The organism is Paenibacillus sp. FSL K6-1096 (assembly GCF_037977055.1).
In the GTDB taxonomy this organism is placed as follows: Bacteria; Bacillota; Bacilli; order Paenibacillales; family Paenibacillaceae; genus Paenibacillus_AQ.
On record NZ_CP150274.1, the window covers coordinates 2,076,171 to 2,191,513 of the forward strand.

The following is a 115,343-nucleotide window of genomic DNA, read 5'->3' on the forward strand; positions in this document are numbered from 1 at the left end:
CCGCAGGGATGCGCCGGACAAATACAGGAGCAGATTGACTATGTCCGCGCCCAAAAGAAGCTGACCGGCCCGGCCAATGTGCTGGTGATCGGCGCCTCCACAGGGTATGGACTCGCTTCGCGGATTGCCGCAGCCTTCGGTGCAGGCGCGAATACCATCGGCGTATTCTTTGACAAGCCCGCGGAAGGGACACGCACCGCTTCGGCAGGCTGGTATAATTCTGCTGCCTTTGAACAGGCCGCAGCCAAGCAGGGCCTGAAATCCTTCAGTATTGTCGGCGATGCCTTCTCCAATGAAATCAAGACCAAGACGATTGAGCTGATCAAAGCCGAATTGGGCACCATAGACCTGCTTGTCTACAGCGTCGCCTCCCCGCGCCGCACCCATCCCGTCACCGGAGAGGCCTTCTCGTCGGTCATTAAGCCGGTGGGTGAAGCCTACACGAACAAAACGATGAACTTCCACACCGGAGAAGTCTCTACGGTAACTATTGAACCGGCTACAGAGGATGAGGTTCGTCAGACCATCGCCGTTATGGGCGGGGAAGACTGGGGAATGTGGATCGACCAGCTTCAGGCAGCCGGGGTGCTTGCTGACGGAGCAACTACAGTGGCCTATTCCTATATCGGACCCAAGATCACCCACCCGATCTACCGGGACGGAACCATCGGCCAGGCCAAGAATGATCTGGAGCGCACTGCGGTTGCCTTGAATGACAAGCTTGCCGCCACCGGCGGCCGCGCCTTCGTATCGGTGAACAAGGCGCTGGTCACCCAGTCCAGTGCAGCAATTCCGGTTGTACCGCTGTATATCTCCACCCTGTACCGTGTAATGAAAGAGAAGGAGCTGCATGAGAACTGCATCCAGCAGATGTACCGTCTATTCAGCGACCATTTGTATAACGGCGGAGAAGCCAATACCGACGGCAGCCACCTGATCCACATCGATGACTGGGAAATGCGTGAGGATGTGCAGATTGAAGTCATGAGACGCTGGAACGAACTGGAGACGGATAACGTCCCTGAACTGACGGATCTTGCCGGCTATCAGGACGACTTCTTCCAGCTGTTCGGCTTCCGCACTCCAGGTGTAGACTATGAAGCCGAGACCGATCCTGCTGTAGACATTCCTAATATGGTGTAACGACTTGGCCATTGCTTTAGCGCAAGCACAAGGAAGCCGCTCCCTCGCCGGAGCGGCTTCCTTTATGTTGCTTTTGCAGACTCTTCCGGCCTATTCGTCCCGGAGCCGCTTCTGGTACAGTACCACAGACACAATAGTTAACACGGCCGTCCAGGCCGCAATGATCAGAAGAGGCTGCCACACCTCTGCCGCCGAATTACCAGCAGGGCCGAGATTCAGCAAATGCGTCATTTGGCTGCTTGGCATGTAGTCCAACACCCGGAACACCGGATAATCCTTCGCCAGTACCGCCCCCCAAGGTGCACCCATGAAGATGAAGGCTACCGGGATGATGGATAAGGACGCATCGAGCAAGGTTTTGGAATAGAGACCGCAAATGGTTCCGGCCGCTGTGTAGAGAACAATGGATAGAACGATCACAGCGACGAACGCCCCTACATTCGCCGGCTCATAGCCAAATAATAAGGTAGTAATGGCGAGAACCACCGCAGACATGACGAAGACCAGACTGCTTTTACCCATTAGCACATCCATGGTTGTAGCCGGAGTCATCATAAGGGACCGCAGCGTGTTACGCTCCTTCTCTTCCGCAATCAGACAAGCTTGGGCGAAGCAGGTCAGCAGAACAAACGAGCTGTTGAACAGAAATCCGGCGGTTCCCGGCACATCAGCCCCCATCCGCTTGAACAGCAAAGCGAACAGAATCGGAAACAGCAGCATAATCGACAAGGCATAATTGCGTGAGAACTCCTTGTAATCCTTCACAAAGATCGCGCTGGCCCGCTTATAGGAGATATTCATAGCAGCTCACTTCCCGTCATTTTGATAAAAATATCGCCCAGGCTGGGTTCCTTCGTCTCTATCCGTTCAATGAGTCCCTGCTTCATCCAGTCTGCAACCCGCATACCCGTCTCTCCGTCCAATGGCAGCTCATGCTCTTCCCCGCTGGTCAGCTCCACAGAGATCACATTCTCCCGATGCTGCCGCTTCAGCACCTTCGGCGAGCCGATCGCCTGAATACGCCCCTTATACAGAATCGCTACCCGGTTACAGAGCAGCTCCGCCTCCGCCATATCATGCGTGGTGATGAAGATGGTGGTGCCCTTCTCATTCAGATAGCGTAGCCCTTTGTAGATATGTGCTGTATTTACCGGGTCAAGTGCCGAGGTCGGCTCGTCCAGGAACAGCAGCTCCGGCTCATGGATAACGGCACAGGCCAGCAGCACCCGCTGACGCATCCCTTTGGACAATGTGCTCACTTTCTTTTTGCGCTCACCGCTTAGATTGACGAATTGCAGCACCTGATCAACCGCAGAGCGGGGAAGATCGTACAGCTTCCGGTACAGCTCCAGATTCTCTTCTATAGATAACCGTTCGTACAGGCCGCTGTTATCCGTCAGAATGCCGAAGCGCAGCTTCTGGGCCGACTGCCGCATCGCCTCCGCCGGCTGATTGAATACTCTGGCCGCCCCGCCGGTCGGCTTTAATTGCGCGGTCAGAATCTTGATCAGGGTGGTTTTGCCCGAGCCGCTCGGACCGAGGAACCCGAAGATCTCCCCTTTGGGAATACTGAAAGACACCTCTGTCAGCGCATCCTTCGCTCCGAACGTCTTACGTACCTGCTCTACCTGAATAACCTCCATCACACCACTTCCTTACGTTGTTGATGGCTTAAGATTATCCAGAATACAGGCATTCAGCCACCAAAAGACGGTGAAATGTAGCCATTTCCGCCTGAAGTGTACCTTTTACAGGTTCAGCAGCGCCTTGAGCTCCTGCAATTTCGAGCGCGATAACGGAACAACGGCATCCTGCCCCGTGTTCAGCCGCAGGCTGTAGCTGTTCTTCGTCCAGGTAATGATCTCCCGTACCTTTTGCAGATTGACGATGTAGGAGCGGTGGCACCGGAAGAACCCGAAATTCAGCAGCCGCGCTTCAAGCTGGGTCAGCGTCAGGGCACAGTCATAATGCTCCCCGCTGACATGGACCAGGATGGAGCCCTCCACACTCTCAATATAATCAATCTCCGGCGGATCGAATAAGATCACTTTGTCCTGCCGTTTGGTCGAGACCTTTTGCAAGGTGATATTCGCCTCATCCGGCTTCTGCACCTCCTGCCGGTCCTCCTCCGTATCCCGGATATCCAGTTGGTGAAGCCCGGAGCCGTTCAGCCTGTAAATGGCATCGCAGGAGATCAAGGCATCCTCCAGGTTGGCGGTCAGAAGGAGAATCCGTTTCTGCGCAGACAGGTCATCCAGAACCCGCTTGAACTGACGGCGCTCCTGCTCCTCCAGGTAGAAATAAGGCTCTTCCAGGACAAGTACAGGCTGATGCGCAAAAAAAGCCCGCAGCAGGGTGACATACACCTTTTTGGAAGAGCTGAGATGCATGATTCTAACCTTGCGTTCCTCTTTCAGCGCAAAATAATCGATTAATACAGTAGCGCGCTCCTCCCGCCCCGACATTCTGATCAGGAAGGCGATTAGCTCTTCAACGGTCAGACGCATATATTCATTCTGCCCGGCCCACGACAAATAATTGCCGGGGACACGGGATAACTGATCCATCAACAGCTGCTTGCGCCTCAGATCCGTAATAATGCCGGTCATTGGACTGGCGGACAAATCAAATTCAACCTGCGGCAGCACTAGTTCGCCGTCTTCATATACCGCTTGAAATTGCATGACTTCCTCCCGCTTCTGGCTCTCTGAGATATATAATGTAATTATAGAGTCAAGTCCGGTATTTGTCAGGTATGGCCAATTTCACGCACAGGAAGGCGGATTTCTGCTATGGGACTGCATCTGGTGGGATTCATCATCCCTATACTCGTATTACTGCCGAATCTTATCTTTATATTGTTCCCGCCCCGAGATACCCCCAAGTCACTCCCTTCCTCTCCGCTGATCTTCACCCTGCTGGAACGGGCCGGCCAGGCGGCCTGCTTCACGCTGCCGATCGTCTTCGGCCGCTTGATTGCCTCCCAGCCCCCGGGACTGGCCGCGATATGTATGGCACTCTGCCTGCTGATCTATTATGGCTGCTGGGGCCGCTATTATTGGAGTGGAAGAACATTCGCTGTATTATTCCAGCCTTGGCTGGGTATCCCGGTGCCGATGTCCGTCTTTCCCGCCCTCTATTTCCTGCTGCTTGGCGCCTGGGTCCAGTCCTGGCTGTTCGTTGTACCGGCCTGCTTGTTCACGGTTGGCCATCTGGTGAATAGCTGGAGTGTGTATAGGCAGGTGCGGTGAGCACGCTGCCGGCCTGGAAACTCACCCTTTTCGCAGTACCACACAGATTGTATCAGCTTCCCCGGTATACGGACTGCCGCAGCTATCATCGTAAATGCTGTCCATCTGTAAGCCCCAAGGCAATACTTCACCGGCAAGGGTCTCCTGTGTAAACACCGTGTTCCAGATCAAGTACTGATACAGCTCCTGCTCAGCGGCTATGACTGTCTGCCGGGCTTCAATGCCTGGTGAACCTTGCCTAACAGGGTGTACCGCTCGCTGAGAGTAAGTGCGCCATAATCACAATAGATCAAAGTAATCATATCGAAGGCTTCGGTATAATCCAGCTCCAGATAATTCTTATACAGGTATTGGCTCTGCCTATCATGCTCCTGTGCATAGGCGATAGAGCGCCTGGAGAAGTCCAGGCCGGTTACGTCATACCCCAGCTCGGCAAGACGCTTCGTATAGAGTCCCGGGCCACAGCCAAGGTCAAGGATGCTGCTCCCGGGCGGAATCAGACCGCTGAGCCACAGTACGGAACGGTCAATATCCCCGTGCCTGCGGCTTGCTGCTTCCCAGTCTGGATGCAGATGGGCTTCCAGCATCTTTTCCGAGATGTGGTCGTCATCCCAGAACGGCTCGCTGCTGCGCTGCCAGAGCGCGGGTTTGTGAAGAAGGGGCAATAGTTGGGTGAGCACAAGGGTTCCTCCCCTTTCAAATTTCAGTAAAGTATTGATACATAAAATGGTAATAGATATTCCTTATCACATTCAAGGTAAAGAACCAGTAAAAACAATAGCTACTGAGAGGAGAGACAAAACCGCAATACAGCTACAGATGATCACAACAAACCAACAGAGTTACTGATTTATAATAATCTCAAGAACAATTCAGCGATATTGTGGAGGTTATTATAATGGACTGGAAACCGGTGATTGAACTGACGCTCAGGACCACCCGCCTGAACATTAAGCGTTTTGGGGAGGCTTTTCCGCTTGTAAGCTTTGGTGACGGCAAATATCATCTAACAGACCAGACGGATTGGACGGAAGGCTTCTGGCCGGGAATATTGTGGCTGAGCTACGAATACAGTAAGGACCCGGACATTCATGCCGCTGCGGTCAAGGCGTCAGATTCCTTCCAGAAACGTATGGAGGCACAGCAGGCATTGGAGCATCATGACATTGGTTTCCTCTATTCGCTGTCTGCCATGTCCCGCTGGATTGCCGAACAGGATGAAGCCTCCCGCCAGCTGGCACTGCAGGCAGCGGATGTCCTGATGAGGCGCTGGCGTCCGGCTGCACAGATCTTTCAGGCCTGGGGACCGGAAGGAGATCCGGATAACGGCGGACGGATCATTATTGACTGCCTGATGAACCTGCCGCTGCTCTACTTTGCCGCCGAGCAGACCGGGGACAGACGCTATGCCGAATGTGCAACCATCCATGCGGAGAAGAGCCGCCGGTTCCTGGTCAGAGGCGATGATTCTTCCTATCATACGTTTTATTTTAACCAGGAGAACGGAAATGCCGTCCGCGGGGGAACCGCACAAGGCTATCAGGACGGATCGACCTGGACACGGGGCCAGGCCTGGGGCGTTTACGGCTTTGCCTTAGCTTACCGTTATACTCGGGAGGAACGTTTTCTTGAAACCTCAAGAAGACTGGCCCTTCATTTCCTGGAGCATCTCCCGTCTGACTATGTGGCCTACTGGGATTTTGACGCTCCGCAGGAGGCGGGGTCTCCGCGCGACAGCTCGGCTTCAGCCATCTTTGTGTGCGGTGTCCTGGAATTGCTGGAGCATCTGCCGGAGAGTCATCCGGATCGCGTCTTGCTGGGTGAAGCGGTACAGAGGTCTATGGATTCCCTGGTCCAGAATTACTTTACCGCAGGCAATCTCTCAGAGGAAGGCTTCCTCCGCCACGGTTCTTATTCGGTCAGAGGAAATTCCGCGCCTGATGATTTCGTAATTTGGGGCGATTATTTCTTCCTGGAAGCGCTGCTCCGTCTGGAGCGGGGAGTACCGGGGTACTGGTACGGGCGTTAAGCTTCACATTAGAACGGCAGGCAGGCTCCTGGAGGGGCCTGCCTGCTTGTATGATATACTGGAAGCAAGAATGGATTCATAGAGGAGTCTTTCATGAACAGGAACGATTCTCCGCCTCAGGAGCTGGGCCCCGGTTTGTTTATGAATTATAAGAGCGAAGATGCGGAAGCTCACTGGTTTCACGCGCACAGGGGAATTGAAATGCTGTATATCTACAGCGGTCACGGCGAAATTATGGCCGAGAACGAGACCTACCCGATCCGTGATCATACGCTGGTCTGGTTTCAGCCCTATCAGCTGCACCGTGTGCAGGTTCCGCAGGAACAAGGCCGTTCCTATCTGCGGACCAACCTTACCTTCGACCCCGGTTTTATGGAGCATTATCTGTCCGCTTTTCCGCATATGGACAAGTTCTTCCGCAGCATGTGGAAGGGCAGCCTGCTGAGGCCGGTGATGTATGATATGCAGAACACCCGCATCCCTGAGCTGCTGGAGGAATTACATCAATATATGAGCAGCTCTGCCGGGGACACAGAAGAGCAGGCCGGGTTTCTGCTGCTTCAGCTGATCCGGCTGCTTCAGCAGCACATGTCCGGTGTACTGGCCGAAGCCCCCCAGCTCCAGTCACGCGGGGGATCACATGTCGGGCGGATTACCGAATGGCTGGACGCGCATTACAGGGAGCCCTTCAGTCTGGAAGCACTCGCCGCCAGCATGCATCTGTCCCCTTACCACATCTCCCATGTCTTCAAGCAGTATGCCGGCATTACCCTCACCGGCTATATTGTGCAGCGGCGGGTCCGTGAAGCCTGCATCCTGCTTGCCAATACGGGCAAGTCCGTCGGAGAAATCGCCATGGAGGTCGGCGGCCTCTCCCCCTCCTACTTCAGCCAGATGTTCAAGAAGCTTAAAGGGATCTCCCCGGAGAAGTACAGAGAGAGTATACGTTGAGGTTAGGACACAATTACACAAAAGCGCCCTTCCTCCAGGAAGGGCGCTAGTTCGTCTAAGCATCAACATTGAACTAATATTAGGCTCATACTGCATTCGCATCCGAATTCTACTCTTACATACAAGTTGTTGATTGTATTTCCTGCAATAGAATACGCATAGCTGACCGTAAAATGAGATTCTATTGTAATTCATACAGTAGAAAGTTGTGTTTTGGGTGAAAAAGGGCCTTTTTTCAATATTCAATTGTACCGAATACAATAGAATCTATTTAGAAGCCTTTTTTACCGCATTCCATTGTATAAAATGCAGTTACTATCGTTCAGCGCCTTCAGCACCCACTCTACCAGCCTGCTCTACGGCAGCACCGAGAACGTAATGTCATCAAACAGCATATAGCTGAAGCCGCTGGTGTAGAAGCCCACCTTGCCGGACGGCCGGTGGCCGGGATCGCTGCCGGACAGCCTGGGTGCGCCGTCCACGGATACGGTGATATCGCCGTCCTTGGCCGTGACTCTTACCGCGTACTCCGTATCCGGCTGCAGGTCATGCCCCGGCAGAATATTCTCAGTAAGCTTCTGCCAGGCCGTGTCATACAAGATCCAGGCTGAGGTTCCATCCGCCCGGGTCCGGTAGCCGATCCGGGTGGAGCCGGAGCTGTCCTGGCGGTCGAAGATGTACAGGATGCCGTTATCCGGCATCACAGGTGGCGTCTTCAGCTTGAAGTCCAGCTGATAAGACGTGAAGCTGCGGTCAAGCAGGCCGGTGGCGCCGTTCAGCAGCTTATATCTGCGGTTGCCGTCCGGGTCAGCGGCAATGCTGCGGTTAGGGTCAATCGGCCAGCCGTTGCCGCCGTGCTCGAAATCCGTCTCATGCATGATATTGGAGACCGTTACGGCAATATCGGCTTTGATCTGCGGATTCACCACTGACACAGCGGTGATTACCGTATCCCCTTCGTACACAGCGCTGACCACTCCGGTCTGGTCGACAGTTGCCACCGCCGGGTTGGCGGACTGCCAGGTCACCCCAGTATCCGGCGTATCTGACGGATCAAAAGATACTTGCAGCTGCCGCTGCTCCCCGGCGGCCAAACGTACATTATTCTCTGCGGGGATAATCCCGGCCAGCACAGTGGTCAGCTCCCTGAACTGAATGTCATCGAAGTGCATCTGGCTGACATTGCTGACATAGAAGCCGACCTTCCCTTCCGCGTTATGGCCCGGGTCATTGCCCTTCAGGCGGAACGCTCCGTCCAGATAGACGCTGATATCTCCGCCTTTCACCAGCATGCGGACCGTATATTCCGTCTCCGGCTGCAGGTCATGTCCCGGCAGCTTCACTTCCTTCAGCACGGTCCAGGCAGAATTGTACAGCAGCCAGGCGGAGCTTCCGTCCGCGCGGGTCTTATAGCCGACCCGGGTAGAGCCGCTTCCGGCCTGACGGTCGAAGATATACAGCGTCGCGTTATCGCCCATCACCGCCGGGGTCTTCAGCTTGAAGCTCAGCTCATAGTCCGAGAAGGATTTGGGGCTAAGCGACGAGGCCCCGTTCAGAATCTTGTACCAGCGGTTTGTGCCAAGCTTCTCGATGCTGCGGTTGGCATCCTGCTGCCAGCCGTTCGCGCCGGACTCGAAATCCGTGAAGTCCATCACACCATCGCCGGCCTCCACATGAACCGTGACCGTGCCGGTCAACAGCGGATTCTCCGCCGAGGCTACCGTGATCACCGTGGTCCCGACCGCCCGGCCGGTTACGGCTCCTGCCCCGTCCACCGACGCGATAGCCGGATCAGCCGAAGTGTAGGTCAAGGCGGGATTATCCGCATTCCACGGAAGCACCGCCGTGCGCAGCTTCACCGTTTTCCAGCGGTCCACGGTAATTTCATTGTCATAGACGGCAACTCCCTGTACAGGATAGCTGTCCGGACCGGCTGTCGTGCCAGCCTTACCGATGACGCCGATCTCAGCAAACGGAATGTCCGGGAACCCGGGAATAGCACTGAATACCTCCGCATCCGGCCGCAGCGACAGATCGCCTCCCGCCAGATCGGTGAAGCCGGGGTCGGCCGCCGTCACCCAGTTCCCGTCATACTGCACCAGCCCGAATTTGTCATAAGCTCCGTACACATTGGTTGTTACACTGCGCGGAACCGACGGGTTGTAGACGACATTGCCCTGGAACGTGTTGGTGTCAGGATAATACCGGTTCTCCGTGAAGAAATCCGCCAGCTCGGGATACTTGGCCAGATAAGGGGTTCCCGCGAAATTATTGTTCGCCGCGAACAGCGCCTGCCACTTCGGCATGTAATTCAGCGGCACCTGATCATCCGGCTCATCGCCAAGGTACAGGTCTGCGTAATCATAAGGCACCTTGCTGTCCACGAAAATATTATTGCGGGTCAGAATATGCGCACCGCCGTTATTTTTAATAGCCGAATTGCCCATCTTGTAGAAAATATTCTCGTCGATCGTCAGCCCCATCGTGAAGTTGTCGGGATACACGCCTTCTACCCCTGCTTTGCTCTCGCCGATGTTATGGAAATAATTGCGCCGGATCACCGTGCCCCGCTCATGGGGCTGTTCTCCTGCATTCATATAGATCGCACCGAGGTCCGAGAAGGTCGTGCAGACATCATAGATGTCGTTATATTCCACGGTATGATCATTGCCGAAGATCAGCACGCCGGGATGGGGCGCGTCATGCAGCTCATTGTGCGACATGCGGTTGCCGACACCGGACAGCAGAACCCCCGGATTATAGGCCTTGTGATAGTAGGCAAAATCATGAATATGCGAATTCTCCACCCTGTTGTTTCCCGGCGCAAGCGTGGTTTTGTTGCCGCCCGCCAGCGTAACGGCAGTGCCGCCGATATGATGGATATGGCTGCTGATAATAGCATGGTCCGTACCCGGAGCCCCTTCAAAGTTGTTGTAGTAGAACCGGCTCTGGGTATTGACCAGCACCCCGCTGTTGGTGAAATTGCGGATCTCGCTGTTCAGAATACGCAGCTGCTTGCCGCCCATGAACACCGCCGCCGAGTCGCGGCCGTTCTCCAGCACCAGCTCCGAGAAGTCGATGTAAGAAGCGTTCAGCGCGTTGATCATCGGCGTCTTCAGCATCGTGACTTCAATGTCCGGGTCCGCGGAGGCAGCAAATCCGGCATTCGGCAGAAAATACAGCTTCCCGGCCTGGCGGTCAATATAGTATTCGCCGGGCATGTCAATCTCCTCCAGCAAATTTTGCGCAAAGTGGAAGTCCGGATACCAGTTCTTGAAGATACCGCTCATTTCGCCGTAGCGAAGGGTGATACTCTTAGCGGCCGTGTCGATGGAAGCAATCTTGTTGTACGACCATTCCCAGCTGTAGCCGAAGATCCCGTCCAGCCAGATGTCATCGGCCTGCGTCCAGTATTGCGGACGGTCATACGTATAGGTGAAGGTGCCGCCGCGTGTATGCACCTCTCCGTTCGGGTCCTTCCGGGTCGGGCCGGGATCAAGAATCTCATCCATCTGGACCGTGCCTTCATTCGGCCAGCGGGCCAACGTCATGCCCTCTCCGGCTACATACAGCTCCATCGGCGGGACCTTACTCAGGTCATTAGCCAGATAATAGCCGTGGCGGCTGAGCTCGCCGTAATCGGTAATCCCGAGACCGGCCAGATCCGCCTCCAGCACCTTGGTTCTCGCTTCAGTGCTGATGATCCGGCTGAGCACAGAGCTGTCCGTCACCGGAACGAATGCTGACTTCTCCAGCTTCTCCGAGCCTGACAACGTGACGGACTCCCCAGGATAGGCCGTGTACGTAATCGGCTTATCCGCCTCACCGGAGTCCTGCTCCCGCAGCTCGAAGCTGCTGGTCCGTTCATACCGGCCTTCGCGCAAATAGACAGTGACTCCACCATCAGGCAGCCCTTCGTCCGCTTTCAGTGCGCGGATCGCGTCACGGGCTTTTTCCAGTGTAAGAAACGGGGCATTCAGCGTCCCATCGTTGGAATCGCTTCCATTAACAGATACATAAAAGGTAATTCCGGGGGATACCTCCTCCGCAGATACAGTAGCTCTAAAAGGCGGAACGGGAATCGTCAAGACCAGCAGACCAGCCAGCAGCGCGGCAAGCAACCTCTTTTTCACCATAGCTCCTCTTCCTTTCAAATCAAGATAGGGACGGCCCGGCCAAATATAAAGCTATGGCAAAGCCGTCCCTGAGCAGCAGGTTCTCCTGTTTCCTCCGGTGCTATCGTTATCTATTCTGTCCGCTTACTTCTTCAAGCCTTTTTCCTTAAGAAATGCTTCGAATTGCTTAGTCACCTCTGCGACATACTTCTCTTCGCCCGCTTCCTTCAGCTTGCCGTACAGTACAGGCCAGGTTTCGTCAAAATCCAGGGTGCCGGTCACAAGCCCGCGCTTATATTCACCCCACACGGCGTTCAGGTTGGCGATCTCGGTATTGACCGGCTCGGAATTGAATTTGAAGGCGCCGACCGGATTGACCTCGGACTCGGAGTTGATCTTTTTGGTCTCTTCCCAGACGTTCTCAGGCTGGCCTTCCTTCAGGTATGAGTTGAATACGCTGCCAAAAACCCAGTCCATATTCGGCAGATAACGGGAATCCGGCAGAGCCTTGATGTAATCGCCCGTTGTTTTCTCATAGTGAACGCCCTCAATACCGTTGCAGATCAGATTGTACAGCTCCTTGTCGGTATTGATCAGATTCAGCAGCATCATGGCCCGTTCCGGATTAGGAGCCGTGCGGCTGATCGACTGGTTGGTGGTCGCCGAATAGCCGTTCGAGAACCAGTCGCTGAGCGGAACCGTGATGACCTCATTGCCGCCGTTCTTCGCCATAACCTCCGCTTCCACCCCCGGCTTCAGCGTGACGTTGAAATCTACGGCGATCCGGCCTTTGGCCAGGTAATCGTTCATTTTCTCGGTAGCCGCATCCTTGTAAATATAGCCTTCCTTATACCACTTGCTGGCCAGACGGAAATTGTCGAGCTCTTCTTCAGGATAGCGGTGCAGCGTATAGGCCGGATCATCAGTTTTGATATAGAAGTGGTCGTCGAGGCCCGGTACTACCCAGTACTGGTCATCGTGCGACTGCGGATTGATAAAGGAGTTCCCGAAGGTGCCGAAGGGAATGATATCCGGCTCATTTTGCTTAATCTGGGCCAGGAACGGCTCGATGTCGGCAATCTTTTTGATGGAAGCGGTATCAAGTTTGTACTTGTCGGCAAAACGCTTCTGGATGATGAATCCGTACCGTGAGCCGTTAATCTGCTGGTTCGGAATGCCGTAAATTTTCCCGTCTACGGACAGTCCGTCCCACATGACCTGCGGTACATCGGCCTTCAGCTCCGGCGCATATTCATCCAGCAGCGCATCCATCGGCTGAATGGCGCCCTTACGCACCAACTCCTCCGGCTTCAGCATGTATCCGGTCCAGAGAATATCGAATTTCTCGCCTGCCGCCAGCACCGTGTTCATCTTCTGCACATAATCCCCGATGGCCACCGGCATCAGCTTGACTGTTGCGTTGATCTTCTCCTTGACGATCTTGTTGACTTCATCCTGCACCTTCTGCTGATCGGCCTGCAGCTGTGAGATCGGATAATACCACGTCAGCTCTACGGGCTTCAGATCTCCGGCATTTCCCGAATCCGGTGCCGCGCTTTGGGCGGCCGGTGTCCCCGTGCTCTCACCCCCGCTAGCATTTTGCCCGTTACCATTGCCGTTGCCACCGCAGCCGGACAGCACCGATGCTGTGAGCAATACAGATGCCAGAACTCCAGACAGCCTTTTTCTCATGTGTGTGACCTCCTGTACTTTGTACATGATTGTATGTTAACCCTTTAGGGAGCCAACCGTAAGCCCTTTGACGAAAAACCGCTGAAAAAACGGGAAGATTACAAGCATCGGACCGCCGGCCAGCACAGCAATCGCCATCCGCGCCGAACTGTTAGGGAAGCTGGACAAATCGATCCCGAGCTGGCCGGTAAATTCCGCATTTGTGGTGAGAAACTCGATACTGTTGAGTGTCCGCACGAGCAGCAGCTGCAGCGGCACCTTGTTCGGATCATCGATATAGAGCATCGCGTTGAACCATTCGTTCCAGTATGTGAAGGAGATCAGAAGACCCAGCGTAGCCAGCGCCGGCGTGGACAACGGGAGGATAATCCGGAAGAAGATGCGGAACTCCCGCGCCCCGTCGATTTTGGCGGATTCAATAATTTCGAGCGGGATCTTCGACATGAACCCCTTCATGACCATGATATTGAACGGTGACAGCAGAATCGGCAGAATGAGCGCCCACAGACTGTCCTTCAGATGCAGGTACTGCGTGATGAGAATGTAGGAGGGAACGAGTCCCCCGCTGAACAGCATCGTAAAAAACACATAAAAGGTGGTCGCGCGGTTATAGCGGTAATCCTGCCGGGAAATGACGTACGCAGTCATCGCGGTCAGCAGCAGTCCAACCCCCGCACCGATGATGGTCACCGTGAAGGTCACCCCGTAAGCGCGGAACAGAACATCCGGAGCATCCAGCAGATAGCGGTAGGCATCCAGGCTGAACGATTCAGGGATAAACTGGTAACCGTTCGCGGTCAGCGACTTTTCATCCGTCAGCGATACAGCAACGACCAGCAGAAACGGCAGGATGACCACCAGCGACAGCACGATGAACAGCAGGTTAATGAACAATTTGGAGAATTCGAATTTTCGGGCCACTGTCTGGCACCTCCTTACCATAGAGAGTTATCGGGATCGACCTTGCGCACAATTCCGTTAGCCGTCAGCACCAGCACCAGACCAACAATTGACTGGTAAAAGCCTGTAGCCGCAGACATGCTTACATTGCCGACTTCACGCAGTGCACGGTACACATAAGTATCAATGATATCTGTAGAGCCGTAGAGAAAGCCCGAGTTGTTCGGGATAAAATAATGCAGACCAAAGTCGCCGCGGAACATGTTGCCGATCGAGAGAATCAGCATGATGATGATGATCGGAGCCATGAGCGGAATGGTGATTTTGAAGGCCATCTGCACCTTGGTTGCCCCGTCGATCCGCGCGGCCTCGTAATAGTCACTGTTGATCCCGATAATCCCGGCAAAATAAATCAGCGTGTTGAAGCCTACGACCTTCCATAATTGCACCAGAATGAGGATGATTGGCCACGGTCCGGCATTCTGGTACCAGCTCACCGGCTCCAGGCCGAATGATTCCAGCGTGCGGTTGATGAAGCCGTCCGAATGGTTCAGGAAAGCGTACGCCACATATCCTACCAGCACCCAGGAGAGAAAGTGTGGCAGGAACAGCGCGGTCTGGTAGAACTTGCTCCACTTGGCCTTGATTTCGTTCAGCAGAATCGCCAGCAGCAGCGCCGCCGAGGTCCCCACCAGAATGTAAGCGGTGTTATATAGAACCGTATTGCGGGTAATCCGCCACGCCGTGTCGGTAGTGAACAGGTAGCGGAAGTTATCCAGCCCTACCCATTCGCTGCCGAAGATGCCCAGATCATAGCGGTAGTTTTTGAAGGCGATAATCAGGCCGATCATAGGAATATAGGCAAAAATCAGTTTGTACAATATCCCAGGCAGCGAGAGCAGGAACAGCTCCCGGTTGTTCTTGAAATGATGCAGCTCTTGGGCGATCCAGGTCCTTCTGCGTTTTCCCGGCGGCGCACCCGCCTGTGCCTCTTGCCGCGTGAGTGAAGCGTTCTTCATCATAACCAAAGCCCCTTCCTTTCCTTCGTTAACGGCTGCCTGTGTTCAGGCTTTGCATGGCCTAAGAATAGCGCGGAATCAGGCTGTAGAGGTACTGTACAATCGCAGGATTGCTGTACAACGGGGCTGTATAGTTCCCGGATTCCTGTTCAGGCGGGGAGGTGCATCAAAAAGGCCCGTCAAATGAATTGAATTCATTAGCGGGCCTGGCATAAATATGAGGGATTCGCCTTATTTGCTGCGGTCAATGGCTGATTTCAGCCGGTACTCCTTCGGCGTTGTTCCATAGCGGCGTTTGAACAGGCGGTAAAAATAGCTTTCGTTCCCGAAACCCACCCTTTCCATAATTTCCGTTACTGTCAGGTCCTTCTGCTCCAGGTACTCCCTGGCATAGGCCAGGCGCGCCGCGTTGATCTGGTCGACTACGGTCACCCCCTCTTGTGCCTTGAACACCTGTCCCAGATAGACAGAGCTCATCTTCAGCATGTCGGCGATCCGCTGCACATTGAGATCGGGATCGGCGTAATGCTTGTCGATGATTTCTTTGACCGTTTCCGCCAGCAGCCTGTTTTTGTCCTCGCGCCCGTTCCGGCGCTGCTCCGCCACCTCACGCACCACCTCCAGCAGCACGGCCTCAATCTCATCCAGAGTTTCCTTCTCCAGAATCCGCCTGTTGACGGCCTGCAGGTTGACGGACACAGGATTAATATTGTGATTATTCATCTCGCCCAGCGTATTGCTCAGGGTCACCGCCAGATGCAGCACAGCCGAGAACATATTCTCGTAGCTGAAGGTGCCGAGCAGCGTCCTCCACCTGGTGATCGCCTGCTCCGTCTCGGCCAGATCCCCGCCCTTCAGCCCTTCCATCAGCTGCCGCTCCAGCTCCAGCGGAATCCGCAGCGAGTCATTCCGTTCATTCTCCCGGAGCTGCTCCGGTTCAAGCACCGCTCCCTTGCCGAAGATCATCCGGTAATTGGAACGGCGCACCGCCAGGTTGTAATGCTGCGTAATGCTGCGGTAATCCCCGAACACTTCGCTCAGCGTAACCGTAAAGGTAATGTGATAATAAGCAAAAATCGTCTGCTGAAGCTCCCTGAAGCGCTCGTCCAGCTTCGCAAGTGCCCCTTCTCCGGCAGCTCCGCCGCCGACAAGAAAGACCAGATGCCCGCTTTTCATATCCGCAGCCTCGCAGGAGCCCGCAGGCCGCAGCAGCTCCTGGCCGATATTGGCAATGGCAAAGTACAGCAGGGCTTCCATCTGCATGCCCTGTCCTGCGGCAAGCCCCTGCAGATCATCGATCTGCACCAGGGCAAGCCGGAGCGGCGACGGATAAGCGATGTCAATTCCGTACTGCTGCCTGAGCTGCACCAGCGTCTGTTCGTCCACGCTGTGGCTTGCCCCGATCAGGCTCCGCAGCTGGTAGACCTTGGCGATATTCGACTGCGAGGCCCGTTCCTGCTCCAGCCCCTTCAGCTTGCCGATCATCTCCGTTACATTGGCCGCGATCAGTGACAGCTCATCCTTCCCCTGCGGCAGGCTGCGGCCCTCCTGCGGTACGAGCGTCAGCAGCTGGCCGACCGGCTTATAGAGCCGCAGCGCAAAGAGTACGGACAGCGTAACAGCGAGCAGGACTACGGATAGCGTGACGGCCACTTCTGTCCACCGCATCTGCCGGACACTGCCCAGTACTTCATTGTAATCCTGCATGCTGATGATCTGCCAGTTGTTCAGTGCCTTGCTTAGATAAGTGACTTTATACTTTCTCCCGCCATGCGTGTAATTGAAAGAATCCAGCGCCTGGCCGGAGGCAGCGATCCGCGGCAGCAGATCCGCCCTGATGTTAAGCCCTTCAGGAAGCATACCGTCGGTTGAAATCAGTACCTCCCCTGCGCTGTCGGTAACAAAGAGCACATCATTCTCCCGCTCAGCCACTTGGTTAAGCGCTTTCATATTATCCAGCATCCAGCCCGGCTTTACCGTCAGAATCAGCACATTATCATTGATGGAGCCAAGGGCTTCTCCGTCGTAAATAAAAAAGGCAAATACGTCAATGCTTTCGTCTTTTCCGTCAAGGTCCAGAGGAATGAGCTGCAGCCGCGGCACATCCGGCCGGGAGGCCATATAGTCCTCCAAGGCACTGTACAGAAGGCTGTTGTTAATATCATGATTAAGCGATGAGAAGAACCGGTGCTGCGCACCGTTGTAGAAAATGGCCGCATGCAGGTACGGGGAGGCTGCCACCGTACGGTTCAGCCGCTCGATCTTCAGAATGCTCTGCCGGTAATCGGCACCGGATTTCAGGGCAATCAGCTCTTCGTCATTGTACAGGGATACGGCCAAATCCTTCACGATGCCGTTCATGTTCTCAATATTGTAGTTGATTTGGGTCAGCAGCTTGACGTCGGCTTCGTTCTGCAGGCTGAGCACCTTGCCCCGGGCGCTGGCATTCAGCAGCAGCGAAGCGGCAGCCAATGTAGCCACAACAAGCATGAAGCTGAGCAGAATCCGCTGCAGATATTTGCGCGAACGGATCGTTTGCAGTATATTCATGAGTTCTCTCTCCCTGCTCTTGGGGTGAACTTATCATAATCCCGGGCGATTTTGCTTGTCAATCCGCTCTTTGGCACGGGGATCTCCCGGGTCCTCTGCATCTGCCGGCACCTCCGGCCCTGCCTGGAACAGCTCCTGCAGCAGCACCTGTGCCATCACCCGGTGACCGGATGCGTCCGGATGAATGCCATCCCCATAGCTGTACGAGCTGTCAGCCGACCGCGCTTGACGGATGTGTGTAACCAGCGGCGTACGCATATCTATTACGCCATCCGCAGGACAGCCTCCCGACAGCAGCCAGGCTGCATAACGCTCCAGCACCTTGTCGTATTCTTCGTAAGGCTTCAGATAGCTGAAATCAGCAGCCGTCCCCGGCTGCAGCGGCCCCTTCATCGATACGGCATCGAAGGGCGGTGGTGTCATCAGAATCACTTTGGCCCCGGCTTCAGAGATCTGTGCAGAGAGCCGCCGCATTCCGTTCTGATAGGCCGCAAATCTTCCCTCACTGAGGGGATGGTAGATTCCGTCATTCATACCGTAGCAGGCTATAACTATATCTGGAGCGGCTTCCGCCAGTTCTTTGGCCAGCCTGTCGTGAATACAAGGCCGGGGAAAAGGGTGCTCCGCTTCGCTGAGCCCGGAGGCGGTCTCACTGGGCACACCGCGTGCGAGCAGCTTTAGTTCCGTATCCGGACGGTGCTTGTTCAGCCATTCCTCCGCCAGCCGGATGTACAGGCCATCAGCCGTAATGCTGTCTCCGAGAAACAAAATGCGGACATCCGCAGAAGCTTGTATTTTCCCGATCATCGTCATATCCCTTAATATTTGCAGCATGCTGTTCCCTCCTGACTATCGTGCAGTATAGCCCTGCCTGGCTTAAGCCGGGCAGGGCCTCTGCACTCTAAGGGTAACGCAGCCCGGAGGAACCCGCCTTGACGATCCCGACCACTTTTAGCATAATATTGCCATGACAACGAAACTATTCGCGCGGGACATCGGACTGGAGCCCGGATTTACCTTCAGAATCCAGAAATGCCCGCTGACCCATGATTACTATGCCCACAGCCATGACTTCTCGGAGCTGGTTGTTATCCTGTCGGGTAACGCCGTGCATATCATTGAGGGGAGGGAATATCCGGTTTCCGCCGGACAGGTGTTTCTGATCCATCAGGATGTTGCCCACGGATACAAGAATGTGGACGGCATCGAATATGTGAACGTGATGTTCCAGCCCGAACAGCTGCTGCAGCAGTCTGAGCTCAGGCTGCTGCCCGGCTTTCAGGCCTTGTTTTACATTGAGCCCTTTTACCGGAAGGAGATGTACTTCAAGGGCATGCTCACCTTGGATGCCGCGCAGCTCCGGGAGGCTACGCGGCTGCTGGATGTCATCCTCGGAGAGCATGACCGGCAGCCCGAGGGATACCGGCTGATGATCCGCACTTATTTTACCGCCCTGGTCGGCCTGCTCTCACGGTATTATCAGAACAGCAGCGGGCTTGAAGACAATAAGGCGCTGCGGATTGGCGAGACGGTCACCTATATCGAGGAGCATTTCCTGCAGCCGATCACCCTGCAATCGATAGCGGACATGGCCTATATGTCGACCCGCCAGTTCCTGAGGGTCTTCACCCGCAACTACCAGACTACGCCGATGGATTACGTCATCCGTAAGCGGCTGGACTATTCCTGCACGCTGCTGCGGAGCCCGGAGCTCTCCATTTCCCAGGTGGCCCTGGACAGCGGGTTTCACGACCAGAACTATTACTCCCGCCAGTTCCGCAAGGTATTCAACTGCACGCCGAGCGCATACCGCGAGCGGATTCTGCATGCTTAAGCTGCGGAGGTTGCGGAAGCCCTGCTGAGGTGGCTGCCTATTCCCTATGGCGCAGCCGCCTCCGGTACGCTCCGGGGGTCAGGCCGAATCTTGCCTTGAACAGACGGGTCATATAATTGGGATCGCGGATTCCTGTCCGTTCGGCAATCTCAGGGATGCCCAGCACCGTACCGCCCAGCAGCTTCTTGGCTTCTTCCAGACGCAGGTGCAGCACATATTGCAGCGGCGTGGTGCCGATGTGCTGCTTCATGCACCGCGTAATATAATCCGCCTGGAAATGCAGCTCCTCCTGCAGCCCCGCCAGTTGAAACGGCTCTCTCCAGTGCTGATCGAGATAGGCCGCCGCCGCCCGGGCCAGCCGGGCGGCGGGTTCGGGCAGCGCAGTCCTGGCGCATTCCTCTTGGAGTGCTGCCATGAAGGCCGCCAGCTGAACATGAAGCCGGAGAGCATTCCCGGCGTTCAGCCGGCTGTGGATTTCGTTCATTTCCTGGAGAATCGGCTCCAGCACCTCCAGATCCACGGAGGCGAATTTCGGCAGGTACAGCCGCTGCTGGGCCGAAGGCTCTTCATCCTCTACCGTCCCTCTGGACAGCAGCGACGACCAGGGGATCTCCTCCTGCCGGATATACGCCGGCTTGCCATCATGAATGAAATGCACCCAGTAAATCTCCGTATCCTCCTCACAGCTGCGGTACCCCTCATGCGGCAATCCCGCTTCCAGCACCAGCATCTTTCCCGGACCGACAGCATATTCCCTGTCTTGTTCAGCCATATAGAGCGTTCCCCGCTTCACGACCAGCAGATCGTATACACCAAACGTACGGGCGAAATGCCGGTCTCCCGGAGACCAGACGGCAAAGCCCACAGTGACGAACTGCGGCAGCGGCGGAATGGTGAATTCCAGACACAGCATCTCATTCCCTCCCTGTTCAAGTCGGTTTTGTGCTATTTCAAGTCTATATTATCACTGGCCTCCCCGGCTGGAAAGGGTTACATTGTCAAGGAATAAGCTTTTTATTCCACGACATAAGGGGCTGTATATCCATGCGTTTTCGTCAGGTTCATCTCGACTTCCATACCTCTGAAGCCATTCCCGGCATAGGTACAGAATTCTCCCGTGCCCAGTTTCAGTCCATGCTGCGCACCGGTCATGTAGATTCAATCACCGTGTTCTCCAAATGCCATCATGGCTGGGCTTATCATCCCAGTGAGGCCAACGAGATTCATCCGCACCTGTCCTTTGACCTGCTGGAGGCCATGATTGAGGCTGCCCATGACATCGGTGTCAAGACACCGGTATATCTGTCCGCCGGTCTTGATGAGAAGCTGGCCCGCCGCCACCCCGAGTGGCTGATCCGCGATGCGGAGGACCGCACCCGCTGGGTGAAGGACTTTATGACCCCGGGTTATCATGAGTTCTGCATGGGCACGCCTTATCTGGACATCCTCCTGGCGCAAATTCACGAAGTGGTCTCCCGGTATGCTACGGACGGCATCTTCCTCGATATCGTCGGTGTCCGCAAATGCCGTTGCCAGTACTGTGTAGCCAAGCTGCGGGCAGACGGCCAGGACCCGCGCGATGAAGCCGCCGTCACCCGCCTGGGGGAAGAGACTTATCTGAACTATGCGCGCCGCGTAAGGGAAACGATCGACAGCGTCAAGCCCGGCCTTCCGGTCTATCACAATAACGGCCATCAGCAGCGGGGGCGGCGTGATCTGGTGCATGTGAACACCCATCTTGAGCTGGAATCTCTGCCGACCGGAGGCTGGGGGTACGATCACTTTCCGTTGTCCGCCCGGTACGCCCAGACGCTGGGCATGGAATTTCTCGGCATGACCGGCAAATTCCATACCTCCTGGGGTGAATTCGGCGGCTACAAGCACCCGAATGCACTCCGCTACGAAGCTGCACTCAGCCTGGCCCACGGCGCCAAATGCTCGATCGGCGACCAGCTCCATCCCTCCGGCCTGATGGATGAAGCAACCTATGCGCTGATCGGCGCGGCATACGCCGAGGTGGAGGCGAAGGAGCCGTGGTGTGAAGGCGTGCAGTCTGTAGCGGATATTGCCGTCCTGTCTCTGGAAGCGGCGCGGGAGGCCTGCCCCGGCGGCCAGGCGCTGAAGGGTGAGCGCAATCTGACCGACCCCGGTACTGTACGCATCCTGACGGAAGGACACTATCTGTACGACATTGTTGATACGCTGACGGATTTCAGCGCGTACAAGGTGCTGATTCTGCCGGATGAGGTTCCGGTATGGCCTGAGCTGGCTGAAGCCATTGCAGTGTTTACTGCCGGGGGCGGGAAAGTGCTGGCTACCGGGCGTTCCGGCCTGAATCCGGCAGGAGATGCCTTTGCCCTGAATCTCGGCCTCCGCTGGCAGGGAGCGAATCCGTACAAGCCGTCTTATTTCCATCCGCAGTTCACGCCCGGCGCTCTGCTGCCCGCTTCCTTTGTCATGTACGGCGAGGGCCAGCTGGTAGAGCTTGACGGCGGGCAGTCCCTCGGCCACCTGGAGAACCCGTATTTCAACCGTGATGTCTTCACGTTCTGTTCACACCAGCATACGCCAGGGTCCAGGGAAGACAATGGCCCGGGCATGATCGAGAGCGAGAACGGTATCTATATTGCCTGGAATGTGTTCAGTGAGTATGCCGACGGCGGCCATCTCATCCTGAAGGAGATGGTACTCCATGCGCTGTCCAGGCTGCTGCCGCAGCCGGCGCTGCGTACCAATCTGCCGGCGCGGGGAATTACAACCCTGCAATACCAGCAGAAGGAACGGCGCTATGTACACCATCTGCTCTATGCCGCCCCCGCGCTGAAGGGCCGAATTGAAGTCATTGAGGACATCGTGCCGCTGCATGACATTTCCGTCAGCCTGCGGCTGCCCTCCGATGCAGCCATCCGGCGGGTCTATCTCGCTCCGGCGATGACAGAGCTGCCCTTTACAGCGGGAGCGGAGGGCGATGTTACTTATACTGTTCCTTATCTGGAGAACCACCAGATGGCGGTGATTGAGCTGGTGTAACAAAGCAGCCGCCCCGGAGTGTTTGCTGCTTCGGGGCGGCTGCATTATTTTTTCTGGTATCAATAAATCGTCGGCACCATTCCCCCGTCCATGCGGATGGGAGAGCCTCTGAAGGCTGAGGCATAGGGGCTGCAGATAAATGCTGCCAGCCGGCCGATTTCGGACGGTCTGATAAACCGCTGAAGCTCAGACTGGGGCAGATTAGCGGCCATAAATTTCTGTTCCTTTTCAGCAAACGTCAGATGATCAGCAGCGTAGATTCCCTCGATGATCTGCTGCACATTTTCAGATAGTGTCGGCCCTGGCATGATTGTATTGACGGTTACTTCAGTCCCTGCGGTTAAGCCCGACAGACTTCTCGCAAGAGAGAGCAGCGCCGATTTGGTTATCGCATATTGCGGCATTTGACCGGAAGGCATGACCGCCTCCTCACTGGCAATAAAAACAATCCGGCCATCGTTGTGCTCCAGCATTTTGGGCAGATAGAATCTGCATAATCCGTTGGCGGCCAGCACATTGGTGCGGAAGTACCTCTCCCAGATGTCATCGCTTGCGTCATCATAGCTCATGATTTCATAGATTCCCATGTTGTTGATTAGGATATCCACCTGAGGATATTGCCCGAATAAAGCCTCTCTCTGCTTCACATCCGTTAGATCGGCAGCGGCATTCTGAAGGGATACGGCGGGGAACTGGCTGCGGATTTCACTAACAGTCTGCTCCACCTCATCATGATTTCTTCCGTTAATCAGTACATTCACGCCTTCTTTGGCCAGCTCGGCCGCAATAGCCTTGCCTATCCCTTTGGTTGAGCCTGTCACCAGCGCGGTTTTGCCCTGCAATCCCATATCCATTATGCATGTCTCCTATTGAAGTATTATAGAACCACAAGAGTATGCTTGCGTTCCTGCAGGAACTATAATACCTCTCCAGACCACCGGGGTAACTAGCTTACCATGCCAATCTTCTTGCAGAACACGCCACATTATAGGGATTCATTCGTCTAAAAGCCTGCGTGCTCCGCACGCCAATGTGCAGGCGTATCCCCCTCCCAGCTCCGGAACGCCCGGTAGAATGAATTCTGATCCTCATACCCGACCAGGCAAGCCACTTCGTGAATGTCCAGCAGAGGGTCAGCCAGATAAGCCTTTGCCTGCTCATGTCTGGCCTGGGCCAGCAGTTGCTTGAAGCTTGTGCCTTCTTCCGTCAGCCGCCGCTGCAACGTCCGCTCACCCAGTTTTAGCTCTCTGGCTACAGTCTGAATATCATAACGCCCGCCCATCAGGCTTTGTTTAATGATCCATTTCACGGTCCCGGTAAAAGAGCGGCGGCTGGCCTCTTCATCAACCGTCCGGTCTAATACAGGTGTCAACATTTCCAGCAGCTCTGAATTGTACGTTATAAAAGGCAGATCCAGGTCTCTGCGCCGCAGAACGAGCCTGTTCTTCGCGGCACCGGTCCGCACCGGACAGCCGAAATACCTCTCCAGCGCCTCCACATCCCCCATTGGCTGTGAGAACTCCGCCCCCAATGCAGTCAAGGCCTGGCCCGTCCCCCTCCGCCCCAGCTCCAGCAGATAGGCCAGTGTAATGCCGGTAAGTACGGCGGGACCCAGCTCCTCCGTCTCCTGCCACTCCAGCTCTATAGCGCATTCTTCCCCCATCTCCGTGATAAGCAATCTCTCAGGGGGACACATTTGTTTATATCTGGCCATCCGGTTAAGGGCATCACGGTAATCGCGGGCATGGTAAGTGGCCAGGGCATCCGGCGGATACTGCGACGTTTCAAAGGCAGTAACAAGCCCAATAATTGCATGTGCAACATCCCCTATGAGATCGGAGTAAGCTTGCCAAAGTGCGAAGTATTCTGCAGTGGTAACTTTTACCTCTGTAATAATGGTCAACGGCAGACCAGCCTGCCGGGCTACATCCTGTGAGGCTATGCCTAATTGCTCTAATCCCGTCCAGAATCCGGATGGGAACTTGATCGGTTTCGTAGACTGTTGTTGGTTCATCGTTAAATCTCCTTTACGGCTGTGCAAACTTCTCTGCACCAAGCATACTCTTCCGCCTGTTCATAAGTCCAGAGACGGCAGATTGCACAGAAAAAAGAGGGGCCTCAGCAACCATACCTATCTGCCGGCACCTCTCCTTTTCAACCCTATCCACACCCGGTTCCCATAACCGTCCCTGCCTCCACTTCTTCAGCGGTCTCCCGGCGCAGGACTACATTCCATAGAAGGATCTTAGCGCAACAAGCTCATCAATCCGATTCTGGGGCAGCTCCCGCTCGCCGTTAATCATCCGGGTAATAAAAGTCAGCTTAGCCGTATACTCAAGCCGTTCCATGTTCATATAGGCGCTCATCACATCCTTGCCCCAGGTCAGCGCACCGTGGCTTTCCAGCAGGACGGCTGTTTTTCGGCCCAGAAAAGGAATCAGCGAATCCGGAATCTCTTCGGTAGAAGGGGTGCCGTACGCTGCAAGCGGAATATCTCCCATGGCGATGACCGATTCGGGCATCATCATTTTGTTCAGCGGCTCCCCCTTGATGGCAAAAGCAGTCGCATACGGCGGATGCGCATGTACTACACCATTCATTTCGGGCAGCTCATTATAGATTCTAAGGTGCATCTTAACTTCGGTCGAAGGCCGGTAGCCTTCGGCGGCTTCAATGATTTCGCCCTGCAGGTTCACCTTTACGAGCATATGCGGCTTCAGATAGCCTTTGCTGACTCCGGTCGGTGAGGCCAGAATCTCCGTCTCCGACAGGCGCGCCGAGATATTACCGTCATTAGCGGCGATGAAGTCCTTGTTAAACAGATTCCGGCCGATATCGCAGATCTGCTCACGCAGCTCCTGTTCATAGTTATTCATGGAAATCTCCTATCCTAAATATATTTTTATGAGCCTGGATAATAACGGGTAAAAGCATAGGAACGCGCGACAAGCGCTCTGATTCCGGAAGCCTCCACTTCACCCAATGCCGCCAATTGGACAGCAATATTGCCGATGGCACTTGCCTCCACTGGCCCGGCGGCCACTTCCTTGCCTGCAGCATCTGCCGTAAGCTGGCATAGAAGCTCATTCTGAATGCCTCCGCCCACCATATGAACCGTGCGGATGGTCCTGCCGGTCAGCTGCTCCAGCTCTCTGAGCGTCTTGGCGTAAGAGGCGGCCAGGCTGCTGAGGATGGTCAGAATCATCTCTGCCTTGCTCTGCGGCACCGGCTGCCTAGTCCGGGCACAATACACCGCGATCCGTCCCGGCATGTCTCCGGGTGTACTGAATAATTCATCGTTAGGATCAATCGTTGGCGCTGCATATCCGGTCTTCATGATACTCCGGGCAAGCTCCACCGCCTCCTGATGGGAGACCGGTTCTCCCGCTTCCGCCCAGCCTCTTTGGCTTTCCTGCAGAAGCCACAGTCCGGTGGTATTCTTCAGCAGACGGTTCGTGCCGCCGAAGCAGGCTTCGTTAGTGAACCCGAGCTCAAGGGCCTGATCCGTAATGACCGGCCATTCACTTTCCATCCCGACCAGTGACCATGTTCCGCAGCTGATAAAAGCGGCATCCTGCCCTTGCCCGGAGATATAAGGAACCGAAGCCACTGCTGAAGCCGTGTCATGCGAAGCGCCGGCAATGACCTTAAGCGGACCGGTACCCAGTTCCTCCTGCAGAGCAGGCAGCAGCGTGCCAACCACAGTGCCTGCCGGGACGAGCTCAGGAATCAGCTCAGCCGGAAGCCCCAGCCGGTTCAGCACCTCCACAGCAGGCTGTGCCGAATCCGCGGTGAGCAGGCCGCCCGTACTCCAGATCGTCTGCTCTGCGTAAACCGCCCCGGAGAACAGGTAATGGAACAGGTCAGGCATCATCAGCATTTTGTCCGCCGTCTCCCTGATCCATGGACTGGCCTGAAGATCGGCATACAGCTGATACACCGTATTGATCCTGGCCGGTTGGTTGCCTGTAAGCCGGAACTGCTCTTCCTTGGGAAGCAGCGCTTCAAGGGCTGCTGCGCTGGCCTCCGTTCGCTGGTCCCGGTAATGATGCGGTGCATACAGCAGCTGGCCGCCACGGTCGATGAAGCCGTAATCCACGCCCCAGGTATCCACACTGAGTGACGCAATTGTACCCTGCACCTTAGCCGCTTGACGTATCCCCTGCTTCATTTCATGAAACAGCCGCAGCACATCCCAATACAAATGTCCCTGCAATTGTACCGGCTGGTTCGGGAAGCGGTGAATTTCCTCAACGGCGATGCGTTCACCATCGTAGCTGCCCAGCATCACTCTGCCGGAGCTGGCTCCCAGATCCATTGCCAATAGCTTTATGACTCTCCCCATAGATTGTCGCACCTGCTAACTTTGAGTTTTAATACAGCGGCCCGAAGGTCTGGCACGCTCTATAATCTGCGCTCTCCAGATCTGCTGTGCCGAATAATGACCACACCCGAGGTCTGAAAATCCGTGCTTCCTCCACATTATGCATACTGACCGGAATCCGCAGCATTGAGGCCAGCGTGATCAGATCGGCACCGATATGCCCGTAGCTGATGGCACCGTGGTTGGCTCCCCAGTTATTCATGACATCATACACACTTTGGAAAGCCCCCTCACCCGTCAGCTTAGGCGCAAACCAGGTGGTCGGCCAGGTCGGATCGGTCCGCTCATCCAGCGTCTTGTGCACAGCGTCAGGCAGGTCTACCGTGAATCCTTCCACCAGCTGCAGCACCGGGCCAAGTCCTTTTACCAGATTGAGCCGGGCCATCGTTACAGGCATTCCGCCTTTGGTTAAATAATCCGTCGAGAAGCCGCCCCCGCGAAAATATTCCTGCGAAGCAGGGCGGAACTGGGTCTGAGCCATACACGCCTTCACTTCTTCGTCCGTTATCTCCCAGAACGGCTTGATCGCCGGCTTGCCGTCCATTTTCTGCTCTCCTGTGCCGTCCAGCGCTGCAGAGCCTGAGTTAATCAGATGCAGCAGCCCGCTTGCTGCCTCCCCTTCCAGCTTGTAGCCGGTTACACGCTCCACCGCAGCAGGGCTCCAGTACGTCCGTACATCCGCGAAGATCTGCGCTGTATTCGTAAGCAGATAATTGAACAGCATCGTGACTCCGTTCAGGCTGTCATTTTCTGTTGCCACGATATACGGGGCGCGTCTGCCGTTCCAGTCGAAGGAGGAGTTCAGAATCGTCTCCATGAAATCCCCGTTCGGAAAATGATCCGTCCACTGCCGCTGGCCCTGGAAGCCGCCGACAAGCGCATTGTGTCCGTTCGCTTCCTCCTCAAACCCCAGCTCCGCCAGCTTCGGATTGCCGACCATGAGATCGCGCGCGATGAGCGTCATTTTGACACAGGTCTCCCATTGCAGTTCCTTCTCCTTGTCGCTAATCTGTAGATGCTGCGGGTTATTATCTGCTCCGATTCTGCAATTCTCCTTCACCCAGGAGAGCGCCTTCACAAATTCCTCTTGATCATAAATGTCTTCCTCAAACCGGCGCACGTACTCAGACATATCAATATACTCATTGCGCATGCCGAGATAATCCTGGAAGAACTGTTCATTCACAATTGAGCCGGCAATCCCCATTGAGACAGAGCCCATCGACAGATAGGACTTACCTTTCATCACAGCAACCGCCATCGCGGACTTTGCAAACTGCAGCAGCTTGGACTGCACATCCGCCGGGATCTCTTCACTGCCTGAATCCTGGACATCCTCGCCGTAAATCCCGAAAGCCGGAATCCCTTTTTGCGCGTAAGCAGACAGCACTGCTGCCAGATAGACCGCACCCGGACGCTCCGTCCCGTTAAAGCCCCACACCGCATGAGGAATCGTGGCATCCATATCCATCGTCTCAGATCCGTAACACCAGCACGGCGTCACCGTAATCGATACACCCACATTTTCACCTTTGAACTTTTGCGCGGCTGCTGCCGCTTCCTTGACCCCGCCGATTGTAGAATCAGCGATAATACACTGTACCGGAGAACCATCCGGATAAAAAAGTGTTTCTTCGAGAAATTTAGCTACACGCTGCGCCATCCCCATCGTCTGGGCCTCAAGTGATTCGCGGACACCGCGTCTTCTTCCATCAATGGTGGGACGGATACCAATCTTCGGATAATTTGCTGCCACTGCTGTTCCTCCTCGTAATGAATGGTTAACCTCTGCAGAAGTGCCGGATAAGCTGAATTCATGTTAATAATAGATTCGATATTGCCCAAAGTCAACAATAATCCACACAAAATTATATGTTTTTGTGGATTATTGTGATATTATTTAGAAAAGATGTGGGATTCAAGGGATAACTCCATAGACGATTAGGTAAGGGTGGATAAGGCATGAAGGCATTCGAACGGCGGGATCTGATTATTAATGAGCTCTACAGGTATAAAAAAGTACATGTGGCCGATCTGGCCCAGAAGTTTCAGGTATCGGAGGAGACCATCCGGCGGGATCTGGATAAGCTCGATAAAGAGGGGCTGGCCAAAAAAAACTACGGCGGTGCCATTCTCAATACGCACACCAATGAAGACCCCTCGTATGCGGTCAGACACCAGGTCAACCTGGAGGCCAAAGGCGTGATCGCCGGCAATGTGCTGGAGCTGATTAATGACGGGGACAGCCTGATGACAGATACGAGTACAACAGCTTTTGAGGCATTGCGCAAAATAACGGATTCCAAGCATAACCTGACGATTATCACCAACTCTCTGGCCGTACTGTCCGAGTTCCAGCATTCCGGCCATAAGCTTATTTCCACCGGTGGCACCCTGGGTCCGGAGACCAGCTCCTTCGTCGGCCCTACCGCTTCCCAGACGATTCAGAAGTACAATGTGGATGTGGCTCTGTTCAGCTGCAAAGGCATTTCCATGACCGGAGGGCTCAGTGATTCGAATGAGGAGGAAAGCGAGCTTAAGATTCTGATGCAAAAACAGGCCAGCAAAGTTGTCCTGCTCGTCGACTATTCCAAATTTGACCGGATCGCCTTCATCAAGCTGTTCAGCTTCGATAAAGTCGATTACATTGTGACTGACCGTAAGCCTTCCGAGGAATGGATGGAATTCCTGAATAACTATCAGGTATCGGTCTTGTATGGTACATAGTGCGTCTGAAGAACAACATCCCCCTGCGGGTGAAGGGTGCTGGTGCTCATCGCGTTCTCGTCGCTTGCATGGAGAGCATTGTTGCACATTTTGCAGGATTTCTCTATAAATGTTATTGAATTCCGGTACAATATTGCATTAATTGCACAAATCTCAGTATTTAGAGCTAGTTAGCGCCGGATTTGTTGCATTTGGTGCAGGATTTCAGCAGAGACCATTTTTATGGAGGCAGTATTGTTGCACTTTTTTCAGGATTTCTTTAAAAGTGTTACAGGCTATCTAGCATGGGGCCCATCCCTCGAAGGAGCAGCACCCAATGTGGTCAGTTTTTCGATTATATTCGGTCCATGCGCCGCTCTCGGCCCCATTGTAATCGGTTTTTCGATTACATTTCCTCCACGTGGCGCACCCGGTCGAATTGTGATCGGTTTTCCGATTACATTTGTCTTACGTGACGCCCCCCGTCCCATTGTAGTCGGTTTTTCGATTACATTTCCTAAGCAACAAAAAAACAGACTAAAATTACTTATAAAGTAACTTTAAGTCTGTTTGATTAGCGCGCCCTAAGAGATTCGAACTCCTGACCTTTTGATTCGTAGTCAAACGCTCTATCCAGCTGAGCTAAGGGCGCAGATTATGGAGCGGACGACGGGAATCGAACCCGCGACCCTCGCCTTGGCAAGGCGATGCTCTACCGCTGAGCCACGTCCGCATACGGTATGTATTCAATTACTGCTGGTGATTCTCATCCTCGTGCCAAGAAGATGGCGGAACCGACGGGATACTCTTCACTTCGTTACGAGATTGCGATGTAGTGCTAACGAAGCTTATGCTTCAACGAACCCAGGGAATTCTCATCCCTTGTGCCATTAAAATGGCGGAACCGACGGGATTCGAACCCGCGATCTCCTGCGTGACAGGCAGGCATGTTAGGCCAACTACACCACGGTTCCAAAGTAATTGCGGGGGCAGGATTTGAACCTGCGGCCTTCGGGTTATGAGCCCGACGAGCTACCGGGCTGCTCCACCCCGCGTCAGTAAAAATATTCTCTTATACACTTGCAGGCTCTGCATGGTGGAGGCTGAGGGGTTCGAACCCCCGACCCTCTGCTTGTAAGGCAGATGCTCTCCCAGCTGAGCTAAGCCTCCATGTAAGAAGCAACTTAATTATCATATCACACATCGTTGAAATATACAACTATAACTTTGTGAACCCTTGGGAATTCTCATCCCATAAATGGTGACCCGTATGGGATACTCTCCACTCCGTTACGAGATTGCGAAGTATTCCTTCCGAAGCTTATGCTTCAACGAACCCTTGGGAATTCTCATCCCATAAAATGGTGACCCGTATGGGATTCGAACCCATGTTACCTCCGTGAAAGGGAGGTGTCTTAACCCCTTGACCAACGGGCCATAATTAAAATCAATCTCGCGACAACAAAATATATTATATCAAATATATAAAAACATTACAAGAGAAAATCAAAAATCATTACAAGATTTATTCGAAGCAATTGGATAAACGTATCTTAATTCGCTGGTTTCTGCGCATTCGGCAGAAGCAATTGGATTAACAGCATCTATTTGTGCACGTTACCGCTACTTTGGCTAAAATTGAAAAAATCAAGTGTTGTTTATCCAACTGCTGTCCGAAGATCGTCCATTTATTCCCCAGCAAGTGCACAAAATCCAACTGCTTCCCCTTCCCCAGTGTCTTTCATCCCCGTTTATCCGATCCGTTCAGACATCGCCCATCTCATTATCCATGCTGCCCATGCATACAAAAAGACCACTGTCGACTAATCAACAGTGGTCTTGTGTGCTTGGCGGCGTCCTACTCTCCCAGGACCCTTCGGTCCAAGTACCATCGGCGCTGGAAGGCTTAACGGTCGTGTTCGGGATGGGTACGCGTGGAACCCTTCCGCTATCGCCACCAAACATGATTTTTCGAAGCCTACGCTTCTCGAAATCGCTACAGAAAATATCAAACCATCGGTTTAACTTCCTGCCAGGCTTAATCGCCTGAAAACTGAATCCGAAACAGAAATCTGCGTTTGCCCTTGTTACGGGGCCCCCGGAAAGTACTCGGAATCCGCTTTGTCAGCGTCTTCTTCACTTTTTGGGGTAGTTTATTGGATAAGCCCTCGACCGATTAGTATTGGTCAGCTCCATGCATTGCTGCACTTCCACCTCCAACCTATCTACCTCGTCGTCTTCAAGGGGTCTTACATACTGGGAAATCTCATCTTGAGGGGGGCTTCACGCTTAGATGCTTTCAGCGCTTATCCCGTCCGTACGTAGCTACCCAGCCATGCTCCTGGCGGAACAACTGGTGCACCAGCGGTACGTCCATCCCGGTCCTCTCGTACTAAGGACAGCTCCTCTCAAATTTCCTGCGCCCACGACAGATAGGGACCGAACTGTCTCACGACGTTCTGAACCCAGCTCGCGTACCGCTTTAATGGGCGAACAGCCCAACCCTTGGGACCTACTTCAGCCCCAGGATGCGATGAGCCGACATCGAGGTGCCAAACCTCCCCGTCGATGTGGACTCTTGGGGGAGATAAGCCTGTTATCCCCAGGGTAGCTTTTATCCGTTGAGCGATGGCCCTTCCATGCGGTACCACCGGATCACTAAGTCCGACTTTCGTCCCTGCTCGACTTGTAGGTCTCGCAGTCAAGCTCCCTTCTGCCTTTGCACTCTTCGAATGATTTCCAACCATTCTGAGGGAACCTTTGAACGCCTCCGTTACTCTTTAGGAGGCGACCGCCCCAGTCAAACTGCCCGCCTGACACGGTCCCCGTACCCGCTTAGGGTACCAGGTTAGAACCTAGATACGATCAGGGTGGTATCCCAACGGCGCCTCCAGCGAAGCTTGCGCTCCGCTTTCCACGGCTCCCACCTATCCTGTACAGATCGTACCCAAATTCAATATCAAGCTGCAGTAAAGCTCCATGGGGTCTTTCCGTCTTGTCGCGGGTAACCTGCATCTTCACAGGTATTAAAATTTCACCGGATCTCTCGTTGAGACAGCGCCCAAGTCGTTACGCCATTCGTGCGGGTCAGAATTTACCTGACAAGGAATTTCGCTACCTTAGGACCGTTATAGTTACGGCCGCCGTTTACTGGGGCTTCGGTTCATAGCTTCGGGTTACCCCTAACCACTCCCCTTAACCTTCCAGCACCGGGCAGGCGTCAGCCCGTATACTTCGCCTTGCGGCTTCGCACAGACCTGTGTTTTTGCTAAACAGTCGCTTGGGCCTTTTCACTGCGGCCCCCTCGGGCTATTCACCCTACCGAGGCACCCCTTCTCCCGAAGTTACGGGGTCATTTTGCCGAGTTCCTTAACGAGAGTTCTTCCGCGCGCCTTAGAATTCTCTTCTCGCCTACCTGTGTCGGTTTGCGGTACGGGCACCTTCTCCTGACTAGAGGCTTTTCTTGGCAGTGTGAGATCATGACCTTCGCTACTGTAATTTTCGCTCCCCATCACAGCCCAGCCTTATGATGTGCGGATTTGCCTGCACACCAGCCTCACTGCTTAGACGGACATCCATCAGTCCGCGTCACTACCCTCCTGCGTCACCCCATCGCTCATAGCGGATTACGGTGGTACAGTAATTTCAAACTGTTGTCCTTCGACTACGCCTGTCGGCCTCGCCTTAGGTCCCGACTTACCCTGAGCGGACGAGCCTTCCTCAGGAAACCTTGGGCTTTCGGCGGATCAGATTCTCACTGATCTTTTCGTTACTCATACCGGCATTCTCACTTGTGTACTCTCCAGCGCTCCTTACGGTACACCTTCAACGTATACACAACGCTCCCCTACCCCTGATGCAAGCATCAAGCCATAGCTTCGGTGGTGTGTTTAGCCCCGTTACATTTTCGGCGCAGAGTCACTCGACCAGTGAGCTATTACGCACTCTTTCAATGGTGGCTGCTTCTAAGCCAACATCCTGGTTGTCTGTGCAACTCCACATCCTTTCCCACTTAACACACACTTGGGGACCTTAGCTGATGGTCTGGGCTGTTTCCCTTTTGACAATGGATCTTAGCACTCACTGTCTGACTCCCGGCAAGAAGTAAGTGGCATTCGGAGTTTGACTGAGCTTGGTAACCCTTGCGGGCCCCGCACCCAATCAGTGCTCTACCTCCACCACTCCATTCACCGAGGCTAGCCCTAAAGCTATTTCGGGGAGAACCAGCTATCTCCGAGTTCGATTGGAATTTCTCCGCTACCCCCACCTCATCCCCGCACTTTTCAACGTACGTGGGTTCGGGCCTCCAGTGCGTGTTACCGCACCTTCACCCTGGACAGGGGTAGATCACACGGTTTCGGGTCTACGCCCACATACTCAGTCGCCCTATTCAGACTCGCTTTCGCTGCGGCTCCGGCTTCTCACCTTAACCTTGCATGTTGAACGTAACTCGCCGGTTCATTCTACAAAAGGCACGCCATCATCCATATAGAGGACTCTGACTTTTTGTAAGCACACGGTTTCAGGTTCTATTTCACTCCCCTTCCGGGGTGCTTTTCACCTTTCCCTCACGGTACTGATTCACTATCGGTCGCCAGGTAGTATTTAGCCTTAGCAGATGGTCCTGCCGGATTCATACGGGGTTTCACGTGCCCCGCACTACTCGGGATCCGTCTCGGAGGGGTTAAACTTTTGGCTACAGGGCTTTTACCTCTATCGCGGGCCTTTCCAGACCTCTTCGCCTACCTTAACCTTTTGTAACTCCATGTGAGACGTCCCACAACCCCAAGGGGCAAGCCCCTTGGTTTAGGCTGTTCCGCGTTCGCTCGCCGCTACTGACGGAATCACTATTGTTTTCTCTTCCTCAGGGTACTTAGATGTTTCAGTTCCCCTGGTCTGCCTCTACGTATCCTATGTATTCAGATACGAGTAACTGTGCATTACCACAGCTGGGTTTCCCCATTCGGACACCCCCGGATCAAAGCTTGCTTACAGCTCCCCGAGGCAGTTTCGTTGTTCGCCACGTCCTTCGTCGGCTCCTGGCGCCTAGGCATCCTCCGTGTGCTCTTAATAGCTTAACCAATGCGTTTTCCGGTAGGAAAATCGCTCAGCATTACTAAATTTAAACTTGCTTACACAAGTTCAGCTTAAAGGAATGTTCTAAAACGCAAATTCGTTTCGGTATCCAGTTTTCAAGGATCAAGGTTCTTACCTTTGAGAGCTTAAACTCTCAAAACTGACCAACGAGTGAGTAACTAGCCGACCGGCTAGATTTCAAATTTGAATGTCTTCATCGCAGAAGACGATTCTCCATAGAAAGGAGGTGATCCAGCCGCACCTTCCGATACGGCTACCTTGTTACGACTTCACCCCAATCATCTACCCCACCTTCGGCGGCTGGCTCCCTTGCGGGTTACCCCACCGACTTCGGGTGTTGTAAACTCTCGTGGTGTGACGGGCGGTGTGTACAAGACCCGGGAACGTATTCACCGCGGCATGCTGATCCGCGATTACTAGCAATTCCGACTTCATGCAGGCGAGTTGCAGCCTGCAATCCGAACTGAGACCGGCTTTGCTGGGATTGGCTCCACCTCGCGGCTTCGCTTCCCGTTGTACCGGCCATTGTAGTACGTGTGTAGCCCAGGTCATAAGGGGCATGATGATTTGACGTCATCCCCACCTTCCTCCGGTTTGTCACCGGCAGTCACTCTAGAGTGCCCAGCACAACCTGCTGGCAACTAAAGTCAAGGGTTGCGCTCGTTGCGGGACTTAACCCAACATCTCACGACACGAGCTGACGACAACCATGCACCACCTGTCTCAACTTTCCCCGAAGGGCACCTGATGCATCTCTGCTTCGTTAGTTGGATGTCAAGACCTGGTAAGGTTCTTCGCGTTGCTTCGAATTAAACCACATACTCCACTGCTTGTGCGGGTCCCCGTCAATTCCTTTGAGTTTCAGTCTTGCGACCGTACTCCCCAGGCGGAGTGCTTACTGTGTTAACTTCGGCACCAAGGGTATCGAAACCCCTAACACCTAGCACTCATCGTTTACGGCGTGGACTACCAGGGTATCTAATCCTGTTTGCTCCCCACGCTTTCGCGCCTCAGCGTCAGTTACAGCCCAGAAAGTCGCCTTCGCCACTGGTGTTCCTCCACATCTCTACGCATTTCACCGCTACACGTGGAATTCCACTTTCCTCTTCTGTACTCAAGCCACCCAGTTTCCAGTGCGACCCCAGGTTGAGCCCAAGGTTTAAACACCAGACTTAAATAGCCGCCTGCGCGCGCTTTACGCCCAATAATTCCGGACAACGCTTGCCCCCTACGTATTACCGCGGCTGCTGGCACGTAGTTAGCCGGGGCTTTCTTCTCAGGTACCGTCACTCCGGCAGCAGTTACTCTACCGGACGTTCTTCCCTGGCAACAGAGCTTTACGATCCGAAAACCTTCATCACTCACGCGGCGTTGCTCCGTCAGGCTGTCGCCCATTGCGGAAGATTCCCTACTGCTGCCTCCCGTAGGAGTCTGGGCCGTGTCTCAGTCCCAGTGTGGCCGTTCACCCTCTCAGGTCGGCTACGCATCGTCGCCTTGGTGGGCCGTTACCCCGCCAACTAGCTAATGCGCCGCAGGCCCATCCCCAAGCGGCAGATTGCTCCGCCTTTCATTCTTCCCTCAGGAGAGGAAAGAGATTATCCGGTATTAGCTACCGTTTCCGGTAGTTATCCCAGTCTTAGGGGCAGGTTGCCTACGTGTTACTCACCCGTCCGCCGCTAAGCCAAGTTGGAAGCAAGCTTCCAACAAGACTCCGCTCGACTTGCATGTATTAGGCACGCCGCCAGCGTTCGTCCTGAGCCAGGATCAAACTCTCCAATTAGGACGCCTACCGAAGTAAGCGCTTATAGAAAGAGCGATAGCTCATTTTGAAACATCTGACGAGAATTTACATTCTCTAATTTGGAATCACCGAGGTGATTTCCGATACTCACTCGTTGTTCAGTTTTCAAAGATCAAGCTCGTTGTCGGCGGTCATTATCTCGTCACCAGCAACTTTTATAATATACCATGATTCTCATCCGAATGCAATATTTTTATTTAAGAAATTCATTGCATCCTTCAAAGCTACTTGTTCCAATCGGCTTAATGGATATAGATCCTGCGACTGGATGTATAATATACCATGGGTTACAACCCTAAACAATACTCAATTTTTACCATTTTGGATGTAATTCCATAGACCCCATAGGATTACTACCCATGACTTCCTGCCTGTATCCCCTATCTTGCTCGTTCCAAAACAGCATACAAAAGAGCAGCAGATCCCCTCATAATGCAGGACCTGCCGCTCTCTAACCATCCCGGATGTTTAATTGGGCGCCCAAGGACTACTATTCTTTTTAGAAGTGCTGGTACGTTCACCAGTACTCTGAGATGTACGCGGTTTAGAAGCTGTTTTGTTCTTGGATGCCGTTGTGTGGCCGGAGGTCTTCGCTTTTGCCGCTCCTGATTTGGAAGCTCCCCCTTTGCTTGCTTTCGCCTCTTTCGCGGGAACAGCTTCGGCACTCGCTTGTACCGGACTGTCTGCAGCCGTCTCCTCCGGCGCAAGCTCGGGAACCTGAATCTCAGGTACACGGTTATGCGCAAAATTCTCCATTCCCGGATATGCCGGATACGGCGGAATATTTGAGACCATCGGCTGCTCATACATAGGTGATGCCATATTTGGCATGGAATTCATCCCGCCTGCGTATGGCGACACCATTCCCGTCTGGGGCATGGCATACATGGGATATGGATTATACATCGGCTGTTCATACGGATAAGGTTGAACCGCCATGCCACCGCAGCCGCAATTAGGCCAAGGCAGGCTAACCTGCTCGCCCTGATACTGCGGAGCAAAGGACATATTATCATTTGCAGGGCTGACAGCGGACATATTCACATTGTTATAGTCCGGCGCAACATTAGGATACCATGCTCCGAGGTACTGATTAGCCGGATAAGGAGGGCAGTCCGGCATGAATGCCGCAGGCTGAACATAGCCGGGAGCATTATTATTATCCATTACCGCCATAGGCTCATACATCGGATAGACCGGCGCGTAATTCATGAAATACGGATTCTCGTTCAGACCGGGGTACCCGTCACCCTTACCGCATGAGGAGCCTTTGCCGTCATTCCAGGCAGCGGGCTGAATGTTAGTTTTATGGGCTTCTTTGGTTTTCTCATAGACCGGTGCCTCTTGCGGCGGGACAGAGATCTGTACATATAAGCTCTGCTTCTCATGGACGATTTCCTGAACCGGCATGACCTCCGGTGCTTTCGGTGGCGGGTTGGGAGCCGGATTAGGTGCAGGCGCAGAGATCGGGACCGGCACCGCTTCTGCAGCAGGAGAGACCGGAGCCGGCTTCTCAATGACACCTGTGTAGGTTTTTCCGCCAATTGCGGTTTTGTCTACAACTGCCGGAGCAGTAGATTGAGGCTTGACGGGAACATTATTATCTTTCACAGGAGCTGTAGATTGAGGCAGAATGGAAGCTGTGTTGTCTTTGGCAGGTGGTGTGGACTGAGCTTGAATAGGCGCAGTACTCACCTTCTTCGGAATGTTCACCACTTCACCTGTCATCAACGCATTGGGATTCTTCAGCTGCGGGTTGGCGTCAATCATATCCTTCAGCGTAATTCCCCACGCCTTGGACAGCTTCCACAGGGTATCCCCCTGTTTGACAGTGTGCTTGTAATAGATATCATTATTATCCGGTACAGGTACGGGTGCTGCCGGGATCTTGACCTTGTCTCCGACAGCAAGCACATCAGGATTCGCGATCTGCGGATTGGCCTCAATGATCTTGGACAACGGTACTCCATACTTCTGGGATAATGCGAACAGCGTATCGCCTTGCTTGACAATGTGTATTTTCACGCAGCATTTACCTCCTAGGTATTCTATTCATCGGCGTTGCACCCCGGTTCAGGGATGATAGCCCTCCAGCATCGGTAATTGCGGTACAGCCGCCTCCTTCGTTACTACATCTTATGCAGCCCATAGGCGAATGACATCCCTATATGCAAAAAAAATCCTTCCATGCTTGGCATGAAAGGATTGTGCTCTATTCTACGATCTTAGCAGGCGCCGCTCTATTCCCAGACCTTGTAGCCGTCTTTGTCGACCACATTGCGGAATTCTTCCAGCAATTGCAGCGTGATCGGCCCGGCGTGGCCGGAGCCAATGACACGTCCGTCAATCTCACGGGCGGCAATGACCTCTGCTGCAGTACCGGTGAAGAAGACTTCATCGGCGATATACACGTCATGCATGGTGAACGGCTCTTCCTTAAGCGGCAGCCCCAGCTTCGCACACAGCTCGATGATGGCCAGACGCGTAATTCCTTCCAGAGCGCCTAAGTAGCATGGCGGCGTGTAGACAACCCCTCTTTTGATAATGAAAATGTTGTCGCCTGACCCTTCCGTTACATAACCCTGGGCATTCATCATAATCGCTTCATCGGCTTCCGCCAGATTCGACTGGATCTTCACCAGAATGTTGTTGAGATAGTTCAGCGATTTGATCTTCGGATTCAGCGCATCCGGGAGATTGCGGCGCTGGGATACCGAAACGGCCCGCAGCCCGTTCAGATAAGCCTGCTCAGGATAGATCGCCAGCTGCTCGACAATGATAATTACACTTGCCTTCGGACAGCGGCGCGGGTCCAATCCCAGGTTGCCGGGACCGCGCGATACAATCAGCCGGATGTATCCGTTGCGCATATCGTTAAGGCGGATGGTCTCAGCCATCGCCTCCAGCATCTCGTCATAGGTCAGCGGGATGTCCAGCATAATCGACTTCGCTGAATCGTACAGCCTGTCCAGGTGCTCTTTGCACTTGAAGATATTGCCGTTATAAATACGGATACCCTCAAAAATCCCGTCTCCATATAAAAAGCCGTGATCGAATACGGACACCATTGCCTTGTCCTTTGTTACATGTTGTCCATCCAGATAGATCCATTGCTCCGCCATGAACTTACTGCACCTCCGCTTTCTCTTCCTCATAGGTGTATGTGGGATAAGACCCCAGAATCCGTACCTGACAGCCCAACGCTTTGATCTCTTCGATCGCCCCGGGCAGCAGAACCGATTCTATCGGCTCCAGCACATCAATATAGAAATAATAAGTACCCAGCTTCTTCTTCGTCGGCCGTGATTCGATGCGGGACAGGTTCAGCTTACGCCACGAAAAGGCAGCCAGCACCTGATGCAACGCACCGGGAAAATCCTCAGGCAGCGTGACCAGGATACTGGTCTTATCGCCGCTGCTCTGCTTCGGAAGCTCCGGCTTCTCCTGACCGACGAGTACAAACCGCGTATAGTTGTTATTATGATCCGTAATCTGCCGCTGCACAACCTCCAGTCCATGAGTGGCCGCCCCAAGCAAGGTGCCGATAGCCGCCCAGCCTTTGCCGGGATTGGCCTTCACAATCTCTACAGCCTCGGAGGTGCTTCCTACAGACTCCAGCTCAGCCCACGGTATCTCCTTACGGATAAACTGCGTGCACTGCGCCATAGCAACCGGATGGGAGAGAATTCGAACCACCTTCTGGTAATCCTTCTCCCCGCCTGTACCGGTGAATTCCTGCGGATGGCCGATCAGATTCTGAATCGAGGGGTAAATCCACTCCGCCTGCATCGGCAGATCCACTTCATTAATGAGCCAGTCAATATGCAGGCTGACCGAGCCTTCAATCGTGTTCTCAATCGGAATTACACTATAGTCGGTAACCCCGTTTGCCGTGGACAGGAAGACATCGGAGATCAGCTTATGATGCTCAATCTGAACAGGGGTATCGCCGAATAAATGCAGCAGCGCTTCATGCGAGACAGAGCCCTGTGGCAATAACGCTATCGATTTCATGAATGCAGTTCTCCTTTTATCATGTCCAAAAATGTTCCGTTTGACCTCCCGCTCCGCTCCAGCAGCTCCGCAGTAACGCCTGCTGTACACGGAGACAGCCATACGGTCCGGGAAGTGATGCCATGCTCCTGCATCGTCCGGGTCAGAAACAGCTCCAGCTCCTGCTTCCGCGACTCCTTGCGGTCCACCATGCACAGCAGTGTCGGTCCTGCACCGCTGAGCGCAATGCCCAGTGCACCGTGGCCGGGCGCTTCCGCCAGCAGCTTCTCCATTCCCGGCACCAGGGGAGCGCGGTAGGGCTGATGCAGCCGGTCCTGCATGGCAGTGCCCAGCAGGTCCAACCGGCCGGCGGCCAGGGCTGCTGTAAGCAGCGAGGTGCGGCTGATATTATGAACCGCATCGCTCATGGTAATCTCCGCAGGCAGCGCCTCTCTGGCCTTGACGGTCTCCAGCTCGAATTCAGGAATGACCACCAGGAATTCCAGCTCCTGCGGCGGCTCAATGCGGATATAATCGGCATGTCCGCCATCCCACACGGCTGTAATAATGCCGCCGAACAGCGAGGCCCCGACATTGTCGGGATGCTTCTCGATCGCTGTAGCCATATCGAACAGCTTCGCCGGACTAAGCGGTGAACCTATCATAGCATTAGCCGCAGCCAGTGCGCCAACAATGGCGGAAGCGCTGCTGCCAAGCCCGCGGGTCAGCGGAATGTCCGAATACATGGAGATGGACAGCTCAGGAATGTGAACCCCCGCTTCCGCAAATACCATCTGGGCAACCTTGTAGAGCAGATTGCTTTTGTCCCGGGGAAGGCCTGACATCTCATCTCCGTACAGATGGAATACGGTACTCTCCGCCTCCTCCATTTCGATCCAGGCATACAGCGTCAGAGCCATGCCCAGCGTATCGAAGCCCGGACCGAGATTGGCAGTGCTGGCCGGGACTTTCACTCTAGACCTTCCGTAATTGCTCATAGCAGGTAAATCTCCTTCATTATATTTGCGCGCAGCTGCTGCATTCAAGGGGCATTCTCCGCTTACCCTTCAACACGGTAATGGCTCTTGATGCGGTGAATCACATTCAGCTGCTCCAGATGCCGCAGAACCTTATTCATGCTGGCTCTGCTGGCATTATGCGTGACGATGATGATCTCGGCATCGGGGTTATTCGGATTAGCCTGCTGGACGACAGAATCCAGACTAACCTCGTATTCGGCAAACACCTGTGTGATCTTCGCCAGTACCCCGGCCTTGTCGTCGACATGAAGCAGCAGGAAGTTTTTGTAGAAAATATCCTCATCGCTCTTCAGCTTCTTCTGCTTATACGGAACAATCTGCTTGAGCCCGTTCACACCCAGCTTCAGATTCTTGATAACCGCTACGAGATCGGCCACAATCGAGGTAGCCGTAGGCATCGCGCCTGCTCCCGCACCGTAGAACATCGTCTCCCCTACCGCTTCGCCGTAGACATATACCGCGTTGAACACGCCGTTCACGGAGGCAATCGGGTGGTTCTTACGGATCATCGTAGGCTGGACGCTGATGCTGAATTCTTCATCCTGGCGGTCAGCGATGCCGAGCAGCTTCATCTCATACCCCAGCCGTTTGGCAAAAGCGATATCCTCCTTGCTCACTCCGGAAATCCCGCTCACACTGACATCGCTCAGCTCCACGTTCGTGCGGAAGCCAAGTGTACCCAGAATGGCCATCTTGCGGGCGGCATCCAGCCCCTCCACATCAGAGGTCGGATCGGATTCGGCATACCCCAGCTCCTGCGCTTCCCGGAGGACATCGGCGTAAGAAGCGCCTTCCTGGCTCATTTTGCTAAGTATGTAGTTGGTGGTTCCGTTGACAATCCCCATAATCTTCGTGATTCTGTCTGAGGAGAACCCTTCGATCAATGTGCGGATGATCGGAATCCCTCCGGCTACACTGGCCTCATAGAACACATCACACTGCTTCTCCTGTGCCTTGGCCAGAATCTCCGAGCCGTGCAGGGCCATCAGGTCCTTGTTGGCGGTGACGATATGCTTGCCGCGCTCCAGTGCCTCCAGGATGTATTCCTTCGTGCCGGCGATCCCGCCCATTACCTCGACAATGACATCAATCTCCGGATCACGGATCACCACCCACGGATCATCGGTAACCCTCGACGGGTCCACTTCGACCTCCCGCGGCTTCTCGGTATTCTTCACGGCAATCCGTTCAATCACAATCGGCGAGCCGACCTGGCTGCTCAGATCCTCCTGATTCCCTTCAACAATACGGACAACGCCCGTTCCTACCGTACCCAGACCGAGCAATCCTACTCTAACCGGCTTCATTCGTATCCCTCACCCCTGACCAATAATTAACGCCCGCTTCACACCCGGAATTGCCTTGAGGCTATCCAGCAAATCCCCCAGCTCTTCATTCAGATGGGAAATCTCGATGGAAATGACCACGTTGGCCCGCCCCTGCAGCGGTATGCTCTGATGAATCGTCAGCACGTTAGCCCCGTGGACCGCTACGGAACCGAGTACCTTGGACAGCATCCCCGACTCATGCTCCAGATCAATCGAGATCGTAACGATACGTTCGCGTTCGAGCTGATGAATCAAGTGTATCCCGTCTTTGTACTTATAAAAAGCACTGCGGCTAAGCCCGACCTGCTCCACACCCTCATGAACCGTCTTGGCATCCCCTGCTTCGAGCAGCTGCTTGACCTGCATGGTCTTCAGCACAGCATCGGGCAATATGTCCTCCCGGACCAAATAATAGCGTTCTTTCACGAACGTCCTCACCCCAAAGACTTTTGTGTGTACATAGTGGACATTATACGGGATGACCGGCCTTTATGGCAATAACTTTTATTGAGAAGTGTATAGAAAAGACTGCCCCTTCCATCATCAGGAGGAACAGTCTGTTATACCGGGATCAGCCGTATGCGATCGTTGTGCCGCAGTACTCACAGGTTGTGGACTGGCCGGGCGCTACAGTGTTCTGGGCACCGCAGCCCGGACACCGCACCGATTTCGGCAGCTGCTGCGGCCCCCGCTGCTGTTGGTGCAGCCCGCCGGCAGGCGGTGAGAACGGGGATGAAGCCGCCTGGCCACCCTGTGCTGCCGGAGCAGCCTCATCCGCCCCTTCGTGAAAGAGGAGGCCGGAATCCAGCAGCCCGTACTTTTGAAGATAGAGCAGGTCTCTGTTCACATCTGCTTCGCTCTGACCGGTCCGGTCCGCCAGATCCCCGGTGTAGCGCACTCTCTCAACCTTGATCAGGTTTACATACTGATTGGCGAGCTGAGAGAAGCGGAATCTGGCTTTGGCTGCGGTTCTGGCAAATACGGCCGCGGGCAACAGCGTAATCAATGAGATCATTATTAATATTCCAATCAACGTACCAATATCAATCCCGTCTTCACTGAAGATGGAATAGAAGACAAAACCCAGCAGCTGCACGAAGCCGCCCACAAACACATGATACAACAGATTATAGTTGGCAGCCTTGCGGTAATTTTTGTAATGGCTCGTAATCATGCGCAGCAGCGCAAGCACAAACCCCAGCGGCATAAACAGATAACCGATGCCTGTGATCACAATATCCTTATTATTCCCCTCATATACGGGCAGGCCGTCAGATGGTTGGCCGGCCCGGCCCGGCAAGAGCCCGCCCGGCTGATTCCCTGTCCCCATTGCTTGCTATTCCTCCTATTTAAGCGCTGCGAGCTCCAGGTTACGGCGCGCAAGCGTACTGGCAATACTAGTCGTTAATTCCTCTGTCTCCACATCCCAGTCGGCTGGCAGCTCCTTCAGTACCAGCAGCAGCGCAACGTGGTCGTGCAGCAGTGAAAGCTGCTGGCGGAGGATGTCTTCGGTTGCGGATAGCCCCGGCCTGGATACCGGATCGCTATAACGGAACTTCTCCGTCAGCTCATCTAACAGCGAGGCCAGCCGGCCGGCTTCAGGATGCTGCCAGCTACGGGCGATCATGCTGATTTCCTGCAGCTCCTGACGGTGAGCGCTCAGATGCCGCGCGCCGTCTTGCGCCTTCCGTTCGCCGGACGCAGCATTTAAGCCATGTACTCCAACTGCTGCAAGCACAGTCGCAGCAGCAAGCAGGACCACCAACTGTATTCCCGCATACCAGAGCAGGTACAGCTCCAATATCCAATCCAGCATTATAGCTAAAGCCAGCACACTGGCTACATACAAGGCTAAGAATATGGCCCCGCTGATCCATACAGGCGAAGTCCGGCTGGCCTTACGTGCGCTGCGCAACCACATCAGGGCATACCCGTACACCACCGTCTCCGCAATACATACGGCCAGCAGCGACACCATGAACCGCATGGGCTCGGAGAGCCCCAGTGTAAAGAAGGAGATAACAGTCCCTGCCAATACAGCAATATATATGCCCGTAATCAGACCCGCATAAGACCTGCTCTTCTCCATACGGCTCACCCGCTAACCGCTCTGGTGCCGCATTCATCGCAGAACTTCTGTCCCGGCTCCAGCTCATGCCCGCAGCCCGTGCATTTGAGAACCAGCCCCGCGCCGCAATGCTGGCAGAACTTCGCGCCGGGCGTGACGGCTTGCCCGCAGCTATGGCAGGCAGCGCCCGCTGCGGGCACCGGCTGCAGCGGTTGTCCGCAGCCGGTGCAGAAGCGCGCATCCGCCGGGTTCACGGTCCCGCAGCCTGCGCAGGACTTGCCGGAGGTGCCGGAACCGGCGCCGCCTGCATTGCCGCCCGTACCGCCGTCCAGTGACATACTGCGGGTGATTCTCGCTACGATCTCTGCCGCAGGCCCCGCCATACCCATACCCATGCCCAGACCCAGGCCGGCATTCATCATCCCAACCCCCGCATTGCCCGGATTGCCGGCCGCCTCCTCCATCGTATCGAAGCTGCGTTCCTGCTGATAGGTGAAGCCGATGATGTCCATCTCCGCCTTCTTGGCCAGTGCTTCCTTCAGCCGCACGGTCGCCGGATCATCATCCGGGATATTGATGGAGTCAATATAGAAGTTATTGAGTTCAATGCCGCTATCCTGAAACGACGGAGCCAGCCTTCCCTGGATATGCTTTGAAATCTCGACGACATAGGCATTGATCTCCAGAATGCTGATCTTACGGTGAACCAGATAAGAAGAGATCAATTCGTTAATGTTGGACATCAGCAGCCCGCGGAAATAATTCACCATCGTGTCCTGATCGAAGACCGGCAGTGTTCCTACGAGCTTGAGCAGGAATTTGCGGGGGTCCTCAATACGGACGCCGAATTGCCCGAAAGCCCGCACAGCCACCATCACCTTATACTTCGGGTCCTGCAGCTGGAGCGGGGAGCTCGTTCCCCACTTGACGTTCATGGAATTCATCTTGTTCACGAACCAGACTTCTGCCGTGAACGGAGATTTGCCACCGAACGGCAGGTTCACCACATTCGACAGAATCGGTATATTGGCTGTGCTCAGGGTGTGGCGGCCGGCTGTAAAAGAATCCAGCGCCTCTCCGCCCTTGAACAGAATCGCCTCCTGTGATTCATTGACGATCAGTTGAGTCCAGGTGCCCAGCTCCTGATTCGGATATTTCCAGGCGAACACTCCGGGAGGTCCGTCATATTTGACTACTTCAATAATTGCCATCCGTCCATTCCCTCTTTCTTGACAGGTATGTATGATATACGCAGCTTTCGCCCTTAAGGTTCAACCGGGGAGAAATTACTCCTTCTGATTGTAGTACAATTCATAGGAATAGATAAAGCAGACTTTTACAAAATAACCCCAAAACAAATCAAAAAAAAGGCTGCATCCCCCTCGCGGAAAGATACAGCCGGTGACACATCTCTGATTAATCAATCAATAGTAACTGCTGTTCTCGACAAACTCGAATTCGAAATCGCCGATCCGCACAATGGTTCCCTCTACCGCACCGCGTCTGCGCAACTCGGCATCTACGCCCATATGGCGCAGGGTGCGGGCCAGCTTCAGAATAGCGTCATGCGTGCTTAGCTGCATCCGCTTCAGCATCCGTTCAATCCGCGGGCTAGTGACCACGAACGCCTCATTATCGCGGGTAATCGTGAATGAATTATCATCCTCCGCTTCCAGCTTGTATACCTTGCGTTCTGTGGTCTCCGCCACTTCTTCCACCACCGGCGCCACCGGAATGCTGTCCAGAAGATCCGCCGCCCGGTAGAGCAGCTCCTGAATCCCTTGACGGGTCAGCGAGGAGATCGGCATAATCTCCAGGTCCGGGCGAAGCTCTGCCACCCGCTCACGGAACGCCGCCAGGTTCTCCTCCGAGTCCGGCATATCCATCTTGTTCGCTGCGACAATCTGCGGGCGGTCCATCAGAGCCGCGTTATATTGCTTCAGCTCATCGTTAATTAACACCCAGTCTTCAAAAGGATCACGGCCCTCTGAGCCGGACATATCCACGACATGAATGATAACACGCGTACGTTCAACGTGACGCAGGAACTCATGTCCCAGTCCCACACCTTCACTCGCTCCTTCAATCAGCCCCGGCAGATCCGCCATCACGAAGCTGCGGCTGTCCCCCACATCCACAACGCCCAAATTCGGGGTAATCGTTGTGAAGTGATACGCCCCGATCTTCGGCTGGGCGGCAGACACCACAGACAGCAAGGTCGATTTGCCTACGCTCGGGAAGCCTACCAGGCCTACGTCAGCCATTACCTTAAGTTCCATGACCACGTACCGCTCCTGGCCCTCTTCGCCGTTCTCGGCAAGCTCCGGCGCTGTGTTGGAGGCCGTTGCGAACCGGACGTTCCCCCGGCCGCCCCGGCCGCCGCGGGCCACCACGACCTGCTGGCCGTGACGGGTCATATCGGCAATGATCTCCTGCGTATCGTCATCGATCAGGAGCGTGCCCGGTGGAATCCGCACAATCAGATGCTCGGCGTTCGCCCCGTGCTGGCTTTTGTTGCGGCCCTTTACGCCGCGGTCGGCCTTGAAGTGCCGCTGATACCGGAAATCCATCAGGGTGCGCAGCCCTTCATCCACCCGGAAGATGACGTCTCCTCCGCGGCCTCCATCGCCGCCGGCCGGTCCGCCTTCCGGCACATATTTCTCCCGGCGGAACGCTACGAGGCCGTCTCCGCCGTCTCCGCCTTTTACATAAATCTTCGCTTTATCTACGAACATGAATGTTCACCTTCCTTACATCTCCAGCGGTAAGCGCAGTTTCACATAGCCTTTGGCCGGCTGTACCTGCTCCGCCTTCATGATTTTCCCTTGTACTATATTATAAATTTGCCCCTGCAGCAGTTCGGGGTGGCCCTCTGTCCCCTCACCTGTGAAGGAGATCAGAACGTCCTTGCCCTCCTGGGAAAAGCTGAGCTGCAGCCTCCGTGTCTCCCCTTGCGGCGTAATTCCGCTGTACTGGTACGCTCTTACCGTCTGCATAATGACTGAAGTCAGCTCGCTGCCTGTATCGGAGCTTAGCTTGTCCTCCAGATTCAGGCCTTCCTCCACCTGTATGTCCAGCTCCAGAGAGCTTCTGTTCGTCCGGAAGGACTGCAGGTAGAATACCAGTGACGGAACCCCGAGCTTCGCAATCCGGCTGTCCAGCGCGATACGCTCTTTTATTCTTTCCACACACTGCTTGGATTTATCAGGCTTGCCGAGCTGGATATATCCGTAAAGCACTTGCAGATCATTCATCCAATCATGACGATGATGATTCAGTGTCCGGTTGGCCGCCAGCTGCAGAGTATTCTCCTGTATCCGCAGTTCCTCTTCATAATGACGCCGGTTGTAAACAAAGCTGAATGCAAGCACTGCAGCTACCCAGAATCCGAGCAGCAGGCATGTGAGAAGGGACGTATGCCAATACACGAGACCTAAAGGAAGCACTGCGGATAACATGACTGCCCAGATGATACTTTTCCAGGATTTCATTCTTTCTCCCCGTCCCTTGGTTCGCAAAATTATTTCCGATGTAGAAGCTGCTTCTCTTGCTTAGAACGTACCATTTCCTCAGTATAACACAGGCCATTCCTGCAATCACCAGAATCCCTCGCAAAGTGAGGCTTAAGCTTCGATGCTATTAACTCAAGCGGAAACGGCTTTGCCGTCCTTTTTAAGGACGGCATCGTTTCAGCGAGAAATATAAGGATAAGTTATCGTGTGCAACATATAAATTCTTATATTTTCAAAAAAAGCCCCCGGCACTCATGCCGGAGGCTTCTCATCTAAACAGGTCCGAAAGCTTACGCTTCCAGTGCCGCTGCTACCGGAGCGACATCAACCGGGTACACGCTCACCTTTTTGCGGTCGCGGCCCCAACGTTCGAACTTCACTACGCCATCCACCAGAGCGAACAGAGTGTCATCCTTACCGATGCCCACGTTCGTACCTGGATGAATCTTGGTTCCGCGTTGACGAACCAGGATGTTACCGCCGGTCACTGCCTGACCGTCAGCACGTTTCACGCCAAGACGCTTGGAGTGGGAATCACGTCCGTTCTTGGTGGAACCTACACCCTTCTTCGATGCGAATAGCTGAAGATCCAATTTCAACATGTTGTCAACCTCCTTCTTCAAATGATGACTTCCTGTATCTGAACATATTTCCTGTAGGATGTGGCAATGTCCTTGAGCATCAGCACCATGGATTCCAGCAGCAGCTGTACCTTGGCGGAGACTTCGGGATCATTCACGGGAACCAGGGTCCCGCTTAAGAATCCATCCTTCATCGAAGTATCCAGAACCACGCCGGTCAAGCTTTCAATCGCATTCACCGTTCCCACCGTAACGGTTGAGACACCTGCGCAGACGATATCCTTGCCATTCCTTGCGTATTCCGCATGGCCCTTGACGGAAAAACCGACAATGACACCTTGAGCAGAAGCCCGTGTAATCCGCACGTTAATCATTAACGCACCTTCTTACGCTTGAATCTTCTCGATAGTTACTTTGGTGTACGGTTGACGATGGCCTTGCTTCTTGTGGTAGTTCTTCTTCGGTTTGTATTTGTAAACTACAACCTTCTGACCCTTACCATGCTTCTCAACCTTGGCTGTTACAGACGCGCCGCTTACCAGCGGAGTTCCTGCAGTCAGACCGCCTTCGTTGGAAACAGCCAATACACGGTCAAACGTTACGCTTGCGCCGTCTTCAGCTTCCAGCTTCTCGATGAACAGAACATCGCCCTCTTGGACTCTGTATTGTTTACCGCCAGTTTCGATAATTGCATACATTGTACTTGCACCTCCTCATGTCTCAGACTCGCCTAGTCAAGGTGGCATCCCCCGCAGGAGCTGCGCTTCAGATACCCGATCGGAGCGGTTACAGCATGTGCAGGAAGAGAACAACCAAACACATACTTGAAGATATTATCATACTAATTCGTATTAGTCAACGGTAACTATTCCAGCCATTCCCCCACCTTGCCGGTTCCCCCACAGCAGTGACAGATCACTGGGGCGAAGCCAGCTGAATCATGTCTGGCTTTCTTACGGGTCATTTCCAGCAGGCCGAGATGGGTCCAGCCAAGAATATGCGTCTTGGTCCGGTCACGGCTGATGATGCTCTCCAGCTTGTCCGTCACCTGCTTGCGGTGCTCTCCCCGCTCCATGTCTATGAAGTCAACGATGATAATGCCCCCGGTATCCCGGAGCCGGACCAGACGCCCAATCTCTTCGGCTGCCAGCAGGTTGGTGCGCGTTACTGTATCCTCCAGATTCGTCCCGCCGGTATACTGCGCGGTATTGACATCAATGACGGTCAGCGCCTCGGTCTCATCCCAGATCAGCGTGGCCCCGCCTTCGAGAATGATTTTGCGGCCGAAGCTCTTGTGGAGCTGCTCCATCACACCATATGCCGTGAAAATGGACTCCGGCCCCCGGTAGAATCCTACCGGCTTGTGCCCTTCAGGAGCCAGCTCGTCCAGGAAGGCTTCGGCTTCCTGAACCGCCTTGGCTGAATCGATCATCAGCTCGTCACGCTGCGGATTGAAGGCATCGCGGATGAACCGCTGGACAATGCTGAGATCAGAGTGCAGGAGGGCCGGTGCAGCCGATTCCTTCGCCCGCCGGGTAATGCCCTCCCACTGGGCCCGCAGGAAGGCCAGATCCCCCTCTACCGCATCCGCAGGCTCGTCCTCGGAGACCGTCCGCATAATGAGCCCTTCCTCGCCCTGGCGCAGCCGCTCGCCGATGGCTTTGAGCCGGCTGCGCTCGGATTCGCGGCTGATTTTTTTGGACACGCCGACATATTCCGCGAACGGCATGTACACCATCCAGCGTCCGGGCAAGGTGTAATGTGTGGTTACCCGCGCGCCTTTGCCGCCCCGCGGCTCTTTTCTCACCTGAACCACAATCTCCTGGCCCGGCTGCAGCAGCGTCTCGATGGAGGGCTTGACCTCCGGCTGCTTCTCCAGATGGGGGTGCAGGACATCATCTACATACAGGAACGCATTCTTCTTCTGGCCGATATCTACAAAAGCCGCCTGCATTCCAGGCAGCACATTCATAACACGCCCTTTATAGTAACTCCCGACCAGACCCTGCTGCTGGTCACGTTCGGCCGCATACTCCACCAGCCTCCCGTTCTCCAGAAGTGCCATCCGGGTAGTATGCTGTGTGCAGTGAACGATCATTTGTTTCATGGCTTCACCTCTGGTTTGAATCATTCCATTCTTGTATTACATTCCGAAATAAGAAGCAATCAATCGCTGCTCCGGCACTACGGCCACAATGTCTCTGTCCTTGTTCATGACATAGATATAATGATAATGGTTACGTTTAAATAGACGCACTATATCATCCAAAGGTTTCGCTGAGAAGGCAACTATCGGACGGGCCAGGCCCTCCGCCTGCAGATAACGCTCATAGATCCGTTCACGGTTCATCAGAAAAGCAACGAAGCGGTACGGCAGATTGCGCTGGTCGGTAGCATTCGAATAGAGCAGAAACGCCCCGATCATCAGCAGATTGAGACGCAGCCCGCCTCCCGCTCCAAGCGGAAGCAAGGCAAAGACGATGATCATCAGGCTCGCGCCGATGCTGACTCTGCCGGTCCATAGCAGGGTGTAATAATACGGAAGCACCAGGCTCAGAAGCCCCTGGAGGATCTTGCCGCCGTCCAGCGGCAGCACCGGCAGGAGATTGAACAGCGCGATCATCGCGTTCGCTCCGATGAAATAATTCAGATAAGCTATGCTTCCATACTCGGCTTGCTTGAGCACCAGCGCCATCAGTATCAGAATACCGTTCTGCAGCGGTCCGGCAAGGGCGATACCGATCTCGCGCCCGGCTGTAAGCCGGCCATGGTCTTCAATAACCGCGACACCGCCGAAGGGCAGCAGCTGCACCGAGCGGACCGTCACTCCCGTCAGGCGTGCGGCACAGACATGTCCAAGCTCGTGGATGAAGACGATCATGAATAAGGTCAGCAGCTCCAGGAACTGTCCGGTAAGCACGGAGAACATAAGAATCAGCACGAAGAGCGGATGCAGCGACAGCTCAATGCCGAGGACCCTAATCAAACGATACCACTTCAGCGGGATCAATATAAGACTTGTCTTTCATCATCGCCAGAAAAAGCAGCGGGCGCTCCGTCTCCCCCGCCCCCTGAATCCAGCCGACTGCCTCCCCGCTCTGCAGCCAGTCGTCAACCGCAAGCTGTGTTCCGCTCAGATGGCCGTACTCTGCTGTAAGCCCTCCGGTATGGCGGACCGTGACACGGATGCCCCCGGAAGTCTCCTTGGAGACGGACAGGACCCGGCCCGTATCTACACTTTTCACCGTGACACCGGCACTTGAATCGCCTGACGGCAGAATTTCAATCCCCTGAAGAGAAGCCGTGAACGGGCTGACCACAATGCCTGCCAGCGGGGCGCTGAGCTGGTGGTCTGCCGTCACCTTCTCCGCCGGCACCTGCTGGTCCCCGAAGATAGGTATGAAGGACGGAGCCCCGTTGAAGTGCTCCTCATACCATACCTGCACCGCTACGAAGTCCATATCACTGCTGAGAACATTCGTAATGAAATACTGCGTTTTCAGAGCCCATGGCTCCTGAACCGTGAAGATGCCCCAGACCGCGCCGAAGACCAGCACACTGGCTGTGGTGCGCCGCAGCAGACCTCTGCCGAACCCCGGCCTTCCTCCGCCGCTGTCATCGTCCCAATTGCGGTGCTGCCGCTTCCACAGGTCTTCCGGATCAGGCTCGGGCGTAGCGCCGCCTCCAGAGTCCGGCCCCCACTCCCTGTACGGGGGGGAACTGCCGCTGCCGGGCTGCCGGAACAGCTCCGGTACAGTGCCGCCACCAGACTGATCCTCCAGCAGATGCTCCATTCGTTTGTGGCGGCGGTTGTTGAAGTTATTAGGGGTTGTCATATCGATCCCTCCGGCGGGCTTGTTTTACTTCCATTTTATGAATGGCGGAAGCCTTTTTAGAACAAGCCTGCGGACCGCAGCACAGCAAAAAGCCCGCTGGAGATGACTCCACAGCGGACTCTTGGCGGAAGAATGCGATATATAAGTGCCTTCCCGGATTCTAGCCCATTCCGAAAAATTTCTTAAGCTTCTTGAACGCGCCCTGCTTCTGGTCAAGCTGCATCAGCGGAACCGCATCGCCCAGAATGCGCCGGGCAATATTGCGGTAAGCAATCGCTGCGTTGGAATCCGGGTTCATTACGGTAGGCTCTCCGTTATTGGCCGCACGGATGACCTGCTCATCATCGGGCACGATTCCGATCAGATCAATATTCAGCACCTGGAGAATATCCTCAATATCCAGCATATCTCCTGATCTCATCAGCCCGTGGCGGATCCGGTTGACGATCAGCTTCGGCGATTCCACCGGCGACTGCTCCAGCAAGCCGATAATCCGGTCTGCATCCCGCACCGCCGCATGCTCCGGAGTGGTGACCACAATGGCCTTGTCGGCACCGGCAATCGCATTGCGGAAGCCATGCTCGATTCCGGCCGGACAATCAATCAGAATATATTCATATTCCTTCTTGAGCTCCAGAATGATATCCCTGACCTGCTCCGGTGTCACTGCGGTCTTGTCCTTGGTCTGGGCTGCGGGCAGCATGTACAGCTCATCAAAGCGCTTGTCCTTGACGAGCGCCTGGTTCAGGCGGCAGCGGCCTTCCGCCACATCGACAAGATCATATATAATACGGTTCTCCAGCCCCATGACCACATCCAGATTCCGCAGCCCGATATCCGTATCCACCAGACATACCTTTTTGCCTTGCAAGGCAAGCGCGGTCCCAATGTTGGCTGTTGTGGTTGTCTTGCCAACTCCGCCCTTGCCCGAGGTTACGACGATTGCTTCTCCCATGGAGGCTACACCCCTTTAAACACATTTAAATCCTGACGTAATCTGACTATATTATGAATCTTGTCAATTTGCATAGCACCGTCTGATAAATAGGCGAATTCCATGCTGCTCTCCCGGGTTCCCCATTCATCCGGGGGCCTGCTGATAATATCGGCAATCCGCAGCTGGGTAGGCGCCAGCAGGGAGGCGGCAATAATCGCGTCCTGGTTGCCATTGATTCCGGCGTGCGCCATTCCCTTGAGCGCCCCGAGAATATAGATATCCCCCGAGCAGGTAATCGTCCCCCCCGGATTCACATCACCCAGAAACAGCAGATTGCCCTCATGGTGCAGCACTTGGCCGGAACGGAGCATTCCGCTCATCAGGAACAAGGCCTCTGGGTCCTTCTCTTGAGGATCTTCAAGAGCTTCTACAGAGCGGATAAGCAGGTTCCCCTGTCCTTTGAGGATCTCCAGGACCGCTTCTTTGTCTTCTTCGGTAACAACACGGCTGCCCAGCTTGACATCTACATGCACAATCGGTCCGGTCAGAATATTTTGATGGCTGTGCTCCAGCTTATAGCGAAGCTCACTCAAGAGATCGTCAAAGGGACATTTGTCGTCTAGCAGGAATACCAGGCCATCTTTGATGCCCTTAATCCTTACATGCTTGGATTTAACTGTCATATGCCTGTCCCCCTATCCTCATTCATTCGTGCCGGGCCGGGTAAATTCCTCCTTTGGCAGACAAGAAAGTGCCGCAGCCGCTTACGCAGCCTCTTCATCGCGGGTCTCTTTGCCCAGCAGCTCAAGCTGGCGCCGGAGTGGAACATAGAGCAGCAAGCCGGCAGCAAAATGAAACAGCATAGTAGGCAGCATATGATGCAGAAGCGCCCAGTTATAAGGCTGCTGCCCCAGATTGAAGACACTGTAGATGCCAAACAGCATACTGTCCTCCAGCAGGCTGCCCAGCAGCACCACCGTCATCATGAGCGGCAGCGGAGCGCGGGGAATCTGAAACACCAGGCCGATCAGGTATGCGGACAAGCCCATGGTGAAGGAATGCGCGCCCAGAATACGGCCGTAGAACACCACATCATGCAGCATCCCGAAGGACAGGCCGAGAATAAGTGCCGTATGCCGGTGATGGTACACGGTAACGAACAGAATCACGATAAAAACAAGATTGGGTATGATCCGCATCTCCCAGGCGTCAGGGATCAGCCAGGGGAGAATAGTGCCTTCAATAATAAATAAGAGGAACAATACCAGTATAAGAACGGATCTGCGCATCCTCACTATTCCACACGCTCCTCCGTAAAGACAACGAAGAGTTCCTTCCAGTCCTGGAATTCTGCCGCCGGCTTGATAATGGCCGTAGAGGTCAGTCCGAACTCGCCAATCTTCACTTCCTCCACTGTACCGATCGTCATTCCGCGCGGATACACACCGCCGATACCAGAGGAAATGATGATGTCATCCTTGGCGATCGGATCTCCGACTGGGATCTTGTTCATAAGCAGCCTCCCGGTCTGCTGGTCGTAGCTCTCAATAACACCGAAGGTCTTACCTTCCTTGTTCATTGCCGTCGCCGTTATCGGGGGCTGGGAATTCGGATCATTGATATCCATCATTGTCATCAGCTTCACCGTCGAGGTGAAATTACTCACATTGCTGATTACCCCTACCAGTCCCTCGGTGGAAGTTACAGACATATTCAGCCTGATTCCATCCTTCGATCCGAGATCAATCACAAGCGTATTATTGCCCGGTTCTGTTGTCACACTTACCACGTTAGCAATATGATATTCATATTTATACAGATTCTTCTGAGCTTCTGTAAATTTAAGATCTATTTCATATTGCTCATTCCGGGCTTTAATAAAATTATACTGCGCCTTATCCCGGGCATATTGCGCTGCCAGAATCTTGAGCTGCTTGTTCTCTTCGGCTAAATTATGCAGATTCCCGATATCTTCGAAGAAGCCCGCTATATATCCAGCGGGCTTGTAGAACAACTTCTGTACGAAACCGGTCGTATCCCTCAGGAAGTTCTCCGGCCAGGACAAGCTCTTCCGCGGTCCCAGACTGAAGCCCATCAGAACGATAAAGGCAACCAGTGTAATAAGTAATATAAACAGACGTTTATTGTTGAACAGCTTAAACAATCTCAAGCACCCTCTAACAACCGTATTTCACCCATATCAGGGGTTGACATTGACAGTCTGAATTGTTCTAGCGCTTGGAGCGCAGACCTGTACCGCTGCGGCTCTTGAACAGATGAATATTCTCCAGCGCCTTACCTGTGCCGATAGCTACACAATCCAGCGGATTCTCGGCCACAATTACCGGCATTCCGGTCTCGCGCGCCAGCAGCTTATCGAGATTGCGCAGCAGCGCGCCGCCGCCCGTAAGCACAATTCCGCGGTCCATAATATCAGCAGCCAGCTCCGGCGGACATTTCTCCAGGGTCACCTTCACGGCTTCAACAATCGCATTAACAGTATCAGACAACGCTTCACAAATCTCATCAGAGGTGATTGTCAGCGTCTTCGGCAGACCGGTTACCAGATCGCGTCCGCGGATCTCCATGGTCTCAGCCTTCTCCAGCGGCAGGGCAGAACCCACATCCATCTTGAGCTGCTCCGAGGTGCGCTCCCCGATCATCAGATTGTACTGGCGCTTGATGTACTGGATGATTGACTCATCCGCTTCATCCCCGGCCACACGTACAGAGCGGCTGGTTACAATCCCTCCGAGCGAGATGACAGCCACCTCGGTGGTACCGCCGCCGATATCCACAACCATACTGCCTGTAGGCTCCCATACCGGAAGATCTGCCCCGATGGCAGCAGCAAAAGGCTCTTCAATGATGTAGGCTTCCCGTGCGCCGGCCTGCTTGGTCGCATCCTCAACCGCACGCTGTTCAACGGCTGTTATCCCGGAAGGTACGCATACCATCACATTCGGGTGGCGCTGGAACATCGAGCGCTGCTTCTGGGCCTGGCGGATGAAATATTTAATCATAGTTGCCGTAGTATCGAAGTCGGCAATGACCCCATCCTTCATCGGACGGATCGCCCGGATGTTGCCGGGGGTGCGTCCGATCATTTTTTTGGCGGATTCCCCTACAGCTTCAATAGACTTAGTATCCGTATTAATAGCAACCACGGAAGGCTCTCTGACAACAATTCCTTTACCACGCACATAGACCAGCGTATTCGCTGTCCCCAGGTCAATTCCTAAATCTTTCGTAAAACCACCTAACATCGTATATGCTCCTTTTCCTTGTGAATCTAGACAATTGTATTACATATAGCCTTTTTGTTTCAAACTTACATAGCTGCCGTCTCCGATGACCAGGTGGTCCAGTACGTCAATGCCCACAATCTCGCCTGCCTGCACCAGCCTGGTGGTCAGGGAGATGTCCTCCGGGCTTGGCGTCGGATCGCCGCTCGGGTGATTGTGTGCGCATATAATAGCTGCGCTGCTGCATTTCATGGCTGCCCGGAACACCTCGCGGGGATGCACGATGGAGGCGTTAAGGCTGCCCATGGACAATGTTTCCTGCGCAATAACATGATTCTTCGTATTCAGGAACAGACAGATGAAATGTTCCTTCTGCAAATAACGAAGCTGCTCGGTCAGAATCTCCGCCGCGTCCTGGGGACTGCGGATAACCACCGCTTCGGTAAGCCGGGAATTTGCCATGCGTCTTCCCAGTTCTATGCCAGCTTTCAGTTGCACGGCCTTGGCCGGGCCGATGCCTTTGATTGTAGTTAGTTCTTCAATGCTCAGATCCGCAAGTCCCCGGAGGCCGCCGGCAATGTTCAGCAGCCGCTGGGCAATATGAATGGCTGATTCACTCTGCGCACCTGTGCGCAGCAGAATCGCCAGCAGCTCCGTTTGACTTAAAGATTCCGCCCCATAATGCATCATGCGCTCTCGTGGTCGTTCTTCATGGGGGAGGTCACGCAACATAAGTGATTGCAATTCCATCCCTAACCCTCTTTTCCTTAGCTTCCCTGCTGCCCGTTCAGCACCGAAATACCGAACCGGGACAACATGCCGCTCAGCAGTGACAGCGGCAGACCGACCACGTTGAAATAACAGCCGTCAATTGCTTCCACCAGGGTGGCGCCCAGTCCTTGTATAGCATAAGAGCCGGCTTTGTCGGCAGGCTCCCCGGTCGCTATGTAGGCGGAGATCTCTTCTTCGCTCATGGCTCTCATCGATACCGAGGTGACCCTGTAATCCACCAGCGTAACTCTCTCCGGCAGGGAGATACAGGCCACCCCGGTATATACCTGGTGGGTCCGGCCTTGCAGCAGGCGCAGCATTCTCGCGCTGTCCTGCTTGTCCGCCGGCTTGCCGAGCACCTCGCCGCCTAGCACAACGATCGTGTCGCTGCCGATAATCAGGGCATTCCGGTCTCCGGCCTGCGGAATGAGCGCCTCTGCCTTACGCAGAGCGAGGCTCTGCACAATGGCGTCCGGCGTCCACTCCGGCGGTGTGCTCTCATCCGCATCGCTGACCAGCACCTCAAAGGAGAGGCCAAGCGAAGCCAACAGCTCGCGCCGCCGCGGTGAACCCGAGGCCAGAATAATATGCCGTGTGTTGTTATGCTCCACAGTAATTAACTTCCCTTCCTGATCCCGGCGGCCGAGGCTACAGCCTGCGGTACAGCCATACCGCTGTAATGATTCCGGCAAGACTGAGCAGGCACAACTTCAAATGGATAGTGATGTCATAGGATATGATGTCCAAATCGGCTTGCGGCGACCACTTCAGAACAGTCGAAGCTGTAAGAAAAGACAATGCTTGAACAGGTTCCAGCAGCTTGGCAATCCAGGCTCCGGCCAGCCAGCCCAGAATAAGAAATAACAGCAGTGTGCCTACATTTTTTTTCTTCATTCAAGTCTTCCCTCGCCATTTTTTGACACCCTAATTATTATACGGTGAAACGGGGTGCAATACAAACGCAAAATCCCGTCAGGAAATGTTTACCACGATTCAGACGGAGATAGAGTCACCCGTAGGATGACCGGCAGAAATGCGGCAAACCCCCGCCGGGCCTGTGGCCCGGTACGGGGGTTTGCCGATATCAGCTTATGGAGGACAGCAGGCTTCTCTGGCCGGTCAGGAAGCTCATCATAGCCTCCTGTACTTCCCATAACAGGCCTTCAGCCTTATTCTTGCCATATTCGTTCAGCGCAGCGATTCCCTGGCTCATCGATTGTGTAAGCCCCGCAGCAAGGCTCTGCTCTTCCGGGGTCAGGCCCGGCTCAAGCGCCTTGGCAGCCTGGAGCCACTGCATATGCAGATCGCTAACCGCAGCAGTGCTGCTCTCTCCGGCGGCTCCGCTTAGCAGCGAAGCGGACAGACTGCTTAGCTCGTTTAGGAGCTTGGCACTGACGGTAAAATAATTGTCCACCGCCTCTGCCGTTCCGCTATAGCGCACCTGCTGCACAGCAGGTAAGGCCAGCTCTCTTACGTACAGCTCAATGCCCTGATTCTTTAGGCTGCTGCTGAGCAGCTTGGCCTGCTCGCGGTCAGGCGACATGCCGGCGTATACCCGGTTGCCGTCCGCCGGATCAAGACCTGCGGCCAGCCCCGCCGCCAGCAGCTCCTGCTTCGCCTGCTCCGCACCCGCCGGCGTGCTGAAGACACCGTATTGCAGCAGATAATAGCTCTGCGCAGCAACCTGCACCGGCAGATGCGCCGCTGCCGCTTCACCACCCTCTTCCGCAGGCACGCCGGTGATATCTGCTCCGGCAGTGCCGCCCGCGGAATTCTGCCCCTGAACGATTCCCGTCTTCACCGCCCCGCCCTCTGCTTCCTTGCCGCTTCCCGCCGGACCGCCGCCGATGAAGGACAGGGCGGCGTAGCCGAGCAGAATCCCGGTTCCCAGCGCTCCCGTAATGGCGAGCGCGAACTTCCACCAATAGGAGGGACGGCGGGTCTGATAAGAGCCGCCATAAGTGCCTCCGTACGAGCCGGATGCCCCGTATCCGCCCGCCCCCCCATCCAGGTCATCATCCAGCAGCGGGTAATGCCTGTCTGCTTCGTCCTCCTCTTCACTGTAGCTCTCTCCATAGCGGAGAGGACTGTCCGGCAGGCTGCCTTGCTCCCACAAATTCCTTGACGCCGGTTGGACCGTGTAAGGCTGATCGAAGTCCTCATCATCCTGCTGGACGTTCGGGCCCCAGCGGCTGGGGCGTCGGTTTTTCATATAGGCGACCTCAGCCGTCCGGGGCAGCTCTACCCGCTGCAGCTCAACAATGTATTCATCCGGCCGGAGCGGGCGGGGCTCCACGGGTGTCCCTGCCTCCTCATGCAGCAGCTTGTCCTTACTCTTGTTCTCCAGTACCCTACCGTTAATCCGGACGGTCCGGCGGTCTGCGGCTTCGCTCCGCCGCCCTTCACCCTCACCGTCAAACCGGAATGTCATTCTTCCGTTACTCAAGCGCCCACACCTCGCTATCTTCAGTTCTATACTGAACTATATGAGAGATGCGAGAGGGATATGCTATTTTAATATTTTACTATTTTAATATTTTCATATCAGACTCATCAGCTTCTTCTTTACCCCGTCTGCCGTGTAATGCTTCCTGAGCGTACGGTAGGCCTGCTCCGCAATAATCGAGCCAAGCTCCGGCATTGTCAACAACCGCACAAGATGTTCAGCATAGGCGTCCGGCGTTTCCGCCAGCAGAATATTCCGGCCGGGTTCACAGTACAGAGCCTCCGTTCCCTTCAGGCCGCTGACCACAGGTGTGCGCTGAGCCCAGGCCTCCAGTATGCGGGCCGGATGGCCGCAGCCTTCCTCCAGGGATGTAACCGCTGCTCTGGCCCGGCGCATATAACTGGCAGCCTGAGCAGGTTCACCGATGATTTCAATAGAAGTGTCCCTCTTCACGGCTGCAGCCACCTCAGGATGCACATTGCCGCTGAGAATACAGCAGCTTGAATCCGGCACCGCCGCTTTCACAAGAGGATAGATGTTCTCAATGAATATCAAGGCCTTCTCCCTGCCCTGAACTGTATGCATGTTCCAGTGCAGAATCACCAAGTTCTCTCTGCATCCGTTCCCTTGATCCGCATAAGGCGGCATGTTCAAATCGATATAGGGCGGAATGACATGCACCTTGCCTGCATCCATGAAGGATAACGCCTTATAGGACAGCGCATCCCATTCCGTTGCCGTAAGCAGCAGGCCGGTCCTGTTCATCAATCTCCGCTCTTCGCGGCGCAGCAGCGCCGCATTCAGCTTGTGATAGCCTCTGCTGAACCCGTTGGCACCATCCGCCTGCCGCTCTGTCTCACGGCCTCCGGTGCGGCGGGCATCGGTGATGATGAACGCGCCCGGCAGAAGCGAGGCTACCAGATCCAGCGCAGTTCCAGGCATGTTATTCGAGATAAAAACATGACTGTAGGTGTGCTGCCGGCACATCTCGGTGATTGCAGTACGCAGCGGCTTGCTGCCGCCGGTCCCCGGCGGGCCTGTTCTGAGCCTGTTCAGCGGGGACAGCAGCGTTCTCCGCAGGACGGCGGGCCGCTGCACCTGATGAGCCTTAAGGGACGGACTGTGAAGGTCCGGCGTATCCCGGCGCCAGCGGTAATCCTCCAGCAGATCAATATCAAACCGTTCCAGCAGAATTCCAAGAATATTCTTTGTTCTAAGGTCTTCCTCCTTATCTTGTTCCGGGGCATGGCGGCGGGCGGACAGAAACAACAATCTCTCTTTCATGGCTATAGCTCCTTGGCTCTATGTAAATATGTGCTAATATGTACGCAGCAAAGAGGCTGGATGACATCCAGCCCAGAAATAACGAAACTTAAGATGTAGATCTATAGTAGCGCATTCCCATGGAGAAGACTGTCGATTTATGGGAGAAAATAATTATTTTCTGTCCGGCGCTTGCACTCAGCCTGAATTCAGACCAGCCTCAGCAGCTTCTCCCTGACGCTCTGCTCCTCATAATGGGCCAGCAGCGTCTCATGAGCGCAGTCCGCAAGCACTACTCCCCTTGCATGATCCTGAAGCAGTTGAATGACACAGTCGGCAAAAAAAGCGGCCCCAATCCCCTAAATAGAGAATTGAGACCGCTACCTGTTACTTAACGCTTCTTCAGGCTGTCCGCCAGAGCATAGCCAACCTTCCAGATATCGCCGGCTCCCATGGTGATGACCAGATCACCGGGAGCGATGCGGTTCTGCAGATCAGCCAGTACAGCTTCCTTCGTCGGCAGATGCCTTGCTCCGGCGTTGCTGTTCTGGACAATCAGCTCAACCAGCTTGGCAGAGCTGACACCTTCTATCTGCTTCTCGCCGGCTGGAGAATAGATATCGGTGATAATCACCTCGTCCGCTTCGCTGAACGCGCGGCTGAACGCATCCAGCAGGAAGAAGGTCCGTGTGTACCGCTGCGGCTGGAATACGGCGATAATCCGTTTGCCGGTAGCCTTGGCGGCACTGATGGTGGCCTGAATCTCTGTAGGATGGTGCGCATAATCATCAATGACGAGGATATCGTCCACCTCGCCAAGCACCTGGAACCGCCGCTTCGCGCCGTGGAACTTCACGATCGCTCCGGCAATCGCCTCGAAGGCAACGCCGGACTTCAGACAGGAGATCACCGCCGCCATCGAATTATACAGATTGTACTGCCCCGGGATGGAGAGCTTAATCCGGCCCAGCACTTCCGTTCCGTGGTTCATTGTGTAGGATACCTGGCGGTCGCCCAGTACAATATCCGTCGCTCTGTAATCCGCCGTCTCTGAATGAATGCCGTAGGTAATGACCTTCCCCTTCACCTTCGGCAGCAGGGACTTCGCCGTCTCATCATCCGCGCAGACAATGGCCGTCCCGTCCTCGCGCAGCTGATTCAGGAACTGGACATAAGCATCCTTCAGCTTGCCGAAGTCACCGCCGTAATTCTCCAGATGGTCCGCCTCAATATTCGTGACAATGGCAAGCCAAGGATGGTACTGCAGGAAGGAGCCGTCGCTTTCATCCGCCTCAGCGACAACGTACTCCCCTTGTCCCGCCTTGGCATTCGTACCGACATTCATGATCTCCCCGCCTATAATATAGGTGGGGTCGACGCCGCACTCTTCCATGATTAGAGCAATCATGGAGGAGGTCGTAGTCTTGCCGTGCGCTCCGGCAACCGCTACGCCCTTGCGCTCATTCAGCAGCCGGGCCAGCATCTGCGAGCGGTGCAGAATCGGAATCTTCAGCCGCTCCGCCTCTACCCATTCCACGTTGTCTGCTGCCAGCGCCGTAGAATATACGACCAGATCCGCGCCTTTTACCTGTTCCGCCGTATGTCCGATGAACACCTTGGCCCCCTTGGCGATCAGCTTCTCCGTTAATTCCTGTGCAGCTACGTCAGAGCCCGTAACCGTATATCCCATTTCCAGCATCACCCGGGCAATCGCGCTCATGCCATAGCCGCCGATCCCAATAAAATGCACACGTTCAGTAGTATCCAACAGTTCGTCACCAGCCTTTTTCAGAATCGGGTTGCCGTAAAAGCGTACTGCGCACATCAGAAATCAGATACAGCGTTCCGGATACAACCGCAAGGTCGTCTTCCGTTGTGATCGTCTGCAGCTTCTGCAGCGCCTGGCCCCAATTACGTTCTACTATAATTTCCAAGTGTTCCTTGGCATATTTACTCCGCAGACTCTCCGCGATCGCCTGCAGGTCTTCCGCGTCCATTCGCTTACGGAAATCGGGTTCGGTCAGGATGAGCGTATCCACTATAGGCAGTATATGCTTGAGATACGACTCGTGATGCTTATTTGCAAGCATCCCCATGAGCAAATTTAATTTGCCGTAGGGCTGGAACTGGGCAAGACTCTTGGCCAGGCTCTCGGCACCTTCCGGATTATGGGCTCCGTCCAGAATAATCCGGGGCGAAACACTGACTTCCTCCAGCCGTCCGGCCCAGAACGTACTGCGGAATCCCGCCAGCACATCCTCGTCCTCCAGCATGAAGGCCATGTATTGCCGCAGCACCTCAAGGACCATCATCGCCCCGGCTGCATTCTCCAGCTGATGCTCGCCCTTCATGGCGATCTCCAGTTCAAGGCTGCGGAAGGGCCCCTTGAAGGTGAAATGCTGATTGCCGTCCCGCAGTCCGGCATCGCTGTAGCTGAATTGTTCCCCGGCTAAATAGAGGGTAGAACGGGCTTCAGCCGCCTTGGCCTTCAGGACAGCAACGGCTTCCGGCTGGCGTACACTGCTCACGGCCGGAACCCCCGGCTTGATAATCCCGGCCTTCTCCCCGGCGATCAGTTCCAGCGTATCTCCCAGCACATCAGTATGATCATAGCCGACATTGGTAATCACGGACACAATCGGAGTCACGATGTTCGTTACATCCAGCCTTCCCCCAAGTCCGGTCTCCCATACGACTACATCGGGATAACAGACTTCTCCGTAATAGAGAATCGCCAGCGCCGTGGACACCTCGAACATCGTCGGCGAGCCCAGCTCACTGTCGGCAATCTCCGCAACCAGCGGACGCAGCCTGTTGGCCAGCGTCAGCAGCGTCTCCTCAGGAATATCAGCTCCATTGTATTGGAACCGGTTCGTGAACTTCGTGATGTATGGGGAGGTAAAGGTCCCCACCGTATAACCGCTCTCCAGCAGCACCCGGGTCAAAAAAGCGCAGGTCGACCCCTTGCCGTTCGTCCCGGCCACATGGATGAACTTAAGCCGTCTGTGCGGAGAGTCCAGCTTCTCCATCATGAGCTCAATCCGCTCAAGACCCGGCCTGATCCCAAAAGGAATCAGGCTGTTAATCCAATCGACCGCCTCGGTGTACGAGCTTAAGGGGGCGGTGTTGCCGCCCCGGATGTTCTCTTCCATATCTCTTATCCTCTCAGCTCTGCGATACGGGCCAGCACGGTCTCACGCTTCGCGGAGTAATCCGCCTGCTTCGCCCGCTCCTCTTCGATGACTTTGGCCGGCGCTTTGGCGACAAAGCCCGGATTGCCGAGCTTCTTCTCCACACGTTCAACCTCGCTGTTCAGCGTCTGCACTTCTTTCTCCAGACGGGCAATCTCCTGGTCAATATCGATCAGGCCCGACAGCGGCAGCAGCAGCTCGGCACCGGTAACCACGGCGGACATCACTTTGTCCGGGGCCTGCGGAGCGAGCCCTGACTCCAGGGAAGAGGTGTTGCAGAAGCGCCCGATGTAATGCTCGTTGCGGGAGATAATATCCAGGGTCTCCTGGCTGCCCGCCTTGATGATCAGCTCTACCTTTTTGCTCATTGGCACATTCACTTCAGCGCGGATGTTGCGTACCGCCCGGATCATATCCATCAGCAGATTCATCTCGGACACGGACTGCGGATTCTCAAGCTGCGCATCGTAACGCGGCCATTCAGCCAGCATAATGGTCTCGCCCTCATGCGGCAGATGCTGCCAGATTTCCTCCGTAATGAACGGCATGAACGGATGAATCAGGCGCAGCGTACGGTCCAGCACATAGGCCAGAACGGACTGCGTCTTCGCCTTCGCACCTGCGTCCGCGCCATACAGGGACAGCTTCGCGAACTCGATATACCAGTCGCACAGATCATCCCAGATGAAGTTGTAGAGCAGGCGGCCGGTCTCGCCGAACTCGTACGAGTCAATTAGACGCGTAATATCGCGGGAAGTTTCGTTCAGGCGGTGCAGAATCCAGCGGTCGGCTGTACTCAGCTCCCCGGTAATGTCAATATCTTCAAAGGTTACACCCTCCAGATTCATCAGCGCGAAGCGGGAGGCGTTCCAGATCTTGTTGGCAAAATTGCGGGCCTGCTCCACCTTCTCTATGCGGAAGCGCAGATCCTGGCCGGCCGTAATCCCGGTCGAAATCATATAGCGCATCGCATCCGCACCATACTGCTCGATGACATCCAGCGGATCGATCCCGTTGCCGAGCGATTTGGACATTTTGCGGCCCTCGGCATCCCGTACCAGACCGTGCATGTATACATCAGCGAACGGCTTCTGGCCGGTAAGCTCAAAGGCGGAGAAAATCATGCGCGCCACCCAGAAATAGATAATGTCATAGGCGGTAACCAGCACATTGTTAGGGTAGTAACGCTTGAATTCGGCACTGTTCTCATCGGGCCAGCCCATTGTGGCGAACGGCCACAGGTTGGAGCTGAACCAGGTATCCAGCACATCCTCATCCTGCTTCAGATCATCAAGGCCGCCGCTCATCTCACGGGCTTCCTCTTCACTGTAGGCAACGAAGACTTCACCGGTTGACTCCGAATACCAGGCCGGAATCCGGTGACCCCACCACAGCTGGCGGGAGATACACCAGTCGCGTACATTCTCGATCCAGTTCAGGTAAGTCTTCTCGAACCGTTCAGGCACAAATTGAACGCCGTTGTTATCCTTCTGCGCCTGGATGGCTACTTCAGCTAGCGGCTGCATTTTGACGAACCACTGGGTGGACAGATAAGGCTCGACTACCGCGCCGGAGCGCTCGCTGTGACCTACCTGGTGTACATGATCCTCGATGGAGATCAGAACTCCCTGCTCCTTCAGGTCCGCCACAATATTCTTGCGGCATTCACTGCGGTCCTGGCCCTGATACGGCCCCGCTTCCTCATTCATGATGCCCCCCTCATCCATCACGTTGATCTGCGGCAGATTGTGGCGCTGGCCTACCTCGAAGTCATTCGGATCGTGTGCAGGTGTAATTTTGACTGCACCGCTGCCGAACTCTTTGTCTACATATTCATCGGCAACCACCGGAATCTCCCGGCCGATAATTGGCAGAATCAGGGTCTTGCCGATCAGATCCTTGTAACGCTCATCCTTAGGGTGAACCGCTACCGCTGTATCGCCCAGCATCGTCTCGGGCCGGGTGGTGGCTACGGTGATGAAGCCGCTGCCGTCCTTAAGCGGATAGCGCAGATGATACAGATGCCCGTTCACTTCCTTGTATTCAACCTCGATGTCAGACAGTGCCGTCCGGGCGGAAGGGTCCCAGTTGATAATGCGCTTGCCGCGGTAGATCAGACCTTTGCGGTACAGTTCAACAAAAACCTGGCGTACCCCCTTGGTCAAGCCTTCATCCAGTGTGAAGCGCTCGCGGGAATAGTCCAGCGATAGGCCCATTTTGGCCCACTGCTCGTGGATGGTCTCTGCATACTGATCCTTCCAGGCCCACACCTGCTCCAGGAACTTCTCGCGTCCCAGATCATGGCGGGAAATGCCCTGCCCGCGCAGCTTCTGCTCTACCTTAGTCTGTGTAGCGATTCCGGCATGGTCCGTACCCGGCAGCCAGAGAGTATCATAGCCCTGCATCCGCTTGGTGCGGATCAGCACATCCTGGATCGTGAAATCCAGCGCGTGTCCGATATGCAGCATCCCTGTAACATTCGGCGGCGGAATCACGATGCTGTAAGGCTCCGCATCCGGCCGTTTGCCTGCTTCAAAGAAGCCGTTCTCCATCCAGTAGCTATACCATTTCTTCTCTGCCGCCCCCGGGTTGTATGTAGTCGGCATGTCGCTCTGCTTGTGATCAGCCGTCCCGGCGGCCTCTGCCGCTTCCTGCTGGTTCGGCAGCTCCGCTGCCATGTTGTTATCAGCCATTGTGAACCCTCCAATTTGGATAATGAAATAACGCATTATGGTCTGGAAATACAAAAAGACCTTTCGTCTCAAAGGACGAAAGGCCATTCTTTCGCGGTACCACCTTTGTTTCGCGCCAATACAAAGCAGCAAAGCTGCTCCAAGCTCCCGGACGGGCGCTTCAAGCTTAGCGCGACACTCATGCAGATAACGGCTGCATCCGGCCACATCCTAACCCGCTCTTCAATGGCAGGCTCAGAAGGGCAACTCCGGGGCGACTTCGGGGGCTGCATCCTGCGGAAATTCACAGCAACTACCATTCCGCTCTCTGAAGGGCTGACCGCCTACTCTTCCCGTTCCCAGTCTTTATGCTAGTTATTACTTAGTACAATAATACCTTCAGTATTATCCCTAGTCAACCAGCATATACACAAACCTGTCAACGGATGAAACTTAAGGCTTACTCCCCGCTCCAGATCACCTGAACCACATTGAAGCCCTGGCGGCTGCCCGTTCCGGGAGCCCCGTCCAAGGTAACAGCAAACGTGCTTCCTGAATCAATAATCTGGAAGGCAGCTGCAGAGACTTCTTCCGATTTGGACGTGGCGCCCTTTTGGGCGAAATAGTCCTTATACGTATTGCCCAGCGCCTCCAGCCCCTGCTTGGTGGTGTAGCTGAAGGTAGCGGACGGCTTGCCGGTCGCCGAGCCTTCGATCAGATCATAGATTTTGGCATCGGCGGGAAGCGGGAAGTCCGCCGGCAGGCTCTTCGGACGCTTTACGGCTTCCGTGGCCGTTCCTGCGGAGGTGCCGCCTGTGGAAGTGCCCGTAGACGCAGAACCGCCGCCGATAATGACCTTGCTGGTTGCGGCATCGTAGGTGACCGGGGTGTTCAGCGCTTCACCAATCGAGCGTACCGGCAGATAAGTGATACCGTTATACGTGATCGGGGCAAGCGTTTTACCGTTGCCGTCCTTAGGCGTATAGGCTTGGCCGTTCACGACGATTCCAATCTTGTTGTTCAGCGCCGCTTTGATCTGCTGCAGACCGCCGGCGGCATAGGCACCAGCGGACACAGCCAGCGTTAAGCCGAGTGCGGCCGCAGTAGCCGTAACTTTTCTCTTCATCTGGATCTCTCATCCTTTCAGAGGTGGGGGATTCCGGCGCAGAGCTGCCACGTTCTGTGATGTATGTAATGCCGGTTAGGGACTATTACCCCCGGCTACATGGTTTGTAAACCAAGGGCGGAGATACAGCTCATCACCTCGCGCTGGCCGGGTGTAATCGGTTTTTCGATTACATTTGCTCCACGCACCCACACCACGCCCAATGTAATCGGTTTTTCGATTACATTGGGCCCACGCGCCCCCGCCAAGCCGAATGTGATCGGTTTTTCGATTACATTGGGCCCACGCACCCGCGCCACGCCAAATATGATCGGTTTTTCGATTACATTCCGCCCACGCACCTCCGACACGCCGAATATGTTCGGTTTTCCACATACATTCCGCACAAGCACCTATCCGCCTCAACAGACGCCGTCACACACAAAAACAGAAACAGCCCCGTCCATAAGGCAGGGGCCCTTCCTGTTACAATTCTGCATTTTCGTCTCACGCGAGCCAAGCTCAGGGAATATACAGCACCTGTCCCTCTTCCACGACCTGCCCGGAGAGGCGGTTGTACATCGACAGCTCCCGGGTGCTGAGCTGATATTTCTCGGCGATCGTATCCAGTGTCTCCTCGCGCTGGACGATGCAGAGCCGTACCTTGCGGAACATCTCTGAGCCGCCAAGCCCGCCGATGAACCGGCTTTTCCACTCGGTATCATTGCCAACCTCCGGAGCCTCAGCCGCGGCCTGGGAAGCCGCCTCGTCCGCTTGCAGATTCTCCTGCTCCCTGTTGACCCGGCTGGAGCTGAGCAGCGAGGAGAAGGTCAGCGGCTCCTGCCCGGCAGCGCCGGGGTCCTTCTTGCTGCCAAGCGCAACCTTGAGATCCTGCTTCTCCTCCTGGGGAGGCAAGGCTTCCGATGACAGGAAGACGTCGTTGTCCGCAGCTTCAATCTCTTCCCCGCCCTCCTTCCCGGCCAGCAAGGCAGCAGCGTCACTGGCAGCATTATTGAGAACCGGCTCCGCATCGGGAACGGCATGGAGATTCGCATGACTCCAGTGATCTACCGGGCTGGCGGCAGACTGACCGGCACTGCCTCCTGTGTGATCCGAAGGCGAATCCTTCTGGGCTGCCGCTGCCGGTTTGCTGGTATTCTGGGCAGCTTGCGGGGCCGCATCCAGGCTATGGGTTCTTGCCTTAGGTTCCTTGTCCTTCGGCTGCGCAGTGACCAGGGCTGCCGGCTGGGTGTACACAGCAGTTTCCGGGAATAACGGATTCGCCGCAGCGTCTGCCGCCTCCACCGCTTCGGCTTCAGGCTGTTCTTCCGCAGAGTTTTCCGCCACCCCTTCACCGTAGGTCCAGAGCGAATTCTCATATAAGGAATCCGTCTCTGAGCTGCCGGCCCGGTCCCCGGCCTTAGCCTTGAGATCCTGGGCCTCCGGCGAATAGGCTACCGTGTATTCCTCCTGCTGCCAGGCGGGCTGGGCATCGGCGCTTCCGATTCCGCGCAGCGAGAGCACACCGGTAATATTAACGGTTCGCATCGTAAGCAGGTCAATATCGAAATTCTCGATCTCCACCCCTATGTCATCCAGTGAGCTGACCCGGGTCAGCGGGACCGTAATTTCAACGGGAATCGCATGCTCCAGACGCTGTGTACGATCGTCCTCCCCCCGGTAGAGTCCGGTCAGGAGCAGCTGTCCATGCAATTCGGCCCGGTCCTCCCGCTGGATCACCTGGATGTCGGGAACGAGCTCGACTTCCTCCAGTTCTGCTATTCCCGGAAGCTCTTCCGAAAGGTGAATGCGTTCATAAATATCAAACCGCAAGCCGTGGGACTGGTCAAACACGGGAAATGTCCTCCTTCTTGGCATAATCTATCCCTGAGACAAGCCCAGAGCATAAGCCCAAAATGTTACTCGACTCATGTATATGCTTCAAACAGGAAGGCATGACAACTTTGCCGCTTCTTCCTGCAGGCAGAAGCCTATTCCTGCGGGACGAGAGCGGTGCGCGCATCCGGGACGGAGTAATGCTGCGGCAATCTGCTGCGCATAAGCTCTGCCAGCGGAAGAGCGCCCCCGCTCCCGGCCAGCACATCGGCCGGATGGAAGGCAGCAGGAAGCGGCCCCCCTGTGCCTCCGGGCATACCTGCAAAGCGGACGGGATCGGGAATGCCCTGCTGTCCTGCCTGCTGCTCTATCGCCTTCTGATACACCTTCAGCGTTCCCGAAGCCATATCATCCAGTGACCGGTTATTCACTGCCCACGCTCTGGCCTGACGGCCGGTGCGCTGCCTCAGCTCCCCGTCGCCCAGCAGCTGCTCCAGCTGCCGGGCCAGCGCAGCGGCATCTCCGGGCGGAACGACCCAGCCGGTCTCGCCTTGCCGCACCATCTCCGGCATCCCCGAGGTTCCGGCGACCACCGGCGCGATTCCGGCCAGCTGTGCCTCCGTCACGGAGAACGGCTGCGTATCCTGCAGCGAGGGCTGCACATAGATGTCTGCCGCCTTCAGCGCCGCAGGAATATTATCCAGCTTCCCCGTGAAGTAGACCTGCTCCGAGATGCCCAGACGGCGGGTCTGCTCCAGCAGCTCTTCCAGCAGGCTGCCCATACCGGCTACAGCACAGATCCACCGCTGGCACCGCTTATGCAGCATGCCCAGCGCTTCGATCAGCACATGCACTCCCTTGATATATTCCAGCCGTCCGGCATACATGATGACCGGTATTCCGTCCTGGAATTTGAGCGGCGCAGGCTCCGCCGCTCTGGCCACATATTCCTCCAGATTCACCCCATAGGGCAGGGTATGAATACGGCCAGGGCTGACCCCCAGCTCCCGGGTAAGCTGTCCAATCCACTGCGAAGAGACCAGAATCTGATCGGCTGACCGGGCACCCAGCGTCTCAATCCGGCGGAAATACCTCCAGATGGGCCGCTGCTCATACGCTTCCCGGGTCAGCCCCGGCTCCAGCCCCCTATATTCATAGAATGTCTCCAGGGAGAGCGCTCCGTGGACACTGGTGACCAGCGGAACCGGACGGCGCAGAATCCGGCGCAGCGCATACGAAGCGATCGGGTCCTGGGCATGAATGACGTCATAGTCCTCCAGCCCCAGCACCGCAGCCCCCCCTTCAAATACGTACCGCCCCAGCTCGAAGCTGAAGATCCCGTGCTCCAGGTGCATCGAAGGGAAGCGGATCGCATCGAAATGCGGCAGCAGCAGCGTGTAGAACGCTTTTTTATCAAAAGACTCCGTGCGGTCCAGCAAATAAAGCGTATTGCTCTCTACATGACTTCCCATCATGGTCACGGAATGGCCCTGTGCACCCAGCTTCTCCGCCAGCTGCTTCATATACGTCCAGATCCCGCCCAGATTGGTGAGTCCCCAGTAGGTAACCAGCAGTATCTTCATGCATCCCTCTCCCCGGCTATAGATTCATATAAGTTCAGGAGCGGACTGCCCCTTCTAGTCAGAACAGTATATGAACGGTATAGGCCGGATGAAATGGACAAATGTCCGTCCGGTATATTTTTCGAAATAACTTTTAATCAGGAATCATCTTTTCGGGTATAATCGGTATAAATCCTGAAAGGAATCTTCTGTCATGTCCAAAGCAAGGGTATTTGACCTATCCCTGTTCTTCGCCTCCCTGGCTATAGCCTTCATTCCTGCACATGCTGTAGTCCTGGATGGTACATATATGAAAGCGCTGCTGCTCTACACGATATTTTCCAGCATTTATTTCCAGTTGCGCATTGTGACCCGGAGCGGGAACTCCACGATTGATTATGCAATCAGCTATACGTCCTCATTCGGGATTTTTGCCGGCCCGCTGGGGACATTGATATTCGAGACGGTGTACCGGTCGATTGTATATATCTATAAAAAGAAAACAAAAACCGCCGATCCCGGTGAATTCCTCGACACCTTCTACAATATCGGCTCCTTCACACTGGGCGGGTCTGCGGCGTATTATTTGTACACGCTGCTCAAGCCTCTGGCGGACAAGCTTCCCTTCGGATACTGGGTGCTGTTTCTTCTGGTGGTCTGTGTCACTACGCTGCTGTCGTCCGCGTTCCTGGTGATCACCTTCGCGCTGTCGGGAGACATCAAGACCCGCCGCGAAGCGGAGAATCTGCTGTTCCGCAGCCGGAATCTGCTGGACTTCAGCAAGGTCGCACTGACCAACGCCCTGCTGCTGCGGCTGCTGCAGATGGAGAAATGGGAGATGCTGATTGCGCTGTTCCTGCTCAACTACATTGTCAGCCTCTCGTTCTATTCCAAGTCGCAGAGTGCCCAGCACAAATATGAACGCGACAAGTTCGAGCAGATGGCCTACCGCGACTTCCTCACCGGAACCTACAACCGGGCGCACATGGACAAGATGATGAACGAGCTGAACCAGAGCGGGGAATATATCGGCATTGTTGTGGCAGACATTGACCGCTTCAAAAAAATCAACGACTCCTACAACCACGCCGTCGGCGACCGGGTCATTGTCCATTTCGCCGATACGCTGGAGCGCCACCTTCAGCCGGAGGACATTCTGTTCCGCAGCGGCGGGGAGGAGTTCACCCTGTTCCTGAGGAACAAGACCTTCGAGGAATGCAGGGCGCAGATTGAGGAGATTCTGGACAGCCTGCACGGCAATAGCGTAAGTGCCGAATTCGAGGAGCAGACGATCTCTGTACCGTATTCGGCTTCCTTCGGGCTCTATTATTACAAGGCGGACCCCGGACACAAGACCTCTATGGAGAAAGGTTATGTCTACGCCGACCAGCTCCTGCTGGAATCCAAGAAGCTGGGCCGCAACCGCCTTTCGTACCGCAATGACCTGGGAGCTTAATCATCTGCACATCAAAAAGAGCCGCTCCTCCGCGATATGGAAGAACGGCCCTTCGGGTGTGCATCCCGCTTATAAATCAGCTGCCTTAAAGGTATCTCCGCCGGCAATCGTGCCGGATTCATAGCCTTTGTAGAACCAGCGCTTGCGCTGCTCGGACGTTCCGTGCGTGAAGCTGTCCGGCACCACATACCCCTGCGCCCGCTTCTGGATCGTATCATCCCCGACGGCGCTCGCCGCAGTCAGCGCCTCATCCAGGTCTCCCTCCTCCAGCAGATTCTGGCCCTGAACATGATGCGCCCACACTCCGGCATAATAATCGGCCTGCAGCTCGAAGCGGACCTGATATTTGTTGAATTCCGTCTCGCTGAGGCGCTGGCGCAGCGAATTCAGCTGCTCGGAAGCACCCAGCAGAGTCTGCACATGATGGCCCACTTCGTGGGCGATCACGTACGCCATAGCGAAATCTCCCGGTGCCTGGAACTGCTGCTGCAGCTCGTCATAGAAGCTGAGATCAATATACAGCTTGGCATCTCCCGGACAATAGAACGGCCCGACCGCCGAGCTGGCGGTGCCGCAGGCCGAATTCACACTCCCGCTATACAGCACCAGCGTCGGGTCCTGATAAGTCATCCCCTGCTCCCGGAAAATCTCCGACCAGACATCCTCCGTATCAGCCAGGACGACAGATACGAATTCAGACAGCTCCTTCTCCTGCGCGGTCTGCTCATACGGAGCGCTTGAGTTCGTAGCGGGGCCCGTTGAGATCAGATTCCCCATAATATCCCCGATATTCCCGCCGCTCAGCAGCGTAACAATTACGATAACCACGATCCCGGTGAGTCCGCCGCCGACCAGCTTGCCGCCGCCCATGCCTCCGCCTCCGCGGCCTCTGCGGTCCTCCACATTTGAACTGCCTCTTCTGCCCTGCCACTTCATAGTCTAACCCCCAGTTATCGATTGCGATGGCTTCCTGTATTATAACTTAATACTGTTATACCCATAATCCCGGGGGTTCCACTCTCTCCATACGGATAAGAGGATAAGATAAAGACCCCTTCACAGCCGCAGCCGCTTAGGGGTCTTGTCATTGGAAACTGAAATGGGGGAATTACTTGGCTGCTTTGGCTGCGTCAAGAATAGCCTTCAGGTAGCCCTGGGTGTCCACCAGCGTTGCACCGCTGACCGCATCAACCACTTGCTCTTTGGTCTTCTTAGTCAGAGTAGCTTCCAGAGATTTGATCGTTTTGCCGGTTGCGAATTTCTCGATAGCAGCCATGTTCTTGTCATAGGATACAGTCGATTTGGCTTCTTCCTTCATGTGCTCGCTGTAATATTTGGCATTAGCCTTCTTGGAGGCCAGCACCATGCTCGGATCCTTGTAGTTCTGACCGAAGTCCTTATCGGAGTTAGGCACGCCCTTGGCCACATCGGTGCTCAGGAACTGATAATCATCCAGCGAAGCAGCGACAATCACGCCATTCTGTACCACTGCCACAGCTACGGTGAAGCATTTGGTGCCATGGGCAGCCGCTTCCACCCGGCCTACCTTGAGCGGTGCGCTTGCTGCCGAAGTAACGTTGTTCAGGACACCGCTGCTGCCTACTCCGACAATGGCCAAAGAGATACCGGCTGCGAACAATAACTTTGTAACTTTTTTCACAATAATTCCCCCAGTGATTGTTATGAAATTCGCTTACATACTATATTTATCAAGTTATTGGACAGGCGTCAGTTACAAATGTTACTCGGAAAATGAAAATAATTGGCAGAAAAAGAAAAGCCAAGCCTATCCTCCGATATTAGAGGGTTATGGCTTGGCTTATCATCAAACTTATAGCCTGTACAACTGGTCTCCGCTGCTGATTCGTTCACGCAAGAGAAGCATATCCTCAGGCCAGAGGTCAGCTACCTCAACCGGCTTCCGGGTCCAGGGGTGGGCATACACCAGCTTCTCGCCATGCAGCGCCTGGCGTTCCGGGGTGCTGTCTGGAACACCGGCTGAACGCCAGCCGGGTCCGCCGTACAGTCGGTCCCCGAACAGCGGATGACCCGCATGGCTGAGATGCACACGGATCTGGTGTGTCCGGCCCGTCTCCAGCTCCAGCTTCACTACCGTCCCGCCGGGCAGCGCTTCGCGCCCTATGATTCGTGTCACAGCCTCCTGCCCGCCCGGAGATACCCGCCTGCGTGCTGCATTATGGCGGTCCCGCCCGACCGGCGCATCAATCACTGTCAACTCCGGCGGAACAGTGCCTGCCACAATCGCGGCATAGAGCCGGGATACGCCCTTGCCGCGCATCTCCTCATCCAGCACCAGCTGGGCATAGTCGTTCTTCGCATACAGCACAGGCCCGGTGGTGTCCTTGTCCAGCCGGTGAATATGGCGGACAGCGATTCCTCCGCCCGAAGCGGCATAGTGCGCTGCCACAAGATGATCCAGCGTGACCGCTGTACTGCTGCCGTCGGGGTGAACCGCCATACCGGCGGGCTTGTGGACGACCAGGCAGAAGTCATCCTCGAACAGCACCTCCATGCCCGTCTCCTGCCATACAGGCTCAATCCCTGCTTCCTTGCCCGGGAACAGGGCCAGCCGCAGCCGGTCGCCCCTCCACTGGATGCCGCCCCCGCGGAGCAGCCGGGCGTGCAGCTTCGCGGGCATTCCGGCGGTGCCGAGCAGCCAGGCATCAATAGCGGCCTGCTTGTCAGCCGCCCCCGTAATGACCCGGCCCGGCATCACCTCCAGCCATTCCCCGCGCCGGGTCCACTTGCCGCCTCCGGCGAAGGGGCCGCTGGCGGCATCCCTTCCGTCTTGGCCCGCGCCGCCGCCTTGCTGGCCGGACAGCTCCTCCGGTCCGGCCGTCATAGCGATTTCAAGGCCTGGTAGTGGGCCTCAATCGTATCATCAATATCCTGCTCGCTGTGTGCGGCGGATACGAACATTCCCTCGAACTGGGAAGGCGGGATGCTGATGCCCTGATCCAGCATTTTGCCGAAGTAGCGGTTGAAATGGTCCAGATTACTGGTCTTGGCTGTATCGAAATTAATCACCGGCTCACTGGTGAAGAACGGGCACACCATCGAGCCGACACGGTTAATTGTCAGCGGGACGCCTGTCTCCTGCGCATTGCGCTGCAGGCCGGCCGCCAGTCTCGCGCCAAGCGCCTCCAGACGGGTGTACACCTCAGGAGTCAGCAGCGACAGCGTGCTGTAGCCCGCGGCCATCGCCAGCGGATTGCCGCTGAGCGTGCCTGCCTGATAGATCGGACCGGACGGGGCGATCTGGGCCATAATTTCTTTTTTGCCGCCATATGCCCCTACAGGCAGACCGCCGCCGATCACCTTGCCGAAGCAGGTCAGATCCGGGTCCATCCCGAACAAGCCTTGCGCGCAGCCCCGGTCGACCCGGAAGCCGGTCATCACCTCGTCAAAAATCAGCAGTGCCCCGTACCCCGTAGTCACCTTGCGCAGCCCCTCCAGGAAGCCCGGCAGCGGCGGCACCACGCCCATATTCCCGGCGATAGGCTCAACGATCACAGCAGCGATCTCGTTGCCGTAACGCTCAAACGCGATTTTGACCCCTTCCAGGTCATTGTAAGGCACCGTAATGGTGTTGACCGCAACACCTTCCGGCACGCCCGGGCTGTCCGGCAGCCCCAGGGTCGCCACCCCGGAACCGGCCTTGATCAGCAGACTGTCGGCGTGGCCGTGGTAGGAGCCTTCGAACTTGAGGATTTTGCTGCGGCCGGTATAGCCGCGGGCCAGACGGATCGCGCTCATCGTAGCTTCTGTTCCCGAGTTCACCATCCGTACAATATCCACCGAGGCTACGCGCTCTACCACGGCTTTGGCCATTTCTGTCTCCATCAGGGTAGGCGCGCCGAAGCTCGTCCCCTTCACAGCAGCCTCCTGCAGCGCCTTCACCACCTCAGGATGGGCATGTCCCATAATGAGCGGTCCCCACGAACACACATAGTCAATGAAGCTGTTGCCGTCGATATCGTAGATTCGCGAGCCCTCGCCGCGCTCCACATACACCGGAGTTAATCCTACGGATTTGAACGCCCGGACCGGACTGTTCACTCCGCCGGGAATATATTGCTTGGCTTCTTCAAAAGCGGTCCGGGAAGCCTCCTCCCGGCGTCTTAGCGGCGTATTGCCCATACTTGTCCCCTCCTGCTCCTAGCCGCGCAGCCAGCGGGCTGCGTCCTTGGCGAAATAGGTAATAATTACATCGGCACCGGCGCGCTTCATGCCGGTCAGCATCTCCAGCACAACCGCCTGCTCATCGATCCAGCCCTGCTGTGCCGCCGCCTTGACCATCGAATATTCACCGCTGACGTTGTAAGCTACGAGCGGCAGATCGAACTGGTCACGGATGGTGCGGATCACATCGAGGTAGGCCAGCGCAGGCTTCACCATCAGCATGTCCGCGCCTTCCAGCACATCGGAATCCGCTTCGCGGATGGCTTCCCGCAGGTTGGCCGGGTCCATCTGGTATGTTTTGCGGTTGCCGAACTGCGGGGCGGAATCCGCCGCTTCCCGGAACGGGCCGTAGAACGCGGAGGCGTATTTCACGGAATACGACATGATCGGCACATGCTCGAAGCCGTTCTCGTCGAGTCCGGCGCGGATTGCCTGCACAAAGCCGTCCATCATATTGGATGGGGCAATAATATCCGCTCCTGCCCGGGCCTGTGACACCGCTGTGCGGGTAAGCAATTCCAGCGATGCATCGTTGATAACATCACCGTGCACTACACCATTAACCGTATGGGTATGCACCATACCGCAGTGGCCGTGGTCGGTGAACTCGCACAGGCAGGTGTCGGCGACGACCAGCAGGTCGGGATGCCACTTTTTGATCAGGCGCGTGGCTTCCTGCACAATTCCGTCATCTGCGAAGCCGGAGGAGCCGACCGCATCCTTCGTCTCGGGAATGCCGAACAGCAGTACCGCCGGAATGCCCAGCGACGCAATCTCGTCCACCTCGGCCTTCAGGGTGTCCAGCGAGAAATGATACACGCCGGGCATGGAGCTGATCTCATTCTTCACACCGGTTCCATAGGTTACAAAGATCGGCTGGATGAAATCCAGCACATTCAGCACCGTCTCGCGCACCATGCCGCGAATCCCGGCCGAACCGCGCAAGCGGCGGTGTCTGGTAATTGGAAAGCTCATGATCTGTAAACCTCCTGTTTAGTAAATAAATACACACATCATCAAGTCCGCTGCAAATCCGGTCATAGAGCAGAGCAAATGGCTCTACCCGCCAGCGGACCGATTCTCTAATGGAGCCTGGTGGTTTCGTTCCAGCGGCAAAGCTCCTGCACCAGCCCCTCGATGGTTGCCTCATCCGGGAGCAGGCCCGGGGTGAGTCCGGCTTCCACAGCCGTCTGCTCCGTGACCGGCCCGATGCAGGCAATCTTGACGCCCGCCAGCAGCGCAAGCGGATCTTCCAGCCCCATCCGCTTCAGGATGCCGAGAAAATTGCGCACCGTGGATGAGCTGGTGAAGGTCACGGCATGAATCCGCTTCTCTTCCAGCAGCTTCACCAGCTCTATATCATCCTCGCCGGTAATGACCGTCTCATACGTATCCACCTCGGTCACCTCCAGCCCCAGATCCCTCAGCTTCGCAGGCAGCCAGTCGCGGGCCAGATCGCCGCGCGGCAGCAGCACCTTCTGCCCCGGCATAAGCTCCGGACCAAAGGCCTCGATCAGCCCTTCGGCCTGGAAGCGCGCCGGCAGCTCCTCGGCAATCAGCCCGCGCTCAGCGAGCGCCGCGGCGGTGCCCGGTCCTACGGCGCAGAGACGCGCCCCGTGCAGGGCGCGGATATCAGCCTTCCGCTGCGTCAGATGCCGCATGAAGAAGTCGACGCCGTTCGGACTGGTGAAGAATACCCAGTCATAGGAGGCAAGCGAGCCAAGCGCTGCGGCGATCTCCGCCTGCTTGTCCGCATCACGCTGCATGACCGTCTCAATGACCGGGAACTCGTAAGGCTCGCCGCCCAGCTCCTCGATCCGGTCGACCAGCTCACTAGCCTGCGCCCGCGCCCGCGTTACGACAATCCGCTTGCCGAACAGCGGCAGCGCCTCCACCCACATCAGATGCTCGCGCTGGAGCACGACATCGCCGACCACAATGACCGCCGGCGGCTGGAAATCCGCCGCCTTCACCTTCGCTGCAATGTCGGCCAGCGTACCGGTCAGCGTCTCCTGGTCGGCGCGGGTTCCCCAGCGCACCAGCGCCACCGGGGTCTCCGGCGGACGGCCGTGCTTCATGAGCTGGTCGCTGATGTAGCCGATTTTGGCGACCCCCATCAGGAACACCAGGGTGCCTGTAGCGTTCGTTACTTTATCCCAATGAATCGAATGATCCAGCTTATCGGGGCTCTCATGTCCGGTAATAATCGACAGGGACGACGACGCCTCCCGGTGGGTCACCGGAATCCCGGCATAGGCCGGGACACTGATGGCCGAGGTAATCCCCGGTACAATCTCGTAGTAGATGCCATGCCGGCGCAGCAGCTCCGCTTCTTCCCCCACGCGGCCAAAAATCACCGGGTCCCCGCCCTTCAGCCGCACCACTGTCTTGCCCTCTAAGGCGAGATCGACCAGCAGCTGATTGATCTCCTCCTGCTTCATCGTGTGGCGGTCCGGGAGCTTGCCGACGTATATTTTCTCCCCGCCCGGCTTCATCCACTTCAACAGTCTTGGACTGGCCAGCCGGTCATAGACCAGCACATCGGCCTTGCGGATACACTCTAGCCCTTTCACTGTAATCAGCTTCGCATCCCCCGGGCCTGCACCTACCAGATATACCTTCCCCGCCATCTCCGTCATCCCCTTATCCCTTTACACATACTCTTCCGGTCCTGCACGCCGCTTCTTGGCAGCGGGTTGCGATTATCTCCGTCTCCCCTACATTTACTGCTCCTTAGCATCCGCCAAAATCTTCTCCGCCCCCCGGCCAATCAGCTTGCGGGCCACCTCTTCGCCCACCTGCACCGGATCATCCCCGGAGCAGGTCTCCTTCAGGATCACCGACCCGTCCGGCGTTCCGACCATGCCGGTCAGCGTGATCTGCGGCTGCCCGGCTTCGCCTTCCGTCCCAAGGACAGCGTAAGCGCCGATCGGCACCTGACAGCCCCCGTTCAGGGCGCCGAGGAACGTCCGCTCGGCCGCCACGGTAAGCGCCGTATGTTCATCATTATACAGCGAGAGCAGCCTGCGCAGCTCCTCATCGTCCTCGCGGCATTCGATGCCGAGCGCCCCCTGGCCGACAGCGGGCAGGCAGACCTCAGGCGGCAGGTAGGAAGTGACCCGGTCCTCCCAGCCCATGCGCGACAGCCCGGCAGCTGCCAGCAGGATCGCGTCGTATTCGCCGCACTCCAGCTTCTTCAGCCGGGAGTCGATATTACCGCGTACCGGCTCGATGAGCAGATCCGGCCGGAGCGCCGCCAGCTGGCTGGAGCGCCGCAGGCTGCTGGTGCCCACACGCGCGCCCTGCGGCAGCCCGTCAAGGCCCGCCCCGCTGCTTGAGACCAGAACGTCGCGCGGATCTTTGCGCCGCGGCACGGCCCCGTTGATCAGACCCTCCGGCAATTCGGAAGGCATATCCTTCATGCTATGTACGGCCATATCAATAACCTTATCCAGCATCGCCTGCTCAATCTCCTTGACGAACAAGCCTTTGCCGCCCACCTTGGACAGCGTAACATCGAGAATCCGGTCACCCTTGGTCACAATTTTGTGCACCTCAAAAGTAAACGCAAACCCATGCTCCCCGCTCAGCCGCTCCAGGTCAGCAATCACCTGCCCCGTCTGCGTCAGCGCCAGCGCACTTTGCCGGCTGCCCACTATAATCTTCCGCATGAACCATTCCCCCTGTTCCAGTCCTGTTCAAGTCAGTTCTCTTACCCCCAATTGTGCTGGGTTTGCCCGTTTTGAGCGGCTTGGGGTGGAAACGCCCAGCTCAGCTGCTGCTTTGGGCGCTTCCACCGCCTACTCCTCCCGGTTGCCTGCCACCCAGGCTTCAATCTCCTGCGGTGTCCAGGGGATGAAGCTGCCCTGCTGCATCTCCTGCAGCACCGGCAGCTTCGCCAGCCGCCGCAGCAGCCGCCCGCGCGTCTCTGCGTCAGGCACGAGCCGCTTAATCTCCGTCCGCAGCTCATGCAGGAAATCCAGGTAGGGCTCGTATTCCTCGCCCAGCAAACCCGCAATCCGCTGCGTAATCTCCGCAGCAGCAGACGGTCCCGCCCCGGAGGTCGAGACCGCAACCGTCAACCGCCCGCGGCGCAGCACGCCGGGCGTAATGAAGCTGCCAGCCTCCGCGTGGCTGGCCACATTGCAGGGGAGCCCCAGCCTCCTGGCTTCCCCTGCAACCGCCTCATTCACCGCTCGGTCATCGCTCGCGGCGTAGACCAGGACTGCTCCCTGAAGGTCTCCGGGAGCATACGGGCGGCTGATCCATTCCAGCCGCCCCTGGTCAGCCATCGCTGCCAGCGGACCGCTGAGCGAGGGGCTGATTACCGCCAGCTCCGCGCCTGCATCCAGCAGCGGAGCCGCCTTGCGCGCAGCCACCGCCCCGCCGCCAACGACCACCACCCGCCGGCCTTCCACATCCAGCATAATCGGCAGATACTTGCTCATCCCGCTCACTCCCCGCCCCACCCATGGAACTCCGACCAGGAGTTCAGCAGGAAATTAAGGATAATGAAGCCATACCCGGCAATCGCCCAGCGGGCCATTACGGACCCGCTTCTGCGGCCGGAGGCCTTCAGGATGAGGTAGACGATGTAGACGCCGAGGCCCGTCAGCGTAGTCAGCACCTTCGTATCCTGGAACAGGAACGTCTGCCCTTCCGCGATGATCGACAGACCGGCGAGCACCAGCGAGGCCAGCAGCAGCGGGACCCCGGCCAGGATGGCCGTGAATGAATATTTATCCATCGTCTCCAGGCTGGGCAGCCGGCGGATGCGGTCGTCCCACTTCTTGTGCTTCAGCCGGCTGTGCAGGAATAAATACATTATCGCAAATACCGTCCCCAGTGTCAGTGCGGCAAAGCTCAGATTCGCCAGCATGACATGCATCGCCAGCCAGCCATGCACAGCGCTCCAGCTCTGCAGCGTATGATCCTCGGCCCTCAGCCAGACCCGGTTCAGCAGGAACACGCTGAAGCCGGCCATGCTGAGCAGCAGGACGGTGAATTCACCGCCGCGGGTAAAAGTCACCGCGAATGAGGTGACAACCATGCTGAACGCGAACCAGAAGAGGAAGTCATAGGGCGTGAAGATCGGCAGCCCGCCCTCCTGGGAGAAGCGGATGCCAAGGCCCGCAAGCTGAAGCAGGCCCACAACAGCAAGAAGCCCTGTGCCTAGCCGCTTACCGCCCGGATTGCGCTTCAGGCAATCCGAGAAAACAAACAGCAGGCTCAGGGCATATAGCAGCAGAGCGGCATCATATATTCCGTTCAGCAACAGCATGTCGCTCACCCGCCCAGCAGACCCGCCGGGGCGAGCATCGTTCCCGGCACCCGCAGCTCACTGGCGGCGGCGCGCTCATCCGCTGCCCGGGGAGCGGGCTCTGCGCTGCCGCCGGACGGACTGGAGCCAAGCTGCTCCTGCAGGGCAAAAATTTTAGTGAAATAATCCAAAGCCTCATTTCCCTGCTTACCGCCGGACATTTCCTTAATGACATTGATCGGGTCATGCATCATCTGGTTCACGATGCTTTTGGTCAGCCGGCGGATCACCTTGCGCTGATGCTCATCCAGCTCGGGCAGCTTGTTGAACAGACTGTCCATCGTCTCTTCATAGATGCCGTTGGACTTGTCCTGGAGGGCACGGATGACCGGTCTGACGCCAAGCGTCTTCAGCCAGAGCTGGAATTCCTCCATCTCTGCGGCAATCATTACTTCAATCTTGGCCGCCTCGCTGCGGCGCATCTCCAGATTGCTCTCAACAATCCCTTCCAGATCATCGATATCGTAGAGGAACACATCCGGTACGCTGGCCGCAGCCGGGTCAATATCCCGGGGCACTGCAATATCAATCATGAACAGCGGCCGCGACGGGCGGCGCTTCATGCCTTCGGCAACCTGGGCAGCCGTCAGCACATAGCCATCCGCTCCCGTAGAGCTGATCACAATGTCCACCTCATCGAGCGACTTCAGCGCATCCTCAATCGTGCTGGGCCGGCCCGAGAATTTCTCGGCCAGCTCGGCGGCACGGGACCATGTGCGGTTCGCTACAATGACCTCCGCCGCGCCGCTGCTGTACAGATGCTTGACCGTCAGCTCGCTCATTTTGCCGGCGCCGAGAATGAGCACTCTTTTGCCGGTGAACATGCCGAAGATCCGCTTGCCCAGCTCCACAGCCGCATAGCTGACCGAGACCGCGCTCTCGCCGATGGAGGTCTCACTGTGAGCACGCTTCCCGAGCGTCACCGCCTGCTTGAACAGCCGGTTGAACCAGGTGCCGGTAGCTCCTTCAGCCTGAGCCGTCAGGAAGGCGCTGCGCACCTGTCCCAGAATCTGCGTCTCGCCGATCACCATCGAATCCAGGCCGCAGGTTACACGCATCAGGTGGGCAACCGCCTGCTCGTCTTCATATATATACATATGTTGTGCAAACACATCGCTTTTTACACCGAACCACTGCTCCATGTAGCTGCGGATGAAATAACCGCACATATGAAGGCGGTCCACGACCACATAAATTTCCGTCCGGTTACAGGTGGCGACAAGGACCCCTTCCAGAACGCTCTTCGTCTGCAGCAGCTGATGAAGTGCAGCCGGCAGATCCTTCTCGGCAAAAGCGAACTGTTCCCTCACCTCTACGGGAGCCGTACGGTAATTCAGGCCAACGACGACAATATGCATCGCTTGTTCACCATCCTAATCTCTATTCATTGGTGTAGGCACTGTTCCTTCTAATCAACAGATATAATTATCAATTTCACAGGATCTCAAAACGCTGTGTTAAGTATATCACATCAAAATACGGCTTTTTACAAAACCTTTGAACTATTTATGAATTGCAGATAATAATAATTATAAACAAGAACGGCCTAAATTTCTATAACTAAGCCCAGCCAATTTGCTTGTCTGCTTAAAATACAGTGTTCCCCGGATTTCTACTCATCTGTAACCGAATCTCCAAACTTCTTCCGCCAGTCAGCACAACACTCCCCTGCAGAGGAAATTACTGCGAAGTATATAACATATGTCATAATAAATAACGCAAATATGTATATTGACAGAGCATTGCAGCGATGGTAGCATGATAAAAACAATTTTAAGTCAAATTTAGTGACATTCAAATGAGTTTTCATAACTAAAAGTAACTAACGCAGTTCGAGCGTCATATTTTATCACAAAACAATAACTTCAACTCTTGTATAAGCCCGTTAATCCGGAATGGGCGTATCTACAGGCAACCGTAAATTGCCCCAGGCTACAAGAGGCCAGTCATATACTGGAGCATTCATGATGGACACACGGCCGCTGCGGGCCCGTTCTCCTGATGATGTATCCTGCATGGGCTGCGCCTCCTGGCCCTGGGGTTTTTTTATATCTATTTAATAGAAGGAGTGAGGGTAATGAGTGCATCTTATGCGCGGTTAACCGAATCAATCAGCCAGGCCAGAAATGTGAGGATCTACAAAAATAAAGATACCGCCTATGACTTCAAGCTCTATCCCTTCGGCGAACGCGGAACGTATATTGCCCCTGAGCTGATTCATGAGATCACCGATAGTCTGGCTGAAGCTGTCACCGGTCAATTCCCGGATTTCGACTACATCGTCTCCCCTGAGCCCGGCGGGCATACTTGGGGAATGCTGACGGCCTACAAGCTGATGAAGCCGATGAATATCCTGCGCCTCAGCACCGAGCTGTATGAGAATTACGAGATCAGTGTCAGACGGGAGACGGCTTACAATGAGAATTACATTTATTTTGACGGCTTCTCCGCCGGAGACCGTGTGCTGCTGCTGGATGATGTGATCAGCTCCGGGGCGACGATCCGCTGCATTGCCGGGCAACTGTCCATTATGGGTATCGAGCTTGTCGGGGTGCAGGCCATCCTGGCCAAAGGCGGGCATTACCGGCAGCTCGAAGCTGACATCGGTGTACCTATCCGGGTTCTTTCTAATGTATAAGGGGGGAGTGACAAGCAATGGCTTACTATTATGAGCAGCCTTCAAGAACCTTCAGCGAGTTCCTGCTGGTGCCCGGCCTGACGACCAGGGATTGCGTTCCGGGCAATGTAGATCTCAGAACCCCCGTCACCAAGTTCCGCCAGGGGGAGACGCCTGCGCTGACCATGAACCTCCCCGTGACCTCTGCCGTGATGCAGGCCGTATCCGACCACAATATGGCGATTGCTCTGGCCAAAAGCGGCGGCATCTCCTTCATCTACGGCTCCCAGTCTATCGGGCAGCAGGCAGAGATGGTCCGCCGGGTCAAGAAGTTCAAGGCCGGATTCGTGCTCAGCGATTCCAATCTGCGGCCCGAGGACACCCTCCAGGATGTCTTGACACTAAAAGCGAACACCGGCCACTCCACCATCGCCATCACGGACAACGGAGAGCCGACCGGCAAGCTGATGGGCATCGTCACCAGCCGCGATTACCGCGAGAACCGGCTGCCGCCGGACTGCCCGATTACTGAATTCATGACTCCTTTGTCCTCGCTGATCTATGCCCCTGAAGGGACTACCCTGACCGAAGCCAACGATCTTATCTGGGACCATAAGCTGAACTGCCTGCCGATTGTGAATGCCAGCGGCCATCTGGTACATCTTGTCTTCCGCAAGGACTATGACAGCCATCAGGAGTACCCGCTGGAGCTGCATGACAGCAACAAGCAGCTGATTGTTGGGGCAGGCATCAACTCCCGCGACTATAAGGAGCGCGTACCGGCGCTGGTGGAGGCCGGGGCAGATGTCCTGTGCATCGACTCCTCTGACGGCTATTCGGAATGGCAGGCGGAGACCCTCCGCTATATTAAGGAGACCTACGGGGAGAAGGTCAAGGTTGGCGCTGGCAATGTCGTTGACAAGGAGGGCTTCCTGTATCTTGCCGAGGCCGGAGCGGACTTTATCAAGGTCGGCATTGGCGGCGGCTCCATCTGCATCACGCGGGAGCAGAAGGGCATCGGCCGCGGCCAGGCTTCCTCCGTGATTGAAGTGGCTGCGGCCCGCCAGGAATATTTTGAGCAGACCGGCATGTACATCCCCATCTGCTCTGACGGCGGGATTGTCCATGATTACCACATCGTGCTGGCGCTGGCGATGGGCGCAGACTTCGTGATGCTCGGGCGCTACTTCGCAAGGTTCGATGAGAGTCCGGGACGCAAGCTGCTGGTCGGCGGGAACTTCGTGAAGGAGTACTGGGGGGAAGGCTCCAGCCGGGCCCGCAACTGGCAGCGGTATGACTTCGGCAATGATGACAAGAAGAGCAAGCTTGAATTCGAGGAGGGGGTTGACTCCTTCATTCCTTATGCCGGCCGGCTGAAGGACAATCTGGATATCAGCATCAGCAAAATCAAATCCACCATGTGCAACTGCGGCGCTCTGACCATCCCGGAGCTGCAACAAAAGGCGAAGATTACCTTGGTCTCCTCCACAACGATCTTTGAAGGAGGCGCCCATGATGTTATGCTTAAGGAAAAGGACAGATCATCCTCCTGATCCGTCCTGCACCATAAGGAGCGTCAACAATGACAGAAATTACTAAGGTTCTGGTAAGCAAAGAACAGCTTCAGCAGCGCGTAAAGGAGCTGGGCGCGGAGATCTCGCGTGACTACGCAGGGAAGGAACTGGTGCTGGTCGGCATTCTGAAGGGCGGCGCGGTATTTATGTCTGACCTGATGCGCGAGATTACTTTTCCGGTGGGAGTCGACTATATGTCCGTGTCCAGCTACGGCGCCAGCTCCACCTCCTCCGGCGTCATTACGATCAAGAAGGATATCGACCTGGATATCCGCGGCAAGCATGTTCTGCTCGTTGAGGACCTGATCGACACCGGCCTGACCCTTCAGCATCTGAAGGAGCTGTTCGCCCTGCGCGAAGCGGCCAGCGTGCGGATCTGCACCATCCTCAGCAAGCCTTCCCGCCGACTGGTCGATGTCCCGATTGACTACAGCGGGATCGATATTCCCGACGAATTCGTCGTCGGCTATGGACTGGATTATGCCGAGCAGTACCGCAACCTGCCGGAGGTCTGGATTGTGAAGACCGGGGAATAATGCCTTCCGCTTCCGTACCATCCGTCTAATCCCTATTCTCTCACTTGCCATGCCCTCCCCTTAGCCTACGCAAAAAGCACCCTTGCGGGTGCTTCGTGTGCAGGCTATTTGCTTGCGCTTTTTCTTGCCTTGGGCCTCTTACGCATTCCGCCGGTATACCGGCGCACCCAGCGGCGAGCTGCCTGCGCCTCCATCTACAGCGATATCTGCGCCCTGGATATAAGACGAATCATCAGAGGCCAGGAACAGCGCCACTCTGGCCACTTCCTCCGGCTCCCCGGCACGGCCCAGCGGAATCGACAGCGACATGCCTGCTTCTGCCTGCTTCCAGTGCTCCATCGCTGCCTGTCCCCAGATCGGTGTCCGGGTTACACCGGGCGCGATATTGTTGACCCGGATGCCCAGCGGCGACAGCTCGGAGGCCAGCACCTTGGTCATGCTGCTGACCGCCCCTTTGCTCGCGGCATAAGCCGCATTGCCGGGTCTTCCGGCCTTGGCCAGCACCGAGCCGGTCAGAATGACCGAAGCCCCTGCCTTCAGGTGGGGAAGGGCTGCCTGCACGGTGAAGAAGACACCGGTCACATTGACGCGCAGCACTTCCTCGAAGGCAGCCAGCTCTGTGCCGCCAAGCGGTGTCGAGCCGGCGATGCCTGCATTCGCGTAGACGACATCCAGTCTGCCGAACGCTTCTATGGCTGTATTAACAGCCTGTACAGCGCTGCCTGGATCTGCCACATTGCCCTGGACCGCACGGGCCTGCTCCGCGCCCAGCTCCGTCAGCGCCGCCTGCAACGATACCGGATTGCGGCCGGTAATGACCACCTTAGCTCCTTCAGCCACGAACAATTTCGCCGCCGCTAACCCGATCCCGCTGTTCCCCCCTGTAATCAGAGCAACCTTCCCGTCAAGCTTCCCCATCGTTAACACTCCTCCACTTGTAATGTTCGTCTAATGTTCGTCTAACGCCCGTCTGCAGAACTGCTCCGCCAGACTATTTCGAGACCGTTCGTTCTAATATTGTCAAAAAAAATAATTCCTTGATATTTGCCATCTTAGCACATTTGAGAACGAACGGTAAAGTATTATTTTTATGCTTACTCAGAGGTTCGCCAGTGCCGCACATATGCTACACACCTTCATGCTTACACATTGTATTCGGTTTTTCACACACATTAGCCCCTCTTCGGTCACACTTGCACATTGTATTCGCTTTTTCGATTACATTTGGCCCACACCCCACCAGCCGACGTAATGTAGTCGCTTTTTCGATTACATTTGGTCCGCACAGCACCACCCCGCGGAATGTGATCGGTTTTTCGATTACATTTGGTCCGCACACCACCGCCCAGCGTAATGTGATCGCTTTTTCGATTACATTTGGTCCGCACAGCACCACCCTGCGGAATGTGATCGGTTTTTCGATAACATCCGTCCACTTACCCTTGCCCACACACCCCCTTCCGGCCAAATATGTTCGTTTTTCCGCATACAACCGCCCCGCGCCCCTCCCGCCTGCAAATACACGCACAAAGCGGCGGACCCGCAAAGCTTGGTGCTCTGCAGATCCGCCGCTTCATTTTCCATAAGCTACGGTACTCTTGTTGCTTACTCTCGGTGAAATCCTACGCTTCCCCTATTCCTTAATAAGGAACCTTGAACATGTAACGGCGGTGCTCCAGCGGGTGCTTGCGGGCTGCGGCTAGCTCAACGGCATAGACACGCAGGATAAAATTCAGTGCAAGCGGGGCCAGGAAGCCCTTCATCTCTTCGTCTACGCCGGCCCAGTCCAGCTCTTTGGCGTCGAGTACGAGGAACTTCTCTCCATGCTCCTTCAGGAACTTCAGGGCGCGTTCTTCCATCGGACGGGTGTCGTCCAGGCCCATCAGCAGGATGAACGGCATTTTTTTGTCGAGAATCTCGAAAGGTCCGTGGAAGAATTCACCGGCGTGAATCGCATGGGAGTTGATCCATTGCATCTCCATCAGGATACAGATGGCGAACGAGTAGGCGATGCCGTAATTAGAACCGCTGGCCATGGTGTAGATCACGGACTCGTCTTTGTACTCGGCGGCGAATTCTTTGGCTGGAGCGGTGTAGTTCGTCTTGATCGACTTCATGACAGCGTCCAGATGCGGCAGGCTGTTCAGCAATTGCTCATACTTCTTGTTGCCTTCCTTAACATACAGCAGACCCATCGTCAGGCGGTACAGGATCGCGTAGTTGGCGATTTCCGGGTGCGGGTCCAGCTCGCCTGGAGGCGCCCAGCTATAGTTCACAATGTAGTCGGACTCATCAGCCAGCGGCGCAGTTTCCACATACATCAGCGAGACGGTCAGCGCGCCTTTGCCCTTGGCGAATTTGGCTGCTTCGGTGGTCTCCGGCGTCTTGCCCTTGTGGGAGCAGAGGATGACCAGTGAATTCTCGCCGAGACTTGCCGGATTGCGGTAGATGAACTCATTGGAGTTATATACCTCGGCTGTGATGGAAGCAGATTCTTGGTCGATGAGATATTTGCTCGGGTACATCAGGGCGGAGGAGCCGCCGCAGGCTACCAGGAATACGCGGTTAATCGTTCTTGTTTTGTAGGCCTCCAGAATCTGGTCCACTTGATCTTTCGCAGTTTGCAGTACGTTTGCTACACTCATGAATAAGTCCTCCTAGTTTTAACTTGTTATATGTTGTCTTATATATTCTTATACATTTTTTGATGCAAAAAGTCAAGTCCTTTTCTTGCGGACAACATGTCCGTCTCCCATCCACTCCGCATCAAACACCGTCTACTCCCCAATCACCTGAATATACACCTTACGGCTCTTGGGCCCGTCAAATTCCGCCAGATAGACATCCTGCGCATCGCCGGAGATCATCTGCCCGTCTTGGACCACGAACAGGCAGCTGTTGCCGGAGATCATCGATTTCAGATGCGAAGGAGAGTTGCTGCCCGTAGCCCCGTAAGAAGGGAGGAAGTGGGCATGGGCATACGGGAAGTCTTTTGGCGCTAGGCGCTCCAGCAGCTCCTCGATATCGGTCTCCACGCACTCCAGACCTTCGTTAATCATGATGCCGGTTGTCGTATGCGCAGAGATCACCGCAGCAAGCCCGTTCTGCACGCCGCACTCCGCTATAAAAGCACGGATTTCCTCCGTAATCTTGATCATTTGGAACTCTGCCTGCGACCGGATGACAAGCGTCTTTAATTTAACCATGGCCGATCATTCCCCCTTTCTCCCAGGAAGACCTGGGCGTTGCCGCCGAGAATCTTCTCCAGCGTCTTAGGTCTGAATTCCATCGCCTTCAGTGCCGGCAGCAGCCTTTTAGCTTTGAAGCGGGGGCTGTTCGTGCCGAACATTACCTTATCGTTCAGATTGCGTTCGATCCACAGGGGACCCATGTTCGTTTTGAACACCTGCTTGTAGAAATCCAGGGCGTTATCCATATGGAGCAGTGAAGTGTCCGTGAACACATTCGGATATTTCAGCAGCAGCATCACCGTGTCATGGACCCAGGGCCAGCCGAAATGGGCGAGGCACATGCGCAGATCCGGGTATGCAATTGCAACCTCCTCGAAATGCAGCGGGTGCGAATATTTGGCCGGGGCATCCGGCTCCCAGCTCATCCCGGCATGGAACAGGATAGGTCTGTTGTACTTCAGGCACAGCTCATAGAGCGGCTTCATGAACTCATCCTGAGGATAGAACTTCTGCTTGGACGGATGCAGCTTCAGCCCCTTCAGCCCCAGGTCACGGAAGACATGCTCCAGAACCTCAGCAGCATCGCTGCGGTGCGGGTCAACACTGGCGAAGCCAATGAACCGGTCCGGGGCGAGATCAACAATCTGCTTCACATCCTCATTGGTCACAATCCAGCCGCCGCTCTGTGTCGTGAGGTCAAGAGGGAGCAGGATGGAGCGGTCAATGCCGTTATAGTCCATTTCCTGCAGCACAGATTCAAGGGGACTGGGAGATTGCTTGAAGATGCCGAACTGCTCTTTGCGGTAATTAAGTACCTCTTTGTCTTCACTGATTGCCTTATACAAAATCGGGTGGGTATGCACATCAATAATCAACGGTTCTTCCGCCTTTCCTCCGGCCTGAAGTGGCCGGTTAATAGGGTTCAAAGCTGGATATGACCTCTGCCGCCGTTCTTGCACCTTGCTTCAGGGACTCCTGGATCGTCCAGCCGCTGAGCTGCCCGTACATGAAGCCTGCGCAGAAGGAATCGCCTGCACCGACCGTGTTGACCACTTCAGCCGGCACGATGCCTTCCCGGTAGAAGCGCTCGCCGTCAAAGGCTACACTGCCTGCCTCGCCCAAGGTCACGACCACGATACGCGGACCCAGCGAGTGCGCCCAGCGGATAAACGCTTCCATTTTGTCGTCCTCTTGAACATAAGAGAAGAAGGCATAATCGGTATCGGGCAGGATTGGCCCGGCGATCTCGCGGCTCGTCCGCGTAGAGAAGTCATAGATCACCTGGATGCCGCGGCTGCGGAGACCTGCCAGATGGTGGTCAATCCGGCCTGACAGATTCGTATGGATCGCCTGATGTCCGGTGATGAAGTCCACATCGGCTGCGGTTAAGCTGAAGCTGCCCATTACGCCCTCGACCTTCTCCTTATGCACTCTGTCGTTGCCGTTCAGATCCATGCGGAAGATAGCGGTCTGCCCTTCTTCCTGTGTATGCATGTGCGAGACATCAACCCGTTCCTCACGAAGCTTGTCTATCATCAGAGTTCCATAGGAATCGCCGCCCACTACGCTGACCATAGACGCTTCTGCACCTAACCGGCTCATGTGAATGACGAAATCGACGCTGTTCCCCGTCGGATATAACCGGTTCAAGTTCTCATATACGTCAATACAACAGAAGCCCACACCTGCAACCCGCATATTGTCCCCCCATTCTTAGTAAGACAGCATAAGAAATAAGATTGTATATGTTGTCATATTATAATGTATACCATCTAGGCGATAGCAAGTCAATGAAAACGACAATGTAAATATTTTCAGACACTAATAATCCCGTTCCGCTTCAGCTTGTACAGACTGAAGCAGAACGGGATTATGAAATGTTCTCCGGTACAAATTAATTGTCATGTAATGCCTAGTACAGGGTCAGAGTTAATATTATGAATATGGCCGAGATCGCACCTTAACGAGCCAGCGTCTCATTCACCCAACAGTCTTTCGTATGCTGTAGGCGCCGGAACAATAGTAACTGTATTTTGTACAATAGAATGCTGCAAAAAAAGCTTTGAAATAGAATCTAATGTAATTTGAATGTAAGAGTAACACTGCTGAGGTTCATTCTTACAGTCGTAAATCTGATGCTGTACTAGTCTTGACCGCGCTTGCCGGTGTTGATCGTGAAGATCACCTTGCTGGCCAGATAGACCGACTGCGAATAATGAAGCCGCCGGTCCTGATCGTCATAGGTAATCTTGTCAATCTGATAGAGCGGGGTCCCCCGGTCACAATGGAACAGCCGGCACTCAAACTCTGTAGCCAGAATGACCTCAAGCGTCTTCTCGGAATACGTGGGCTCGATATCGTAACGCTTCTTCATGATCTGGTACGTGGAGGGCGACTCGCCGATAAACTTCTCGAACTCCGGCATCAGGCCCAGGTGGAAATAAGAGTGCTCGATGATAAACGGCTCATTGTCAATGAACAGCAGCCGCTGCAGCTTCAGCACCGGGTCGCCGGGCTTGATGCGGAAGGTCTCCGCCAGCTTCTCATCGGCTGTAATCACCATATTGGACAGAATCTGTGCGCTCGGTGTCTTCCCGGAGGCCATAGTCATGTCGGAAAAGCTGCCGACCGAGATCAGCTCCCGCTTCTCCTTCAGCTCACGTACATAGCTGCCTTTGCCCTGCTGGCTGTGCAGCACCCCCTCCTCCACCAGATCGGTGATGGCCCGGCGTACCGTAATCCGGCTGACACCGTAGGTACTGCCGATCTCAGCTTCCGGGGGCAGCTTCTGGCCCGGTTTATAGACGCCTCGTTGAATGTCCTCTTTAATGACCTGCTTCAATTGCAGGTAGAGCGGACTTTGACTGGATACATTTAATTTCATCTGCGGCTCCTTTTATGTCTTGATCCTCTATCATGTCATATGTTGTTATATATATTGTTCGTTAATTGTTATCATAGTAACATACACTGCACAATAAGAAAATAAAAACAGAAGCCACAACAAACAACCCGAAGTTTTCGAGTTGTTAGATGAATAATAAAGCTAGATGCCGCGGCAGGCGGAAGCAGGCAGTAACCCGCCAATCCGTCGTAAAGCCTAATTCTCTCTTACAGCTTCCAGAGCTTGCGCGCTCTCGCCTGCACATCCGCCAGCTCAGACTCCGACAGCTCGCAGTATTCGCTATTGTCATTCGAGGTATTGGCATGCTGTACGTAAGCAAGCTTGGCATCCTTTTCGACAATGGTATAGAACCAGGTGTTCTTCGGAATATTGTACACTTTTCCCGGCTCCATCTCGGTCAGCTCAATATCGAACTTGCCGTCCTTGCGCTCTGCCGCCAGCAGAATGCTCCGGCCGTGGATCGGAATGAACTGCTCATCGGTCTCCAGATGCACCTCCAGCCGGTGCAGACCGTCAATGTCATTATCCGGCTTCCAGTTCTTGATGCAGACGAGCCATTCCTCATTCTTGTAGACCGTCTGAATGCCTACACCTTCATATTCATAAATATCCGCTTTCATCTTAACTATCTTCCCCCTTCATTATAGATGATTCTTCCTGCTACAGCCGCTGCTTGAACCAGGCCAGGGAATCCCGCATCGCCTGCTCAGGCTCCAGCACATATCTCCGGTCCAGCAGCTCCAGACCCAGATACCCCTTGTATCCGCAATCCTGTAATGCCTGAAGTGCCTCTTCCATCGGCAGCTTACCTTCTCCGGGAACAAGATGGCCGCCGGGGTTGCCGTCCACGAAATGCACATAGGTCATATTGCTGCCCAGATCCCGGATGAAGTCATGGATCGTGTCTTTGCCGGTTGTCGCCATCACATCCGTATCCGCCAGCCCCTTCAGGTTCGGACTGCCCACTTCCTCAATCATTCTGGCAATATGCGCTGCCGAATTGAACACATGGGTCGAGAATGAGGTGAACGCTTCGAGCGGCAGCTTCACGCCCTCCCGTTCGGCGGTTTTACAGATCTCCCCAAGCGATTCCCTGATCCATTTCCACATCTCCTGATCATCCGCATCCAGATAAGCCAGACCCGTAGTCACCAGCATCTGGTCGCAATCCAGCTCCACCGCCGCTTCAATATGCCGCTGGAAGAACTCGACGCTGGCCTTGCGGTATGCCGGGTCGGGATGGCTGATGCTGATCGGATAGACGCTCTGCTCAGGTGTGAAGCAGATCACCTTCAGCCCGCGGTCTCTAATCTTCTGCTTCAGGTCCCGAACCATCTGCGGTGTGTAATAGTCCAGGTGGAAGTGGGGGCCTGACGCCCACAGCTCAATGTTCTTGAAGCCCAGCCGGGCAGCAGAGTCCAGGAAATACTCCAGGGAATACCGTTTGTAATGAAAATTAGCGGCAGCGACCTGATCTAGCTGTATCATAGTTGTCTAACTCCTCCTTGTGACTGATAATGTTCATTTCATGTCTTAATGGGCTCCCAATTATATAAGGAAGCTTCCCAGAAGCGTTGCCGTCACGACAGATATAACAATGTTGATCATACCCGGCGTCATGAAGCTGTGATTCAGCACATATTTGCCGATCTTGGTGGTGCCTGCGGTATCGAAGGAAATTGCGGCCAGACACTGGGCTGACACCGGCAGGAAGAAGTTCGCGTTAACCGCCATCCAGGCTCCGATAATGATATAGGTCGGCAGATTAAGCGCAATGGCAATCGGAATCATAATCAGCGTGGTTGCGCCTTGGCTAGTCGTAAGCGCGGCAACAATGAACATAATGACTGCGAGCATCCAAGGCTGGCTATTTACGATAGAAGCAACATGCTCTTGAATGAACTCCGTCTGTCCGCCGATGAACGTGCTGCTCATCCAGGCCAGACCGAACGCACAGACCATAGCCAGAGCCCCCGCCCGGAAAATAGAGCCGTTCAGAATCGACTCGATCTGCGGCTTGCAGACGATAATAATCAGGGAAGCGCAGACGAGCATCACAATTTCAATCGTATGGGCCATCGACAGAACCGTGGTCGTACCGTCTACAGTCCAGGACGGGCGCAGCTCACTGAACAAACCAAGCACTACAATCGACAGTACGCCGAGCAGGAACAGAATAACTGCGGCCCGCGCGCCTTTGGACGCCGCTTGCGGCTCTTGCTTCTCCTGCTGCTTGGACGGAGCAGGTTCGCCCAGCCCTTCATCCATCAGACCTTCAGCCAGCCTGCGCTGATATTCGGGATCATCCGCCAGTTCCTTGCCTTTGCGGATGGTCAGGAGAGCGCTTGCAATGACCCCGAGCAGTGTGGACGGAATAGCGATGATCAGAATGGTACCGAGGTCCACGCCGAACGGTGCCATAAGACCCAGCATGGCAGCGGTCGCCGCCGATACCGGCGAGCAGGTGATGGCCTGCTGCGATGCAATAATACTGTTGGAGATCGGACGTTCCGGCCGGATGCCGCTGTCGATTGCCAGCTTGTTGATAATCGGCAGCAGACTATAGACAACATGCCCTGTACCGGACAGGAAGGTGAACAGCCAGCAGATCACCGGAGCGACAATAGTGACATTCTTCGGCGACCTGTGCAGCATTTTCTCCGCTACATGGACCAGGAAATTCAGACCGCCCGAAGACTGGAGCGCCGAGGCGGCCAGCACGACGGCCAGGATGATAAGCATAACGTCCACAGGAGGCGAAGAAGGCTGCACCTTGAACAGGAAGACGAAGATCGCCACACCCACGCCGCCCAACAGTCCCATGAACACATCTCCGACTCTGGCACCAAAGAAAATAAGCAGGAAGATAATTAATAGTTCAAACCAGAACATAGAAAGTCCCCTTTTATGTTTGTACTGAGTTGCCAATTCTCTGCCGCTCTTCTGTATTTACGTGGCGGCCTCAATTTGAACACGCTTACAAATCTCCCGCAGGAGGCAGAGGCCCCCCCGGTCTGTCAGACCAGCGGGGTGCCGAATCCAAACGCTCCGTTAACCCGGCAGATTTCGGCTGCAAACTCCGCTCCCTTACTCATGCTTGCCTGAATCCGTTCAAGAAGCGCATCCTCCCGGCTGAAGTCGATCCGTTGCTCCGGGGAATTCATAATCAGCTCCACCAGAAAAGCAGTGATATAAGAATCTCCCGCGCCCATAGTGTCTATAGCATCCGTGGTGACGGCGCTCTGATACAACCAGTGATTGCCGAGCAGCGCGTAAGACCCGTCTTCACCTACCGTACCGACCACGATTCGGGCACCAAGATTCTGCGCCTTGCGCATCTCCCGCTCCCGCTCTTCAGCCGTCAGATGGCTGCAGGACAGAAACGCGATATCGATATACGGGCATACCTGCTGCAGGTAATCATCGTTCCAGCGAACGGAGAAATCATAAGAGACGGGCACACCGCTCTTCCGCAGCACTGGCAAATCCTGCTCGATGTAACTGTTCAGGCTTGTGTGGATCACCGCAAATTGCTTCATATATTCCAGATCCGGCTCGGTGAAATTCCAGGGCTGCTCCTTGGCAATCCCGCCTTTGTTGGACCCTAGGAACACGCGGTCTCCCTCCTCCAGGGTAACCCGTGCATATCCGTTCTCGCCCTCGAAGCTGCGGCAGGCGCTGCGGTCAATGCCCAGCTCGTCGATCACCTGCCGGATATACCGGGCGACCTCATCGCTGCCGAATTTTCCCAGGTAAGCAGACGCTACACCACGCATGGTGGCATAAGCACAGAAATTCAAGGCATTGCCGCCAGGATACATCATTCCCTGATGGACATATTTATCGACGACATTGTCGCCGATGCCGATTACTTTAAATGAGTTCATTTGCATATCCCCTCTAAAAAACTGCTCAATTCTATTGCACAGCTATTTCATCCAAGCTTCTGCATGTATACGCTTTAAATTTTCACCTGATTTGTTTCATAGCTGCTACCCACTCTCCTCTCTGGTATGATACATTATTAGGTGTACACCCAACATCAGTAATTGTATTGGAATGTTATGTTGATATACTAACACAAAGTAATACATGAAGCAAGAGAGGGCTTTCATTTTTTTAGAGCGGATTGTTATAATATAGAAAACTATCATTGATATCATATGCTGGAGGTAAATACATGCTTGACCATTCCGAGTCATCGCCATTATACAAACAGCTTCAGGAGAAGATTCTGGACAACATTCATAACGGCACCCTGAAGCCGGGGGATAAGCTGCCCACCGAGCTTGAGCTGAGCGAGTCCAACCAGGTTAGCCGCGTAACGGTTCGTGCCGCACTCGACGCGCTGACCTCTGAGGGTTATCTGGTACGTATTCCGGGCAAGGGTACTTTCATTACCAAAGACAAGATCAAGAAGAATGTGGCCGAGACGATCGGCTTCAGCGATACATGCCGGCTGCAGAACAAGGTTCCGGGTGCCAAAGTAATCAAATGTATCATTGAGGACGCTACGCTGCTGGATCAGGAGCATCTGGACCTGAAGTCCGGCGACAAGGTGATCAGCATTGAGCGCATCCGTTATGCAGACGGCATTCCTATCTCGGTGGAATATTCACGGTTTCCTTCAGCCTATTCCTTCCTGCTGAATGAGGATCTGAACGACAAGTCTCTGTATGAGATCTTAAGAACCAAATACAAGGTCACCTTCGGCCACGCCCGCAAATATATCGTCATGGAATACGCCACCTTTGATGTAGCTACCTACCTGAATATCAAAGAAGGCCATCCGCTGCTGAGCATCAAGAGCACGGTATCCAGTCCGGACGGGAGTAAGATCCACCGCTCCAAGCAGCTGATTCTGGGCGACAAGTTCGAGCTGATTGTATAACAATAGGCACAGCAAAAAGGAGCTGTCCCAGAAGCCATGAACCGGCTGCTTGGGATAGCTCTTTATGCTGGAGTAGATTCAGCGTGAGCACTTGAGGGAGGGGGACGCTTCGCAACAGAACGTTGTTCCCATCGATGATATTACCTGCGCATCAGCAAAATGTATGCTGTTTTCCGCATACATTCAGGCCTCACGCTGACGCGCCAGCAAATGTATGCGGTTTTTCGCATACATAATTCCCACAATAAAAAGGGCTGTCACTTTTGGGACGGCCCCTTTTTATTGTTATATCAGCTGCTGCTTACTGTCCCGCTGTCTCCAAAGAGAATTTCGGCGTCCAGTTAGCACCTGCGTCCTTGGTGGAATACAGGGTAGAGCCGTTCAACCCCTTCACCGCCAGCCAGCCGTGATTGGAATCGGTGAACGAGATTCTTCCCTCGAAGCCGGGGATTGTAGGCTGATTCTTCCAGGTCTTCCCGTTGTCCTTGGTAAGTCCTACGCCTACCTCTTCCGCAGCAGGCTGGTAACCAACCAGAACCGCCGTGTCGCCGGTCAGCACCAGATTGCCGGGTGTTCCAGCCGCCGGGCCTTTCTTCACCTTAGCCGGGCCGCTTCCGGGAGCCGGGCCGCCGCCTGCGGTCTCCTGGGCAATGATCCGGGTCCAATTCGCTCCAGAGCTACTGCTGCCGTACAACGAATAAGACGTCTGCGACATACCGGCTCCGCCGTAGAATAACGCGTATACCTGATTGCCCTCGGCATAGAGCTGTGCATATCCGGCCTCAGGAGCGGACGCGCTTAGCTTCCGGTTCCAGCTCTTCCCGCCGTCAGCGGTATGCATCACCCGGTAGCCGCTGCCCGGTACAACAACCGCAGCCCAGCCGTTATTCCGGCTGGTGAACTCCGCGCCTCGGGTATTGGCCGGCGTCTGGACCAGGCTCCAGCTCTCCCCGCCATCCCGGGTGTAGTAGGTGGAGGCGCGGCTATAGCCGAAGCCTACGCTGCCATCCAGAAATTCCACCCGCTCGAAGGTGACCGGCTTGTTCATCAGCCGCGTCCAGGTAGAGCCGCCGTCATTCGTCCGAAGCAGATAGACGGCCTGGCCGTCATCCACCGTTGCCAGCGCCCAGCCATGCACATTGTCAGGGAACTCGATCTGCCGGAAATTCCACTGTCCGGTATAGATCTGCTGGAAATGGCAGCCGCCGTCCGAGGTTCCGATCAGGAAGCCGTTCCCGGCGGCCCGTCCTGTATTGGCGTTCAGGAAGTCCACATCCGCGATGCTGAGCGGCGCAGCGTCAGTACCGCTATGCGCCTTCTGCAGCTGCTGAAGAAGCCCATGGTCGCCGCTGCCGCAGGCTGGATCCGCCGCGGCCTCCGCAGGAGAACCCGCCCCCCAGCCGGGCAAGGTGATAAGAATGATAGTAAGAAACGCTGTGACTGTCTGCTGTAATCTGCTCTTCCAATTCATCGGTGACACCTCCTGAATATATATTTACCCTCTCTACAGGGCATTACTCTCCTACACCTCAACACTCTGCGTCAGAATGCAATATTGCAAATCAAGCTCCCGCTGCACCGACCGCAGTACCGCCTGCGGGGAAGCCTCCCAGACATAGGTATCCTGCTTGAGATAGTGGAGCACCGTCTTGCAGCTATGATCGAAGCTGTTCATCTGGTACGGATGCTGCTGGTCCTCCAGATCCAGGCGTACCCGGGTTACGAGGTTCATGTAATCCTCGATGAGCGCAGCCTTGGCCAGGGTATGGACCCGGGTCGCTTCATCCCACATATAGATGCTGTCTTTAAGGGTCTCCGAGGCATTCTCCACCCGGACCAGCCGTGAGTTCATGCCAAGCAGCCATTCGATCCGCTCGCTGATCTCCAGATAATTCAGTTTGATTGTATAACCTTCACTCACAGGTATCCCCCTCTCCAGACAGTGCTATTAACAATACACCGCAAGCCCCGGAAAGTATATAAGAAAAGGTACAAAACTGTAACTAATTTTGCAGTTAAAATCTCCTAATCCGGTTTAATAATAAGTAACATCATTATTACAAGCACAGCGCATTCGAGGGGGAAGTGAACCATATGATTAAACAGGATATCCAGCACGCACTTCTCTCCAACCTGTGGCAGCGCGTTCACTTAATCAGCGGGGAAACCTACAGCGGTGTATGCACCATCGACCACCACGCGGACGCGCTCCAGATCGAAACGAAGAAGGGGAATTTCACCGTTCCTTATTGGACCATCAAGCGCCTGGTTTAACAAAAAGACCTCAGCTTCCACAGCGTGGAGCATGAGGTCTTATTTCTCGCTGAAACGGGTGCCGTCCTTAAAGGACGGCATAGCCGTTTCCACTTGGTTACAGCACGGGATTCGGCACAAGGCTGCCGCCCCGGCACTGCTTCAGATAATTCAGCGCGTGGACCTGGCCGGTCATCTCCAGCTCATCCCGGTAGACCGGATCATGCCAGCCTTCAATATCGATGGTGCCCTGATAGCCGCCCTGGCGGAGAATAGTGATAATATCCGTCCAGTTCGTATCCCCGAAGCCCGGCGTCCGGTCCCAGACATAAGACCTCGGACCATGAATTCCGTACTCCTTGATGATATCCCAGGCGATGGTCGCATCCTTGCCGTGCACATGGAAGATCTTACCGGTCCACTTGCGCAGCTGCGGAACCGGGTCAATCAGCGCAGTCATCTGGTGGGCAGGCTCCCATTCCAGGCCCAGATTATCGGCCGGAACGCTGTTGAACATTTGCTCCCAGGCTGTAGGATTATGGGCAATATTCCAGTCGCCCTGCTGCCAGCTGCCGCCCATCGCACAGTTCTCAAAAGCGATCCGCAGCCCCTTGTCCGCAGCCCGCTTCGACAGCTCCCCGAACACCTCGGCGAACCGCGGAAGCGATTCGTCAATGGATGAGCCGGGCAGCCGCCCGGTGAAGCCGCTGACGATATCCGTGCCGAACAGGTGGGCATGCTCGATCAGCTGCTCCCAGCCTGCCAGAGTCGCCTCGCTCCCCTCGCTGCCGCCAAGCGGATTGCCGTAGATTCCGACAGCGGAGATCACGAAGCCATGCTCGGCCGCAAGCTCGCGGACCCGTGCCGCCGTCTCCACCAGATCCGTCTCTCCAAGGGTCTGCCAGAAGTTCAACTGAAACGATTCAAAGCCGTGCTGTACAATCTGCGGAATGGTCTTGACGGCTTCACCGCCAGGGACCAGCGTGCCAATTCTGAGTGTATCCTGCATCCTTGTTACCAGCTCCAATTCATATATAGTCAGCGTCCTGGTGTTAACGGCCCTTGATCATTTTGCAGGAGCCCCGCTTCAGCAAGACCGCATCATAGACAATATGCTGATGGGCGGTCCGGTTCGCGATCAGATCGAACAGCACGCCTACACTGGACAGCGCCATTTCCGTGCCCGGCTGGCTGATCGTATCCAGCGCCGGGTGATAATACTCAGCCATCTCAATCCCGTCGAACCCGATAATGGAGATATCGTCCGGAATCGACAAGCCTGCGGTCAGCACTGCCTTGGCCGCACCGATGGCGATGGTGTCAGCTGCCGAGAAGATCGCGGTCACGCTCCGGTCCCGGTTAAGCAGCCTGCGCGCAGCATTGAAGCCCGAGCTGGGACTGTATTCACAATCTTCTACAAGTCCTGCGTTGTAAGGCAGATTATGCTCTTCCAGGGCCATCTTGTATCCGAGAAGCCGCCGGCTGCCTGTCGTATCCTCCAGCATAGGGGATTTGGCGAGGAAGCCGATGCTTTTATGTCCAAGAGAAATGAGATAAGAGGTTGCCTTGTAGGCTTCCTTAGATTCGTCAATAGTTACACTGGAGAAAATCGACGGGTCCACTTCCTGCGAGGTGGTAATCGTCGTGAGTACGAACGGAACCGTAAGCTGCTTGAATTTCTCTTCGGAATGATTATAGGTACCGCCCATGAAAATAATCCCGCTAAGGTTCTTCTCCTTCACCAGCTGAATGGCCGCATTGATCTCATCCGTTCCGTCCTCCACCTGATGGATGAGAAACGGATAACCGCGCAGATTCACCTGGCGTTCAATTTCTTTGATCATAATGGAGAAGAACGGGTTCGTGATCCCTTTGACCATGAGTGCAATATTTTTGGATTGCGTGGTTTTCAGATTGCGCGCGTTGGAATTGGGAATATAATTGTATTCCTTGACGACACTCAGAACCTTCTCCCGGGTCGCATCGCTCACCAGGCCTTTATTATTGATGACTCTGGATACAGTCGAGATTCCGACACCTGACAGCCTTGCGATATCCTTAATGTTTACATCCACACTACTCCCCCATTTACAAGGCAGGGGAGCTATAGAATATAGCCCCCCTGTTCCCCTAGCTTTCTTTAGTTAACAGGTGTAAATTCTGCCAATTGTTTCTCTACTTCGGCAATGACCTTGTCAACTCCTGCTTTTTTCAGCTGATCACGATATTCTGCCACAGCAGTTTTTGGATCTTTGCTGGTCTTACCGAGCATCAGCTGAATACCAAGCTGTGCATTGACGTTCGAGATGGAAGCAATTTCAGTCGTTACATTGGCCGGATCAAAGCTGAAGCCGTTGTACGGATCATCGATCGCTTCTTTATCCCATTCTGCGAACAGGTCTTTACGGATCGGATTCTCGGTATCTGTCGGAATAACGAACTTATCGTTTCTGAGCGACCAGGCCGAGAAGCCGCCGCCGTCTGTTTTCTCATTGTAGCCTGGAGGCTGTTTCTTCACGCCGTCTTCAATGATATATTGCTGGCCTTCAATACCGTATTGAATCAGATCATAGTAGCTCTTATCTGTCATGAACTTCTCGATGACCATCAGAGCGCGCTCCGGATTGTTGGAATTGGCACTGATTACGGTCGAGTTGTCTACACCCAGTTTACGTTTGATTTTCTTGTTGGCTTCGGCAAAAGTATAGAAGGCTGTAGGAGAGTCAGGCAATGCCTTGATATCTCCGCCATATTGTCCGATCCAGTCCTGGGCATGCGTCAGATAACCGGCGGAGTTCGCGGCTCTGAAGTTGTCCTTGCTGCCGAGAGAAGCGGACAGTACATCCTTGCTCCAGTAGCCCTTATCGGCCCATTCACGCATTTTTACAGCCCAGTCCTCGAATTCCTGGGTGAAGGCCGGATGGAACACGGTTTTGTAATCTTCCGGGCTCTTGGTCACCAGGTTCAGCTCGTTCAGGGAGATACCAGGCGCGTTGAGCCACATGCCTGTAGTATCTACGAGCATTCTGTACATGTTCTGTGCATCCTCAGCCTTGCCGTTGATCGGAGGGAAGGATTCGTTCTTCACCACATTATCCATGTACTTCTCCATATCGGCAATCGTCTTGATCTCGGTCATGCCGTATTTCTTCAGCAGATCCGTACGGTAAGCATACCCGGAAGGCGTATATTCGCTGTACAAGCTTGGTACGCCGTAGATTCTGCCCTTCACCTTGGTATTCTGCCAGGAGGATTCAGGAATCTCAGCTTTCAGCTTAGGTGCCACCTTGTCCAGCATATCGGTAATGTCGGTCAGCGCACCTTCACTGGCCAGTGTGTAGTAAGATACGGCAGCGCCTGGAGAGGCATGGGACATGTCGAAGGACTCGCCGGAAGCGAACAGCAGCGGATACTTGGTGGCTACGTCTCCCCAGTCAATATATTTGATTTCAAGCGTCGTATTCAGATCCGCCTTAAGCTTCTTATTAATCTCAGCCAGAATCTCCTTGTTCTTAACCCCTTCACTGCCCCAGAGGTAGTACACCAGGTTTGCTTCTTTCGATGTATCTACGCCTCCGGTATTGGTTGAATTGGATGGGGCGTTCGACCCTGCCGGTGTATTGCCGTTTGCATTATTGTCCGATGAACAAGCGGATAGCACTCCAGTAAGCATGAGGACAGCGGCCAGAGAAGACGCAATCTTTTTCCCTTTCATTCGGTAAGCCTCCCTTTTCTCTTCTATACTATTGATCTTGCATATATAACAAACACCCTGAAATGAAGCAGGCGTCTATTAACCCTTAACAGCACCGATGGTAAGACCGGTAACGAAGTAACGCTGAATGAACGGATACAGGAGAATAATCGGGCCTGTGGCCAGCACCGCTGTAGCCATTTTGATCGATTGGGTCGGCAGATCGGCTGTATTAATGACCGCCCCGGAGTTGATGAGACTGCCCAGATTCGCCTGATTGACCATGCGCTGCAGGAAATATTGAAGCGGGAACTTGGACGGCGTGTCCATGTAGAGCATCCCGTTGTACCACTCATTCCAGAAGCCCAGCGCCGAGAACAGCCCGATGGTCGCCAGAGACGGAACCGCCAGCGGCATGAAGATCCGCCAGTAAATATGGAAGTCACCTGCGCCGTCAATCGTGGCAGATTCATACAGGGAATCCGGGATCGCCTTCATGAAGTTACGCATCAGGAAGATCGACCAAGCTCCGACTACCCCCGGAAGGATCATAGCGAATAGGCTATCCTTAAGATGGAGATGCTTGACCATCAGGATATAAGTTGGAATCAGTCCTCCGCTGAACAGTGTCGTGAAATAGATCAGGAAGGAGAAGAAGTTACGGTATTTGAAATCCTTGCGGTTCAGGACAAAGCCGGCCATGGACATCATGAACAGCCCCAGCACCGTACCTACAACCGTAATGAATATGGTAACCTGATACGCATTCACCAGATTATTGGAGTTGCTGAGCAGCATCTCATACGCCTTGAAGGACACTTCATTCGGAATTAGCTTGTACCCCTCGCGCACAATCTCCTGCTCATTCATGAAGGAGGAGGAGATCATCAGCGCAAAAGGAAACAGGCAGAACAGCGCGAACACTGCGATACAAATGTAACTGATCACTTTGATGAAAATGCTGCCTGAGTCCTGCTTAATAGTTGAGCTTGCCATATTAACACCCCTGTTTCTTATCTTGTCTTAGAACAACGCGCTGTCCGGTTCCACCTTGCGCACAATAAAGTTAACAACAAGCACCAGCACCAGACCGAACAAGGATTGATAGAAGCCTACAGCGGCACCCATCGAGAAGTTGAATTGTCCCACCAGGGAGCGGAAGACGTACGTATCTATGATATCCGTCTGCGGATACAGCACGGAGTTCGTTCCGATCAGATTGTAGAACAGGTCGAAGGAGCCCTTGAGAATTCCGCCCATTCCGAACAGCAGGAGCAGAATGAAGGTCGGCTTCAGAATCGGCAGGGTCATATAGCGGATACGCTGCCAGGTGGTGGCCCCGTCCATATAAGCTGCTTCATAGAGGTCATGGTTAATACCTGTAATAGCTGCCAGGTAGACAATCATCCCGTAGCCTGTGCTTGCCCAGATCTTGAAGGCCACAATGATGTATTTCCAGATTCCCGGGTCGGAGTAGAATTCGACCTTATCGAAGCCTGCACCGACGAGCATTGTATTGATGAACCCTGAATTGAAATTGAACAGATTGTAAGCAAACACACCCACGATAACCATTGAGATGAAGTTCGGCAGGAGAATAACCGACTGGGAGATCTTCTTGAACCATTTGCCGGCAATCTCCGAGAGCATAACCGCAAATACAATCTGAATGATATTGCCCAGAGCAAGGAACACCAGATTATAGAGCAGCGTGTTCTTGGTAATATTCCAGAGATCCCCGTTCTGCACCAGGAACTCGAAGTTCTTGAGCCCGATGAAGTTACTGCCAAAAATCCCCTTGTTCAGCTTGTAATCCACGAATGCAACGTAAGCGCCAGGCATTACCGCATAATGAAAGACTGCGAAATACACGATGACGGGCAGCAGCATGAGATACAGCACCTTGTTCTTCACTAATTCCCGGGCGATGTTTCTGCCCGAACGTACAACCTTTGCCAATGAACCCACCTCCAAATTGAACAATGCATTCTACACGTACGCACATCTGACGTATGCATATCCTTGTTTCACATCAGCCTTGCAGCTACAAGAACAACAGCTTGTCCAGCCTGCCGGCGTCATATCCTGGAGTGAAGCCTCACTCCGGCACATTCCTAACCCTAACTTATTACCCACTGAAAACAATATAGAAACGTTTCCATTATTTCTTTGTGATTCCCCTTGCTCAGAGCATACTCCTTTGTTGTATACGCTGTCAAACATTTTTTATTTTCAAAAGACAAGGAGTAAAATTACATTTTTCTGATCATATTATAGAAAAAGCCGATTTTTTCATTGATAATTGACTTTTTTTCGTCTAAAGTCTAAACTCGATGTATATTCCTGATGGAAACGTTTCTATTTATTCTTTACAACACATGTCATCCCTTGGGTATGACCTCTGATGATTGAATCCCCCCTTATGAAATAACAACTAATTCGCAGTGGAAAGAGAGGCCGTTATGATATTCAAACAACAAATGAACATGATTACCTTAACCCGGGACGACCTGTCGTATACATTTTTGCCAACAGGAGATATTTTTGAATTCACCCATGCTCCTATTCTGATTAATCAGTTCCAGGGCAATCCGGCAGACGGCTCCGCCAATAATATTTATCTGCGCATTCATACAGAAGAAGGGATTCGCAGCTATCCGCTGCTGGGAATCCGTTCCGGTTCCACACTGTCGCGCACACAGGACAAGCTGGTCTATGAAGGCACTGCCGAAGCCATCCGCTACCGCGTCATCTTCGCTCCGGCCCGGGACGGCATCTGGTTCTGGCAGCTTCAGCTCTCCGGCAGCGGCGAGCAGGTGGATGTGATGTACGGACAGGATATCGGGGTTGCCGAGAAGGGCGGCTTGCTGGCCAACGAGCTGTACATGAGCCAATATCTCGACCACAGCATCTGGGAAGGCGAGAGCGGCTACGCTGTATGCTCCCGCCAGAACCAGCCGCAGGCGACCGGCTTCCCTTATCTCCAGCAGGGGATCATCGGCAAGCAGGCTATCGGCTATTCTACGGATGCCATGCAGTTCTTCGGCATTTCCTACAAGGGAAGCTATGTGCCGGAGGCGCTGTCCGGCAATCTGCAGAACCGCAATTATCAGTATGAGCTGGCCTACACCGCGCTGCAGACAGAGCCTATGACCCTGTCCGCTCCGGTGGAATTCGCTTTCTACGGACTCTTCCGTCCTACTCATCCGGCTGCGGTAACAGAGCTTGAATTCCAGGCTGAGCTGCAGGCTGCCTATGCGGAGATCGACTGGAATGTGAACGCGGCTGAACCCGTCCGGGATGTGCCTGTGCTGAGCCGGGAGATCGGCCAGCCTTACGTGTCTGCACAATGGTCGCAGGCCGAGATTGAAGCCGCTTATCCTGAGCGCAAGCTTGAGGAAACAGAGAACGGCGAGCTGCTCTCCTTCTTCACAGATGAGCATGTCCATGTAGTCCTCCAGCCCAAGGAGCTGTTGGTAGAGCGCCCGCACGGCCATATCATCACCTCGCTGCTGGACGACAAGCAGGTGGACAATAACCTGATTTCAACGACCAACTATATGTACGGGATTTTCAACGGGCAGACCGTAGTAGGCAATACCTCCTTCCATAAAGGGCTGTCCACACCGCGCGGCCTGCTGAACATTCTGCGTAACAGCGGCCAGCGTATTTACGTGCGGCTGGATGGAGTCTACCGGATGCTGACCCTGCCTGCGGCGTACGAGATGGGCGTTAATTTTGCCAAATGGCACTACCAGATCGAGGATGATGTGTTGACCGTTACCGTCTTCACAGCAGCGGGCCAGCCGGATGCCGCTCTTCAGGTACAGTCGAAGCTCGGCAGAGCCTACGATTATCTGATCACGAACCAGCTGGTGATGGGCGAGCATGAATTCCAGCACCCGGTCAGAGTGGAGGCCAAGGAGGGTATTCTGCAGATCCTGCCTGATGAGGCCGCTGTACAGAAGCTTCCATATCCGGGCCTGCATTTCGATATCCAGCTTCCGGGAACGGAGTATACGTACAGCGATGACCGTGAATTCTATGCGGACAGACAGCCGCGCAACGGCACCCTGCTGACCTTGTCTGTAAAGCAGTCATCCAGCTTCCAGCTGGTGCTCCAGGGCAGACTTGAAGCCTCCGGCGTTCATCCGCTGGCGTCTCCATACTCACTGGAGAAGGAGCAGGCGTTGTATAACGAATTCTATGCCTCGTTCACTTCGAACTTCCAGCTCCAGATTGACGGAAGCGAGCAGGAACGGACCGATATTCTGAATGAGACCGCATGGTGGTATACCCATAATGCGATGACCCACTTCATTGTGCCGCATGGCCTGGAGCAGCCGGGCGGAGCCGCCTGGGGCACCCGGGATGTGTGCCAGGGTCCGATGGAATATTTCCTCATGACCCAGCACTATGAGATGGCCCGCAATGTCCTGCTGAAGATCTATTCGCATCAGCTGTGGGAGAGCCGGGAATGGCCGCAATGGTTCATGTTCGACCAGCATCCGGTTCAGGCCCATGAATGGCATGGCGACGTGGTGCTCTGGCCGCTGAAATGCATCAGCGATTACATCATGGCTACCGGAGATTACTCTATCCTTCAGGAAGAGATCGGCTACCACCATCTGGCGGATGCGAAGCCTACGGTGCAGACCGAGACCGTTCTGGCCCATGTGAAGGCTGCGGTAGAGACGATCCGTGAACGCTTCGTGCCGGGCACATCACTGATTAACTATGCCGGCGGCGACTGGGACGATACCCTGCAGCCTGCCGATGAAGCGCTGAAGACCAAGCTGGTCAGCGCCTGGACGGTCGCACTCGCCTTCCAGGTAATCCGCAACCTGTCCGAGGTTACTTCCAGTGATCCTGACTTCTCTGCCAGTCTGACCAAGATGGCCGAAGAGATGAAGGAATCGTTCCGTACACTCCTGATCAAGGACGGCGTTATCGCCGGCTTCGCTTACTTCCAGGAGGACGGCAGCATTGATTATATGCTTCACCCGCTGGATCAGCAGACCGGCATTCACTACCGGCTGCTCCCGATGACCCGCAGCATTATTGCCGAGCTGGTCACTCCTGAACAGGCCGCAGCCAACCTGCGCCTGATCGATGAGCATCTGAACTGTCCGGACGGCGTGCGCCTGATGGACCGTCCTGCCCGCTATGAGGGCGGCGTCAGCACGATCTTCCGCCGCGCCGAGCAGGCCGCCAGCGTCGGCCGCGAGATCAGTCTGCAATATGTACATGCACATATCCGTTATCTGGAGGCATCGGCCAAGCTGGGCGAAGCGCAGCGCGCCTGGGACGGATTGTTCCAGATCAATCCGATCAACATCCGCAAGACCGTGCCGAATGCCCAGCTCCGCCAGAGCAATATGTACTTCAGCAGCTCGGACGGTGATTTCCCTGACCGCTACAGCTATCAGGAGAACTTCGACCAGCTGCGCGACGGCAGCGTAGAGGTTAAGGGCGGATGGCGCCTGTACTCCAGCGGCCCGGGGATCTACCTCAACCAGCTGATCTCGGCGATTCTGGGTATCCGCTTCAGCGAGGATGCACTGGTTATTGACCCGGTACTCCCGGCCAGCCTGGACGGACTGCGCTTCACTTACACATGCTTCGGCCGGAAGCTGACCTTCGTCTATCATATCGGTGCAGATGCAGCCCGCACGCCAGAGCTTCAGGCCGGCGGAGCCGCTGTTGCCGGACAAGTGCTGTCTAACCCTTACCGCCCCGGTGCGGTGAGCCTGACCAAGGAGCAGCTGCTTGCACTGCCTGGCGATGAGCTGCACATCTATCTATAAATACAAGGATAAGCTCTAATGTGACGCCTATAGATTCTATTGGACCATCACTTTCAGTACGCTTATGAAGGAGTTAGCTATGACGAAACCGTTTATCCAAGATCTCGTGAACGATATGACACTGGAGGAAAAGCTGGCCCAGCTCACCCAGCTAGGTCCGTATTACTGGGGTCTGGATGATACCGTGGATTTGACGGGTCCATTCAAGGAGCTGAACATTCAGCCGCAGATTATGTCAAGCATCGGAAGCGTGCTGAACGGCATCGGGGCGCGCAATGTCATCGAGCTGCAGAAGCGCCATCTGGAGACCAGCCGCCAGAAGATTCCGCTGCTGTTCATGGCCGATGTCATCCACGGCTACCGGACGATCCTGCCGATTCCGCTGGCGATGGGCGCAAGCTTCGACCTGGAAGCCTGCGAGCGCTTCGCCGAGGTCGCTGCCCGGGAGAGCGCAGCCGCCGGTATCCACCTCACCTTCTCCCCCATGACCGACCTTGTACGCGATCCGCGCTGGGGCCGGGTGATGGAGACCTCGGGTGAGGACCCGTACCTGAATGCCCGCGTGACCGAGAGCATGGTCCGGGGCTACCAGGGCCAGGACCTGAAGGAGCCGGGGCGGATCGCCGCCTGCGTGAAGCACTTCGCCGGCTACGGCGCGCCTGAGGGCGGCCGCGAATACAACACCGTGGACATGTCCACCGGGGTGCTCCGTGAATTCTACCTGCCCGCCTACAAGGCGGCGGTTGATGCCGGTGTCGCCATGGTCATGGCCGCGTTCAATACGATTGACCGCATTCCGGCCAGCGGCAACAGCAAGCTGCTGCGCGGTATTCTCCGCGAAGAATGGGGCTTCGATGGCGTGACCATCGCCGACTTCAACTCGGTGAACGAGCTGGTGCCCCACGGGGCGGCAGAGGACGGCCGCGAGGCTGCCCGCAAGAGCATTACGGCAGGGCTGGACATTGAGATGATGTCCACCCACTACCTGAACCATGGCGCTGCGCTGGTCGAGGAAGGGCTGCTCGACATCGCCCTGATCGACGAAGCGGTGACCCGGGTGCTGGAGCTGAAGGATGCGCTGGGCCTGTTCGACAATCCGTTCAAGGATGCCGACCCGACAGCAGACGAAGCCGAGAAGCCAAGCCCCGAGCATCTCCAGGCTGCGCGTGAGATGGGCGCCCGCTCGATCGTGCTGCTGAAGAACGACAATGCGGTGCTGCCGCTGAAGCCTGGGGTGAAGCTGGGCCTTGCCGGTCCTTTTGCCACCTCGGTTAACGTTATGGGCGGCTGGGCCGGCACCGAGAAAGACCCGGCTGTCTCGCTCTATGAAGGGATCACCGGCAAGATTCCGGCAGCCGACATTGTCACCGCAATGACCGGCGAGCTAGGCAGTATGCTGGAGGGTGTCTTCGATGTGGAGGATGAGGTCGAAGCGGCGTATGAACGCCTGAAGGATTGCGATGTGATTCTGGCCGCCGTCGGCGAGAATCAGCATGACACCGGGGAAGGCGGCAGCAAGGCCAGCCTGCGGTTGTCCGCCAATCAGGAGAAGCTGATCCACCGTCTGAAGGAGACCGGCAAGCCGGTCGTCACCGTTGTATTCAGCGGCCGTCCGCTGGAGCTTGCACCCGTGCTGCCTGCAAGCACAGCGCTGGTTCAGGCCTGGTTCCTGGGCAGCGAGTCCGGCAATTCGATTGCCGATGTGCTGTTCGGCGATTATAACCCGTCCGGACGCCTCTCGATGAGCTTCCCGTATTCCGTGGGCCAGATTCCTGTGTATTATAACGCTTATCAGACCGGACGCCCGTATGATCCCCAATATCCGAATGTGCGGTATGTGACCCGCTATCTGGATATCCCGAATGATCCGCTGTTCTGCTTCGGCTACGGCCTGAGCTACTCCACCTTTGCCTACAGCGGCTTCCAGGTGGAGACTGCGGAGGACGGCCGGGTGCTTGCCTCCATCACAGTTGAGAATACCTCGGAGGTTGCCGGCAAGGAGACGGTGCAGCTCTACATCCGCGATGTAACAGCCAGCGTCGTCCGTCCCTGCAAGGAGCTGAAGGGCTTCCGGCAGATCACACTTGCCCCGCATGAGCAGCAGACGGTGACGTTCGAGATCACCAGAGACATGCTCATGTTCTACGGCCAGGACGATCAGCTGGTGTTCGAGCCTGGAGACTTCGATATTATGCTGGGCAGAAGCTCCGGCGACCACAGCACGCAGCGGATCTGGATCGGCTGAGAGCATCACCTGGAAATAGCAAGCGCCAATCCTTCCACCTTAGGGGAATGGATTGGCGCTATTTTTTTATATCGTGTTAAGACCCTGTCAGCAGCTCAATATCCAGCCGGGCGAAGGTCTCCCTCCACTCCGCCGGGCAGCCGCTGTCGGTCAGCACCATGGAGATATGCTCCACCGGGGCAATCTGGGCGAAGGTCGTGACGCCGAATTTGGAGTGGTCCGCCACCAGAATGGATTCCTCGGCCCGCTCCATCATTTTGCGGGAGATGAGCGCCTCCTCCAGATGGTAGTCGGTGATGCCCTCGGAGAGCGACAGGCCTCCGGCCGAGATGAACGCCTTGTTCACCTTGAACTGGCCCAGCAGGTCATGGGCAGTCGCACCCACCGCCGCCTGATACGCTGCATTCACCTCGCCCCCGGCAAAAATCACCTTCCCCTGAAACTGCTCCAGCGCACAATTCAGCACCGGAACCGAGTTCGTGATCACCGTCACCTGGTTCCGGTCCTTCAGCGCGCGCATAATCTCCAGCGTAGTGGTTCCGTTGTCCAGAATGACCGTCTCACCGTCACGAATCAGCGCTGCGGCGAGTCTGCCGATCGCCTGCTTCCCGGCCGGGTTCATCTGCGAGCGCTTCATGAAGGTCGGCTCATGATTCTCTGAACGAATCCGCACCGCGCCCCCATACACCTTGCGCAGCCGCCCCTCCTTCTCCAGCCGGTCCAGATCGCGCCGGATCGTCTCCGTCGTCACCCCGAAACGCTCCGCCAGAAAATGCACCTGCACCTTCCCCGCCAGCTCCAGCTCAGCGAGAATTGTCTGCTTGCGTTCTTCATAGGTCAGGGACATGCCCGCCCGCCTCCATTCAATGGGATCTATAGTAGTTTGCATTATATGTTTTTATTGAATCGAATGTTGTTTCTGGTGTTTTGTTGTTGTTTTCCTCAGTATATGGAGCAGGCCGGAGCTTGTCAATGTAGGGGCAGGCCGTCTGGCGTTTGGCTATTACTTGACTGTCTCCTGATTGATCACACTCTCATCCACCTAGAGTCTGCACAGAGCTTCTGCCCCGTCCACCCCTGCCCCGCACAATAGCGGAATTGAATGAGTAACCGCCACTCTCTATGCTCCCGATTGTATTTTATACAGCAGATTACTCCAAAATCGCCCGCAAATGAGCATCTGTTGCACTTTGTACATTACCTGTTGTGGTAAAAAGTGTTTTGGAGCCAAATTAGTAAAATCTAGTGTACGAACTACAACAGAATGAGATTTTACGCCGCAAAAACCGCATTCTAGTGTACAAACTGCAATCAGCCAGGTAACCACGGGTTAACTCTTTATTTTTCCGATTGACAGAATCGCACACTCCGCCTACAATCAACATAAAACAACATAAATCAAAAACAATCAACAGACGATTCAGCTCTATCCGCATTCATTCGTTCGTTCGTAACTTATTAACAGAGAGGGGTTTACCCGCATGACTCGTAAATTATCTTACCGGCCTGACGGCACCTTCACCATCGTACAGTTCACCGACCTGCACTGGATGGATGGAAGAGAGGAGGACCAGCGCACCCGGGCGCTGATGGAGCGTGTGCTTAAGGCCGAGCAGCCGGACCTGGTTGTCTTCACCGGAGATACGATCTATACCGGTCCTGTCCGCGAAGGCGAGCTGCCTTGCCAGAATCCTAAGCAGGCGTTCCGCGATGCAGTCGCTGCTGTTGAGACGGCAGGAGTACCTTGGGCCTTCGTCTTCGGCAATCATGATACCGAGAACGGGGTGAGCTACAGCGAACTGATGGAGATCGCCCATGAGCATCCCCACTGCGTGGCGGAAGCCGGTCCTGAAGACGTTGCCGGTTCAGGCAATTACGTCCTGGAGATTGCAGGCATAGAGAATGACGCCGGAGCGCTGCTCTATATGCTGGATACCGGCGCTTATACACCGCTTAAGCAGATTCCCGGCTATAACTGGGTCCGCCAGAGCCAAATCCGTTGGCTGACGGAGCAGTCGGCACGGCTGAATTCCGGGGAGAACGGGCCTAAGCGGCCTGCACTGGCTTTTTTCCACATTCCGTTGCCTGAATACTTGGAGATGTGGAACACTCAGGTCTGCTATGGACAAAAGCATGAGAATGTCTGCGCTCCGGTGCTGAATTCAGGCTTGTTCACCGCCCTGGTGGAGATGGGAGATGTGGCAGGCACGTTCTGCGGCCATGACCATGTCAATGATTTCACCGGCACACTGCACGGCATCCGGCTCAGCTACGGCCGCGCGACCGGCTACAACACCTATGGCCATGAAGGCATGATGCGCGGCGCACGCGTCATCCGACTGAACCAGGGCGCTCCATCCTTCGATACCTGGCTGCGGCTGGAGGACGGCTCATTGGTGTCTGAACAGCCCGTCCATGCACCTGCCGCCGGCTCGGATCAGTAAGGAGTGAACCGTTAATGCTGCTGCCCATTCTTTTGGTGCTGGCTTCCGGGATGTGTCACGCTGTATGGAGCATGTTCACCAAAAGAAGCCTGAACAAAAGCATCTTTCTCTGGTCCATCATGATGGTCTCCACAGTTCTGCTGCTGCCGACACTCATTATGGAGCTGTGGAGACAGCCGCCGCTATCCGCAGGCGCTTATGCCCTGCTGCTGTTGTCCATTGCGCTCCAGGCCTTGTATTCCTGGCTGCTGTCTATTACTTACGAGATGGGCGACCTGTCCCAGGTCTACCCGGTCATGCGGGGGACGAGCACGCTGCT

94 protein-coding genes, 6 tRNA genes, 3 rRNA genes, 1 riboswitch and 1 other annotated feature (2 of these 105 cut by a window edge) are annotated in these 115,343 nt (G+C 55.1%); of the genes, 17 read left to right on the plus strand and 86 right to left on the minus strand.

What is annotated here, in order from left to right:
- Positions 1-1,143 carry the 3' portion of an enoyl-ACP reductase FabV gene (gene fabV, locus MHI24_RS09085; protein WP_340025315.1) on the plus strand. 48 nt of this gene lie to the left of the window's left edge, so the window shows 1,143 of its 1,191 coding nt (coding positions 49-1,191); its start codon lies off the left edge, out of view; the stop codon is at positions 1,141-1,143.
- 90 nt (positions 1,144-1,233) lie between these two features.
- On the opposite strand, the gene MHI24_RS09090 is transcribed toward fabV, so the two are convergent.
- From MHI24_RS09090 to MHI24_RS09100, 3 genes are all read right to left on the minus strand, one after another.
- Entirely contained in the window at positions 1,234-1,944 is a 711-nt protein-coding gene (locus MHI24_RS09090; protein ID WP_340025316.1) for an ABC transporter permease, read from the minus strand.
- The gene (locus tag MHI24_RS09095) at positions 1,941-2,786 is read right to left on the minus strand and encodes an ABC transporter ATP-binding protein (RefSeq protein WP_340025317.1); all 846 of its coding nucleotides are present in this window, start codon (positions 2,784-2,786) and stop codon (positions 1,941-1,943) included. The genes MHI24_RS09090 and MHI24_RS09095 overlap by 4 nt, the downstream gene beginning before the upstream one ends.
- Positions 2,787-2,891: 105 nt before the next feature.
- A complete protein-coding gene (locus tag MHI24_RS09100; protein WP_340025318.1) occupies positions 2,892-3,827 on the minus strand; it encodes a LytTR family transcriptional regulator DNA-binding domain-containing protein in 936 nt (311 codons plus the stop codon).
- A gap of 108 nt (positions 3,828-3,935) precedes the next feature.
- Between MHI24_RS09100 and MHI24_RS09105 the strand changes: the two genes are divergently transcribed.
- Entirely contained in the window at positions 3,936-4,394 is a 459-nt protein-coding gene (locus MHI24_RS09105; RefSeq protein WP_340025319.1) for a hypothetical protein, read from the plus strand.
- Between the two features lie 197 nt (positions 4,395-4,591).
- Here MHI24_RS09105 and MHI24_RS09110 read toward each other — a convergent pair whose 3' ends face one another.
- Entirely contained in the window at positions 4,592-5,074 is a 483-nt protein-coding gene (locus tag MHI24_RS09110; protein ID WP_340025320.1) for a class I SAM-dependent methyltransferase, read from the minus strand.
- A gap of 218 nt (positions 5,075-5,292) precedes the next feature.
- On the opposite strand from MHI24_RS09110, the gene MHI24_RS09115 reads away from it, so the two are divergent.
- Both MHI24_RS09115 and MHI24_RS09120 read left to right on the plus strand, forming a co-directional pair.
- The gene (locus MHI24_RS09115; RefSeq protein ID WP_340025321.1) at positions 5,293-6,423 is read left to right on the plus strand and encodes a glycoside hydrolase family 88 protein; all 1,131 of its coding nucleotides are present in this window, start codon (positions 5,293-5,295) and stop codon (positions 6,421-6,423) included.
- Between the two features lie 93 nt (positions 6,424-6,516).
- Positions 6,517-7,374, plus strand: a complete 858-nt coding sequence (locus MHI24_RS09120; protein WP_340025322.1) for an AraC family transcriptional regulator — start codon at positions 6,517-6,519, stop codon at positions 7,372-7,374.
- 356 nt (positions 7,375-7,730) lie between these two features.
- Here MHI24_RS09120 and MHI24_RS09125 read toward each other — a convergent pair whose 3' ends face one another.
- The 6 genes from MHI24_RS09125 to MHI24_RS09150 form a co-directional block, all read right to left on the minus strand.
- A complete protein-coding gene (locus tag MHI24_RS09125) occupies positions 7,731-11,510 on the minus strand; it encodes an Ig-like domain-containing protein (protein ID WP_340025323.1) in 3,780 nt (1,259 codons plus the stop codon).
- Positions 11,511-11,633: 123 nt separating this feature from the next.
- Complete coding sequence (locus tag MHI24_RS09130; protein WP_340025324.1) at positions 11,634-13,181, minus strand: ABC transporter substrate-binding protein; 1,548 nt, start codon at positions 13,179-13,181, stop codon at positions 11,634-11,636.
- Positions 13,182-13,217: 36 nt separating this feature from the next.
- The gene (locus MHI24_RS09135; RefSeq protein ID WP_340025325.1) at positions 13,218-14,102 is read right to left on the minus strand and encodes a carbohydrate ABC transporter permease; all 885 of its coding nucleotides are present in this window, start codon (positions 14,100-14,102) and stop codon (positions 13,218-13,220) included.
- 14 nt (positions 14,103-14,116) lie between these two features.
- Positions 14,117-15,100, minus strand: a complete 984-nt coding sequence (locus tag MHI24_RS09140; RefSeq protein ID WP_340026642.1) for an ABC transporter permease subunit — start codon at positions 15,098-15,100, stop codon at positions 14,117-14,119.
- 231 nt (positions 15,101-15,331) lie between these two features.
- Positions 15,332-17,650 carry a helix-turn-helix domain-containing protein gene (locus MHI24_RS09145; RefSeq protein WP_340025326.1) on the minus strand — a complete coding sequence of 773 codons (2,319 nt, stop codon included), beginning with the start codon at positions 17,648-17,650 and terminating at the stop codon, positions 15,332-15,334.
- A 33-nt stretch (positions 17,651-17,683) separates the two neighbouring features.
- Positions 17,684-18,484 (minus strand): SGNH/GDSL hydrolase family protein, encoded by an 801-nt coding sequence (locus MHI24_RS09150; RefSeq protein WP_340025327.1) that lies wholly within the window; start codon positions 18,482-18,484, stop codon positions 17,684-17,686.
- Between the two features lie 133 nt (positions 18,485-18,617).
- On the opposite strand from MHI24_RS09150, the gene MHI24_RS09155 reads away from it, so the two are divergent.
- Complete coding sequence (locus tag MHI24_RS09155) at positions 18,618-19,484, plus strand: AraC family transcriptional regulator (protein ID WP_340025328.1); 867 nt, start codon at positions 18,618-18,620, stop codon at positions 19,482-19,484.
- 37 nt (positions 19,485-19,521) lie between these two features.
- Here MHI24_RS09155 and MHI24_RS09160 read toward each other — a convergent pair whose 3' ends face one another.
- The gene (locus MHI24_RS09160) at positions 19,522-20,397 is read right to left on the minus strand and encodes an AraC family transcriptional regulator (RefSeq protein WP_340025329.1); all 876 of its coding nucleotides are present in this window, start codon (positions 20,395-20,397) and stop codon (positions 19,522-19,524) included.
- A 131-nt stretch (positions 20,398-20,528) separates the two neighbouring features.
- Here MHI24_RS09160 and MHI24_RS09165 point away from each other — a divergent pair, with 131 nt between their 5' ends.
- Positions 20,529-22,514: an alpha-amylase family protein gene (locus tag MHI24_RS09165; RefSeq protein WP_340025330.1), complete on the plus strand. Its 1,986-nt coding sequence runs from the start codon at positions 20,529-20,531 to the stop codon at positions 22,512-22,514.
- A gap of 59 nt (positions 22,515-22,573) precedes the next feature.
- Here the strand turns inward: MHI24_RS09165 and MHI24_RS09170 are convergent, their stop codons facing one another.
- The 5 genes from MHI24_RS09170 to MHI24_RS09190 form a co-directional block, all read right to left on the minus strand.
- The gene (locus tag MHI24_RS09170) at positions 22,574-23,368 is read right to left on the minus strand and encodes an SDR family NAD(P)-dependent oxidoreductase (RefSeq protein WP_340025331.1); all 795 of its coding nucleotides are present in this window, start codon (positions 23,366-23,368) and stop codon (positions 22,574-22,576) included.
- A 149-nt stretch (positions 23,369-23,517) separates the two neighbouring features.
- Positions 23,518-24,528, minus strand: a complete 1,011-nt coding sequence (locus MHI24_RS09175) for an AraC family transcriptional regulator ligand-binding domain-containing protein (protein WP_340025332.1) — start codon at positions 24,526-24,528, stop codon at positions 23,518-23,520.
- 211 nt (positions 24,529-24,739) lie between these two features.
- Entirely contained in the window at positions 24,740-25,390 is a 651-nt protein-coding gene (locus MHI24_RS09180) for a class II aldolase/adducin family protein (protein ID WP_340025333.1), read from the minus strand.
- A 26-nt stretch (positions 25,391-25,416) separates the two neighbouring features.
- A complete protein-coding gene (locus tag MHI24_RS09185; RefSeq protein WP_340025334.1) occupies positions 25,417-26,859 on the minus strand; it encodes a rhamnulokinase family protein in 1,443 nt (480 codons plus the stop codon).
- Between the two features lie 28 nt (positions 26,860-26,887).
- Positions 26,888-28,654: an L-fucose isomerase gene (locus MHI24_RS09190; RefSeq protein WP_340025335.1), complete on the minus strand. Its 1,767-nt coding sequence runs from the start codon at positions 28,652-28,654 to the stop codon at positions 26,888-26,890.
- A 206-nt stretch (positions 28,655-28,860) separates the two neighbouring features.
- On the opposite strand from MHI24_RS09190, the gene MHI24_RS09195 reads away from it, so the two are divergent.
- Positions 28,861-29,625, plus strand: a complete 765-nt coding sequence (locus tag MHI24_RS09195; RefSeq protein ID WP_340025337.1) for a DeoR/GlpR family DNA-binding transcription regulator — start codon at positions 28,861-28,863, stop codon at positions 29,623-29,625.
- A 557-nt stretch (positions 29,626-30,182) separates the two neighbouring features.
- Here MHI24_RS09195 and MHI24_RS09200 read toward each other — a convergent pair.
- The 42 genes from MHI24_RS09200 to MHI24_RS09405 form a co-directional block, all read right to left on the minus strand.
- Positions 30,183-30,256 (minus strand) — tRNA-Arg (locus MHI24_RS09200).
- A 6-nt stretch (positions 30,257-30,262) separates the two neighbouring features.
- A tRNA-Gly gene (locus MHI24_RS09205) sits at positions 30,263-30,337 on the minus strand.
- A gap of 163 nt (positions 30,338-30,500) precedes the next feature.
- A tRNA-Asp gene (locus MHI24_RS09210) sits at positions 30,501-30,578 on the minus strand.
- A 7-nt stretch (positions 30,579-30,585) separates the two neighbouring features.
- Positions 30,586-30,659 (minus strand) — tRNA-Met (locus MHI24_RS09215).
- Positions 30,660-30,698: 39 nt separating this feature from the next.
- A tRNA-Val gene (locus MHI24_RS09220) sits at positions 30,699-30,774 on the minus strand.
- A gap of 192 nt (positions 30,775-30,966) precedes the next feature.
- Positions 30,967-31,041, minus strand: a tRNA-Glu gene (locus MHI24_RS09225).
- 408 nt (positions 31,042-31,449) lie between these two features.
- Positions 31,450-31,566 (minus strand): 5S ribosomal RNA (gene rrf / locus MHI24_RS09230).
- Between the two features lie 194 nt (positions 31,567-31,760).
- Positions 31,761-34,685: ribosomal RNA gene (locus tag MHI24_RS09235) — 23S ribosomal RNA — on the minus strand.
- Between the two features lie 235 nt (positions 34,686-34,920).
- Positions 34,921-36,481, minus strand: a 16S ribosomal RNA gene (locus MHI24_RS09240).
- The 16S, 23S and 5S rRNA genes sit together here with 6 tRNA genes alongside, the layout of an rRNA operon.
- 489 nt (positions 36,482-36,970) lie before the next feature.
- Positions 36,971-38,527, minus strand: a complete 1,557-nt coding sequence (locus tag MHI24_RS09245; RefSeq protein ID WP_340025338.1) for a LysM peptidoglycan-binding domain-containing protein — start codon at positions 38,525-38,527, stop codon at positions 36,971-36,973.
- A gap of 215 nt (positions 38,528-38,742) precedes the next feature.
- Positions 38,743-39,624, minus strand: coding sequence for a branched-chain-amino-acid transaminase (gene ilvE, locus MHI24_RS09250; protein WP_340025339.1), 882 nt, complete (start codon positions 39,622-39,624; stop codon positions 38,743-38,745).
- 4 nt (positions 39,625-39,628) lie between these two features.
- A complete protein-coding gene (gene pheA, locus MHI24_RS09255; RefSeq protein ID WP_340025340.1) occupies positions 39,629-40,516 on the minus strand; it encodes a prephenate dehydratase in 888 nt (295 codons plus the stop codon).
- On the minus strand, positions 40,513-41,493 hold the full coding sequence (gene thrB, locus MHI24_RS09260) for a homoserine kinase (protein WP_340025341.1): 981 nt from the start codon (positions 41,491-41,493) through the stop codon (positions 40,513-40,515). The genes pheA and thrB overlap by 4 nt, the downstream gene beginning before the upstream one ends.
- A gap of 62 nt (positions 41,494-41,555) precedes the next feature.
- Positions 41,556-42,842 (minus strand): homoserine dehydrogenase, encoded by a 1,287-nt coding sequence (locus MHI24_RS09265; RefSeq protein WP_340025342.1) that lies wholly within the window; start codon positions 42,840-42,842, stop codon positions 41,556-41,558.
- A gap of 9 nt (positions 42,843-42,851) precedes the next feature.
- Positions 42,852-43,289, minus strand: coding sequence for an ACT domain-containing protein (locus tag MHI24_RS09270; protein ID WP_238652073.1), 438 nt, complete (start codon positions 43,287-43,289; stop codon positions 42,852-42,854).
- 145 nt (positions 43,290-43,434) lie between these two features.
- Positions 43,435-44,193, minus strand: a complete 759-nt coding sequence (locus MHI24_RS09275) for a hypothetical protein (protein ID WP_340025343.1) — start codon at positions 44,191-44,193, stop codon at positions 43,435-43,437.
- 15 nt (positions 44,194-44,208) lie between these two features.
- On the minus strand, positions 44,209-44,952 hold the full coding sequence (locus MHI24_RS09280) for a hypothetical protein (protein ID WP_340025344.1): 744 nt from the start codon (positions 44,950-44,952) through the stop codon (positions 44,209-44,211).
- A 5-nt stretch (positions 44,953-44,957) separates the two neighbouring features.
- Complete coding sequence (locus tag MHI24_RS09285) at positions 44,958-46,142, minus strand: SPFH domain-containing protein (protein WP_340025345.1); 1,185 nt, start codon at positions 46,140-46,142, stop codon at positions 44,958-44,960.
- A gap of 213 nt (positions 46,143-46,355) precedes the next feature.
- Entirely contained in the window at positions 46,356-47,666 is a 1,311-nt protein-coding gene (gene obgE, locus MHI24_RS09290; protein WP_340025346.1) for a GTPase ObgE, read from the minus strand.
- Between the two features lie 15 nt (positions 47,667-47,681).
- Positions 47,682-48,422 (minus strand): Spo0B domain-containing protein, encoded by a 741-nt coding sequence (locus tag MHI24_RS09295; protein WP_340025347.1) that lies wholly within the window; start codon positions 48,420-48,422, stop codon positions 47,682-47,684.
- Between the two features lie 311 nt (positions 48,423-48,733).
- Positions 48,734-49,045 (minus strand): 50S ribosomal protein L27, encoded by a 312-nt coding sequence (gene rpmA / locus MHI24_RS09300; RefSeq protein ID WP_020429282.1) that lies wholly within the window; start codon positions 49,043-49,045, stop codon positions 48,734-48,736.
- Positions 49,046-49,062: 17 nt separating this feature from the next.
- The gene (locus MHI24_RS09305) at positions 49,063-49,398 is read right to left on the minus strand and encodes a ribosomal-processing cysteine protease Prp (RefSeq protein WP_340025348.1); all 336 of its coding nucleotides are present in this window, start codon (positions 49,396-49,398) and stop codon (positions 49,063-49,065) included.
- Positions 49,399-49,410: 12 nt separating this feature from the next.
- Complete coding sequence (rplU, locus tag MHI24_RS09310) at positions 49,411-49,722, minus strand: 50S ribosomal protein L21 (protein ID WP_019908991.1); 312 nt, start codon at positions 49,720-49,722, stop codon at positions 49,411-49,413.
- Between the two features lie 167 nt (positions 49,723-49,889).
- Positions 49,890-51,131 (minus strand): Rne/Rng family ribonuclease, encoded by a 1,242-nt coding sequence (locus MHI24_RS09315; RefSeq protein ID WP_340025349.1) that lies wholly within the window; start codon positions 51,129-51,131, stop codon positions 49,890-49,892.
- Between the two features lie 36 nt (positions 51,132-51,167).
- A complete protein-coding gene (locus MHI24_RS09320) occupies positions 51,168-52,010 on the minus strand; it encodes a M50 family metallopeptidase (protein ID WP_340025350.1) in 843 nt (280 codons plus the stop codon).
- The gene (locus tag MHI24_RS09325) at positions 52,003-52,860 is read right to left on the minus strand and encodes a M23 family metallopeptidase (protein WP_340025351.1); all 858 of its coding nucleotides are present in this window, start codon (positions 52,858-52,860) and stop codon (positions 52,003-52,005) included. Before MHI24_RS09325 ends, MHI24_RS09320 begins: the two co-directional genes overlap by 8 nt.
- Positions 52,861-53,020: 160 nt before the next feature.
- On the minus strand, positions 53,021-53,815 hold the full coding sequence (minD, locus tag MHI24_RS09330) for a septum site-determining protein MinD (protein ID WP_340025352.1): 795 nt from the start codon (positions 53,813-53,815) through the stop codon (positions 53,021-53,023).
- A gap of 5 nt (positions 53,816-53,820) precedes the next feature.
- Positions 53,821-54,480, minus strand: a complete 660-nt coding sequence (minC, locus tag MHI24_RS09335) for a septum site-determining protein MinC (RefSeq protein ID WP_340025353.1) — start codon at positions 54,478-54,480, stop codon at positions 53,821-53,823.
- An 81-nt stretch (positions 54,481-54,561) separates the two neighbouring features.
- Positions 54,562-55,092 (minus strand): rod shape-determining protein MreD, encoded by a 531-nt coding sequence (mreD, locus tag MHI24_RS09340; RefSeq protein ID WP_340025354.1) that lies wholly within the window; start codon positions 55,090-55,092, stop codon positions 54,562-54,564.
- Positions 55,092-55,967 (minus strand): rod shape-determining protein MreC, encoded by an 876-nt coding sequence (gene mreC, locus MHI24_RS09345; protein WP_340025355.1) that lies wholly within the window; start codon positions 55,965-55,967, stop codon positions 55,092-55,094. Before mreC ends, mreD begins: the two co-directional genes overlap by 1 nt.
- A 61-nt stretch (positions 55,968-56,028) precedes the next feature.
- Positions 56,029-57,063, minus strand: a complete 1,035-nt coding sequence (locus MHI24_RS09350) for a rod shape-determining protein (RefSeq protein ID WP_340025356.1) — start codon at positions 57,061-57,063, stop codon at positions 56,029-56,031.
- A gap of 39 nt (positions 57,064-57,102) precedes the next feature.
- Positions 57,103-57,792, minus strand: a complete 690-nt coding sequence (radC, locus tag MHI24_RS09355; protein ID WP_340025357.1) for a DNA repair protein RadC — start codon at positions 57,790-57,792, stop codon at positions 57,103-57,105.
- 17 nt (positions 57,793-57,809) lie between these two features.
- Positions 57,810-58,424: a Maf family protein gene (locus MHI24_RS09360; protein ID WP_340025358.1), complete on the minus strand. Its 615-nt coding sequence runs from the start codon at positions 58,422-58,424 to the stop codon at positions 57,810-57,812.
- Positions 58,425-58,461: 37 nt separating this feature from the next.
- Entirely contained in the window at positions 58,462-58,707 is a 246-nt protein-coding gene (locus MHI24_RS09365; RefSeq protein WP_238652091.1) for a DUF4321 domain-containing protein, read from the minus strand.
- A 190-nt stretch (positions 58,708-58,897) separates the two neighbouring features.
- Positions 58,898-60,259 (minus strand): SPOR domain-containing protein, encoded by a 1,362-nt coding sequence (locus MHI24_RS09370; protein WP_340025359.1) that lies wholly within the window; start codon positions 60,257-60,259, stop codon positions 58,898-58,900.
- 93 nt (positions 60,260-60,352) lie between these two features.
- A complete protein-coding gene (locus tag MHI24_RS09375) occupies positions 60,353-61,543 on the minus strand; it encodes a glycosyltransferase (RefSeq protein ID WP_340025360.1) in 1,191 nt (396 codons plus the stop codon).
- Between the two features lie 370 nt (positions 61,544-61,913).
- Entirely contained in the window at positions 61,914-63,290 is a 1,377-nt protein-coding gene (gene murC, locus MHI24_RS09380; RefSeq protein ID WP_340025361.1) for a UDP-N-acetylmuramate--L-alanine ligase, read from the minus strand.
- 7 nt (positions 63,291-63,297) lie between these two features.
- Positions 63,298-64,674 (minus strand): folylpolyglutamate synthase/dihydrofolate synthase family protein, encoded by a 1,377-nt coding sequence (locus tag MHI24_RS09385; RefSeq protein WP_340025362.1) that lies wholly within the window; start codon positions 64,672-64,674, stop codon positions 63,298-63,300.
- A 5-nt stretch (positions 64,675-64,679) separates the two neighbouring features.
- A complete protein-coding gene (locus MHI24_RS09390; RefSeq protein ID WP_340026643.1) occupies positions 64,680-67,319 on the minus strand; it encodes a valine--tRNA ligase in 2,640 nt (879 codons plus the stop codon).
- Between the two features lie 155 nt (positions 67,320-67,474).
- Positions 67,475-67,755 (minus strand) — a binding site (T-box leader).
- 90 nt (positions 67,756-67,845) lie between these two features.
- The gene (locus tag MHI24_RS09395) at positions 67,846-68,511 is read right to left on the minus strand and encodes a stalk domain-containing protein (protein WP_340025363.1); all 666 of its coding nucleotides are present in this window, start codon (positions 68,509-68,511) and stop codon (positions 67,846-67,848) included.
- A gap of 501 nt (positions 68,512-69,012) precedes the next feature.
- Entirely contained in the window at positions 69,013-70,344 is a 1,332-nt protein-coding gene (locus MHI24_RS09400) for a LysM peptidoglycan-binding domain-containing protein (protein ID WP_340025364.1), read from the minus strand.
- Between the two features lie 137 nt (positions 70,345-70,481).
- Positions 70,482-71,909: a glycosyltransferase family 4 protein gene (locus tag MHI24_RS09405; protein WP_340025365.1), complete on the minus strand. Its 1,428-nt coding sequence runs from the start codon at positions 71,907-71,909 to the stop codon at positions 70,482-70,484.
- Between the two features lie 193 nt (positions 71,910-72,102).
- On the opposite strand from MHI24_RS09405, the gene MHI24_RS09410 reads away from it, so the two are divergent.
- On the plus strand, positions 72,103-73,344 hold the full coding sequence (locus MHI24_RS09410) for a GGDEF domain-containing protein (RefSeq protein WP_340025366.1): 1,242 nt from the start codon (positions 72,103-72,105) through the stop codon (positions 73,342-73,344).
- Positions 73,345-73,413: 69 nt separating this feature from the next.
- On the opposite strand, the gene MHI24_RS09415 is transcribed toward MHI24_RS09410, so the two are convergent.
- From MHI24_RS09415 to hemA, 10 genes are all read right to left on the minus strand, one after another.
- Positions 73,414-74,280 carry a neutral zinc metallopeptidase gene (locus MHI24_RS09415; protein ID WP_340025367.1) on the minus strand — a complete coding sequence of 289 codons (867 nt, stop codon included), beginning with the start codon at positions 74,278-74,280 and terminating at the stop codon, positions 73,414-73,416.
- Positions 74,281-74,452: 172 nt separating this feature from the next.
- Positions 74,453-75,004 (minus strand): hypothetical protein, encoded by a 552-nt coding sequence (locus MHI24_RS09420; protein WP_340025368.1) that lies wholly within the window; start codon positions 75,002-75,004, stop codon positions 74,453-74,455.
- Between the two features lie 171 nt (positions 75,005-75,175).
- Complete coding sequence (locus MHI24_RS09425; protein WP_340026644.1) at positions 75,176-76,078, minus strand: RluA family pseudouridine synthase; 903 nt, start codon at positions 76,076-76,078, stop codon at positions 75,176-75,178.
- Positions 76,079-76,203: 125 nt separating this feature from the next.
- Positions 76,204-77,505, minus strand: a complete 1,302-nt coding sequence (hemL, locus tag MHI24_RS09430) for a glutamate-1-semialdehyde 2,1-aminomutase (protein WP_340025369.1) — start codon at positions 77,503-77,505, stop codon at positions 76,204-76,206.
- Between the two features lie 18 nt (positions 77,506-77,523).
- Entirely contained in the window at positions 77,524-78,522 is a 999-nt protein-coding gene (hemB, locus tag MHI24_RS09435; RefSeq protein ID WP_340025370.1) for a porphobilinogen synthase, read from the minus strand.
- Positions 78,523-78,629: 107 nt separating this feature from the next.
- The gene (cobA, locus tag MHI24_RS09440) at positions 78,630-80,177 is read right to left on the minus strand and encodes a uroporphyrinogen-III C-methyltransferase (RefSeq protein ID WP_340025371.1); all 1,548 of its coding nucleotides are present in this window, start codon (positions 80,175-80,177) and stop codon (positions 78,630-78,632) included.
- Between the two features lie 93 nt (positions 80,178-80,270).
- Positions 80,271-81,218: a hydroxymethylbilane synthase gene (gene hemC / locus MHI24_RS09445; protein ID WP_340025372.1), complete on the minus strand. Its 948-nt coding sequence runs from the start codon at positions 81,216-81,218 to the stop codon at positions 80,271-80,273.
- A gap of 129 nt (positions 81,219-81,347) precedes the next feature.
- The gene (locus MHI24_RS09450) at positions 81,348-81,995 is read right to left on the minus strand and encodes a bifunctional precorrin-2 dehydrogenase/sirohydrochlorin ferrochelatase (RefSeq protein WP_340025373.1); all 648 of its coding nucleotides are present in this window, start codon (positions 81,993-81,995) and stop codon (positions 81,348-81,350) included.
- A gap of 5 nt (positions 81,996-82,000) precedes the next feature.
- On the minus strand, positions 82,001-82,828 hold the full coding sequence (gene ccsA, locus MHI24_RS09455) for a cytochrome c biogenesis protein CcsA (protein WP_340025374.1): 828 nt from the start codon (positions 82,826-82,828) through the stop codon (positions 82,001-82,003).
- 5 nt (positions 82,829-82,833) lie between these two features.
- The gene (hemA, locus tag MHI24_RS09460) at positions 82,834-84,225 is read right to left on the minus strand and encodes a glutamyl-tRNA reductase (protein WP_340025375.1); all 1,392 of its coding nucleotides are present in this window, start codon (positions 84,223-84,225) and stop codon (positions 82,834-82,836) included.
- 494 nt (positions 84,226-84,719) lie between these two features.
- A riboswitch (purine riboswitch) is annotated at positions 84,720-84,822 on the plus strand.
- Positions 84,823-84,944: 122 nt separating this feature from the next.
- Between hemA and MHI24_RS09465 the strand changes: the two genes are divergently transcribed.
- The 3 genes from MHI24_RS09465 to hpt are packed head-to-tail and all read left to right on the plus strand — an operon-like array spanning position 84,945 to position 87,594.
- Positions 84,945-85,505: a phosphoribosyltransferase gene (locus MHI24_RS09465; protein WP_340025376.1), complete on the plus strand. Its 561-nt coding sequence runs from the start codon at positions 84,945-84,947 to the stop codon at positions 85,503-85,505.
- A gap of 17 nt (positions 85,506-85,522) precedes the next feature.
- Positions 85,523-87,037: an IMP dehydrogenase gene (locus MHI24_RS09470; protein WP_340025377.1), complete on the plus strand. Its 1,515-nt coding sequence runs from the start codon at positions 85,523-85,525 to the stop codon at positions 87,035-87,037.
- 29 nt (positions 87,038-87,066) lie between these two features.
- Entirely contained in the window at positions 87,067-87,594 is a 528-nt protein-coding gene (hpt, locus tag MHI24_RS09475; RefSeq protein WP_340025378.1) for a hypoxanthine phosphoribosyltransferase, read from the plus strand.
- 138 nt (positions 87,595-87,732) lie between these two features.
- Here hpt and MHI24_RS09480 read toward each other — a convergent pair whose 3' ends face one another.
- The 10 genes from MHI24_RS09480 to MHI24_RS09525 all read right to left on the minus strand — a co-directional run bounded on the left by MHI24_RS09480 (position 87,733) and on the right by MHI24_RS09525 (position 97,577).
- Entirely contained in the window at positions 87,733-88,512 is a 780-nt protein-coding gene (locus tag MHI24_RS09480) for a glucose 1-dehydrogenase (RefSeq protein WP_340025379.1), read from the minus strand.
- Between the two features lie 722 nt (positions 88,513-89,234).
- A complete protein-coding gene (locus tag MHI24_RS09485; RefSeq protein ID WP_340025380.1) occupies positions 89,235-90,239 on the minus strand; it encodes an SIS domain-containing protein in 1,005 nt (334 codons plus the stop codon).
- A 132-nt stretch (positions 90,240-90,371) separates the two neighbouring features.
- Complete coding sequence (locus tag MHI24_RS09490; protein ID WP_340025381.1) at positions 90,372-90,800, minus strand: secondary thiamine-phosphate synthase enzyme YjbQ; 429 nt, start codon at positions 90,798-90,800, stop codon at positions 90,372-90,374.
- Entirely contained in the window at positions 90,788-91,660 is an 873-nt protein-coding gene (locus tag MHI24_RS09495) for an amidohydrolase family protein (protein ID WP_340025382.1), read from the minus strand. The genes MHI24_RS09490 and MHI24_RS09495 overlap by 13 nt, the downstream gene beginning before the upstream one ends.
- A 37-nt stretch (positions 91,661-91,697) precedes the next feature.
- Positions 91,698-92,483, minus strand: coding sequence for a fructoselysine 6-kinase (frlD, locus tag MHI24_RS09500; protein ID WP_340025383.1), 786 nt, complete (start codon positions 92,481-92,483; stop codon positions 91,698-91,700).
- Between the two features lie 445 nt (positions 92,484-92,928).
- Positions 92,929-93,669: a UTRA domain-containing protein gene (locus tag MHI24_RS09505; protein ID WP_340025384.1), complete on the minus strand. Its 741-nt coding sequence runs from the start codon at positions 93,667-93,669 to the stop codon at positions 92,929-92,931.
- Positions 93,670-93,896: 227 nt separating this feature from the next.
- Positions 93,897-94,310 (minus strand): cupin, encoded by a 414-nt coding sequence (locus MHI24_RS09510; RefSeq protein WP_340025385.1) that lies wholly within the window; start codon positions 94,308-94,310, stop codon positions 93,897-93,899.
- 40 nt (positions 94,311-94,350) lie between these two features.
- A complete protein-coding gene (locus MHI24_RS09515) occupies positions 94,351-95,178 on the minus strand; it encodes a sugar phosphate isomerase/epimerase family protein (RefSeq protein ID WP_340025386.1) in 828 nt (275 codons plus the stop codon).
- Between the two features lie 60 nt (positions 95,179-95,238).
- Positions 95,239-96,582, minus strand: a complete 1,344-nt coding sequence (locus MHI24_RS09520) for an anaerobic C4-dicarboxylate transporter (protein WP_340025387.1) — start codon at positions 96,580-96,582, stop codon at positions 95,239-95,241.
- 125 nt (positions 96,583-96,707) lie between these two features.
- Positions 96,708-97,577: a fructoselysine 6-kinase gene (locus MHI24_RS09525; protein ID WP_340025388.1), complete on the minus strand. Its 870-nt coding sequence runs from the start codon at positions 97,575-97,577 to the stop codon at positions 96,708-96,710.
- A gap of 293 nt (positions 97,578-97,870) precedes the next feature.
- Here MHI24_RS09525 and MHI24_RS09530 point away from each other — a divergent pair, with 293 nt between their 5' ends.
- Positions 97,871-98,581: a GntR family transcriptional regulator gene (locus tag MHI24_RS09530; protein ID WP_340025389.1), complete on the plus strand. Its 711-nt coding sequence runs from the start codon at positions 97,871-97,873 to the stop codon at positions 98,579-98,581.
- Between the two features lie 301 nt (positions 98,582-98,882).
- Here the strand turns inward: MHI24_RS09530 and MHI24_RS09535 are convergent, their stop codons facing one another.
- Together MHI24_RS09535 and MHI24_RS09540 are read right to left on the minus strand one after the other, a co-directional pair.
- On the minus strand, positions 98,883-100,052 hold the full coding sequence (locus MHI24_RS09535) for a hypothetical protein (protein ID WP_340025390.1): 1,170 nt from the start codon (positions 100,050-100,052) through the stop codon (positions 98,883-98,885).
- 51 nt (positions 100,053-100,103) lie between these two features.
- The gene (locus MHI24_RS09540) at positions 100,104-100,502 is read right to left on the minus strand and encodes a hypothetical protein (RefSeq protein WP_340025391.1); all 399 of its coding nucleotides are present in this window, start codon (positions 100,500-100,502) and stop codon (positions 100,104-100,106) included.
- A gap of 173 nt (positions 100,503-100,675) precedes the next feature.
- Between MHI24_RS09540 and MHI24_RS09545 the strand changes: the two genes are divergently transcribed.
- Positions 100,676-100,855 carry a hypothetical protein gene (locus tag MHI24_RS09545; RefSeq protein WP_340025392.1) on the plus strand — a complete coding sequence of 60 codons (180 nt, stop codon included), beginning with the start codon at positions 100,676-100,678 and terminating at the stop codon, positions 100,853-100,855.
- A gap of 97 nt (positions 100,856-100,952) precedes the next feature.
- Here the strand turns inward: MHI24_RS09545 and MHI24_RS09550 are convergent, their stop codons facing one another.
- The 5 genes from MHI24_RS09550 to MHI24_RS09570 all read right to left on the minus strand — a co-directional run bounded on the left by MHI24_RS09550 (position 100,953) and on the right by MHI24_RS09570 (position 106,487).
- The gene (locus MHI24_RS09550) at positions 100,953-101,843 is read right to left on the minus strand and encodes a sugar phosphate isomerase/epimerase (RefSeq protein WP_340025393.1); all 891 of its coding nucleotides are present in this window, start codon (positions 101,841-101,843) and stop codon (positions 100,953-100,955) included.
- Positions 101,844-101,886: 43 nt separating this feature from the next.
- Entirely contained in the window at positions 101,887-102,909 is a 1,023-nt protein-coding gene (locus MHI24_RS09555; protein ID WP_340025394.1) for a LacI family DNA-binding transcriptional regulator, read from the minus strand.
- 65 nt (positions 102,910-102,974) lie between these two features.
- Positions 102,975-104,549: a DUF3502 domain-containing protein gene (locus MHI24_RS09560; RefSeq protein ID WP_340025395.1), complete on the minus strand. Its 1,575-nt coding sequence runs from the start codon at positions 104,547-104,549 to the stop codon at positions 102,975-102,977.
- Between the two features lie 78 nt (positions 104,550-104,627).
- On the minus strand, positions 104,628-105,524 hold the full coding sequence (locus tag MHI24_RS09565) for a carbohydrate ABC transporter permease (protein WP_340025396.1): 897 nt from the start codon (positions 105,522-105,524) through the stop codon (positions 104,628-104,630).
- Positions 105,525-105,551: 27 nt separating this feature from the next.
- The gene (locus MHI24_RS09570; protein ID WP_340025397.1) at positions 105,552-106,487 is read right to left on the minus strand and encodes an ABC transporter permease subunit; all 936 of its coding nucleotides are present in this window, start codon (positions 106,485-106,487) and stop codon (positions 105,552-105,554) included.
- Positions 106,488-106,990: 503 nt separating this feature from the next.
- Here MHI24_RS09570 and MHI24_RS09575 point away from each other — a divergent pair.
- Together MHI24_RS09575 and bglX are read left to right on the plus strand one after the other, a co-directional pair.
- Positions 106,991-110,335 carry a cellobiose phosphorylase gene (locus MHI24_RS09575; protein ID WP_340025398.1) on the plus strand — a complete coding sequence of 1,115 codons (3,345 nt, stop codon included), beginning with the start codon at positions 106,991-106,993 and terminating at the stop codon, positions 110,333-110,335.
- Positions 110,336-110,414: 79 nt separating this feature from the next.
- On the plus strand, positions 110,415-112,580 hold the full coding sequence (bglX, locus tag MHI24_RS09580) for a beta-glucosidase BglX (RefSeq protein WP_340025399.1): 2,166 nt from the start codon (positions 110,415-110,417) through the stop codon (positions 112,578-112,580).
- Positions 112,581-112,656: 76 nt separating this feature from the next.
- On the opposite strand, the gene MHI24_RS09585 is transcribed toward bglX, so the two are convergent.
- Entirely contained in the window at positions 112,657-113,427 is a 771-nt protein-coding gene (locus MHI24_RS09585; RefSeq protein ID WP_340025400.1) for a DeoR/GlpR family DNA-binding transcription regulator, read from the minus strand.
- Positions 113,428-114,061: 634 nt separating this feature from the next.
- Here MHI24_RS09585 and MHI24_RS09590 point away from each other — a divergent pair.
- A complete protein-coding gene (locus MHI24_RS09590) occupies positions 114,062-115,024 on the plus strand; it encodes a metallophosphoesterase family protein (protein ID WP_340025401.1) in 963 nt (320 codons plus the stop codon).
- 14 nt (positions 115,025-115,038) lie between these two features.
- A protein-coding gene (locus tag MHI24_RS09595) for an EamA family transporter (protein WP_340025402.1) crosses the window boundary here: on the plus strand, positions 115,039-115,343 show its 5' end (the start). Its footprint extends 583 nt past the window's final position; 305 of the gene's 888 nt are visible here — the first part of the coding sequence; its start codon is at positions 115,039-115,041; the stop codon falls past the right edge of the window.

Bases quoted from the DNA above. Each gene is read 5' to 3' on its own strand.
- MHI24_RS09090 (WP_340025316.1), bottom strand. From the start codon at position 1,944: ATGAATATCTCCTATAAGCGGGCCAGCGCGATCTTTGTGAAGGATTAC.
- MHI24_RS09095 (WP_340025317.1), bottom strand. From the start codon at position 2,786: ATGGAGGTTATTCAGGTAGAGCAGGTACGTAAGACGTTCGGAGCGAAG.
- MHI24_RS09100 (WP_340025318.1), bottom strand. From the start codon at position 3,827: ATGCAATTTCAAGCGGTATATGAAGACGGCGAACTAGTGCTGCCGCAG.
- MHI24_RS09105 (WP_340025319.1), top strand. From the start codon at position 3,936: ATGGGACTGCATCTGGTGGGATTCATCATCCCTATACTCGTATTACTG.
- MHI24_RS09115 (WP_340025321.1), top strand. From the start codon at position 5,293: ATGGACTGGAAACCGGTGATTGAACTGACGCTCAGGACCACCCGCCTG.
- MHI24_RS09120 (WP_340025322.1), top strand. From the start codon at position 6,517: ATGAACAGGAACGATTCTCCGCCTCAGGAGCTGGGCCCCGGTTTGTTT.
- MHI24_RS09125 (WP_340025323.1), bottom strand. From the start codon at position 11,510: ATGGTGAAAAAGAGGTTGCTTGCCGCGCTGCTGGCTGGTCTGCTGGTC.
- MHI24_RS09130 (WP_340025324.1), bottom strand. From the start codon at position 13,181: ATGAGAAAAAGGCTGTCTGGAGTTCTGGCATCTGTATTGCTCACAGCA.
- MHI24_RS09140 (WP_340026642.1), bottom strand. From the start codon at position 15,100: ATGAAGAACGCTTCACTCACGCGGCAAGAGGCACAGGCGGGTGCGCCG.
- MHI24_RS09145 (WP_340025326.1), bottom strand. From the start codon at position 17,650: ATGAATATACTGCAAACGATCCGTTCGCGCAAATATCTGCAGCGGATT.
- MHI24_RS09150 (WP_340025327.1), bottom strand. From the start codon at position 18,484: ATGCTGCAAATATTAAGGGATATGACGATGATCGGGAAAATACAAGCT.
- MHI24_RS09155 (WP_340025328.1), top strand. From the start codon at position 18,618: ATGACAACGAAACTATTCGCGCGGGACATCGGACTGGAGCCCGGATTT.
- MHI24_RS09160 (WP_340025329.1), bottom strand. From the start codon at position 20,397: ATGCTGTGTCTGGAATTCACCATTCCGCCGCTGCCGCAGTTCGTCACT.
- MHI24_RS09165 (WP_340025330.1), top strand. From the start codon at position 20,529: ATGCGTTTTCGTCAGGTTCATCTCGACTTCCATACCTCTGAAGCCATT.
- MHI24_RS09170 (WP_340025331.1), bottom strand. From the start codon at position 23,368: ATGGATATGGGATTGCAGGGCAAAACCGCGCTGGTGACAGGCTCAACC.
- MHI24_RS09175 (WP_340025332.1), bottom strand. From the start codon at position 24,528: ATGAACCAACAACAGTCTACGAAACCGATCAAGTTCCCATCCGGATTC.
- MHI24_RS09180 (WP_340025333.1), bottom strand. From the start codon at position 25,390: ATGAATAACTATGAACAGGAGCTGCGTGAGCAGATCTGCGATATCGGC.
- MHI24_RS09185 (WP_340025334.1), bottom strand. From the start codon at position 26,859: ATGGGGAGAGTCATAAAGCTATTGGCAATGGATCTGGGAGCCAGCTCC.
- MHI24_RS09195 (WP_340025337.1), top strand. From the start codon at position 28,861: ATGAAGGCATTCGAACGGCGGGATCTGATTATTAATGAGCTCTACAGG.
- ilvE (WP_340025339.1), bottom strand. From the start codon at position 39,624: ATGGCGGAGCAATGGATCTATCTGGATGGACAACATGTAACAAAGGAC.
- pheA (WP_340025340.1), bottom strand. From the start codon at position 40,516: ATGAAATCGATAGCGTTATTGCCACAGGGCTCTGTCTCGCATGAAGCG.
- thrB (WP_340025341.1), bottom strand. From the start codon at position 41,493: ATGAGCAATTACGGAAGGTCTAGAGTGAAAGTCCCGGCCAGCACTGCC.
- MHI24_RS09265 (WP_340025342.1), bottom strand. From the start codon at position 42,842: ATGAAGCCGGTTAGAGTAGGATTGCTCGGTCTGGGTACGGTAGGAACG.
- MHI24_RS09275 (WP_340025343.1), bottom strand. From the start codon at position 44,193: ATGGGGACAGGGAATCAGCCGGGCGGGCTCTTGCCGGGCCGGGCCGGC.
- MHI24_RS09280 (WP_340025344.1), bottom strand. From the start codon at position 44,952: ATGGAGAAGAGCAGGTCTTATGCGGGTCTGATTACGGGCATATATATT.
- MHI24_RS09285 (WP_340025345.1), bottom strand. From the start codon at position 46,142: ATGGCAATTATTGAAGTAGTCAAATATGACGGACCTCCCGGAGTGTTC.
- obgE (WP_340025346.1), bottom strand. From the start codon at position 47,666: ATGTTCGTAGATAAAGCGAAGATTTATGTAAAAGGCGGAGACGGCGGA.
- MHI24_RS09295 (WP_340025347.1), bottom strand. From the start codon at position 48,422: ATGAAATCCTGGAAAAGTATCATCTGGGCAGTCATGTTATCCGCAGTG.
- rpmA (WP_020429282.1), bottom strand. From the start codon at position 49,045: ATGTTGAAATTGGATCTTCAGCTATTCGCATCGAAGAAGGGTGTAGGT.
- MHI24_RS09305 (WP_340025348.1), bottom strand. From the start codon at position 49,398: ATGATTAACGTGCGGATTACACGGGCTTCTGCTCAAGGTGTCATTGTC.
- rplU (WP_019908991.1), bottom strand. From the start codon at position 49,722: ATGTATGCAATTATCGAAACTGGCGGTAAACAATACAGAGTCCAAGAG.
- MHI24_RS09315 (WP_340025349.1), bottom strand. From the start codon at position 51,131: ATGAAACAAATGATCGTTCACTGCACACAGCATACTACCCGGATGGCA.
- MHI24_RS09325 (WP_340025351.1), bottom strand. From the start codon at position 52,860: ATGACAACCCCTAATAACTTCAACAACCGCCGCCACAAACGAATGGAG.
- minD (WP_340025352.1), bottom strand. From the start codon at position 53,815: ATGGGAGAAGCAATCGTCGTAACCTCGGGCAAGGGCGGAGTTGGCAAG.
- minC (WP_340025353.1), bottom strand. From the start codon at position 54,480: ATGACAGTTAAATCCAAGCATGTAAGGATTAAGGGCATCAAAGATGGC.
- MHI24_RS09350 (WP_340025356.1), bottom strand. From the start codon at position 57,063: ATGTTAGGTGGTTTTACGAAAGATTTAGGAATTGACCTGGGGACAGCG.
- radC (WP_340025357.1), bottom strand. From the start codon at position 57,792: ATGGAATTGCAATCACTTATGTTGCGTGACCTCCCCCATGAAGAACGA.
- MHI24_RS09365 (WP_238652091.1), bottom strand. From the start codon at position 58,707: ATGAAGAAAAAAAATGTAGGCACACTGCTGTTATTTCTTATTCTGGGC.
- MHI24_RS09375 (WP_340025360.1), bottom strand. From the start codon at position 61,543: ATGAAAGAGAGATTGTTGTTTCTGTCCGCCCGCCGCCATGCCCCGGAA.
- MHI24_RS09385 (WP_340025362.1), bottom strand. From the start codon at position 64,674: ATGGAAGAGAACATCCGGGGCGGCAACACCGCCCCCTTAAGCTCGTAC.
- MHI24_RS09390 (WP_340026643.1), bottom strand. From the start codon at position 67,319: ATGCCGACTACATACAACCCGGGGGCGGCAGAGAAGAAATGGTATAGC.
- MHI24_RS09395 (WP_340025363.1), bottom strand. From the start codon at position 68,511: ATGAAGAGAAAAGTTACGGCTACTGCGGCCGCACTCGGCTTAACGCTG.
- MHI24_RS09405 (WP_340025365.1), bottom strand. From the start codon at position 71,909: ATGAAGATACTGCTGGTTACCTACTGGGGACTCACCAATCTGGGCGGG.
- MHI24_RS09410 (WP_340025366.1), top strand. From the start codon at position 72,103: ATGTCCAAAGCAAGGGTATTTGACCTATCCCTGTTCTTCGCCTCCCTG.
- MHI24_RS09415 (WP_340025367.1), bottom strand. From the start codon at position 74,280: ATGAAGTGGCAGGGCAGAAGAGGCAGTTCAAATGTGGAGGACCGCAGA.
- MHI24_RS09425 (WP_340026644.1), bottom strand. From the start codon at position 76,078: ATGCCGGGCCGGGTCATTACGGGGGCGGCTGACAAGCAGGCCGCTATT.
- hemL (WP_340025369.1), bottom strand. From the start codon at position 77,505: ATGGGCAATACGCCGCTAAGACGCCGGGAGGAGGCTTCCCGGACCGCT.
- hemB (WP_340025370.1), bottom strand. From the start codon at position 78,522: ATGAGCTTTCCAATTACCAGACACCGCCGCTTGCGCGGTTCGGCCGGG.
- cobA (WP_340025371.1), bottom strand. From the start codon at position 80,177: ATGGCGGGGAAGGTATATCTGGTAGGTGCAGGCCCGGGGGATGCGAAG.
- hemC (WP_340025372.1), bottom strand. From the start codon at position 81,218: ATGCGGAAGATTATAGTGGGCAGCCGGCAAAGTGCGCTGGCGCTGACG.
- MHI24_RS09450 (WP_340025373.1), bottom strand. From the start codon at position 81,995: ATGAGCAAGTATCTGCCGATTATGCTGGATGTGGAAGGCCGGCGGGTG.
- ccsA (WP_340025374.1), bottom strand. From the start codon at position 82,828: ATGCTGTTGCTGAACGGAATATATGATGCCGCTCTGCTGCTATATGCC.
- hemA (WP_340025375.1), bottom strand. From the start codon at position 84,225: ATGCATATTGTCGTCGTTGGCCTGAATTACCGTACGGCTCCCGTAGAG.
- MHI24_RS09465 (WP_340025376.1), top strand. From the start codon at position 84,945: ATGAGTGCATCTTATGCGCGGTTAACCGAATCAATCAGCCAGGCCAGA.
- MHI24_RS09470 (WP_340025377.1), top strand. From the start codon at position 85,523: ATGGCTTACTATTATGAGCAGCCTTCAAGAACCTTCAGCGAGTTCCTG.
- hpt (WP_340025378.1), top strand. From the start codon at position 87,067: ATGACAGAAATTACTAAGGTTCTGGTAAGCAAAGAACAGCTTCAGCAG.
- MHI24_RS09480 (WP_340025379.1), bottom strand. From the start codon at position 88,512: ATGGGGAAGCTTGACGGGAAGGTTGCTCTGATTACAGGGGGGAACAGC.
- MHI24_RS09485 (WP_340025380.1), bottom strand. From the start codon at position 90,239: ATGAGTGTAGCAAACGTACTGCAAACTGCGAAAGATCAAGTGGACCAG.
- MHI24_RS09490 (WP_340025381.1), bottom strand. From the start codon at position 90,800: ATGGTTAAATTAAAGACGCTTGTCATCCGGTCGCAGGCAGAGTTCCAA.
- frlD (WP_340025383.1), bottom strand. From the start codon at position 92,483: ATGCGGGTTGCAGGTGTGGGCTTCTGTTGTATTGACGTATATGAGAAC.
- MHI24_RS09505 (WP_340025384.1), bottom strand. From the start codon at position 93,669: ATGAAATTAAATGTATCCAGTCAAAGTCCGCTCTACCTGCAATTGAAG.
- MHI24_RS09510 (WP_340025385.1), bottom strand. From the start codon at position 94,310: ATGAAAGCGGATATTTATGAATATGAAGGTGTAGGCATTCAGACGGTC.
- MHI24_RS09515 (WP_340025386.1), bottom strand. From the start codon at position 95,178: ATGATACAGCTAGATCAGGTCGCTGCCGCTAATTTTCATTACAAACGG.
- MHI24_RS09520 (WP_340025387.1), bottom strand. From the start codon at position 96,582: ATGTTCTGGTTTGAACTATTAATTATCTTCCTGCTTATTTTCTTTGGT.
- MHI24_RS09525 (WP_340025388.1), bottom strand. From the start codon at position 97,577: ATGAACTCATTTAAAGTAATCGGCATCGGCGACAATGTCGTCGATAAA.
- MHI24_RS09530 (WP_340025389.1), top strand. From the start codon at position 97,871: ATGCTTGACCATTCCGAGTCATCGCCATTATACAAACAGCTTCAGGAG.
- MHI24_RS09535 (WP_340025390.1), bottom strand. From the start codon at position 100,052: ATGAATTGGAAGAGCAGATTACAGCAGACAGTCACAGCGTTTCTTACT.
- MHI24_RS09545 (WP_340025392.1), top strand. From the start codon at position 100,676: ATGATTAAACAGGATATCCAGCACGCACTTCTCTCCAACCTGTGGCAG.
- MHI24_RS09550 (WP_340025393.1), bottom strand. From the start codon at position 101,843: ATGCAGGATACACTCAGAATTGGCACGCTGGTCCCTGGCGGTGAAGCC.
- MHI24_RS09560 (WP_340025395.1), bottom strand. From the start codon at position 104,549: ATGAAAGGGAAAAAGATTGCGTCTTCTCTGGCCGCTGTCCTCATGCTT.
- MHI24_RS09565 (WP_340025396.1), bottom strand. From the start codon at position 105,524: ATGGCAAGCTCAACTATTAAGCAGGACTCAGGCAGCATTTTCATCAAA.
- MHI24_RS09575 (WP_340025398.1), top strand. From the start codon at position 106,991: ATGATATTCAAACAACAAATGAACATGATTACCTTAACCCGGGACGAC.
- bglX (WP_340025399.1), top strand. From the start codon at position 110,415: ATGACGAAACCGTTTATCCAAGATCTCGTGAACGATATGACACTGGAG.
- MHI24_RS09585 (WP_340025400.1), bottom strand. From the start codon at position 113,427: ATGTCCCTGACCTATGAAGAACGCAAGCAGACAATTCTCGCTGAGCTG.
- MHI24_RS09590 (WP_340025401.1), top strand. From the start codon at position 114,062: ATGACTCGTAAATTATCTTACCGGCCTGACGGCACCTTCACCATCGTA.